Genomic DNA, 115,343 nt, shown 5'->3' on the forward strand with positions numbered 1-115,343 from the left:
CGCTGTTGGCATTGCGTTCCGCGCGCGAATACTGGCTCATGCCGTTCGTCACGACGCGGCCTTCCTCGGACGAGGCGGCCACGACGGTGCCGCCCGGGCACATGCAGAAGCTGTACACGCTGCGCCCGTTGGAAGCGTGGTGCACGATCTTGTAGTCGGCCGCGCCGAGGATCTCGTTGCCGGCGTTCGGACCGAAGCGGCACACGTCGATCAGCGACTGCGGGTGTTCCACGCGGAAGCCGATCGAGAACGGCTTGGCCTCGACGTAGACGCCGCGTTCGTACAGCATCTCGAACGTGTCGCGCGCGCTGTGGCCGACGGCCATCACGAGGTGGCGGGTCGGGATCGTCTCGCCCGTATGCAGCCTGACGCCGACGACCTGGCGGGCATTCCCGTCGCCCTCGATCAGCACGTCTTCCACGCGCGTCTGGAAGCGGATCTCGCCGCCCAGCGCGAGGATCTCCGCGCGCATCTGCTCGACCATCTTGACGAGGCGGAAGGTGCCGATGTGCGGCTTGCTGACGTACAGGATTTCTTCCGGCGCGCCCGACTTCACGAATTCGTTCAGCACCTTGCGGCCGTAGTGCCTGGGGTCCTTGACCTGGCTGTACAGCTTGCCGTCCGAGAACGTGCCCGCGCCGCCTTCGCCGAACTGCACGTTCGATTCCGTGTTCAGCTTGCGCTTGCGCCAGAAGCCGAAGGTGTCGACGGTGCGCTCGCGCACGATCTTGCCGCGCTCCAGCACGAGCGGCTTGAAGCCCATCTGCGCCAGGATCAGCGCCACGAACAGCCCGCACGGCCCCATGCCCACGACGACGGGACGCGGCACGCCCGGGGCCGGCAGCGCCTTCGTCACGAATTTGTAGCTCGTATCGGGTGCCGGAACGACGTGCGGATCGTGTGCCAGCCGGGCCAGCACGGCCGCTTCGTCGCGCACGTCGACGTCGAGCGCGTAGGTCAGGACGATGGCGCTCTTCTTGCGCGCGTCGTAGCTGCGCTTGTAGACCGTGAAATCGATCAGGTCGTCGCCTTCGATGCCAAGCCGGCCGACGATGGCGTCGCGCAGGGCGTGGTCGGGGTGGTTCAGGGGGAGTTTGAGTTCGTTAATTCGCAGCATGATGAGTGGTGGCCGGCGCGCGGCGGCGCCGGACGGGCGCCGTGCCGGCGGCGGCAGATCGGTACAGGCGCCAGTATAAGGCATCGGCCGCGCGGGCCGGCAGGAAAGGCCGGGGCGGCGGTAGTGCACGGACCTGCCGTTTACGTCAATTGTGTTGTAAGCAAGCAACCGACATTGGTTTCCCCCATGCATGGTGACGACCCGGACATCATGGGCCACGTCCATACTTTCATGCGATATGCATACGTCGACGAAAATTCTTGCTGCGGTGCGTCGAACATCGTCCCGGATTGAATCCGCGGAATATTTACAACGGGTCGCTATGATTCACTTCGATGGTGCAATATTTGTTTAAAGAAAAACCCTTTCTGGTGCTGCGTTGCACCAGCGGAAAACATTAATTCTTCCTTTTCGAAAATGTGTTGTTTCTACACATTTCAACAATTGTGTTTTATTGACACTTTCGCTTTTGCTATGGTTTTATCGACACGTCAGTAACGTTTGATATCGATGAAACGTTAATTGAGAGGGTTCGTCCTACAGGGCGAATGATGAAAAAACACAGCAATTCAGTGTGTAAGTGAATGTAGTTCAAACGCACCAGGCCAAAAGCCTTTGCAGGCCACGGGGTGCAAGCGGGGGCGGCGCAGCATGGCCGCCCCCGCGCGCAAGCATCGTGTCTGCATTCGGTGAACGTAAGAAACCACTTTGAGAGATTCGAGAAGGAGAAGTTTTCATGACGTTTAAAATGAAGTCGATGCCATTTGCGATTTCCTGCGCAATTGCCAGCGGTGCCATGCTTGCAGCGCCGGCAATGGCGCAGACGCAGGACGGTGCCGCGCCCCAGCAAGTCCAGCGCGTGGTCGTGACCGGTTCGCTGATCAGCCGTACCGACACCGAAACCCCGGCCCCCGTGCAAGTGCTGACCGCACAGGACATCCAGCGCAGCGGCAAGACCTCGATCGGCGAACTGCTGAACGACCTCGCCGCCAACGGCCAGGGTACCCTCGGTTCCGGCTTCTCGGGCGCATTTGCCAACGGCGCGCAGGGCGTCTCGCTGCGCGGCCTGACCGTCGGCGCGACCCTGGTGCTGGTCGACGGCCACCGCATCGCTCCGTATCCGCTGTCGGACGACTCGCAGCGCTCCTTCGTCGACGTTTCCAACATTCCGTTCGACGCCATCGACAGCATCGAGGTGCTGAAGGCCGGCGCGTCGTCGACCTATGGTTCGGACGCGATCGCGGGCGTGGTCAACATCAAGCTCAAGAAAAACCTGACCGGCACCCGTTTCAGCGCCGAGAGCGGCACCACCCAGCACGGCGGCGGCGACACCCACAAGGCGTCGTTCAGCACCGGCATCGGCGACCTGGACAACGACGGCTACAACGCCTTCATCACGGCCGAATGGCGCCGCCAGGGCGACATCAAGACCTCCGACCGCGACCAGTTCATGTGGGACAACGCGGACTGGCGTTCGCGCGGCGGCAACGACCTGCGCGTCGGCGTGCCGTCCAGCATCAACAGCTTCCTGACCGCGACCTCCAGCCCGTTCCTGTACAACGCGGCCGGCGCCGGCGGCGTCAACAATGCGGCGAACTTCCAGTTCCTGGACCCGACCGCCTGCAACTACACGAAATACATGGCGGGCGGTTGCGCGGTGCGCGACACGACCACCAACATCCAGCCGGCCACCGAGAACATCAACGTGATGGTCGGCCTGACCAAGAAGCTGAACAACGACTGGGAACTGGCCTTCAAGGGCTCGATGTTCCAGCGTAACAGCATCAACAACCGCGGCAGCTCCTACCCGACGACCGGCACGTTCGGCTCGTTCATGCCGAGCTATTCGCCGACCACCGTCCCCGGCTACACCTCGCTGAACAACGGCGTGCTGGTGGCGAACATCGGGCGCGTGCCGAGCACCCTGATCCCGGCCACCGCCTCGTACAACCAGCTCGGCGCCGCGGCCCGCCTGTACGGTTTCATCCCGGGCGTGGATCCGGTCTCGACCATCGACAATACGGCCAAGACGACCCGCTTCGCCCTCGACCTGCACGGCAGCGCCTACGGCTGGGACGTGAATGCGGCCGCCGGCGTCACCGAGACCAAGCTCGACCTCAAATACAGCGGCTACATCGACCGTCTGGCGCTGTACAACGCGATCTTCAACGGTTCCTGGAACCCGGTGGGCGGCAATTCGCCGGCGCTGGTGTCCCAGATCTCGCCGCGATTCTCCAACTCGCTCGATTCGAAGCTGAACTACATCGACCTGGTGGGTTCGCGCGAACTGATGCAATGGGGCGCGGGCCCGGTCGCCCTGGGTGCCGGCGTGCACTGGCACAAGCGCCAGCAGAACGCCCCGGCCGCCAGCCTGACGGCCAACGGTCAGGTCGCCAACACGTCCGCCTTCGTGATCGGCGACGAGACCAACAGCGCGGTCTTCGCCGAACTGCAGGCGACGCCGATCAAGAACCTCGAAGTCGGCGTCTCGAGCCGCTACGACCACTTCGACACCTACGGCAACTCGTTCACGCCAGCGGCCAAGTTCAAGTGGTCGCCGTCGAAGATGTTCGGTGTGCGCGGCACGTTCGCCCGCGGCTTCCGCGCGCCGAACCCGGCCGAGGTGGGCAATGCCGGTTCGTTCTTCACGTTCAACGCGATCAACGACCCGATCCTGTGCAAGGACGGCCACCAGTACACCGCAGGCAACGTGCCTTCGTCCTGCGGCATGAACCCGCCGTACGTCCAGGTCACCAGCAAGGACCTGTCGCCCGAGAAGTCGAAGTCGTACACCCTCGGCATCATCGTCGAACCGCTCAAGGGCCTGAACGCGACGCTCGACTACTACAAGATCGAAGTCCGTAACCAGATCGTGACGGCGGCCGGCAACGACCCGAGCTTCTCGCCCGACTTCGTGCGCGGCCCGGCCACCCCGGTCGACATCGCGACCGGCGTCGGCACCGGCACCACCGTCGGCACCCCGGCGGTCGGCCCGATCATCTACGCGAAGTCGCCGTACATCAACCTGGGCGGCACCAAGACCTCGGGTATCGAAGCGGACGTCGGCTACCGCTGGCGCCTGTCGAACGACATGGGTCTGGTGCACGCCAACCTGAGCGCTTCGCACACCTTCAGCTACATCAGCGAGGCAGCAGGCGGCGTGTCGTACGAACTGGCCGGTACGCAGGGTCCGTCCGTGGTGTCGGGCGCAACCGGTTCGCCGAAGGACCGCGCCCAGTTCACCCTGGGCTGGAACCGCGGCCCGCTGGACGTGACCGCGACGATGAACTACACGAGCTCGTTCTCGACCAAGGATCCGTCGCTGGAAGCCAACGACTGCGCATCGACCGGTCTCGACGTCGGTGGCCGCCGTTATTTCCAGGGCGTGGACCAGCCGGGCGTGTACTGCGAAGTGCGTTCGTTCACGACGACCAACCTGAACGTCGTGTACAAGGTCTCGCAGAACCTGAGCCTGAAGGGCGCGATCCTGAACCTGTTCGACCGCCAGCCGCCGATCGACGTCGCCACCTACGGCAACGCCGGCAACCAGACGGCCTACAACGCCTCGCTGCACCAGGCAGGCGCCGTGGGTCGCTTCTACAGCCTCGGCCTGAACTACGTGTTCTGATCGCCGTGCAGGTGTAGGGTGGGCTCCCCGAGCCCACGCGTAACGTTCGCGTGACGCCGGCGTTTGCGTGGGCACGGTGTGCCCACCCTACTGACTTATCGAAGCATCAGATTCCGCCCCAGCCCGCGGCCAGGATCGCGAGCGCGGCCAGCCCGGCCGTCTCCGTGCGCAGCACCCGCGGCCCCATCGACAATGCGAGCGCGCCCGCGGCCAGCGCCGCGTCTTCTTCCTGCTCCGTGAAGCCGCCTTCCGGGCCGACGAGCAAGGTGACGTCCTGCGCCGGCGCCTGCCTTGTCCACTGCGCGAGCGACGCCTCGGCGCGCGGGGACAGCAGGATGCGCACGCCGCCCGCCGCGCCCTGGCCGAGCCAGCGATGGAAGTCCTGGATGGGCGCGACGTCGGCCAGGCGGTTGCGGCCGCACTGCTCGGACGCGCTGACGACGACGCCTTGCCAGTGCGCCAGGCGCTTGTCGGCGCGCTCGCCGGACAACCTCACGACGGACCGTTGCGCGGCCAGCGGCTGGATCGCCGCCGTCCCCAGTTCGACGGCCTTTTCGACGATCCAGTCCATCTTGCTGCCCTCCGGCAAGCCCTGGGCGAGGGTCACGCGGAACGGCAGTTCCACGTCGACGGCGTCGATCGCGAGGACTTCGGCGGTGGCGCGGCGCTTGCCGATCTCGACGAGCCGCGTGCGCGCCTGGCCGCCCTCGCCATTGAACAGCACGAGCTCGTCGCCGCTCTGCTGGCGCACGACGTGCAGGTGGTGGGCGACCGCTTCCGGCAGGTCGACGAGGCTGCCGGGGACGAGCGGCTGGGGGCAGTAGAAACGTGGCATGGATGGCAATCGGAACCGTTAACGAGCCGGCATTTTAAATCCCGCCGACCGTGCTCTGGTAAAATACGCGGTTAAGGCCAGCTCGTGCCACCGCTTTCCAATCCTCAGACTTCACCACACCCATGAAATCTCTGCAAACCACCACCTTGATGGCCAACGCAATCCGCGCGCTGGCGATGGACGCCGTCCAGAAGGCGAATTCCGGCCACCCCGGCATGCCGATGGGCATGGCCGAGATCGCCGTCGCGCTGTGGGACGGCCACTATCGCCACAATCCGGCCAATCCGGGCTGGATGAACCGCGACCGTTTCCTGCTGTCGAACGGCCACGGCTCGATGCTGCACTACGCGCTGCTGCACCTGTCGGGCTACGACCTGTCGATGGACGATATCCGCAACTTCCGCCAGATGCACAGCAAGACGCCGGGCCACCCGGAAGTCGGCATCACGCCGGGCGTGGAAACGACCACCGGCCCGCTGGGCCAGGGCATCGCCAACGCCGTCGGCATGGCGCTGGCCGAGTGGCTGCTGGCCAAGGAATTCAACCGTCCGGGCTTCGACATCGTCGACCACTACACGTATGCGTTCGTGGGTGACGGCTGCCTGATGGAAGGCATCTCGCACGAAGTGGCGTCGCTGGCCGGCACGCTGCGCCTGAACAAGATGATCTGGCTGTACGACGACAACGGCATCTCCATCGACGGCAAGGTCGAAGGCTGGTTCACGGACGACACGCCGAAGCGCTTCGAAGCCTACGGCTGGAACGTGATCCCGCACGTGGACGGCCACGACGTCGCGGCCGTCGATGCCGCCATCGCGCAGGCCAAGAAGTCGGACCGTCCGACGCTGATCTGCTGCAAGACCATCATCGGCAAGGGTTCGCCGAACCTGCAGGGCGGCGACAAGGTGCACGGCGCCGCGCTGGGCGAGAAGGAAGTCGCCGCGGTGCGCGAGCACCTGATCTGGGACGCGGTCCCGTTCGACATCCCGGCCCCGATCTACGACGCCTGGGACCAGAAGCAGAAGGGCGCCGCCGCCGAGGGCGCATGGAACGAGGTGTTCGCCGGCTACCGCGCGCAGTATCCGGAACTGGCCGCCGAATTCGAGCGCCGCATGAAGGGCGACCTGCCCGGTCATTTCGAACAGACGCTTGCTGACGCCATCGCGTCCACGATCGACAAGAAGGAAACCATCGCCACCCGCAAGGCGAGCCAGAACGCGATCCAGGCGCTGGCGCCGGTGCTGCCGGAATTCCTGGGCGGCTCGGCCGACCTGACCGGCTCGAACCTGACCAACTGGAAGGAATCGATCCCGCTGCGTTCGGGCACGCCGGGCAACCACATCAACTACGGCGTGCGCGAATTCGGCATGTCCGCCATGATGAACGGCATCGCCCTGCACGGCGGCTTCATCCCGTTCGGCGCCACCTTCCTGACGTTCTCGGACTACAGCCGCAACGCGCTGCGCATGGCCGCGCTGATGAAGCTCCGTTCGCTGTTCGTCTTCACCCACGACTCGATCGGCCTGGGCGAAGACGGCCCGACGCACCAGTCGGTCGAACACGTCTCGTCGTTGCGCCTGATCCCGAACCTGGACAACTGGCGTCCGTGCGACACGACCGAATCGACCGTCGCCTGGGGCGAAGCGGTCAAGCGCAAGGACGGCCCGTCGACGCTGATCTTCTCGCGCCAGAACCTGCCGTTCATGGAGCGCGACGCGGCGACCGTCGCCAATATCGCGAAGGGCGGCTATGTGCTGCGCGACGCGCAGAACCCGGCCGCCGTGCTGATCGCGACGGGTTCGGAAGTGGAACTGGTGGTGAAAGCCGCCGAAACCCTGGCTGGCCAGGGTATCCAGGTGCGTGTGGTGTCGATGCCGTCGACCGACGTGTTCGAGCGCCAGGACGCGGCCTACAAGGCTGCCGTGCTGGGCCGCGGCATCCCGCGCGTGGCCGTCGAGGCTGGTGTGACGGACTTCTGGTACAAGTACGTCGGCCTGGAAGGTGCCGTGGTGGGCATCGATACCTTCGGCGAATCGGCCCCGGCCCCGGTGCTGTTCAAGCACTTCGGCTTCACGGTCGAGAACGTGGTCGCCAAGGTCAAGGCCGTTCTCGCGGCCTGATGGATTGCGCCCGCCGCACGGACCGGTGACTGTCCGTACGGCGGGTTTCACGCTATGCTTCGGTGTTAGGATTTTTTTAATCAGGAGTGAATAAATGACGATCAAAGTAGCAATCAACGGTTATGGCCGCATCGGCCGCAACGTGCTGCGCGCTTTCTACGAAGGCGGCAAGAAGCAGGACATCCAGATCGTGGCGCTGAACGACCTCGGCAATGTCGAGCACAACGCCCATCTGACCCGTTACGACACCACGCACGGCAAGTTCCCGGGCACCGTCGAAGTCGACGGCGACTACATGATCGTCAACGGCGACCGCATCCGCGTGTACGCGCAGCGCAACCCGGCCGAACTGCCGTGGGGCGAGCTGGGCGTGGATGTCGTGCTGGAGTGCACCGGCTTCTTCACCACCAAGGAAAAGGCTTCGGCCCACCTGAAGGGCGGCGCCAAGAAAGTCATCATCTCGGCACCGGGCGGCAAGGACGTCGACGCCACCATCGTGTTCGGCGTCAACCAGGACGTGCTGAAGTCGACGGACACCGTGATCTCGAACGCCTCCTGCACCACCAACTGCCTGGCCCCGCTGGTCAAGCCGCTGAACGATGCCATCGGCCTGGAAAACGGCCTGATGACCACCGTGCACGCCTACACCAACGACCAGGTGCTGACCGACGTGATGCACGAAGACCTGCGCCGCGCCCGTTCGGCCACGCAGTCGATGATCCCGACGAAGACCGGCGCCGCCGCCGCCGTCGGCCTCGTGCTGCCGGAACTGAACGGCAAGCTGGACGGCTACGCGATCCGCGTGCCGACCATCAACGTGTCGATCGTCGACCTGTCGTTCATCGCCAAGCGCGACACGACGGTCGAAGAGATCAACAAGCTGATGAAGGACGCATCGGAAGGCGTGCTGAAAGGCATCCTGACGTACAACACCGAGCCGCTCGTGTCGGTCGACTTCAACCACAACCCGGCGTCGTCGAACTTCGACGCGACGCTGACCAAGGTGTCGGGCCGCCTGGTGAAGGTGTCGTCGTGGTACGACAACGAGTGGGGCTTCAGCAACCGCATGCTGGACACCACCGTGGCGCTGATGAACGCCAAGTAATCCGGCGCAGCATCCATGAAAAACGCTCCCTCGGGAGCGTTTTTCATTTGTGCGGATTACGTAGGGTGGGCACCCTTGTGCCCACGCGTAACGCAAGCAGACTGCAAACGTCGCGCGTGGGCTCGGGGAGCCCATCCTACGTCGCGTTTTTTACTTGGTCTTCGGCCACGGCGTCAGGATCTCGAACCCGTTCTTCGTCACCGCGATCATGTGTTCCCACTGCGCGGACAGCGACCGGTCGCGCGTCACGACCGTCCAGCCGTCGTCGAGCTGCTCGACGTCCGAATCGCCCAGGTTGATCATGGGTTCGACGGTGAAGGTCATGCCTTCCTTGATGAGCATGCCCGTGTTCGGGCGGCCGTAGTGCAGCACCTGCGGGTCTTCGTGGTAGACCTTGCCGATGCCGTGGCCGCAGTACTCGCGCACGACCGAATAGCCGGCGGCTTCCGCCAGCTTCTGGATCGCATGGCCGACGTCGCCCAGGCGCGCGCCCGGGCGCACGGCGCGGATGCCGGCCATCATGGCGTCGTAGGTCGTGTCGACGAGCTTCTTTGCTTCCGGGCTGGGCGTGCCGACGAAGTACATGCGGCTCGTGTCGCCGTGCCAGCCGTCCTTGATCACGGTGACGTCGATGTTGACGATGTCCCCGTCCTTGAGGATCTCGGCGGGCGCGGGGATGCCGTGGCAGACGACGCTGTTGACCGACGTGCACAGGGTCTTGGGAAAGCCGTGGTAGCCGACGTTGGCCGGCGTGGCCTTCTGCACCTTGCGGATGTATTCGTTGCAGCGCCGGTCGAGTTCCTCGGTGGAGACGCCGGGGACGACGTATTCGCCGATCATTTCCAGCACCTCGGCCGCCAGCCGGCCGGAGACGCGCATTTTCGCGATGTCTTTGTCTGTCTTGAGTTTGATAGCCATGTTCACTTTCGTTGGGCCGCGCCGCCGCATTGCCGGGCCGGCCGATGGCGCATGATACCGCCAAGACGCCCGCCGCGTAAGCCGGGCGGCAAACGTGGCGCCGCGTCGCCGTGCGCCGAAAAAAAAGCCGCCCGCGCAGGGCGGGCGGCTTGGCGCGTCCGGCACGCGGGCGTGCCGGAGAGGCGGTCGATCAGAGCTTGACGCGGATACCTGCGTACCAGCGGCGGCCGATCGGGTCGTAGGTACCGCCGTCGGTCTCGGTGCCGGTCACGTCGCCCGGCAGGCCGGAGATGATCGGCGGCGCCTTGACGTCGAACGCGTTGTCGAGGCCGAAGTACAGCTCGGTCTTCTTCATCAGCTGGTACGACACCTGCATGTTCGTGTAGGTGCGCGAACCGACTTGCAGCGAGTTCGCCGGCAGGTCGAAGCCCGACAGGAACTGGTCGTCCAGCGACGAACGGCCGATGTAGTCGAACGTGGCGTTGACGTTCAGGTCCTTCCAGCGATAGCCCAGGTTCAGGTTCGCCTTGTTCTTCGGCGCGCCGATTTCACCGGCGAACGGATCGCGGTCCGCGCCCGGCAGCGGCACGTCGTAGCCGGTCTTCACGTAGGTGTACGCGAGGCGGGTCGACAGGGTGCCCGGACCGACGCGGTCGGTCCAGGCCGCGGTCAGGTCGATGCCCGAGGTGGCCTTGCCGCCGCTGTTCGACACGGCGGTGTCGATGTAGCGCAGGGCGCCGGCGCTGCTGGCGCCGTTCGCGGTCGGCCAGCGGGTGATGAACTGGCACATGGCCGGGTTCGTGCCGCTGTAGCAGCCGGTCAGCGCGAACTGGCGCGGGGTCGACACGATCGCGTCGGCGATCTTGATGTTGAAGTAGTCAGCCGTGAAGGTGAAACGCTTCAGCATCGAAATCGAACGCGGGGTCCAGACGACGCCCAGGGTGGTCGAACGGCCTTTTTCCGCGTGCAGGTTCGGGTTGCCGCGGTTGTAGCCGCTGACGCCCTGCTGGTCGGCCAGGGTGTTCGTGAACTGGCCGTTCTTGGCGATGTTCGCGGCCACGCCCGGATCGGCACGGCAGCGTGCATCGTACACGCCTTGCGATGTCGCGGTCACGCCTTCGCACGGGTCGGTCAGGCCGGTCGGGAAGTCCTGGCTCGGAGCCTGGTACAGCTCGTTGATGTCCGGCGCACGGGTCGACAGCGAGCGGGTGCCGCGCAGCTTGACGTCGTCGACGACGGTCCATTCGAAGCCGGCGTTCCAGCTGTTGGTGCTGCCCACCGACGAGTAGTCGCCGTGGCGGAACGCGATCGGCAGGCTCAGTTCCTTGATGAAGGGCAGGTCCTTCAGGATCGGCACGTGGGCCTCGACGAAGGCTTCGCGCACGCTGAATTCGCCCTGGGTCGGCGGGGTCGCGTTGCCGGCGTTCAGGCCGGCCTGGGTCAGCGCGTCAGGCGTCGATTCCGAGTATTCCTTGCGGAACTCGACACCGGCGGCGATGCCCAGCGGGCCGGCCGGCAGGTCGAAGATTTCGCCGTCGATGTGGCCGCCAGCCAGCTTCTGCGTGGTGCGGGTCGTCAGCGAACCCGGCGCGTTCACGTAGGCCAGCGCTTCCTTGCTGATCGAGTTGAAACCGAAGATATTGATCGGCACGCAACCCTGGGTGACCGCGTTGGCGTCCGCGCACACCGGGTTGCCATTCGCATCGGGGATGGCGCTCAGTGCGTTGCGGAAGTTCAGGACGTTGACCTGGCCGCTCGACTGCTGGGCTTCCTTGGTCTGGCCGTACGACACATACGCTTCATAGTTCCAGTCCTTCCACGCGTGGAAGTCGCCTTTGAAACCGGTGGCGAGGCGGAAGGTATCGCGGTCCACGCTGTTGCTGCGGGTGCCGACTTCGGCCATGCGGCGCGTGAACGAGTAGTCGGGAATGCCGTCGCCGTCGGTGTCGCTGATGCGGTCGTACAGGTATTGCGGCACCAGCGGGTTCTTCACCAGCGTGCCGTTGACCATGGTGCCGGCCGGCACCTGGGCGTTGCTGAAGATGTCGGCCGAGCTCAGCGCGAACGGCTCGATCACGCTGCCCGAGCGGGTCGAGACGTAGGTGCCTTCGATGAAGGCGCTGTTGTGCTCGTCGATCTTGCGCTCGCCGTTCAGGGCCAGCACGAAGCGGTCGACCGGCACTGCGATCGAACGATAGAACGAACGGTTGAAGCCGGACACCGAGGAGACGAACGGGATCGGGTTGCCGTTCGCGTCGTAGGTGTAGCTGCCGGTCTTGCCGTTGGCGCCCGTGTAGGTGAAGCGGCCTTGCGGCGCGTAGCTGGAGTAGGTCGGACGGACCGCGACGAAGGCGTCGGCAGGATCCCCGGTGTCGACGACCATCTTCGACGACTGGTCGACCGCCGATGCTTCGCGGTTGCGCGACCACACCTGGCCGTCGCGCGTGAAGCCGATGTGGCCCATCAGGAAGCCGTTGTCGTTGCTGCTGCCGAAGGTGATCGACAGCTTGCGCTTCTCGCTGTCGCCCTTCGAGCTCTCGCCGCCCTGGGCGTCGATCGTGAGGCCGTCGAAATTACGCTTGGTGATGATGTTGACCACACCCGCCACGGCGTCCGAGCCGTAGGCCGCCGAGGCGCCGCCGGTCATCAGTTCGACGCGTTCGACGAAGTCGGTCGGGATCGCGTTCAGGTCGACCGCGGCGCTGCCCGGCACGCCGGACACGAAGCGGCGGCCATTGACCAGCACCAGGGTACGCGAGGTGCCCAGGTTGCGCAGGTCGACGGTGGCAACGCCGGCGCCGGACGTCAGGAATGCCGTGTTGGTACGGCTGTAGGTCGGCGTGCCCAGGGTCGGGTTTTGCAGCAGCAGGTCCTGCAGGTTGTTGGCACCCGAGGCGGCGATGTCCCGTGCGGTCAGCACCTGCAGCGGCGACGGCGACTCCGCGTTCGGCGAGGCAATGCGCGAACCGGTGACCTCGACGCGCTGCATCGGCGCGGGCTGCGTGTCCTGGGCATAAGCACCCTGCACCGCAAGGGCGACGCCGCCAAGGCAGATCATCCGGATTGAACGGGACAAATTCTTCTCTCTCATATTTTTAAAACTCCCAGGGTTTAAAACGGCAGGCCGGATCGCGGCACTGCCGTTGGCGTCGGCTAGCGACGGGTTTGGTCGACGCGGGTTGCACTTGCTTGATGCATACGGTTTTCCAAGATGCCAATAAAATCATTCGGCGTAGCTTGGTGTCAACACGTGTAACGATGTGTTTCCACGCTTGTCACCCCTGCCGATTCTCCTGCGCCGAAACGAAAAGCTGATGATTGACAGTTGTGCTTATCGAAATCGGCGAACTTTATTTGGCTTTTGAAAACAATTTACGTGAAATATGAGAAAAATTTCATGAAAAACGACCGGGATCAACTTGCGCTCAGTTTTTAAGTAATAACAAGAGTGTGTTTGTTTGACATTAAAATGTAAAATAAATGTAACAATTTAGAGGCGGCGATATATTCGCGTGTTGTTGTAAATCCGCAAAAATGGAGCCGGTTTGACGCGGCATCCATGCAACATGCGTGCCGCGACGACCTGCCGCGGGCGACCGTCAGAACGACTGGTTGTAGCGCACGTAGAAGAGCCGGTCGATCGGCAGTTGCGGATCGACGGCCGACGAGGCCGACGTGCCGTTCACGAATGACGTGCTGGCGTCGTAGACGATGCGCGGCTTGCGGTCGAACACGTTGTTGGCGCCGAGCAGCAGCCTGGCTTTCCACGGCAGCGCATAGCCCACCGACAGGTCGCTGTAGACCATGGCGCCCAGCGTCGTATAGCCGGTACCCCAGCTGGCCGGGTCGTTCGGGTTGCTGCACTCTTCGTTGTTGGCCGCGCTCCAGCAATGCACCTTGACGCCGCTGTAGTAGCGCGACGCCAGCGAGGCGCTCCAGTTGCCGAGGGTCCAGTCCAGGGTGAGATTCGATTTCACCCGGTTGTACGTGAATTCGCCGGCGTCGTTTTCCCAGTCCGACGTGGCGGTACTCTTGATGCGGAACGTATCGGTATAAGTCGATTCCGAGCGCACGTTGAGCTGGCCAAACGCCATGCGCGGGAAGCGGTAGGCGAAGTTCAGGTCGACGCCCCTGGTCTGCAGCTCGCCCAGGTTGGCGTTGCCGCGCGACAGGTTCGAGATCATGCCGGTGGCCGGGTCGCGCCCGATCCTGTCGCAGAACGCCTGCACGCCGCTGACGTAGCACTGGTTGATTTCGTAGGTCGCCGTCACGCCGGTGATGCGGTTCTTGACGTGGATGTCGAAATAATCGAGCGCGATCGAGGCGCCGTTCAGCCAGCCCGGGCTGTAGACGAGGCCGAAGGTTTTCGTGGTCGCCGTTTCCGGCTGCACCGCGCCGTTGCCGGCGCCCGCGTTGAACGGCACCGGGGTCTGGGCGCCGCCGGCCGGGACCGGCGAGCCGGCCTGGTTGAGCTGGCGGAAGCCGGCCGGCACGCCGGCGGCCGCGCAGCGGGCCGCCACGGCCGGGTTCCGGGCCGCTTCGCCGTACTTGCTGTCGCAGGCGTCGAGGTAGGAATCGTAGGCCTGCTGGCCGCCGCCGAACGTGTCGCTCAGGGTCGGGGCGCGGAAGCCCTGGGCGTACGTGGCGCGCGCGAGCAGGTCGCGGATCGGCTTCCACATCACGCTGGCCTTGCTGTTGGTCGTGGTGCCGAAGTTGCTGTAGTCGGAGTAGCGCGACGCGATGTCGACGCTCAGCAGTTGTGCGAACGGCTTGTTCTTCAGCAGCGGGACGTTGAATTCCAGGTAGGCTTCGCGCACGGTGTACTTGCCGACGGTGGCATTGCCGGCCAGGTCGGTCGAATAGCCCGACTGCTCGAACTGGCCCGGGCGGTCGTAGCCGCTGACCGAACGGTGCTCGAGTCCGGCCGCCATGCCGACGGCGCCGGCCGGCAGGTCGAACAGGTCGCCGGTGATGTCGGCGGTGGCGCTGTTGACGGTCGAGCCGTACGTGGCCTGGCCGTTGGCCATGACGTAGTTCAGCGCGGCGGCGGTCGAAGCCGACGGGCCGCCCAGGATGTCGAACGGCACGCATTCGGCCAGCGGGATCGGGCTCGCGGCGGTGCCGCACTGCACGGTGCCCGCCGCGTTCATGAACGACGGCCCCAGGGCCTTTTTCAGGTTCAGCAGGTTCAGGTTGCCGGCCGACTGCACCGAACCCGTGATGGCGCTGTGGTTGTAGCCGACGTTCCAGTTCCAGACGTTGCCCAACACGCCGACAGCGCCTTCCAGGCTCGCGTCGATGTGCAGGGTGCGGTTGCCGTTGTCGGTCACGCGCGGCACTTCGATCGTGCGGCGGTAGAAGAACAGGTCGACGCCCTTGCCGGCGCCGGCCGCCTGGTTGCCGTACGGGTTGTAGTAATCGTCCTTGTCGATGTAGACGGGGTACTTCGACTGCGTCATCGAGTTCAGCGGATAGCCGGCGACCTCGCGCGACGATGCGCGGTCCGCGAACATCGCGGTGGCCGTGAACCGCATCTCGTGCGGCAGGGCGATGCTGCCCTTGGTGAAGATGGACGCCAGCCGGGTCGGCGACGTGTACATCATCTGGTTCGACGAATTGAACGTGTCGGCGTCGGCGCCGGCATAGTTGTGATAATTGTCCGGATCGCGCGCATTGGAGCCGGTGCCGTCGCCCAGGTACGAACCGGTGTGGTTCAGGATCTTGTTGAAACCGCCGGCGCCGCCGCTGGCGCTCACCTGGCGGATGCGGCCCCACGGGCTCGCGCCGAAGCCCGCGTTCAGGTGGTTCGGGCCATAGGCGGTGGCGGTGACGTCGCGGTCCTTCGCCCAGACGACGCCGTCCTCGGTGTACGTCAGGCCGAACATCATGTCGGCCTTGTCGTCGCCCGTGCCCCAGGCGAGCGCGTAATCCTTCTTCCTGCCGTCGCCTTTCTCGTTCTGGCCGTCGTACACGCTGGCCAGGCCGCCATGCATGGTCTTCTTGAGGATGACGTTGACGACGCCGGCGATGGCATCGGAACCGTAGATCGACGAGGCGCCGTCCTTGAGGACTTCGATGCGCTCGATCAGCGACGCCGGGATGGTCGACATGTCGGTATAGCCGGCGACGGTCTGGGTCCAGCGCTTGCCGTTCACCAGCACCAGCAGGCGGTTCGCCCCCAGGTTGCGCATATTGATGTACTGGCCGCCCTGTTCGCGGTTCGACGTCAGCGTCGAGCCCTTCGAGAAGGCCGGGGTGCCTGCGGCGGACAGGTTGTTGAGGATGTCGCCGACGGTGACGAGACCCGTTTTCTGGATCTGTTCCTGGGTCATCACCTGGACGGGTTGGGCCGTTTCCAGGTCGACCTGGCGGATACGCGAGCCGGTCACTTCGACGCGCTGCATCGCGTCCGCGGTTTGTGCATGGGCAAGGCCGGCCATCGCATTCAAGGCGACGGCAACGGCCATGGCGATCTTTGTACGGTGTTGCATGGATTCTCCGATGAGGACGCGTTCCTGGTTGCGCGGCTGGGCGTAAATACTTTGCCGCAGATCAAACCATACGCTGGCCTTATCAGAGCATTCGGTATTGACAAATGTCAATATGGAAATTTGTTGTAATGGAAACGTTGATAAAAAACAACATGCCGAAAGGAAAAAGGCGCTTGCGTGCGCCTGTGCGTGCCCCTATACGTGGAAGCAGTCGTGCCACAGCCGCACGACGACGTCCGCATGCTTCGCGACGAGGCTGCGTTCCACGCGGGCGTTTTCCTGGCCTTGCAGGCGCACCTGGTGTTGCAGCTTGCGCATCGCGCGGTAGGCCGCGGCCGCGCCGTCGGCCAGGCCGGCGTCGATGAGGCCGAGCTGGCCGCACAGTTTCAGCAACGCGATGTTGCCGACGTTCGCCGTCAGCCGCGGATACGCGCAGGCATGGCGCAGCACGAGGTACTGGACGATGAATTCGATGTCGATCATGCCGCCCTCGTCGTGCTTGAGGTCGAAACGCTCGTCGCGCGGCGGGTGCGCATCGCGCATGCGCTGGCGCATCTTGACGACCTCGCCGCGCAGCTCGGCCTCGCGGTCCGACCTGTCCTGGCGCAGCACCTGTTCGCGGATCGCCTCGAAGCGCGCGCCGATGGCGGCGTCGCCGGCGCAGAAGCGGGCGCGGGTGAGGGCCTGGTGCTCCCAGATCCATGCCGATGTCTGCTGGTAACGCTCGAACGCGGCCACGGACGACACGAGCATGCCGGACGCGCCGTCCGGCCGCAGCGCCGTGTCGATGTCGAACAGGATGCCGGCCGGCGTGTGCGTCGTCATCCAGGTGATGAAGCGCTGCGCCAGCTTGGCGTAGTTGGACGCGGCCATGTCGTCGTCGTCGTCGAACAGGAAGATCACGTCCAGGTCGGACACATAGCCCAGTTCCTTGCCGCCCAGCTTGCCGTAGGCGGCCACGGCGAACCGCGGGACCTCGCGGTGGCGCGAGGCGATGGTGCGCCAGGCGCGCCGCACGACCTCGCACACGATCAGGTCGGCCAGCGCGGACAGGTGGTCGGCCAGGCGTTCGACCGACAGTTCGCCGGCCAGGTCCAGCGCGAGCAGGCGGAACATCTGGGCGTGGTGGGCTTCGCGCAGGATGTCGAGCTGGCGTTCGGTGTCGCCGGCGGCCGCGTCGAGCTGGGCCGCAAGGCTGGCCGCCAGCGCGGGCAAGTCTTCGGCCGCGTTGCCGCGGTCGTCCAGCAATTCGTCCAGCAGGATCGGATGCTGGGTGAGGAAGGTCGCGGCCCAGCCGGACGCGTTGATCATGCGCAGCACCCGCTCCAGGGTGTGCGGATATTCCGTCAGCAGCGACAGGTAGGCCGAGCGCCGGGCGATGGCTTCGAAGAAATCGAGCAGGCGGCCGAGCAGGGCCGCGTGGCTGCCGAGCCCGGCGTCGGCGACGACGGCCGGAATCTGCGTCAGCGCCGTATTCACGAGGGCGACGAGGCGGTGGCGGCTCGCTTCGGGCAGGGTCTGCAGCCGCGGCGCCTGCCAGGTGGCGACGAGGCGGTTCGCGGCCGCTTGCGGGTCGTCGAAGCCGAGGCTGGCGAGACGGTCGGCGATGGCGTCGCGGTTGTCCGGATCGGTGAGCAGGGCGTCCGGGTCGACGGGCTCGGCGCCGGCCGCCTTGTCGGCGAAGATCGCGTCGAACTGGGCGGCGACGAAGTGGCGCCAGGCGTCCAGCCGGGCCAGCAGTTCGCCTTCGTCCGCCATCCCCATCATGCGCGCGACGGTGTGTTTGTCCTCGGGCGCGACGGGCATGGTGTGCGTCTGCGCGTCTTCCAGGTATTGCAGGCGGTGCTCCAGGTTGCGCAGGAAAGAATACGCCTCAAGCAATTGCTCGACGGTGTCGCCAGCCAGCAGTTCGCGTTCGGCCAGCAGGCGCAGCGTCTTGCGCGTGGAACGCTCGCGCAGCGCGGGGTCGCGGCCGCCGCGGATCAGCTGGAACACCTGGGCCAGGAACTCGATCTCGCGGATGCCGCCGCGGCCCAGCTTGACGTTCTGGTTGCGCTCCGGATGCAGGCGTTCCTGGCGGTTGACCTCGGCGCGGATCTGGGCGTGCATGGTGCGGATCGCATCGATCACGCCGAAATCGAGGTAGCGCCGGAACACGAACGGCCGCACGATGGCGTCGAGGGCCGCGATGTCGGCCGGATCGCCCGTGACCGCGCGCGCCTTGACCCAGGCATAACGTTCCCACTCGCGCCCCTGTACGATCAGGTAGTCCTCGACCATGTTCAGGCTCGCCACGAGCGGGCCCGACTTGCCGTTTGGACGCAATGCCATGTCGACACGGAACGTAAAACCATCCTCGGTGACCTCCGACAGCGCGGCGATCAGCTTGCGGCCCAGGCGCACGAAGAATTCGTGGTTCGACAGCGATTTCCGGCCGGGGCCGGCATTCGTGTCGCCGTCCTCGGGGTAGACGAAGATGAGGTCGATGTCGGACGAGACGTTCAGTTCGCCGCCGCCGTGCTTGCCCATCGCCAGCACCATCATTTGCTGGGGACGGCCGGAATCGGCGCCGATCGGCTCGCCGTGCAGGGCCGTCATTTCGGCCATCAGCTCGGCCAGGTGGGTCTGGACGGCGAAGTCGGCGAAGCGGCTCATCGCCGTGACGACCTCGTCGAGGTCGGCCTGGCCGGCGAGGTCGCGCCGGATGATGGCGCAGATGAGCAGGTTGCGCAGGCGGCGCATTGCCCGTACCGTCGGGAGCACCGAACCGTTTGGACCGAGCGCGGCTTCGGACTTCAGCGCTGCGCCGAAATCGAGAGAGGCCAGCGATAATGCGGCAAGGGTATCGACGCGTCCGGCACGGGCCGGGTCGGCGCCGATCCAGCGTTGGTAAAAGCGCGACATCGGCGCCATCGACTGCGTGGAGGGTTGCGAGGGAGAAACTTGGAGCATCGGGCGAATTCCAGAGGAGTTTGTGCGTTCCGGGACGCTTGCTATGGGGTAAAATTGCCCGCCATGCTGCCCTGGGTCAGCATGATGGTAAGGTAGACGCCGCGAATGTTGCAAGCGCTCTCTTATTTACAGATAAACAATAGTTGGCGAGCCTTTGAGCGTTTTGATGCACAACCCGGAACCGCAGGCGCAGCGCGAGCACGACGCGCACGAGCAGGCGCACCCGCAGGGAGGCGCGCCTGAGCACGCGCACGAGCATGTGCCGCTGGCGGAGCGCTGGGCGCGCGCGCGTACGTGCTACCGCTATGCCAACCTGGCGTCGCATCACGTGCTCGGCTTTACGATCAAGGCAGTCCTGCTCGTCTACTTCGCGTTCATGGCGCTGTTCCTCGTACTGCGCTACGCGGTGCTGCCGAACATCGACCTCTACAAGCCGGACATCGAACGGGCCGCCAGCCGCGCGCTCGGCAACCAGGTGACCATCGCCCGCGTCTACGCGTCGTGGCGCGGCCTGCATCCGAACCTGTACCTCGGCGACCTGCGTGTGCGCGACCGCGCCGGGCGCCAGCTGCTGGCGCTGCCGTCGGTGTCGGCCACCTTGTCGTGGTGGTCGGTGGTGGCGGCCGAACCCCGTTTCGACGCGCTGGAAATCAACCGGCCCGAGCTGGACGTGCGCCGCGGCCGCGATGGCGTCATCGCCGTGGCCGGGGTGCGCATCGATCCGAACCGGAAGGAAGAGGGCGGCGGCGCCGACTGGCTGCTGCGCCAGCACGAAATCGTGATCCGCGAAGGCCGGCTGTCCTGGACCGACGAGCTGCGCGGCGCGCCGACGCTGGCATTGTCGGACGTGACCCTCGTGCTGCAGAACCGCTGGACGACGCACCGCTTCGCCCTGAAAGCCGCGCCGCCGTCGGGCGCCGGCGACCCGCTCGACCTGCGCGCGCGCTTTTCCCACCCGGCGTTCGGCGCCAGGCCGTCCGACGCGCGGCGCTGGAAAGGCCAGGTGTATGCCGACCTGCGCAACACCGATCTCGCCGCCTGGAAGCAGTACGTCGATTACCCGTTCGCCCTGCAGCAGGGCCGCGGCTCCGTGCGCGCCTGGCTCGACTTCGATCACGCGCGCCTGGCCGGTTTTACCGCCGACCTCGCGCTGGCCGGCGTCAGCGCGCGCCTCGGGCCGGACACGCCGCCGCTGGCGCTGGCGCGCGTGTCGGGCCGGCTGTCGGCCAGCGAAACCATCGCGCCGAACGTGGACGACGGCAAGCCGACCTTCGGCGCGCTCGGCCATGCCATCGGCCTGGAAAACTTTGCCGTCGTCACGGAAGACGGCGTCGTGCTGCCGCCGGCCACGTTGACCGAATCCTGGCACCCGGCCACGCGCACCCGGCCCGAACGCTTCGAGGTGCGCGCCGCACAGCTGGACGTGGGCGCACTGGCCGCGCTCGCCGTGCAACTCCCCATCGCACCGGCCCAGCGCCAGCTGCTGACGGAACTGGCGCCGCACGGCCGCATCAATGACGCCGACGTCGAATGGCAGGGCCGCTTTCCGCACGTCACGGGCTACCGCGTGCGCGGCGAGGTCGAGAACCTGGGCATGAATCCGCTGGCGGCGCGCGCCGAACTGGCCGCGACCGACGGCCAGCCGGCCCAGGCGGCACGGCCGGCGCTGCCCGGCTTCAGGAACCTGTCCGGCCGCGTCGACGCGAGCGACCATGGCGGCAGCGTCGACGTCGATTCCGACAAGCTCGTGCTGGCGCTGCCGGCCTGGTTCGCCGAACCCGAGATGCCGTTCGACCAGCTCGCGCTGCACGCGCGCTGGAGCTTCCCGCAGGACGACCGCCTGCTCGTCGAAGTCGACAGCATGAACCTGTCGCAGGGCGCGCTGAAGGCGAGCCTGTCCGGCCGCCACCTGCTGCCGTTGACGCCCGGGCAGGGGCCGGGCGACGCCGACTTCACGGGCACGGTCGACAATTTCGACATCGCGAGCATTGGCCACTGGCTGCCGCTCGCGACTCCCGAGGGCCTGCGCGAGTGGCTGACCGGCGCGCTCCAGGGCGGCACCCTGCACGACGCGCGCCTGCGCCTGCGCGGCGACCTGGCCCACTTCCCGTTCCACGCCGACAACGCGGCCCTGCGCGCCAAGGGCGAGTTCCGCGTCAGCGGCCGCATCGAGGACGGCAAGCTCGAGTACGCACCGGGCCACAAGGCGGCCGACGGCAAGGCACCGCTGTGGCCGCTGCTGGAAAACATCGAGGGGTCGATCGTGTTCGACCGCGCGCGCATGGACATCCACGCCGACACGGCGCGCACGCAGGGCATCGCGCTGTCGAACGTGCGCGCCGTGATCCCCGAGCTGGGCGTGCACGAGATGATGCTCGACATCGACGGCGCGGCCGCCGGCCCGCTGCCGGACTTCCTGCGCTACGTGGCGGCCAGCCCCGTGCTCGAATGGATCGGCAACTTCACCGAGGACACGCGCGCGACCGGCGCCGCCAGGCTGGGCCTGAAGCTGCACCTGCCGCTCGCCAGCCTGCACGACGCGAAGGTCCAGGGCGCGCTGCAGTTGCAGAACAACGACGTCGTGCTGTTCCCCGAACTGCCGCCCATCGAAGCCGCGCTGGGCCGCATCGAATTCTCCGAGCGCGGCGTCAACCTGAACGGCGTGGGCGCCAGCTTCCTCGGCGGGCCGCTGCAACTGTCCGGCGGCACCCAGCGCGACGGCACCATCCAGATCCGCATGGCCGGCAGCGTCACCGCCGACGGCATGCGCCGCACGGGCTCGCTGCCGGCGCTGCAGCGCCTGGGTACCAAGCTGAGCGGCGGGGCGCGCTTCGGCGGCACCGTCACCGTGAAGGACCGCCAGTCGCAGATCGTCATCGACTCCAACCTGGCCGGTCTCGGCGTCGAACTGCCGGCGCCGCTGAACAAGCCCGCCGCGGAAGCGCTGCCGCTGCACTTCGTGCTCGCCGGCCAGCCGACGGGGCTTGACGGCGTCGGCCACGACGAGGTCCGCGTCGCGCTCGGCAACATCGCCGCCGCAAAATACGTGCGCGAACGCCAGCCGCACGGCACGTGGATCGTCAAGCGCGGCGGCATCGGCGTCAACGTGCCGGCGCCGGAGCCCGACGGCGGCATGATGATCAACGTGAACATGAAGGCGCTGAACGTCGACCGCTGGCTCGCGGCGGCCGCCGAGATCGCCGGGCCGGGCGAGGCCGCGCCGACGGGCAACGCGACCGTCGACAACGCCACCGGCGCGGGCATGGCCCAGTACGTGCTGCCGGACACGATCGCCGCGCGCGCCAGCGAACTTACCATCGGCGAACGGTCGCTGCGCGACGTCGTCGTCGGCGCCACGCACCAGAACAATACGTGGCAGGCCAGCATCGATTCGCGCCAGGTGGTCGGCTACGTGACGTGGAACGAGTCGCCCACGGGCCAGGGCCTGGGCAAGGTGACGGCCCGTCTCGCGTCGCTCGTGATCCCGGAATCGTCCGCGAACGAAGTCAAGGACCTGCTCGAATCGAGCAAGGGCGCCACCGCCAGCATTCCCGGCCTCGATATCGTGGCCGAGCGCTTCGAGCTGTCGGGCAAGCAGTTCGGACGGCTGGAACTGGCGGCCAGCAATGCGCAGGCGCTGGCCGGACGCGAATGGCGCATCGAGCGGCTGGCGCTGACGAATCCGGACGGCCAGCTGAAGGCGAACGGCCGCTGGCTCACGCGCGACGGCAAGAGCAATACGGCATTGAATTTCACGCTCGACATCAGCGACGCCGGCCGCCTGCTCGACCGCCTCGGTTTCCCGGAGACGCTGCGCCACGGCAAGGGCTCGCTGTCCGGCGACATTTCGTGGGCCGGCTTGCCATACTCGCTCGACATTCCGAGCCTGTCGGGCCAGATCCAGATGAACGTCGAGGATGGCCAGTTCCTCAAGCAGGACCCGGGCGCCGCGAAACTGCTGGGCGTGCTGAGCCTGCAGATGCTGCCGCGCATGCTGAAACTCGACTTCCACGACGTCTTCTCGGAAGGCCTCGCCTTCGACGGCATCACGGCGAATGCGATGATCACGCGCGGCGTCGTGCGCACCGACAACCTCAAGATGCACGGCGTCGCGGCGACGGTGCTGATGGACGGCACGGCCGACATCGCGCACGAATCGACGAACCTGCACGTCGTCGTGATCCCGGAATTCAACCTCGGCACCAGCTCGCTCGTGTACGGCCTGGCCGTGAACCCCGTGATCGGCCTGGGCAGTTTCCTGGCCCAACTGTTCCTGCGCGCACCCGTGATGAAGGCGCTCACTTACCACATGCAGGTCACGGGGCCGTGGAAGTCGCCGCACATCGTCAAGCTGGACAATTCGCCCGCCGTTGCGGCCGCCGCCGAGGCGGCGGCCCAGCAGGATCGCAGCAAGCAAAAGAAGGGAGCCCAATGAAATCCGACGCGAAGTCGACCGTCGCAGCAGTACAGATGGTGTCCACGCCCGACGTGGACGAGAACATCGCCACCGCGCGCCGCCTGATCGCGGCTGCCGCGGCGCGTGGCGCGCAGCTGGTCACGTTGCCGGAATACTGGCCCATCATGGGCATGACGGACACGGACAAGGTCGCCCACGCGGAACAGCCGGGCCACGGCCCCATCCAGGATTTCCTGGCCGCGCAGGCGCGCGAGCACGGCATCTGGCTGATCGGCGGCACCTTGCCCCTCGTGTCGGGCATTGCTGCCCGCGTGCTGAACACGACGCTCGTCTACGACCCGGCAGGGCACCACGTCGGCCGCTACGACAAGATCCATTTATTCGGATTCAACAAGGGCAGCGAATCGTACGACGAGGCGCGCACGATCGTGCCGGGCGCGACGGTCGGCAGCTTCGAGGCGCCGTTCGGCCGCGTGGGCATGTCGATCTGCTACGACCTGCGCTTCCCGGAACTGTTCCGCGCGATGGGCGAGTGCGCGCTGATCGTCGTGCCGGCCGCGTTCACGCACACGACGGGCCTCGCGCACTGGGAAGTGCTGCTGCGCGCCCGCGCCATCGAGAACCAGTGCTACGTGCTGGCCGCGGCCCAGGGCGGCACGCACCGGAACGGCCGCCGCACGTTCGGCCACAGCATGCTCATCGATCCGTGGGGCGACGTGAAGGACATCTTGCCGGAAGGCGAGGGCATCGTCAGCGGCGAGATCGATCCCGAGTACATCGCCAAGGTGCGCGAGAGTTTGCCGGCGCTGAAACACCGCAAACTCTGACGTATGGCACAATGCCCTATCCTTATCAGAAAGACCCGACGCAATGACTCCATTCGAACCGAATCTCTCCTCCCTCGCCGTCGCGCGCGACATACTGTTGACGCCATTCGGGCTCGACGAAGGCAAGCTGATCACGACGCTGGGGACCATGTTCACGCACAAGGTCGACTATGCCGACCTGTATTTCCAGTTCACCAAGAGCGAAGGCTGGAGCCTGGAAGAGGGCATCGTCAAGAGCGGCAGTTTTTCGATCGACCAGGGCGTCGGCGTGCGCGCCGTGTCGGGCGACAAGACCGCCTTCGCGTACTCCGATGACATCTCGCAGGCAGCCCTGCTGGACGCCGCCGCCGCCACGCGCACGATCGCGCGCGCGGGCGCCGGGCGCGTGAAGGTCGCGGCCGGCGTCCAGCCGACCGGCGGCCGTGCGCTGTACCTGCCGAACGATCCGCTGGCCTCGCTCGACGCCACGGCGAAAGTCGCCCTGCTGGAGCGCGTCGAAAAGATCGCGCGCGCCAAGGACCCGCGCATCGTGCAGGTGATGGCCGGCCTGGCGGGCGAGTACGACGTCGTGCTCGTCGTGCGCAGCGACGGCGTGCTGGCGGCCGACATCCGTCCGCTCGTGCGCGTGTCCGTCACCGTCATCGCCGAGCAGAACGGCCGGCGCGAGATGGGCTCGTCCGGCGGCGGCGGCCGTTACGACTACGGTTATTTCAGCGACGAACTGCTGGAAAAATATGCTAGCGAAGCCGTGCAGGCGGCCCTCGTGAACCTGGAAGCGCGTCCGGCCCCGGCCGGCCCGATGACCATCGTGCTCGGCCCGGGCTGGCCCGGCGTGCTGCTGCACGAAGCCGTCGGCCACGGCCTCGAAGGCGACTTCAACCGCAAGGGCTCGTCCGCGTACGCCGGCATGATCGGCCAGCGCGTCGCGGCCAAGGGCGTGACGGTCGTCGACGACGGCACGCTGAAGGACCTCCGCGGCTCCCTCAACATGGATGACGAGGGCAATCCGAGCCAGTGCACGACCCTGATCGAAGACGGCATCCTCAAAGGCTATATCCAGGACACGATGAACGCGCGCCTGATGAAGATGCCGGTGACGGGCAACGCGCGCCGCGAGTCGTTCGCCCACCTGCCGATGCCGCGCATGACGAACACCTACATGCTGGCCGGCGACAAGGACCCGGCCGAGATCCTGGCCTCGGTCAAGAACGGCTTGTATGCGGTGAACTTCGGTGGCGGCCAGGTCGACATCACCAACGGCAAATTCGTGTTCTCGGCCAGCGAGGCCTACATGATCGAGGACGGTAAGGTCACGTACCCGGTGAAGGGCGCGACCCTGATCGGCAACGGTCCGGACACGATGAACCGCATCTCCATGATCGGCAACGACATGCGCCTGGACTCGGGCGTGGGCGTGTGCGGCAAGGAGGGCCAGAGCGTGCCGGTGGGCGTCGGCCAGCCGACCTTGCGCATCGACGGCGTGACCGTCGGCGGCACGGCCTGACGCCAGCCGCGGCGATGGCGTCCGCCCTCGCAAGCTCGACGCCCGCCTTGCGCGGGCGTTTGTTCTTCGGCGCCGCCGTCGCCGCGCTCGTCGTATCGATGCAGCCGCAGTGCGCCCGGGCCGACGAACACACGAATGTCGCCACGCGCTTCGGCCCGGTCGAGACGCAGGCCGTTCCCGCCGCCGGCGCCGCCCTTGAGCGTTCCGACATCCGCTTGCGCGGCGCGTCGCTCGGGCAGGTCGACGGCAACGCCGGCCTCGTCAAGCTGTCCGTGCAGGACGCCGCCGATTACGTGCTCGTCGACGCCCAGCTGCCGGACCCGCAATGCCGGCACCGCTTCACCTTGCTGCGGATCGGGCCCGGCGATGCGGCGGCGATGTCGCAACCGTTCGGCGATTGCCTGACGGGCTTCGGCGCGCGCCGTGCGGGCGACAAGGTGGTCGTCCAGCTGGCCCGGAAGGGCGCGGCGCAGGTGCACGAGTTCGTGTGGATGCAGGACCGCATGAAGGAACTCTCCAACGTGCTCACCCGCTGCGAAGCGGCCCAATTGACGGCCGCGTCGCGCTGGATACCGGTCGAGTCCGCGCAAGCGGGACGCGTCGTCACCGGCACCGGCCGCGCCTGGTTTCATACGGCGCCGCTGGACGAATGCCGCCTCCCGCAACTGTTCGTCATCCCCGGCGACGTGCTGACCGTCCTCCATACGTATGGCGATTACGCGGACGTCGCGTACCGCAATCCGCGCACGGGGCGCGCGGCCGGCGGCTGGCTCAAGCTCGACCGTCTGGCGGACAGTGCGCCCAAGCCCTGAACCCTGTGCCACACTTGCCCTGACTGGATCATCCATCGCAAGGAGCAGGACATGGCGAACGATCAAACCCGACAGCCCGGCGCACAGCAAGCGAACCCGACGCCGCCCCCGCCACCCGACAACGCGCAGGCGCAACCGGGCGCAAAGCCGCCGGACGACTTCGACGGGCTCGAAGGCAAGAAGCCCGACGAGTTGACACCGGAAGAACTGCGCCTCATGGCCGACACGATGCCGGGAGAGGGCCCCGGCGACTAGATGTCGCAGGGGCGGCGACCAAAATTGGTCGGGTGGGCACCCTGTGCCCAAGCGAAACGCCAACACACCGCATACGTCACGCGTGGGCACGGCGTGCCCACCCTACCGCTCAAAACGAACTCAATGTCGCCGGGCGCCGACCAGGATCGTAGGGTGGGCACCCTGTGCCCACGCGAAACGCCAACACACCGCATACGTCACGCGTGGGCGCGGCGTGCCCACCCGACCGCTCAAAACGAATAGCGCGCCCCCAACGTGTAGTAGCGTCCGCGCGCCCCCTCGTAATCGAGCGGGTTGTACGCCTGCGCGCCGTAGGTCAGCGGATCGAGCGGCGCGATCTTGTCGAACAGGTTCTGGATCGAGCCGAACAGTTCCCAGCGCTGCCGCGGCTTCCAGCGCACGACCAGGTCGACCGTCGTGAACGACGCCAGTTCGCAACCGTTCGGGGCGTCGGCCCCGTTGGCGAAGGTCACGGCGCAGCCGCTCGGGTCGCCCCGGAAGAAGCGGTTCTCGAGTACGCCGCGGTAGTTCACGTTGGCCGACACGCGCAGGTTTTCGCGGTCCCAGCCGAAGCGCATATTGACCCGGTCGGCCGGCGTGCCCGCGCAGTTGGTGACGTCGCAGTTGCCGTGCGTGCCCGCGAATTCGCGCGACGTGCCGTCCTGCTCGGTGCGCAGCCATTCGAAGATGTGCGTGTACTTGACGTCGAAGGTGGCATTGCCCCAGGCGTCCGGCAGGTGGTGGTTGTAGCGTGCGTCCACGTCGAGCCCGCGCACCTTGCTCTGGGCCGAGTTGACGTAGCGCGTCAGCACGGCCGTGATGGCGCCCGGATCGCCGGGAATGGCGCTCACGCTGGTGGGGTCGCGCACGACGTGGCCGGCGGCGATGGCGGCATCGACCTGTTCCTGGTTGATCTCGTTCTTGCGCTTGATCTTCCAGTAGTCGACCGAGATGCTCGTGCGCGGCAGCGGGTCCCAGATGACGCCCAGCGTGTAGCTCTTCGAGCGTTCCGGCGACAGGTTGGGGTTGGGCGACGTGATCAGCGCGATCGATGCCGGATTGCAGCTGCTCGTCACGCCCAGCGCACAGCGCACGGGGTCGGCGGCGGTCGAGAAGGCGGCCAGGCCGCCGACGCCGTTTTCGGCCGGGCTCGGCGCACGGAAGCCGCGCGCGAACGTGCCGCGCAGGGCGAATGCGCGCACCGGCGTCCACTTGAGCCCGAATTTCGGCGTCCAGGAACTGCCGACGTCGGTGAAGTGGTCGTAGCGCAGGGCCGCCGAGGCTTCGACGTTGAACGGCAGCGGCGCCAGTCCTTCGCCGTACAGGGCGAACACGTTGCGGGCCCCGGAGTAGGCGGAATAGCCGAGGCCGATGATGTTGCCGCGTTCGGTGCCCGAGGTGGGCATCAGCTCCGTCATCTCGTGGCGGAACTCGGTGCCGGCCGCCAGCCCCAGATTGCCGGCCAGGTAAGGAATGCCGCTGAACTCGCGCGTGGCCTTGAAGTCGACCTGGCCGACCTTGGTGTTCGCCGCGTTGGCGATGGTCGGCGACAGGGCGGCGTACAGCGCGGGCGAATTCAGGTTCGCGTTTTCGCCGATGCGCCACACGGTGCCCGGCGACAGCGCCGCATAGGCCGGGTTGCGCAGCGCCGCGGCCACGTTGGCGGCGGACGGGTCCAGCAGGGCAAAAGCGACGTCGCGCTGCAGGTAGCCGTTCTGCGTGTTGTTGACGTGGTTGTGCGAGAACAGCAGGGACGAGTCCCAGTCCCAGCCGAAATTCGAGCCCTTGGCGCCGCCGAGCCAGCGGAGGAAGTTGGAGCCGATGTTCGAGACGCGCGGCCCGACGTCGGCCGCCAGGTAGCGCAAGCGCGCGGCCGTGCCGAAATACGGGTTGTCGGGGTGGGCGGCGCCCAGCTGGGCGATGGCATTGTTGACGGGGCCGCCCGGGAAGCCGACGGAGGCGCTGACCGTGGACGGCGTCGTCGACGAATCCGTCTGGCTCGTGTACCAGTTGAACTCGCTGTACAGCAGGACGGCCGGGTCGAGCTGGTAGGAGCCGCGCAGGAAGAAACTGAGGTTTTCCTGCTTGGGCTCGATCTGGTTGTAGACCTGGGACGCGTCGATCAGGCAGCCGCCGCCGGGATCGCCCTGCGGGTGGCTGGTGAAGTTGGAACAGGCCGCGCCGGGGAACGTGCGCGTGAAGCCGGGCCCGGCCAGGTTGCCCCGGTTGTAGTAGTTGGTGGGGTCGGCCGGATTGCGCACGTTGCCGTTGATGGCGCTGCCGGCCGTGCCGGTGCCGGGCAGGATGGCGCCGGTGCCGCCGAGCGCCTGGTCGGCCGAATAACCCCATGGCCGCAGGTCGTTGCGGCCGATCCAGTCGCGGTCCGAGCGGTCGCGGTACCAGATCTCGTCGAACTTCTTGTACTCGAGGCTGAACAGGACGTTGTAGCGGTCGGCGTCGAGGCTGCCGACGCCCTTGGTGAAGGCGACGTTCGTGCGCTTGCCGTCCCAGTCGTTGCTGGCGCCGCGCGAGAACCGCACCGTGTTGCCCTGGAAGTCGCGGCGCAGGATGATGTTGACGACGCCGGCGATGGCGTCGGAACCGTAGATGGCCGACGCGCCGTCCTTCAGCACCTCGACGCGCTCGACGGCGTCGGTCGGGATCACGTTCAGGTCCGCGAACTGTTTCTGGCCGTCGTCCGCGAGGCCGTACGGGGCCATGCGGCGCCCGTTCAACAGCACGAGCGTGGACGCGGCGCCGAGGCCGCGCAGCGAGATGCCGGAAGCGCCGGCCGCGAAGCCGTTGCCGAACGTGGTCGGCACGGAACCCTGGTTGTCGACGGCCAGGGTCTGCAGCAGTTCGGCCACGGTGGCCTTGCCGGAACGCTCGATGTCGGCGCGGTTGACGGTGATGACGGAGGAAGCCGTCTCGGCCTCGGAGCGGCGGATGTTCGAGCCGGTGATCTCGACGCGCGGGACGGGTTTGGGCGCGGCTTCCTGGGCCGGCGCCGGCAGTGCCAGGATTGCCAGGCCGATGGCGCCCCCGCCCGCGAACAGGCGCCGGATCGTTCGGGATATCGGTGTTTCAGTCATGTCCAGACTCCATGTACGATGAGGGATGGTCGACCCGGTGTGCATGCGGCCGGGGCTCGTTGCGACTTTTGCATCTCGCACGGAGAGGCAACTGACATCTCTCAAGCGTGTCCGGCACAGGGGAAAAGGGTGTCTGGTTGGCGCAACCGATCGCCTGTATAGGCAACCGTAACCGACAGATCACGGCACAAATAAAGTCTTGCCAACGTCGATGCAATGTTGTTATAGTCAATCGACCATTCAGGAACCCACATGCGCCACGCCGTTTTCTTTACCTTTTATTTTTGGTTTAGCCATTCCAGCCCAACGGCGGTGGAGTAGCGGCAGGTTCACGCAGTAACAGAACAGCGTCCGACACAAAAATCCAAAAGACCGCCGAGCTGGCGGTCTTTTTTTTTTACGGCCCCGAATTTTTAATCATCAGATCAGAACGGAGAACAGCAATGCCCCGCACCGACGACCTACGCATCCGCGAAATGAAGGAATTGACGCCGCCCTCGCACCTGATCCGCGAATTCCCGGTGACGCCGGAGGCCGAGCAGACCGCGTCGCAGGCGCGCCTGGCGCTGCATCGCATCCTGCATGGCCAGGACGATCGCGTGATGGTCGTGATCGGCCCGTGCTCGATCCACGATCCGAACGCCGCCATGGAATATGCCCGCCGCCTCGTCGAGCAGCGCCACCGCTTCGCCGGCGAGCTGGAAATCGTCATGCGCGTCTACTTCGAGAAGCCGCGTACGACGGTCGGCTGGAAAGGCATGATCAACGACCCGTACATGGACAACAGCTTCCGCATCAACGACGGCCTGCGCATGGCGCGCGAGCTGCTGCGCGACATCAATGAGCTGGGCCTGCCGGCCGGCACCGAATTCCTCGACGTGATCAGCCCGCAATACATCGCCGACCTGATCAGCTGGGGCGCGATCGGGGCCCGCACGACCGAGTCGCAGGTGCACCGCGAACTGGCGTCGGGCCTGTCGTGCCCGGTCGGCTTCAAGAACGGCACGGACGGCAACATCAAGATCGCGGCCGATGCGATCAAGGCGGCGTCGCAGCCGCACCACTTCCTGTCCGTGACGAAGGGAGGCCACTCGGCGATCGTGTCGACCGCAGGCAACGAGGATTGCCACATCATCCTGCGCGGCGGCAAGGCGCCGAACTATGACGCTGCCAGCGTCGAGGACGCCTGCAAGCAGCTCGCCGCCAACGGTCTCGCGAGCCGCCTGATGATCGACGCCTCGCACGCCAACAGCAGCAAGAACCCGCAGAACCAGGTGCCCGTGTGCGCCGACATCAGCGCCCAGATCGCGGCGGGCGATACGCGCATCGTCGGCGTGATGGTCGAGTCGCACCTCGTCGGCGGCCGCCAGGACCTCGTGCAGGGCAAGGAACTGACGTACGGCCAGTCCGTCACGGACGGCTGCATCGACTGGGACACGAGCATCGCCGTGCTGGAAAACCTGGCCGCCGGCGTGCGCGCACGCCGCCTGCGCGACGACGCCTGAGTCCGTTCGTGGTGCGTTTGCGTCACGCGTGGGCACCACGTGCCCACGCGTGACGTTCGCAACGTGTTGGCGTTACGTAAAAAAACCGCCGCAGCCCGGTAGGGTGGGCGGCCTCCGCCCACGCGTGACGTTCGCAATGTGTTGGCGCTACGTAAAAAAACCGCCGCCGGCCTCGCAGCCTGCGGCGGTTTTTTCATTGCTTGCGTTCAGCCGATCAGAACTGGTAACGCACGCCAGCCTTGAAGAACCGGCCGATGGCGCCGCTGGCGTCCATCGGGTTGTAGCTCATGCCGCCGTAGGTCAGCGGGTCCAGCGGTGCGACCTTGTCGAACAGGTTCGAGATCGAGCCGTAGACCTGCAGCTGCGGCGTCACCTGGTAGCGGGCCGACAGGTCGAGCGTCGTGAACGAGGCCAGGCGGCAGTCGCCCGGCGCCGGCGAACCGTTCGCGAACTGCGAGGCGCACTTGTCGCCGGCGAAGTACACGTTCTGCATGTCGGCGCGGTAGTTGGCCGTCGCGGTCACGTTCAGGTTCTGGCGGTCCCAGGACAGGCTCGTGCTGATCTTGTCCTTCGGCGTGCCGGCGCAATCCGACGTATCGCAGTTGCCGTGCGTGCCGGCGTACTGGTAGCGCGTGCCGTTCTTCTCGGCGCGCACCCACGACGCGACGTGGGTCCAGGTCAGGCCCAGCGTGGCGCGGCCGTAGTCGCCCAGGCGGAAGCGCTGCTTGACGTCCAGGTCGACGCCCTTGACCTCGGTGAAGCTCGAGTTCTGGTACGGCGCCTTCGACAGCAGCAGCGTGCCCGAGTTCGGGACGACGACGCCGTTCACGACGAGGTTGTTGTCGTTGCGGATCGCGGTCGGCAGGGCGGCCGCTTCGACGTACGACAGCGGGTTGATCTCGTTGCTGCGCTTGATCTTGAAGGCGTCCAGCGACAGCGCGGTGCCGTCCAGCGGGTCCCACACCATGCCCAGCGTGTAGCCCTTCGATTTTTCCGGCTGCAGGTTCGGGTTGCCGACCTTGACCGCGCCGATCGAGATCGCGCAGTCGGCCTGGGTGGCGCCGCCGGCGGCCGGGGTGCCGTTCGGGCAGCGGATCGGATCGCGCACGGACGAGCTGCCGGTGCTCTGGCTGGCCGCGCTGAATTCGGCCGGACCCGGGGCGCGGAAGCCTTCCGTGTAGGTGCTGCGCAGCGCGAAGGTCTTCAGCGGCGTCCACTTGATGCCGAATTTCGGCGTGGTCGACGAGAAGTCCTTGTACTTGTCGTAGCGCACCGCAGCGTTCAGTTCGACCGTCTTGACGATCGGCGCGGCCACTTCGAAGAACACGGCCGAGACGTTCTGGTCGCCGTTGGCGGCGACGTACGACGCGTTGATCGAACCGTCCTGCGTGCCCGACAGCGACGGGTTGTCCAGCGACTGGTGGCGGTATTCCGCGCCGACCGCCAGGCCCAGCGCGCCGCCCGGCAGTTGCATCAGTTCGCGCGAGGCCTTGAAGTCGACGACGTCGAGTTCGGTGGTCGAGTGCGACGTGGCGTTCGTCACCATGGCCGCGTACAGCGAGGACGGATTCTTGCCGGCCTGCGTGCCGATGTAGTACGGGAAGTAGGCGCTCTTCGGATCGCCCAGCGCGGCCTGCAGCACCTTCATGTTGATCATGTTGCTGTAGTTCAGGTCCAGCGTCGATGCCGAGTGCGTGAGGCCGGTATCGAAGTCCCAGCCGGCGACCGTGCCTTTCAGGCCGAACACGAAGCGCGAGAATTCGTTGTCGGCCGAACGGGTGCTGGGGCCGACGTCGAACATCGAGTAGCGCAGGCGCGCGGCGGCGCCGTACGGGTTCTGCGGGTGCTGGGCCGACACCAGGATCGCGTTGCCGTAGTTGATGACGCCGGTCGGGCTGGCGGCGTTCGGCGGGAAGGCGACGGTGGAGCTCGTCGCAGGCGGGGTCAGCGTGAATTCGGTGTCGCGCTTCGAGTAGCCGGCTTCGGCGTAGAACTGCAGGCCGCCGTCGAGGTTCTTGGTGAAACGGGTGTAGAAGTTCATGCCGCCGATCTTCGGCTGCATCGAACGGAACTGGTCCTGGTACCACAGGCAGCCGCCGGCCGGGTCTTGCGCGGCGGTGACCGAGAACTGCGCGCAGCCCGGCAGCGAGACGTAGTTGCCCGTCTTCGGATCGCGCAGCGCGCCGGTCGGCGTCGGGCTCGACGCGCCCGGCGTGATGTAGCCGCCCGCGAACTGGGTGTTGGCGGCATAGCCCCACGGACGGATGTCGCCGTGGCCGATCCAGGCGCGGCTCGCGCGGTCCTTGTTCAGCAGCGACGAGTTGCCGTAGAACTCGGCGTTGACCATGACGTTGTAGCCGTCTTCGTCGAGGTGGCCGCGGCCCCAGGTGAGGGCGGCCTTGCCGGTGCCGGCGTCGTGGTAGCGCGATTCGCCCGCCTCGGCCTTGAAGACCGTGCCGACGAAGTCCTTGCGCAGGATGATGTTGACCACGCCGGCGATCGCGTCGGCGCCATAGGTCGACGAGGCGCCGTCCTTCAGGATCTCGATGCGCTCGACGGCTTCCATCGGCACGGTCGACAGGTCGGTGAAGCTCTTCTGGCCGTCGTCGGCGCGCGCGAACGGCGCCATGCGGCGGCCGTTCAGCAGCACCAGCGTGGACGTGGCGCCCAGGCCGCGCAGCGAGATGGCGGTGGAGCCGGCGGCAAAGCCGTTGCCGAAACCGGTCGGCAGCGAACCGGCGCCGTCCGACGTCAGGGTCTGCAGGTATTCCGCGACGGTGCCCTTGCCGGACTTGGCGAGGTCTTCACGGCTGACCACCTGCACGGGCGACGCCGTTTCGGCGGTCGCGCGCTTGATGCTGGAACCGGTGATTTCGACACGCTGGATCGGCCCCTGGGCGTCTTGCGCCACGGCCGGTGCAACACCCAGCGCCGCGTAGGCGAGGGCGAGCGTCACTGCTTGTGCGATAGCTTTCTTTTGATGCATTACAACTCCAAATTGTGCTTCGATGGCAAAGGCTAAACATCGGCGCATTCCCGATTCCGTGCAATTTTGGTATGTGTATGCCGGACCGGGTTGTCTCATGATGTAGTCTCTCTCTGGGTGGCCAAAAAACTACTGTTTTATTTTGGCAACGCATCAGAACACCAGTGCGTACAATGTGTCAATACGATGACAATGCGTATTGCGTAAATACCACATTCGCTCATCCGTCAACTCATCTATTTGGTTATGGCCCCATGACATCTTTTCCCGGCCGGGGCGGCGCAATCTGGTCTATAGTTCCGAACGCGTTCGATGAATCACCCGGGAATCCCGATGTTTGCTTATATCCTGCGGCGCCTGTGGCAGATGCTGCCGACGATGGCCGGCGTCGTCGTGCTGGTGTTCGTGCTGTTCAACTGGGTCGGCGGCGACCCGTCGTACCTGTTGGCGGGCAAGATGGCCGACGCCCACGCCATCGCGAATATCCGTGCCCAGCTGGGGCTGGACGCGCCGTGGTACGTCCAGCTCGGCATCTTCGTGAAGCAGATCCTGACGTTCGACTTCGGCAACGCCTGGGCGACGGGCGAGCCCGTGTCGCACATCATCGCCACCCGCCTCGGGCCGTCGCTGACGGTGCTCGTGCCGCTGACGGTGCTGGAGACGTCGATCGGCATCGCGCTGGCGCTTGCGATCGCGTTCGTGCGCGGTTCGCTGACGGACCGGCTCGTGATGGTCGCGTGCACGGTCGGCATGTCGATCTCGATCCTCGTCTACATCATCGTGTTCCAGTACGGCCTCGCCTATAAACTGGGGCTGTTCCCCGTGCAGGGCTGGGGCGAGCACTTCACGGAAAACCTGCTGCGCTACGCCACGCTGCCGATCCTGATCGGCCTCGCCGTGTCGGTGGCGCCGACCCTGCGCCTGTTCCGCAGCTTCGTGCTGGACGAGGTGGGGCAGGACTATGTGCGGACCGCGCGCGCGAAAGGCCTGCCGGAGCGCCGCATCGTGTGGGTGCACGTGCTGCGCAATGCCGCTATTCCCATCATCACCTACGTCATGGCCAACCTGCCGGCGCTGCTGATCGGCGCCTTTTTGCTCGAGCGCTTCTTCGGCATCCCCGGCATCGGGCGCGAAGTGATCCTCGCCGTCGAGCGCAGCGACTTCCCCGTCATCAAGGCGGTCACGGTCTACGTCGCCGCCGCCACGATGGTGTTCAACCTGCTGGCCGACCTGATGTACCAGGCCGTCGATCCGCGCGTGCAGCTCAAATGAATCATCCGGTCACCTCTCCCGGCCTGTGGACGCTGGCCTGGCGCCGCCTGCGCGCCGACCGCGTCGCGATGGCGGCGCTGGCCGTCGTGTGCCTGTACCTGGCGTCCGTCGTGCTGGCGGCGACGGGGCTCGTGGCCGCCGACTGGGAAGACGAAGTCGCCGTCAACTACGCGCCGCCCACGTTCATCGGTCCCGATCCGGCGCTGGCGGCGCTGGCGCAGCCGCAGCGCCCGGTGCCGCCCAACGCGTTCGATCCGCTCGCGGCCGACATCGCCGACCTGCAGGCGCAGCTGGCGCACCGCGGCCATGCCGCGCATGCCGCCAAGCGGACCACGTTGCCGTTCGGCGCCGACAAATGGGGCCACGACATCGTCAAGAAGACGATCAAGGGCGGGCAGACGTCGATCGTCGTCGGCCTCGTCGCCGCGTTCGTCGCCGTGCTGCTCGGCACTCTGTTCGGCGCCTTGTCCGGCTTCTACGGCGGGGTGGTCGACGACCTGTTCAACTGGTTCTACAGCGTGTTCACGTCGATTCCCTCGATCCTCATGATCCTCACCGTGGCCGCCGTGCTGCAGACGAGGGGCGTGCTGACGATCGTGCTGATCCTCGGGCTCACCGGCTGGACCGGGCCGTACCGCCTGATCCGCGCCGAGTACATCAAGCACAAGGCGAGGGAATATGTGATGGCGGCCGATGCGATCGGCGCGTCCGGCTGGCGCAAGATGTTCGTCCACATCTTCCCGAACGTGTCGCACGTGGCGCTCGTGCAGATGTCGATCCTCGTCGTCGGCTTCATCAAGGCCGAAGTGATCCTGTCGTTCCTCGGCTTCGGCGTGCCGGTGGGCGTCGTCTCGTGGGGCAGCATGCTGAACGAGGCGCAGAATGAACTCATCCTCGGCAAATGGTGGCAGCTGGCGGCGGCCGCGAGCGCCATGGCCATCCTGGTGACGGCGTTCTCGCTGTTCGCCGACGCGCTGCGCGATGCGCTGGATCCGAAACTGAAGTGAGATGATGAGCGACACGAACCTCCTCGAAGTCCGCGACCTGCGCGTGTCCTTCAAGACCGACAAGAAGAACACGTTCGAGGCCGTGAAGGGCATCTCGTTCAGCCTGCCGCTCGACGCCACCGTCGCCCTCGTCGGCGAATCGGGCAGCGGCAAGTCGGTCAGCTCGCTCGCCGTGATGGGCCTGCTGCCGGCGGATACCACGATCATCCACCCCGGTTCCTCGGTCCGCTTCGAAGGCCGCGAGCTGCTCGACCTCTCCGTCGGGGAGCGGCGGCGCCTGTGCGGCAAGGACATCGCGATGATCTTCCAGGAACCGATGTCGTCGCTGAACCCCGTGTTCACGGTCGGCTTCCAGATCGGCGAGGTGCTGCGCCTGCACCTCGGCATGGACAAGCGCCAGGCGCGCGCGCGCACGCTCGAACTGCTGGACGAAGTGGGCATTCCCGATCCGGCGCACAAGATCGACGCCTACCCGAGCCAGATGTCGGGCGGCCAGCAGCAGCGCGTGATGATCGCGATGGCCATCGCCTGCGAGCCCAGGCTGCTGATCGCGGACGAGCCGACGACGGCGCTCGACGTGACGATCCAGAAGCAGATCATGGACCTGATCGCGACCCTGCAGAAGCGGCGCCGCATGGCCGTGCTGTTCATCACGCACGACCTGGGCTTAGTGGGTGAGATCGCCGACCGCGTGATCGTCATGCGCCACGGCGAGGTGCGCGAAGAGGGCGACGCCGCGCAGGTGCTGGGCGACCCGCGCGACGCCTACACGCGGGCGCTGCTGCACTGCCGGCCGCCGCTGGATGCGCGGCCCGTGCGGCTGCCCGTCATCGACGACTACATGAGCGGACGCGCGCAGCCGGGCGCCGCGCTGCCGCAGCGCACGCGCGGCTATGCGGCGGACGACGAGAACATCCTCGTGGTGAACGGGCTCGCCAAGAGCTTTTATCTGCGCGAGGGGCTGTTCGGGAAACGCGAATTCAAGGCCGTGAAGGATGTCTCGTTCACGCTCCCGCGCGGCAAGACGCTGGGCGTCGTCGGCGAATCGGGATCGGGCAAGACGACGGTCGGCCTCACGCTGCTGCGCCTGCACCGCGCCACCGGCGGCAGCGCCATGTTCGACGGCCGCGACCTCGTGGCGATGAGCGACGCCGAGTTCCAGGCGTACAAACGGCGCATCCAGATCGTGTTCCAGAATCCGTACGCGTCGCTGAATCCGCGCTTCACCGTCGGCCAGATCCTGCTCGAGCCGATGCGCATCCACCGCATCGGCAGGAACGATGCGGAGCGCACGGCCCACGCGCGCCAGCTGCTCGAGCGCGTCGGGCTCCCGGCGCATGCGTTCGAGCGCTACCCGCACGAATTCTCCGGCGGCCAGCGCCAGCGCATCGCCATCGCGCGCTGCCTGACGATGAAGCCGGAGATCCTCGTGTGCGACGAATCGGTGTCGGCGCTCGACGTGTCGGTGCAGGCCCAGGTCCTGAACCTGCTGCAGGACCTGCAGGACGAGTACAGGATGAGCTACATCTTCATCTCGCACGATCTGTCGGTGGTGAAATACATCTCGGACCGTGTGATGGTGATGCACCACGGCAGCGTGGTCGAAATGGCCGACGCGGACGAGCTCTATCGCAATCCGCAGCATCCCTACACGCAACAACTGCTGGCCGCCATACCGGGGTCAGAGCCCGGATGTTGGAAATTGCCCAAAACCGGGCTCTGACCCCGGCGTTTTCCGCTACCATACGGGGATGACCCAGCTTTCGCACCTGATACACGTCTACGGCGTCCTGATCGTGTTCGGCACCGTCCTGCTCGAACAGATCGGACTGCCGATTCCCGCGTTTCCGGTGCTGATCATCGCCGGCGCGCTGGCCGTCGACGGCAAGGCGAACTGGCCGTTGTATCTGGCGGTGTCGGTGCTGGCCTGCCTGATCAGCGATTACTTCTGGTTCCGCGCCGGACGCCATTACGGCAAGCGCATCCTGCGCCTGCTGTGCAAGATTTCGCTGTCGCCCGACTCCTGCGTCAGCCAGACCGAGGACAATTTCAGCCGCTGGGGCGCGAAATCCCTCGTCGTGGCCAAGTTCGTTCCCGGCTTTAACACGATCGCGCCGCCGCTGGCCGGCGCCATGGGCACGACGACGAACCGCTTCATCTGGCTGTCCATCGCCGGCGGCCTGCTGTGGAGCGGCGTGGGCATGGGCCTCGGCGCCTGGTTCCATGGCAGCGTGGACGACGTCATCGCCTGGTTCGAGACCATGGGCAGCACGGCGTTGATGGTCATCGGCATCCTGCTCGCGCTGTTCGTGTTGTTCAAGTACATCGAGCGCAAGCGCAACCTCGGCGCGGCCGACCTGCCGCGCATCACGATGGACGAACTCAAGGACCTGCTCGAAGCCGGCCACGACCCGCTGATCGTCGATGCGCGCGGCGTCACCGCGCGCCAGCTGGAAGAGGGCATTCCGGGCGCGCTGGTCTATGGCGACGCCGTGCCGGCACGCCTGATGGCGTCGCTCGACAAGGAGCGCCACATCGTCATTTATTGCTCCTGCCCGAACGACGTCACCTCGGCCCAGGTCGCCAAGGAATTCATCAGGAACGGCTTCCACCGTGCGCGCCCCCTGCGCGGCGGCCTGGACGCCTGGAACGATCACTGCGCCGCCGGCCAGGCCGACGCCGAACTCAAGCCCAAGGCCGGCTGAGCGGCCCCGTCCACCGTTCCGCACATTTCGCAAACTTCCACGTTGGTAGCTCGACTACTCGGCAGCCGTGGGGAGTTTTACGCAGATTCCCCCGGATTTGCTGTTCTGTGTACCTAAACTACAATAAAAGCTTGCGCTGCAGCCAAGAAATCCTTAAGCTTGAGGAATCTGTTTCTTAGGCCTGCCATGATCGTTTCGCCCGTTGCCATCGTCGATCCGTCCACCGAACCGCGCCTGGACAGCGCGCGCCACGCGAGCCCGCGCCTGTTGGCCGATATCGGCGGCACCAATGCGCGTTTTGCGCTGGAAACCGGGCCCGGCACGATCGAGTCGATCGAAGTCCTGCCCTGCGCCGCCTACGCGACGCTCGCCGACGCGCTGCGCGCCTACCTGGCATTGCCGGCCGTGGCCGCCGCCAGTGCCGTGCGCCATGCCGCGATCGCCATCGCGAATCCCATCGTCGGCGATGTCGTGCGCATGACCAATCACCACTGGGCGTTTTCGATCGAGGCGCTGCGCCTGGAATGCGGCTTCGCCGAGCTCGCCGTCGTCAACGATTTCTACGCGCTGGCGATGGCGCTGCCGCACCTGGCGAACGCCGAAAAACGGCAAGTGGGCGGCGGCGCGCCGGTGGCCGGCACGCCGATCGGCCTGCTCGGCGCTGGCACGGGCCTGGGTGTGTCCGGCCTCGTTCCCGCGGAGAACCTGCCGGCCGGCGCAAAGCCGAGCTGGACCGCGCTGCGCAGCGAAGGCGGCCATGTGACGTTTGCGCCCGCCAACGAGACCGAAGTCGCGATCCTGCAATTTGCCTGGCGCGAATTCGGGCACGTGTCGGCCGAGCGTTTCCTGTCCGGTGCCGGCCTGGAACTCATTTACCGCGCGCTGGCCCACCACCGGGGCGTCGCGGCCGAGGCGCTGGATGCGCCCGAGATCACGCGCCGCGGCCTGGCCGGCGCATGCGCGCTGTGCGACGAGGTCATCGAGGTCTTCTGCGGCATGCTGGGCACCATCGCGGGGAACCTGGCCGTCACGCTGGGCGCCCAGGGCGGCGTCTACATCGGCGGCGGGATCGTGCCGCGTCTCGGCGAGCGCTTCGCGGCCTCGTGCTTCCGCGCCCGGTTCGAACAGAAAGGCCGCTTCGTCGGCTACCTGGCGCAGGTGCCGACCTATGTGATCACGGCCGAATATCCCGCTTTCGTCGGTGTTTCGGCCATCCTGGCGGACCGGCCCGGCGTGTAATTCCGGCCGCCGCGGCCGCGTTGCGCAGTGCGGGATGCCTTTTCCCGCTTTTATCGGGTACAATGAACGGCAGTTGGAAGAAACGATGTCGTTCGCTTAGCCCAGCGCGCCAGGAGCCTCGCCTCCAGAGCCCAGTCTCCCGATGGTGCCGGCAGCCCCGTTTCTCTTGAAATCAACCGTTTGCGGACCACTTACCGGTGGGCCGCCCCGTGGCAGGGCGCAACCCCCACGGTATCCCGCCCGGTATTCCAAGCCGGGCGATGGAACCCCGTTTCAAAGCGTGAAGTCTCAGCCTGGCGGCCGCGCGGCTGGCAATGTTGGCCGGCGCTCCTGGCCGGCCGCGTTGAACGGGTTATGTTTGATGGTTCTGGCATCCAGAGTTGCACACTCCGCTGACGACATCGTTATGAACACTGATGAGGCCAAGAAGGTCCTCGAGACCGCCTTGCTGTGCGCGCGCGAGCCGATGACGATCCACGCCATGAAGAAACTGTTCGTCGACGCGGACAGCGCCGGCCGCCCCATCGGCGCCGGCGTCGGGTCGGATACGATCAAGATCCTGCTCGAGGAATTGCGCCAGGATTGGCAGGATCGCGGGATCGAGATCGTGAGCCTGGCGTCGGGCTGGCGCTTTCAGAGCCGCCCGGAAATGAAGCCTTACCTGGACCGGATCGCGCCGGAAAAACCGCCGAAATATTCGCGCGCGACGCTGGAAACCCTGGCCATCATCGCCTACCGGCAGCCGGTGACGCGCGGCGACATCGAGGAAATCCGCGGCGTGGCGGTGAATTCGCAGACGATCAAGATGCTGGAAGACCGCGGCTGGATCGATGTGGTGGGCCACCGCGAAGTGCCCGGGCGTCCGGCGCTGCTGGGAACGACGAAGCAGTTCCTCGACGACCTGGGGCTCGCCGCGCTGTCCCAGCTGCCGCCGCTGCAGCAGGTGGCCGATATCGGCGCCGGGCGCAGCCTGGAGGCGCTGGAAGCGGCCCTGCAACAATTTGACGACACTTCACCCGTTGAAGTCCCGATACACGACCAAGCGCTCGCGTCCAACGACTGATCGTCGCGCCAGGTCAGCAAAACCAAGAAACGAATGATGAATCCAACTGACATGAACGAGACGACCCCTGCCGAGGCAGGACTGGAGACGGCCGCGAAGCCGAAGCGTCGCACCGCCAAGCCGAAGGCGGAGGCCGTGGCGCCCGACGCCGTGCAGCCCGAGGCCGAGGCCAAACCGAAGCGCACGCGCAAGACCGCGGCCCAGAAGGCGGCCGAAGCCGCTTCCGCCGCCGACAGCCCGGCCGCCGCCGCGCCTGCAGCCGCCGCGCCTTCCCCCGAACCTGCAGCCGCACCGGTGACGCGCAAGCCGCGCGCCCGCAAGGTCGCTGTCGCCGATGTGGCCCCGGCAGCCGTCGAGCCTGCATCGGCACCCGTCGCCGCCGCACCGGCGCCGATCGCCGCCGCGCCTGCGCCCGCCGAACCCGCGCCCGCCCAGGCAGGCGACGGTGCCGGCAACCAGCGCAAGCCGCGCGGTCCGCGCCAGATGCGCGAGCAGCGCCAGCAGCGCGATGCGCGCCAGCCGGCACGCGCCGAGGAGCAAACCGCCGCCCCGGCCGCCGGCGCGGCCCCCGCCGGCGTCGATGGCGTCCCGGCGGAAACCGGCCGCAACGAGCAGCGCCGCGACCAGCGCGGCGGCAAGCAGCAGAAGAAAGGCCAGCAGGGCCAGCCGCGCGGCCAGCAGGCGCAGGGCCAGAACGGCCCGCAGCAGGCCGGCCAGAACCCGGGCCAGAACCCGGGCCAGAAGCCGCAGCAGGGCAAGAACAAGAACGCCAGGAACAACGCCTCGCCGGGCAAGGGTGGCAAGGGTGGCAAGGGCAATGACGCGGATGCCGTGTTCTCGTTCGTCACGTCGGACGCGTTCGACGCCAACGACGGCGGCCGTGGCCAGCACCAGCCGACCAAGGCCCGCCGCGACCTGACCGCCGAGGACGACGCCCCCAAATTGCACAAGGTGCTGGCCGAAGCCGGCCTGGGTTCGCGCCGCGACATGGAAGAACTGATCATCGCCGGCCGTGTGTCGGTGAACGGCGAGCCGGCCCACATCGGCCAGCGCATCCTGCCGACGGACGCCGTGCGCATCAACGGCAAATTGCTGCAGCGCCGCGTGAACAACAACAAGCCGCCGCGCGTGCTCGTGTATCACAAGCCGGCCGGCGAAATCGTCAGCGCGGACGATCCGGAAGGCCGTCCGTCCGTCTTCGACCGCCTGCCGACCATGAAGACCGGTAAATGGCTGGCCGTGGGCCGCCTCGACTTCAACACCGAGGGCCTGCTGCTGTTCACGAATTCCGGCGACCTGGCGAACCGCCTGATGCACCCGCGTTACAACATCGACCGCGAATACGCCGTGCGCACGCTGGGCGAGCTGGAAGAAGGCATGCGCCAGAAGCTGCTGGCCGGCGTCGAGCTGGACGACGGCACGGCGTCGTTCACCAAGATCGTCGACGGCGGCGGCGAAGGCGTCAATCGCTGGTACCGCGTGGTGATCGGCGAAGGCCGCAACCGCGAGGTGCGCCGCATGTTCGAGGCGGTCGGCCTGACCGTGTCGCGCCTGATCCGTACCCGCTACGGCGCCATGACCCTGCCGTCGGGCCTCAAGCGCGGCCGCTGGGAAGAACTGGAAGAAAACGACGTGCGCCACTTCCTCGACGCCTTCGGCATCGAGAAGAAGGGCAGCAACGGCGCCGGCGCCGGCACCGGTAAAGGCCCCGTCAAGGGCCAGGCCAGGGGTCAGGGGCCGGTCGGCAAGGCGCGCGGCGCCGACGACGCCGACGATCACCGTTCGAACGGCAACCGCATCGATCGCGCCGACGCCAATCGCAACGTCGATCCGTTCGGTCCGCCCGTGGTGCGCGTCGGCACCGGCCGCGAAACCGGCATCCTCGGGAACGGCCGCGCGCCGCAGGGCGGCGGCAATCGAGGCGGCCAGGGCGGCGGCCAGGGCGGCAAGCGTGGCGGCCAGGGCGGCCGCGGCAGCGCCGCCGGTGGACAAGGCGGGCAGGGCGGACAAGGCCGCGCCAGCGCCAAGGGCGCGCGCCTGCGGGACCCGCTGCTGACCTCGTTCGGCTTCCCCGGCAACGGCCTGGCCCGCCGCGGCCAGGGCCCGCGGGTGAGCGACCACGGCATGCCGCGACGCGGCCGCCGCGGTTGATCGGTCGCCCCGGGACGGCGCGCCAAGCCCGTCCCGGCAAGGTCATGCCGCGCGAAAATGGAGCGTCCGCAGCGCTGCCCGGATCAAAAGAGTAGACTGTTGCATAGCTGTTCATTTTGCAGTGCGGCGATTGCGGCCAAACCTGTATCGGGTTATAATTCGCAGCCTAACCCGAGTGCTTCCCAATATTGTTTTGGCGAACAAGCTCCAGTTGGGAATACAAAAGATGGGCAGTTGCCCATTTTTTTTTTGTTGAAACGTTTTAAGGGTCCGGCACCGGACCGTGGAGAAACTTGTGCAGTTGTTTGATTTGATCGCCACGACAGTCAGCGGACTGGGCTACGAACTCGTCGATATCGAACGGGCGGAGCGAGGCATCCTGCGCGTGTTTATCGACTTCCCGGCGGCAGTGGCGGACGAAAAGGGACCGATCTCGGTCGAGGATTGCGCCACGGTGAGCCACCAGTTGTCGCACGTGTTGACGGTCGAAAACGTCGACTACGAGCGCCTGGAAGTGTCGTCGCCCGGACTGGATCGTCCGGTGCGCACCCTGGCCGACTTCGAACGCTTTGCCGGCAGCGAATGCACGGTCAAGCTGCGCGTCGCGATGCCGGGCAGCGCGAACCGCAAGACCTACACGGGCATCCTGCATGCCCCGCAAGGCGAGACGATCGGGTTGGAATTTGAAAGCAAGGACGGTCCGGCGATGCTGGAATTTACGCTGGCCGAACTGGACAAGGCACGCCTTGTGCCAAAGGTGGATTTTAGGAGTCGCAAAGCATGAGTCGCGAAATTTTGTTACTGGTTGATGCGCTCGCGCGCGAAAAGAACGTCGATAAGGAAGTGGTCTTCGGGGCGCTTGAGTTCGCCCTGGCGCAAGCTACGAAAAAGCGCTACGAAGGCGAGGTCGACATTCGCGTGTCCATCGACCGTGACACTGGCGAATTCGAAACCTTCCGCCGCTGGCACGTCGTGCCCGACGAAGCGGGCCTGCAACTGCCCGACCAGGAAATCCTGCACTTCGAAGCGAAGGAGCAGATTCCGGACATCGAGGTCGACGAATACATCGAAGAGCCGATCGAGTCGGTCGAGTTCGGCCGCCGCTTCGCCCAGGATACCAAGCAGGTCGTGCTGCAGCGCGTCCGCGACGCCGAGCGCGAGCAGATCCTGCAAGACTTCCTGGAACGCGGCGACGCGCTCGTCACCGGCACCATCAAGCGCATGGAGCGCGGCGATGCGATCGTCGAGTCGGGCAAGATCGAAGCACGCCTGCCGCGCGACCAGATGATCCCGAAGGAAAACCTGCGCATCGGCGACCGCGTCCGTGCCTACATCCTGCGCGTGGACCGCAATATGCGCGGGCCGCAGGTGATCCTGTCGCGCACGGCACCGGAATTCATCATGAAGCTGTTCGAGCTCGAAGTGCCCGAGATCGAGCAGGGTCTCCTGCAGATCAAGTCGGCCGCCCGCGATCCGGGCGTGCGCGCGAAGATCGCTGTCTTTACGACGGACAAGCGCATCGATCCGATCGGCACCTGCGTCGGCATGCGCGGTTCGCGCGTGCAGGCCGTGACCGGCGAGCTGGGCGGCGAGCGCGTGGACATCGTGCTGTGGTCGGAAGATCCGGCCCAGTTCGTGATCGGCGCGCTGGCTCCGGCCAACGTGTCGTCGATCATGGTGGATGAAGAGAAGCACGCGATGGACGTCGTCGTCGACGAGGAAAACCTGGCGATCGCGATCGGCCGTTCGGGCCAGAACGTACGCCTGGCGTCCGAGCTGACCGGCTGGAAGATCAACATCATGACGGCCGAGGAATCGGCCAACAAGGCTGCCCAGGAAACCGCTGCCGTGCGCACGCTGTTCATGGAAAAGCTGGATGTGGACGAAGAAGTGGCGGGCATCCTGGTCGAAGAAGGTTTTTCGAGCCTTGAAGAAGTCGCATACGTGCCCATCTCCGAAATGCTGGAGATCGAATCGTTCGACGAAGACACCGTCAACGAACTGCGTACCCGTGCACGCGACGCGCTGGTCACCGAGGCGATCGCTTCCGAAGAAGGTCTCGAGGGTATGGACGAGGCGCTGGTCAACCTGGAAGGGATGGACCGCACCACCGCCGGCAAGCTGGGTCTGGCCGGCATCAAGACCCTGGAGCAATTCGCGGGACTGGCTTACGACGAGTTCAGCGCCATCCTGGCGCTGCCGACCGAGCGTGCCCGTGAACTGATCAAGAATGAATTTAATGATGTGACCGACGATGAGATGAAACTGGTCGACGCCAAGTACGACGACCGGGCCAAGGCCCTGCAGGCGAAAGCCTGGAGCCAGGTTGAAACGGCCAAGGCATAAATGAAGTGCACAGACCGGAGCGCATGCGCCGGTCTTCGTGCTTTATTAAGCAAGAAAATTTCTTTATCATCTCGCGACACATAGAAAAGAGGACTGAATGGCGAGTAACAACGTAGCCCAATTTGCCACCGAACTGAAGATGCCTGCAGATTTGCTGCTGACGCAGCTGCGTTCTGCCGGCGTCGATAAAAGTTCGACGTCAGATCCCTTGTCCAAGGATGATAAGGATAAGCTGCTGAACCATCTGCGCCGTACCCACGGTGCCGCCGAATCGGGCGAAAAGAAGAAGATCACGGTGACCCGCAAGGAAACCTCCGAGATCAAGCAGGCTGACGCGAGTGGTAAATCGCGCACGATCCAGGTCGAAGTGCGTAAGAAGCGCACCTTCGTGCAGCGTGACGACCTCGTCACGCCGAAAGCGGCCGCCCAGGAGGCACCGGTCGTCGACGCCGCCGAGCAGGCACGTCGCGAAGAGGACGCGCGCCGCCAGGCCGAACTGATCGCGCGCCAGGAAGCGGAACTGCGCGAGAAGCAGGACCGCCTGGCCAAGCTCGAATCCGAGAAGGCCGCGCAGGCCAAGGCGGCCGAGGAACAGGCCAAGCGCGATGCCGAAGAGCGCGCCAAGCGTGAAGCGGCCGAAGCCGCCGAAGCGGCAGCCGACAAGGCGGCTGCGGCCGCCCAGGCATCGGCCGGCGCCGCCGGCGCCGCCGAGGACGCAAAGCGTGCCGCGGCCGACGAAGCCAAGAAGGCAGCTGCCGAGGAATCCAAGCGCAAGGCCGAAGAGGCCGCCAAGGAAGCCGCCGAACGCGCCGCCGCCACCGCGCGGGCGCGCAAGGCGGTCGCCGACGAAGTGGCGCAGATCAAGGCCATGATGGCCCAGCCGCGCCGCGTGATCAAGGCGCCGGAACCGGCACCGGCCAAGCCGAAGGCGGCCGAGCCGAGCACCCTGCACAAGCCGGCGACGACGGCGAAACCTGCCGACGCCAAGCCGGCCGACGCCGGTGCACGCGCCAAGCCGGGCGACAAGAAATCGATCAAGTCGGCCAATGTGGCCTCGACCTGGTCGGACGACAAGAAGCGCGGCGGTCCGAGCAGCGGCACGAAGGGTCGCGGCAACGCGGCGCCGACCGGCCGTGACGGCTGGCGTGCGGGCGGCGGCCGTGGCGGCCGTCGTGGCGGTCACGACGATCGCGAATCGAACTTCCAGGCGCCGACCGAAGCCATCGTGCGCGACGTGCACGTGCCGGAAACCATCACCGTGGCCGAACTGGCGCACAAGATGGCCGTCAAGGCATCGGAAGTCATCAAGCAGCTGATGAAGCTGGGCCAGATGTGCACCATCAACCAGGTGCTGGACCAGGAAACCGCGATGATCGTGGTGGAAGAAATGGGCCACAAGGCCTTTGCCGCCGCCGAGGACGATCCGGAAGCGCTGCTGGCCGACCACGGCGAGCACCACGAGTTCGAGGCCAAGCCGCGTGCACCGGTCGTGACTGTCATGGGCCACGTCGACCACGGTAAAACGTCGCTGCTGGACTACATCCGCCGCGCCAAGGTTGCTGCGGGCGAAGCCGGCGGCATTACGCAGCACATCGGTGCTTACCACGTGGACACCCCGCGCGGCATGGTCACCTTCCTGGATACCCCGGGCCACGAGGCGTTCACCGCCATGCGTGCCCGCGGTGCCAAGGCGACCGACATCGTCATCCTCGTGGTGGCGGCCGACGACGGCGTGATGCCGCAGACCAAGGAAGCAATCGCTCACGCGAAAGCGGCCGGCGTTCCCCTGGTCGTGGCGATCAACAAGATCGACAAGCAGGGCGCGAATGCAGACCGTGTGACCCAGGAACTGGTGGCTGAAGGCGTCGTGCCGGAAGAATACGGTGGCGAGTCGCCGTTCGTCCAGGTGTCGGCGAAAACCGGCCAGGGCATCGACGACCTGCTGGAAAACGTGCTGCTGCAGGCCGAAGTGCTGGAACTGAAGGCGCCGGTGGAATCGCTGGCCCGTGGCCTGGTGGTCGAAGCCCGCCTGGACAAGGGCCGCGGCCCGGTCGCCACTATCCTGGTGCAGTCGGGTACGCTGAAGCGCGGCGACGTCGTGCTGGCGGGATCGTCCTTCGGCCGCGTCCGTGCGATGCTGGACGAGAACGGCAAGTCGGTGACCGAAGCCGGTCCGTCCTTCCCGGTCGAGATCCAGGGCCTGACGGAAGTGCCGAGCGCCGGCGAAGAAGTCATGGTCATGGCCGATGAGCGCAAGGCGCGCGAAATCGCCCTGTTCCGTCAAGGTAAATTCCGCGACGTGAAACTGGCCAAGCAGCAGGCAGCGAAGCTGGAAAACATTCTCGACCAGATGGGCGAAGGCGAAGTCAAGAACCTGCCGCTCATCGTCAAGACGGACGTGCAGGGTTCGCAGGAAGCGCTGGTCGGTTCGCTGCAGAAGCTGTCGACGTCGGAAGTGCGTGTGCAGATCGTGCACGCGGCCGTCGGCGGCATCACCGAGTCGGACGTCAATCTGGCGACCGCGTCCAAGGCAGTCATCATCGGCTTCAACGCCCGTGCCGACGCCCAGGCGCGCAAGCTGGCCGAGACCAACGGCGTCGACATCCGTTACTACAGCATCATTTACGATGCGATCGACGAGATCAAGACGGCACTGTCGGGCATGCTGGCACCGGAAAAGCGCGAGCACGTCACCGGCCAGGTGGAAATCCGCCAGGTCATCCTCGTGTCGAAAGTCGGCGCGATCGCGGGCTGCCTCGTCACGGACGGCGTCGTCAAGCGTACCTCGTCGGTCCGCCTGCTGCGCAACAACATCGTCGTGTGGACGGGCGAGATCGACTCGCTCAAGCGCTTCAAGGACGACGTCAAGGAAGTGCGTGCCGGTCTCGAGTGCGGTCTGTCGCTGAAGAACTACAACGACATCCAGGTCGGCGACGTCCTGGAAGTGTTCGAAGTTCAGGAAGTGGCGCGTACGCTGTAATCACGGCCGATCGAACGATTGGAGTACCATTTGGGGCCAGGAGCTCGCGCCTTGCGGCGCGGGGCGACTGGCCCCAAGTTTTTTGGCGAACTTTCGACGAACAACTGAAACGTCGTCCCCGCGAAGGCGGGGACCCAAGTTTGCGTGCATGTCGGCAGGTTTTAAGCCGGTGGCGGCGCGAACAAATTAGGTTCCCGCCTGCGCGGGAACGACGATGCAAGTTGTGCCGTATCGTGCAAGTAGCGCCGCATCGTGCAAATAGCGTCGGTGTTGTAGGTAGCGCCGCATCCTGTACGTCGCGCCGCATCGCATCAGAACGAAAACACACAGCAGTAAAAGAACATGGCAAAACACAGCAAAAGCATTCCCCAGCGCGGCTTGCGCGTTGCCGACCAGATCCAGAAAGACCTGTCGGAACTGATCGCCTTCGAACTCAAGGACCCGCGCGTCGGCATGGTCACCATCAGCGAAGTCAAGCTGACCCCGGACTACGCGCACGCGAAGGTGTATTTCACGCTGCTCAAGGACAGTCCGGAAGAGATCAAGCAGACGCTGGAAGGGCTGACGAAGGCGTCCGGCTACCTGCGCAACCTGCTCGGCAAGCGCCTGCACATCCACACGCTGCCGCAGCTGCATTTCCTGCACGACATCTCGACCAGCCGCGGCCTCGCGATGTCGGCCCTGATCGACCAGGCCAATGCCACGCGCGCCAAGGACGATGATGTGGGCGACGCCGGCCACACCGAAACCGGTCGTGAGGTCGAAGGCACGCACACTGAAGAAGATTCGGATTCCGAGTGAACGCACGGCCCCCGAAAAAGCCCCGCGATCTCGTCGACGGGGTGCTGCTCATCGACAAGCCCGTCGGCCTGTCGTCGAACGATGCGCTGATCAAGGCCAAGCGCGTCGTCAATGCGAAGAAGGCTGGCCACACCGGCACGCTGGACCCGTTCGCCACCGGCCTGCTGCCGCTGTGCTTCGGCGAGGCGACCAAGTTTTCGCAAGACCTGCTGGAAGCCGACAAGACGTATGAGGCCGTCGTCCACCTGGGCATCACGACGACGACCGGCGATACCGAAGGCGACGTCGTCGAGACGCGCCCCGTCGACGTGACGGTCGAACAGATCGAAGCGGCGCTGGCGCGCTTCCGCGGCCCGATCATGCAGGTGCCGCCCATGTATTCGGCGCTCAAGCGCGACGGCAAGGCGTTGTACGAGTACGCGCGCGAAGGCATCGTGCTGGAGCGCGACGCCCGTCCCGTGACGATCCACGAGCTCGCGATGCTGGCGTACGACGCGCCGATGCTGACCATCCGCGTCACCTGCAGCAAGGGCACGTACGTGCGCGTGCTGGGCGAGGACATCGGCGCCGCGCTCGGCTGCGGCGCGCACCTGAACGCGCTGCGCCGCATCCAGGTAGGCGCGCTGACCGTCGCCGGCATGGTGACCCTGGAACAGTTGCAGGCGCACGACAATCCGCTGTCGCTGCTGGCCCCGGTCGATGCGCTGCTGTCGAGCTTCCCGCCCGTCGAGCTGACGCCCGAGCTGGCCGCGCGCTTCCTCAACGGCCAGCGACTGGCGCTGAACCGCGAGCCGGTCGCGTTACCGGAGACGCAGGGCAGGGTGCGCGTGTATCACGACGGCAAGCTGCTGGGCACGGCCATCCTGCAGGAGTATGGCGTGCTGGCGCCGGAACGGCTGATCGCGCGGCCGCAGGCTTGAAAACGGCGGCACCGCGCGCACATGGGGCCCGTCCCCACGTCATCGCCATTCAATATTTCGCCGGTATGCTCGGCTTTCTCCCCCGCTGCGACGCGGCAGGGGCCGCAAGCATGCTATACTAGTGGGTTCTCGGAATCGAAAGCTTCGTGCTCATCCGTCCATCACGCAACAATTACTGTTGAAAAACGCATATGTCTAACACCAAACGCGCGATTCGTAATATCGCAATCATCGCCCACGTTGACCACGGCAAGACCACTCTCGTGGACCAGCTGCTGCGTCAATCGGGCACTTTCCGCGAAAACCAGCAGGTGGACACCCGCGTGATGGACTCGAACGATCTCGAGAAGGAACGCGGCATTACCATTCTGTCGAAGAACTGCGCCGTCGAGTACGAAGGCACGCACATCAACATCGTCGACACCCCGGGCCACGCCGACTTCGGCGGTGAGGTCGAGCGCGTGCTGTCGATGGTCGATTCCGTGCTGCTGCTGATCGACGCCCAGGAAGGTCCGATGCCGCAGACCCGCTTCGTGACCCGCAAGGCGCTCGCGCTGGGCCTGAAGCCGATCGTCGTCGTCAACAAGATCGACCGTCCGGGCGCACGCGCCGACTGGGCGATCAACCAGACGTTCGAACTGTTCGACAAACTGGGCGCGACCGACGAGCAGCTGGACTTCCCGATCGTCTACGCGTCGGGCCTGAACGGCTACGCCGGCCTGGACGAAAGCGTGCGCGACGGCGACATGAAGCCGCTGTTCGACGCCATCCTGAAATACGTGCCGGTGCGCGACGACAATCCGGACGGCCCGCTGCAGATGCAGGTCACGTCGCTCGATTACTCGTCGTACGTGGGCAAGATCGGCATCGGCCGCATCAGCCGCGGCCGCATCAAGGCCGGCCAGGACGTCGTCGTGATGAACGGCCCGGACTCGACCCCGATCAAGGGCCGCATCAACCAGGTGCTGAATTTCAAGGGCCTGGAGCGCGTGCTGGTCGATGAGGCGGTTGCCGGCGACATCGTGCTGATCAACGGTATCGAAGACATCGGCATCGGCTCGACCGTCTGCGCCGTGGACACCCCGGAAGCGCTGCCGATGCTGACCGTCGACGAGCCGACCCTGACGATGAACTTCATGGTCAACAATTCGCCGCTGGCCGGCCGCGAAGGCAAGTTCGTCACCAGCCGCCAGCTGCGCGAACGTCTCGAGCGCGAACTGAAGGCAAACGTCGCCCTGCGCGTGCTGCCGACGCCGGACGACACCGTGTTCGAAGTGTCGGGCCGCGGCGAGCTGCACCTGACCATCCTGCTGGAAAACATGCGCCGCGAAGGTTTCGAGCTGGCCGTGTCGCGTCCGCGCGTCGTGTACAAGGAAATCGACGGCGTCAAGTGCGAGCCGTACGAGAACCTGACCGTCGACGTGGAAGAAGTCAACCAGGGCGGCGTGATGGAAGAGCTGGGCCGCCGCCGTGGCGACCTGCAGAACATGGAATCGGACGGCAAAGGCCGCGTGCGCCTCGAATACCGCATCCCGGCCCGTGGCCTGATCGGTTTCCAGGGCGACTTCATGACGCTGACCCGCGGCACCGGCCTGATGAGCCACGTGTTCGACGCCTATGCGCCGGTGGACAACACCAAGGGCGAACTGGCCGGCCGTCGCAACGGCGTGCTGATCTCGCAGGATGACGGCGCCGCCGTCGCCTACGCGATCTGGAAGCTGCAGGACCGCGGCCGCATGTTCGTCGAGCACAACACGCCGGTGTACGAAGGCATGATCATCGGCATCCACTCGCGCGACAACGACCTCGTCGTCAACCCGATCAAGGGCAAGCAGCTGACCAACGTGCGCTCGTCGGGTACCGACGAAGCCGTGCGCCTGGTGCCGCCGATCCAGATGTCGCTGGAATACGCCGTCGAGTTCATCGAGGACGACGAACTGGTCGAGATCACGCCGAAGAGCATCCGCCTGCGCAAGCGCTTCCTCAAGGAACACGAGCGCAAGAAGGCCAGCCGCGAAGCCGCGTAATCGAGCTTTGCGCCGCACCACAAAGACCCGCTGCTTGCAGCGGGTTTTTTTATGCCCATGCGCAGGATCGCGTCAAAGGCTGGCTCGTCAAGCCATCGATTTGGCTCCGTGGACATGGCCGCCGGACTGCTTTTAGCAAACGGAAAGTATTAGCATTGTTTCCACTTAATTGATACCCGATTAAGTTCGCGTTCCGCCACTCAAACAATACTGGAGACTCCATGAAACTGCTGAAACAACTGGCCGTCGTTGCCGCCCTGTCCTCGATCGCTTCGTACGCATCGGCCCTGACCCCGATCGCCGATGCCGATCTGTCCAAGGTGTCCGGCCGTGACGGTGTGTCGATCGCCGCCGACCTGCATGTGAACATCGGCTCCTTCGTCTACACGGACACCGACACGACCGGCGGCTCGGTGAGCTTCAACAACATCAAGATCAGCGGTGCGATCGCCGCCACGATCGACATCGTCAACAACGCCACGTTCCAGGGCGAAGTCAGCGCCTACAACGCCGACGGCAGCGTCAATGCCAACACGACCCTGGGCGTGATCTCGCCGCTGGCCGTACCCGGCGCCAGCGCAGGCCTGGCCGCCTTCCAGCCGACCGGCGACGTCGTCAAGATCGCCATCCCGCAAGTCGACACCGTGAAGAACCTGAGCATGTCGGTCGACTCGATCAAGATGGGCAACTCGACCGCTTCCTACGGTTCGTTCGCCGTCAACGACATCAAGCTGCAAGGCACCACCGTCTACATCTGGGCACACTGATCGCGTTCGGGCGCGCTCCAGAACGCACGCCCGGATGTGTCAAACGACTGGCTCAGGAATCCATCGATTTGGCTTCCTGAGCAAGGACAAAAGGATGTGGTTATTGAATCGGAAGTAATAACATTGTTTCCACTTAATTGACTTCCAATAAAGAGATTTCAGTTAAGCCAAGCAGTCCGACGCTGCCGTCCCGATTGGCCACAAGCCGCAGAGGAACCGAAGCGGACGCGCGGGCAAGCCCGAAAAGATTCTCGTCGATCACAATAACACTGGAGATACCATGAAACTGCTGAAACAACTGACCGTCGTCGCTGCCCTGTCCTCGATCGCTTCGTACGCATCGGCCCTGACCCCGATCGCCGATGCCGACCTGTCCAAGGTCTCGGGCCGTGACGGTGTGTCGATCGCCGCTGACCTGCATGTGAACATCGGTTCCTTCGTCTACACGGATACCGATACCGCAGGTGGTTCGGTGAGCTTCAACAACATCAAGATCACCGGTGCAATCGCCGCCACCATCGACATCATCAACAACGCCACGTTCCAGACCGAAGCCAGCGCGGCATCGGGCGCATCGAGCGTGCTGGGCGTGAGCGGCGGCGCAGGCCTGGCGGCCTTCATGCCGGCTGGCGACGTCGTCAAGATCGCCATCCCGCAAGTCGATACCGTCAAGAACCTGAGCATGTCGGTCGACTCGATCAAGATGGGCAACTCGACCGCTTCGTACGGTTCGTTCGCCGCCAACGACATCAAGCTGCAAGGCACCACCGTCTACATCTGGGCGCACTAAGCATCACGGGTTGGGTGATGGACGGCCCGCGGGCTTGCCCCGGGCCGTTTTTTTGACCTCGCGTCGTTGCTCTTCGTTTTTCGGGTTCAAACATGCGCATGTTGCTCGCCGCGTCCCTCCTCGCGCTCTCGCTGTTGCCCTGCGCGGCATCGGCCCAGATGCGTCCGATGTCCGACAACGAACTGTCCCGGGTCAGTGGCCAGGGCCTGTTCACGGTCAGCAATTCCAGCTACAACGGTTTCGATTTCACCCGCATCGCCCTCGATGCCGACGTCACCCTGAACGCCAACCTGGCCAATATGCGCCTGGGCGAATACACCTACGCGCCGCGCAACGGCACCGGCGCCGACCTCGACATCAGCGCACTGCAATTCGGCCGCACCGACGCCAGCGCCGCCCAGCGCCTCGTGCAGATCACCAATCCCTATTTCGAATTCGTCTACAAGAACACCGGCGTCGACAGCCAGCGCGAGATCGTCGGCATGCGCCTCGGCTTCGACGGCATTGCCGGCGACATCGGCACGAAGATCGCCACGCTGTCCGGCTCGATGCGCATCGACGCGGGCGCGGCCGGCATCGTCGACAGCATGAACGACGCCGGCGGCGGCAAGCGCTGGGACGGCACGTGCACCGGCTGCACGCCGCTGTCCAGCGTGGGCGGCGTCACGGCCGGCGACGCCAACGGCCCGAGCCGCGATTTCTGGATCTCGATCCTCAAGACGCCCGTGCAATTCCAGGCCGCGTCCGGCATGCCCGCGCTGACGGAAGCACAGGCCGGCATCTGGCTGAACTGGCGCGACAAGCTGACCGCGCTGAACCTCACCGGCACCGTGCCGGTCAATAACGCGGCGGGGCATTGATGCTGACGCGCGCCGCGGCCACCGTCCTGTTCTGCGCGCCGGCAATCGCTTTCGCACTCGAGCCGCTGCCGGACAGCGCGCTCGCCAGGGTCGCGGGGCGCGACGGCATGAGTTTCAACCTGTCGAATTTCGCCATGGCGGGCAACGCCGAGCTGCGCTACACCACGCCCGGCGGCGACAGCCTCGGCATCGGCAACCTGGCCGCGTCGCGCTCCGACAACACCGACGCGCCGTTCGCCGACCCGTACCGCCTCGACGTGGTCCCGGGCGGTCCTGGCCGCGCCGACATGATCAACATCGCCTTCCCGCAAAACACGGCCGGCCGCGAAGTCTGGCAGATCGCCTACGACTTCGGCGTCAACGCCGGCGGCTTCGACGTCAAGAACGGCAGCGTGATCCTGAAGGACCTCGTGTACTACGGCGGCGGCCTGCAGTGGACGACCCCGGTCGCCGGCGACGGCCTCGCGTTCGGTCTCTCCACGCGCCTCGAACTGGGCAGCCTGACCCTGGCACCGAACGGGCGCGACGCCACCAGCGAAGCGATGGTGCTGTCCAACGTGAAGATCGGCGCGGCCACGGCGGACGGTTCCGCGCCGACGGCGCCGTGGCAGATCGCGGATGCGACGAACCAGGCCGGCATCTTCAACGCACGCACGGATGCGGCGGGCAATGCGAGCCTGCACATCGGCATCGGCTGGCCCGACGCCGGCCAGGCGGCGCCCAGCGGCACGCTGCAGATCGGGAACATCAGCTTCCGCAGCGACGCGGGCGCGAGCATGGACCTGGGCAGTTCGCGCATCGGGTCCATCCAGTTGCAGTACCTCGACGTCAAGTTCCGCCAGTGAGTACGCGCCTGCGCCTCCTCGCCATCCTGGCGCCCGCCTTGTTGTGCCGGGCGGCGTGGGCGGGGCCGCAGCCGCTCGCCGACGACGAACTGGCCCAGGTGCGCGGCGCCGACGGCATCAGCTTCGCCGTGCGCCTGCAATTGAACCGGCCCGGCGACGGCACCACGAGCGACAGCCGCCTGACCATCGGCCAGGTGGTCGACGGACGGACGACGTACACGGTGCTGAAGAATGTCGGCGGCGTGATCCAGATGGTGGGCCTGAACATCAGCCCGCAGACGGCCGCCGACGGCACGAACTACCTGGCGCTGACCCTGCCGGCGTACACGCGCTTCACGGATACCGGCTTCGAATCGCTCAGCGTGCAGGCCGATCCGCGCGCGCCCGTGACGCAGAGCCTGGGGCAGGTCACCCTGAACGGCGAACTGCAGATGCAGGGCCAGCTGCGCCTGTGGTCCCATTGACGGCGGCCTGGCCATGGGCGTTGATGCGGTCCTGCTGGAACTCGCCGGGCGCCTTGCCGAACCAGCGCAGGCAGGCGCGGTGGAAGGCGCTGGGATCGGCGAAACCCAGCTTGTAGCTGAGGTTCTTGACGCTGATGCGGTCGCTACCCAGGTATTGCTGGGCGATCGTGCGCCGCACTTCGTCGACGAGGGTCGAGAAATCGGTGCCTTCGTCGGCCAGGCGGCGTTGCAGGGTGCGCTCGCTGATCGCGAGGCGCCGTGCGACGGCATCGCGCAGCGCGCCGCCCTGGTCGATCATCGCGGGCAGCAGCTCGCGCACGCGCGCGGCCACGCTCGTGCGTTCGGCCTGCGCGAGGCGTTCGTCGAGCAGGCGGAACAGGCCTTCGGCCGCGAGCGGGTTCGCGGTGGGAATCGGCGCCGTGATGTCCGCGCCCCCGAATTCGAGCGCGTTGGCGGGCGCGCCGAAGCGCACCGGACAGCCGAACCAGCGCGCGTAGGGCGTCGTGTCGACGGGGGCCGGATAGGCGTATTCGACGAGGGCCGGCCTGAGGTCGGGCCGGCTGCCGACGAAGCGCATCGTCGCCAGCAGCAGGTTCCAGGTGAAGTCGTAGCGCGCCTGCGGCACCTGGCGCGCGCCGCCGACGAGGTTCAGGCCCACGCGCACCCGGTCCGCCTTCGGCTCGATGGTGGCGCGCACGACGGGCGACACGAGCGGCATGTAGCGCGTCAGGCTGTCCGCGGCCTGGCGCAGCGTGGGGGACGCGAGCATCAGGTGGCCCAGCACGCCGAGCCAGCTGAGCGGGTCGGGGGCGAACACGCGAAAGCCGATCAGCGCATCGCCGCTGGCGGCCGCGAGGCCTTCCCAGAGCGTGCTGAACTGGTCGGACAACGCGAGCAGATCGGCCGCCCGCTCGCCTTGCGCGCCGTGCTCGAACCATTCGAGGCCGGCCTTGGCGAACAGGGCTTCGACGTCCATGCCCTCGGCGCCGAGGCAGGCCTTGATGCGTTGCACCACGTCCGTGGCGGACAGGTACTTCACGCTGGCGACCGCGTACGTGCGGACGCGTCCTGCGCTGGTCTCATGCTTGGTCTCCTTACTCATTGAGTGGCCGCGGGTTCTTTTGTGTCTTTTGGTTCTTTTGCCCGGGTGCCGTTTTTTATTATGTGTGCATGCGAAAACTCAATGCTTCGGAAAATGATCCCATCTTTATCAAAAATTGCTCATTTTCGATAGGCAAGTTTTTTTATTTGATGCAACGCAAACCGGCGCGTTTTCCGCCGGCGGCGCAAGCGTTCAGGCACGCGCCTGCTGGCGCGCACGAGCGGGCGTGATGCCGTACGCGGCCGCGAAACAGGCCGTCATATGGCTCTGGCTGTTGAAGCCGCATTGCGCCGCAACACGGGCGATGGAGAAGCTGGTGCGGGTCAGTAATTCATGCACCCGTTCGAGGCGTAAACGCAACACATAGCGGTGCGGGGTCATGCCCATCGCTTCCTGGAAGATGCGGCGGAAGTGCGATTCCGACACGCCGGCGCGCTCGGCCAGTTCGGCGTTCGACAGTTCGCTCGACAGATTCTGGCCGATCCATTCCAGCACGCCCTGCAGGCGGCCGAGCTGGAGGGCGTCCGGCGGCAGGTGCCGGCCCGTCTTGCCTTCCAGTACGCGGCAGGCCTGCTCGACCATCAGCGCCGAGGCGCGCTCGACGAAACCCGCGTTCGGCGTGCTGCTGCGGGCGATTTCCGCCAGCACCTGCTGGGCGGACGCGTGCACGAGCGGGTCGGAAAAGGTGGGCGACTTGGCGCGCGCGGCCAGCAGGCGCTGCAACTGGCGCACCATGTCGTGGTTCGGATCGAGAAAGTGGAACATGGCCATGTCGATGGCGCCGAAGAACGTCCAGCGGCTGGCGAAGCCGGGCTGGAACACGGTCGCGGCGCCGGCCAGGAAGTCGAACGAACGGCCCGGGTTGCGCCCGGCTGTTGCGCGCGCGCCACCCATGTGGCAGGCCAGCACCATCGAATCGAGCGGCGGGACCTCGCACCCGCCCAGCTGGAAGATGTAGCGTTCGGCCCGCATCGGCACGCCGCCGATCTCGACGCTGATCACCGGCTCCCCCAATGCATTGCTGATCCTGTCCCAAGTATGCACGGTGCCCCAATCTGAATGAGCGGTTTTTTATAAAAACGATAGCGTTTTATAACATCGGCAAGCCTTGCCTGCATCCAAAATATAGAAAAACTGCAATAAACGTGGCCAAAACGCCACGTCGACATTGCATGAAATCCAGGCATCCGCACGCCACGCATGCGCACGGAGCAGGGCCACAAGGGGCTGCATGAAGCGCCCCAGGGAGACACCATGTTCACATTCCTGCTGGGGATCCTCGCGGTCCTCGTGGGCGGGGCCGGCGTGCTTGCCAAGCACGAGGCGCAGGACCGTCCGCTCGACCGTTTCGACCTGCCGACGACCATGTCCGTGGCCGCCGCCGGCGTGCCGAACGTGGCGATCGAGCCGTTCTCCGAACTCAAGTTCAAGAACATCGTCCACCAGGCCTACGACTACAGCTGCGGCTCGGCGGCACTCGTCACCATCCTCAAGTACCACCTGGGTCTCGACGTCACCGAGCAGCAGTCGATGGAAGGCATGATGGCCTTCGGCGAGAAGGACAAGATCATCGAGCGGCGCGGCTTTTCGCTGCTCGACATGAAGCGCTACCTCGCCTCGATCCACGTCCAGAGCGCGGGCTTCCACGCCGAGATGTCGGACCTGCTCACCCTCGATTCGCCCGGCATCGTGCCGATCGACTACGCCGGCTTCAAGCACTTCGTCGTGCTGCGCGGCGTGCGCGGCGGTCTCGTGTTCCTGGCCGATCCATCGGCCGGCAACATCACGTTCTCGGTCGAGGAATTCGCCACCCTGTGGGACCGCAACACGCTGTTCATCGCCTATCCGCCGAAGGGTCATCCGGCCGTCGCCAAGCTGGCACTGGCCGACAACGAACTGGGCGTGGTCGACATGGACCGCATCCGCGACCGCGGCCTGCAGCGACCCATCGACACGCAGTTGGCGAACGAGCGCCTGCTGAACGGTTTCGGCGGGATCTCGATCCGCAAACAATAGACCCACCACGAAGGACCACCATGAAGATTTCCACGATGCTCGTGCCGGCGCTGGCTTGCGCCGGCCTGTGCGCCCAGTTGCCTGCACTGGCGCAGGATACGGCGAGCGCCTCCACGCTGAATGCCGCCACGGCCGGCACGCCGCCCGCCGACGCGCAGCCCGCCTCCGCCGACGCGGTGCGGAATGCGCTGGCGAAGAAGGAGGGCGATGCCGACAACGCGACGCTGCTGAAGGAAACGCTGACCGCCGTCGACAAGCAGTACTCGCTGATCCGCAAGGGCAAGGTGCAGCTGAACTATGAGCTGGGCTACACCTACATCGGCCAGGAAAAGATCAACACCGACCTGTCGTCCGGCACCGCCACGCTGTTCTCGATCGAGAACACGAACTCGCACACGATCACCAACACGATCATGGCGGACTACGGCGTGCGCAACAACCTGACGGCGAACGTCACCGTGCCCATGATCAGCCGCTACTCCGATTCCGCCGGCTTCTCGGGTGTCTCGCACACGATCGGCGACCTGGGCCTGGGCGTGCGCTGGCAGCCGCAGGAAGTCAAGCGCGACGAGGTCGCGTACACGATCACGGCCGGCGCGCGCCTGGCGACGGGCACGAGTCCGTACAAGGTCGACGTGAACAAGGGCGTGGCCACCGGCTCCGGCGTCAACAGCTTCAACCTCGGCGCCAACATGACGCGCATCGTCGACCCGGTCGCGCTGTTCGGCTCCTTCAACGTCGGCTACAGCCTGACGGCCAAGCACCTGAGCCAGCAGCTGTACGGCGCCACGCTGCGCCAGGTGAAGCCCGGCGCCAGCTTCGGCTTCGGCCTCGGCTTCGCCTACGCGCTGTCGTACAAGATCACGACGTCGTTCTCGTTCCAGGAATCGATCCAGTCCCGTTCCACGCTCACGTTCGACAACGGCGCCAAGGCGCAGACGCAGACCCAGAGCGCCGGCATCCTGTCGATCGGCGCGGGCTACCGCATGTCGCCCAAGACCACCGTCAACGTGACGGTCGGCGCCGGCCTCACCGCGGCCGCGCCGAACCTGTCGCTGACCATGAGCCTGCCGTTGTCGCTGTGAGGCCGACCCCATGACCGCCGTGCCGTCATCGACCGCTGCGCGCGCGCTGGCCCTCGCCGGGCTGGCCGCCGCGCTCGCGTCGGGCGCGCATGCCGGCGTCACCGACAACCTCGTCACCAGTCCCACCGCGATGGCGATGGGGAATGCGGTGACGGCCGATCCGCCCGGGATCGAATCGATCCACTTCAACCCGGCCGGCCTCGCGCGCCTGACGGGCACGCAGAAGATCGATTCCGTGTTCATGGCGGCGATCCGCAACCCGAACCATTTCGTCTCGGCGCCCGACATCGACATCGGCGGCTTCAAGGACGACCCGATCAACGGCAAATCGAGCGGGCCGGTGCGCCAGGCGATGGAGATTCCGTTCTACGGCATCCCCAAGGCGCGCCTGCCGGCCGTGCTGGTGCCGGGCCTCGGCATGTCGTACAACGCGCCCGGGTCGCGCTGGACCTTCGGCACGATGGTCTACCTGTCCGCGGCGATGAGTATCGACCGCACCAAGGACCCGGATGATCCGGCCCGCTTCGACGGCCGCCTGGTCCAGCTGCAGCGGCTCGTGTACCTGTCGCCGGCGGCCGCGTACAAGGTGTCGGACACGCTCAAGATCGGCATCTCCGTGCCGATCGCGTATTCCGCCTTCGCCATCAACACGGACTTCCGCGCGCCCAACAAGCTGCTGGGCACCGTCGGCGAGCTGCAGAAGGCCGTCTGCCCGAACGGCAACGGCACCGTGATCGACACGCTGACCTTCGGCCTGTGCGGCGGCGGTCCGGAAGGCATGGTCAATCCGTTCAAGCGCGCCGCCAACATCGACTTCGACCTGCGCGCGTCGTTCGACCCCACGGTCAACGTGGGTGTGCTGTGGGAGCCGAAGAAGTGGTTCGCGCTTGGCCTCGTGTACCAGGGCGGCGCGCGCACGACCTATACCGGGTCGTACATGTTCCACAGCGACCCGATGCTGCGCAGCTTCGTGCGCGGCCTGAATTCCAGCCTGCTCGGGCCGATCGTCGGCGCCGTCACCGGCATGCCGCAGGAGATCCCGGAATACCAGTCCGGGAACATGACGGCCAGGATCCCGTTCCCGTGGCGCGTGCAGGCCGGCATGAAGCTGATGCTGAGCGATTACGTCCAGCTGAACGCGGACGTCAGCTATGCCGACTGGGCCCAGTGGAACCAGCTGACGTTCGAATTCGACCGCAGCATCAAGCTGCTCGAGATGGCGCGCCTGTTCGGCTATGCGAATTCGAGCCAGGCCACGTTCAAGATGGGGTTCCGCAGCGTCGTCAACTACAGCTTCGGCACCCAGATCAACCTGACGAAGAAGCTCGCGCTGCGCCTGGGCTACGAGCCGCGCAAGAGCTCCATCCCGGGCGACAAGATGAGCCTCCTGGCGCCGCTGCCCGACACGAAACTCAGGAGCGTGGGCCTGCGCTACCGCTTCGACGACGGCGGGGAAGTCAACCTGACGGGCAGCTACATGAAGGGCTCGTACAACATCCCGGCGCGCAGCGACTGCAATCTCAACTGCGACAATTTCTTCAACCTGATTTACAACCCTTATGCGGCCACCACCGTGTCCGGCAGCCTGATCGTGAAGTACGCGGGCGCGTCGTACACGCGGCCGTTTTGAATTCGCTTTGACTTTTCCTGTGGAGACGACGATGTTTCGAAAGATGTGTGTGACGATGGCCTGCGTCGGCATCGGCCTTGCGGGCGGCGCGAACGCGGAGGGCATGAACGGCGTGCCGGCGTCCAAGCAGGCGCTCGTGCAGCGCGTGCTGGACAAGATGGCGCTGGACGCGGTCGGCCTGCAGATGCTGCAGACGCCCGTGGCCGACATGCTGCGCCAGTCGCGCGTGGTGGTGCAGAGCCGCGTGCCGGCCGAGAAACAGGATGCGACGATGAAGGACATCACCGCGGAAGCGGCGAAGTTCATCGAGCAGGAAGGGCCGGCCCTGCGCACGAGCACGCACGCGATCGTGCAGTCCAGCGTGGCGCCGCTGCTGGCGCAGAAGTTCAGCGAGGACGAGTTGAAGCAGCTGGCGGGCATCCTCGAATCGCCCGTGCTGGCCAAGTTCGAGGGCGTCGTGCCGGAGCTGAAGAAAGCGGTCGGCGAAAACGTCGCCAAGGCGAATGCGGCGCAGATCCAGCCCAAGATGACGGCACTGCAGAACCGCGTCGGCCTCAAGCTGCGCGCGGCCGTCGGGCAGTAATGACCACTACCTGAGGAGGCGGGGATGAGCGACTGGACGACACGCAGTACCAACAGGTCCCGGCTGGGCCAGATCCTGATCGAGAAGAAGCTGATCTCGCAGGAACAGCTGGACGCGGCAATCCGCGCGCAGGCGCAGAGCGGGCGCCGGCTGGGCGAGATCCTGGCCGACATGAAGCTGATCACGCAGGCGCAGGTGCGCGGCGCCGTGCGGCGCCAGCGCAGCCTGCGCATGGCGGCGGCACTGGCGACGGCATTGCTCGGGCCCCTGCACGCCTACGCGGCCGTGGCGGCGGCACCGGCGGCGGGCGTCTCGACGCGCATCGGCGGGGAGCGCGAGGGCGAACGTGAATTCGGGCGCGGCCTGCGTGCGCTGTCCGACGCGGAGCTGGGCGAGGTGACGGCGCAAGGCCGCGACGACGACGCGCTGCGCGACCAGGCGCGCCAGGCCGAACTGCGCCTGATCGCGCTGGGCGCGCAAGGCGGCCAGCAGGGCCTGCAGGCCGCCGCGCAGCACGCGCTGCCGAACGACGGCGTGCGCGTGCTGGGCGAACTGGCGACGTTGTTCAATCCGCTCGCGCTGATGCTGTCGGCCGACACGACGGTGCGCGACGTCAACTACGATCCGGACAACTCGCACGCAACCCTGAACAAGGACGGCTCGGTCACGCTGCGCCTGCCGAGCACGATCGGCGAGATCAGCTTCCGCAACATCCGCGTGGGCAGCCATCCGGGGCCGACGTTCGGCAGCATCGAGATCCACGATATCGATTTGCGCGGGACGACGATCAGCGTCAAGCCGATCACGCGCTGAAAGCGTCGTTCCCGGCACTGCCGGAAACGACTCCCCGCGGGGCCGGGGACGACGGTAGCGCTAAATTTAACGCAGGCCGAGCAGCGCCAGCACGCGATCGCGGCTGACGCCGACGAGCGCCGACGTCAGCGCCAGCAGCGACTCGTAGTCCGTGCTGGCGGCGGCTTTGCCGAAGTCGTCGGCCGCGAGCGTCACGTCCGGCGGCGGCGTTTCGGCCGCCGCTACCTGGGAGCTGGCGGCCTGCACGGCGCTGCTGGCCGCGGCCTGCGAACGGTGCACGCGTTCCAGGGCCTGCACCACTTCGCGCAGGCTCTGGCGCAGCGCGTCGGCATTGCCGGTGTCCGCGCTCACGTTCCACTGCTGGGGTGCCAGGTTGGCCGGCATTTCGTCGGTCGTCACGCGGCCGCGGCCGCTCACGGCGATGCTGTCCTTGACGGACGACCAGTTCGATTCCGGCGTCGTGAACACGAGTTCGCCGTTCTCGTCCAGGGTCGCGTGCACGCCCATCGGGGCGAGGGCACGGTCGAGGGCGCGGGCGACCTGCGCGCTCGACTGGTCCGGCTCGATGTTGACGGACATCTGCGGCCCGCCGGCGCCGCCGACCGAGAACGAAATGGTCTGCGGCGCGCTTTTCTTGATGCTGGCGATGTCGAGGCCGCGGATGCGGAAGCGCTGCACGGCCGGCTTCGTCGAGTAATTCAGGTTGCTGTCGATGCCGCCGCCGCCATCCTTCTTGCGCGCGGCCAGCGTCTGGGTCAGCTGCCGGGCGTGCACCTCGAGCTGCAGGCGCGAACCGGCGCGGGTGCCGGCCAGCTTGGCGGTCAGTTCACCCTTCAGCGTTTCGAGCTGGGTGGCCACGCGGTCGAGGTAGTCGAGCGCCTGCTGGGCGCGCGCCACCTGGTCCTGCAGGCCGCCGGCGATTTTCGCCGCGCCGCCGGTGCTGCGCAGGGGCGCCGCGGCCGCCGGGGCGGTCGCGGCGCTGGCCGCCGTCGCGTCGGCGGCGAGGTCGGTCGCGCGGGCCGGCAGGAGCGGAGACGATGCGGTCGTCCGGGTGCCGAGGGTGCCGGTTCCGCCGGCGGACGTGGGTCGAAGTGTGGTATCCATGGCCGTCAGAGCGCCGAGAACAGGGACAGGTTGCCGATCTTGCTGTAGGCCTTGTAGCTGGCCTGGAGGGCCGTCTGGTAGCCGTTCAACTCGATCGCGGCGGAGCCGACGTCGAGCTGGCCGATGTCGAGGATCGCCGTCTGGTTCGCCAGGCTGACGTTCTCGTGGTTGGCGTCGATCGTCTTGAGGATGTTCTGCTGGCCGCCGATCACGGCGACCTTGCCGCCGATCAGGCCCATCGCCGTATCGAAGCCGTCGAGGTTGTCCTTCAGCGTGCTGCGCACGGCCGGGTCGTTGGCGTCGACGTTGCTGGCCGACAGCGTGGTGATCGTCTGGTCGAGCTGGTTCAGCAGTGTTTCCAGGCCGCTGACGTTCTGGTTGCCCACCTGGGTGATGCCGTTGCCCACGACGACCATCTGGTCGTTCGTGTTGCCGGAATAGGTGTAGCGCGAGCCGGGCGCGGCGCTGGCATCGTAGGCGATGGCCGGGGTATCCGTCACGGTGCCGGAAAAGATGTAGCGGCCTTCCTGGTCCTTCGAGTTCGCGTTGTACATCAGGCTGTCGCGCAGCGAGGTCAGCGAGGTCACCATGGCGTTCAGGTCCTGCGACGTGTTGGAACCGTTCGACGCCCACACGAGCAGGTCGCGGCCCGAATTCATGTCGTTGACCATGTTTTGCAGCGAACCTTCGTTCTTCGCCATGCGTTCCTGCACCGCGGCGATGTTGCTGCGGTATTGCGCGATCGTGGATTCTTCGCGTTTCAGGCGCGACAGGCGCACGCTGTCGACGGGATCGTCCGACGGCAACTGGATGCGGTTGCCGTTGGCCATCTGCTGTGTCACATAGGTGATGCGCTCCTGGTTGATCTGGAGCGATTGAGTCATCATCGCCTGGTATTGACTGGTGGCGATACGCATGCTTCTCTCCCTTAACCCATCATCTGCAAGGTGGCGTCGAACAGCGCGTTCGCGACGGACATCACCTTCATGTTGGCCTGGTACATGTTCTGGTATTCGACGAGGTGCACGGCTTCCTCGTCCTGGTTGACGCCGCTCGTCGACTGCCAGTCCGCCTCGGACTGGTCGCGCATCGTCTGCGCGGTGGCGAGGGCGCTCTTGTTCTGCTGGCTGTCCACGGCGAGGCGGCCGACGAGCTGGGTGTCGGCGTCGCCGATCATCACGGTGCCGATCTTGGTCAGCGTGATCGTCTGGCTCTTGATGTCGACCAGTTGTTGCAGGTTGCCGGTGTCGCCCGGCGTGCCGTCGCCCGAAAACGCGAGGTCCGACGTCTGGAAACCATCCGCCACCTTCAGCATGTTCGAGGTGTTGCCCGGGGTGTAGACGAACAGCGGCTTGCCCGGGGTGCCGTCCATCGCAAAACCGGCGCCGAGCTGGGTGTTGACCTTGTCGGCGATCTGCTGGGCCATGTCGGCCACGCCCTGCTGCAGCGGCAGCAGCGTGTCCTGTTCATAGGCCGACAGCCCGCCCAGCTGGCCGCCGGCCCGGGTCGTGTCGAGGTCGAACGAGCTGCCGGCGAACGTCAGGCTGAACGTCTGCGCGGCGCCGCCGCTGACGGACAGCTTGCCGGCCACGCCGCCCAGCACGAGCGACTGGCCCGACTTGAGCGAGACGTTGCGGGTGCCGTCCGGCTGGTCGCTGACTTCCAGGCCCATCTGGCTTGCCAGGCCGTCGATGGCCAGGTCGCGCGCGTCCACCAGGGCCGAGGCGTTGCTGCCGGTGGCGTTGGCGTTGGCGATCTGGGCGTTCAGCGACGCGATCGATGCGATCGTGCTGTTGGCCGAATCGACCAGCGCGCTGCGCTGCTGGCGCACGGATTGCAACTGGGCGTTGTAGACGTTGTTCAGGCTGTTGAAGCGTTGGGACAGCAGGCCGGCCGCCGTCACCACCTGCTGGCGCAGCGGGGTCGACGTCGGATCGACGCCGGCCACCGAGTTCAGCGCCGCGAAGAAGGCGTCGACGCCGCTCGACAGGCTGGCGGTGTCGTCGCCCATCACCTGTTCCAGCTGGGTCAGATACGGCTGGGTCTGCGAGTGCGCGCCCAGGTCGGACGCGCTGCGCCACATCTGCTGGGTCTTGTAGCTGTCGGAGAACCGCATCAGTTCGGTCACGCGCACGCCGTTGCCGGCCTGGGCCGAACCGGCCGCGGGCGCGACGGCGGTCAGCAGCGCCGATTGGCGGGTGTAGCCCTTGGTCTGCAGGTTGGCGATGTTCTGGCTGCTGGCCGACAGGGCCAGTTGCGAAGCGACCGCTCCGGACAGGGCGTTGTTCAGGATGCTCATCGTGCGAGTCTCTCGTGTGCGTGATCAGTATTAACAGGCGACCATTCAAGACGATTTATTAAGCGGTGCCGGCAATATCTGCCGCAAAATCGCGTCGGCGACGCCGAAAGCCCGCTGGTGCGCCATATTTCCCGCCAACATGTTGTCCACCATGTCCGTCATGTCCTGGTTGACCTTGTCCTTGGTCGGGCTGTCGTCCGGCGCGATGGCGCGCGTGCTTTCGCGCATCTGGTGCAGCATGTGCGAGATAAAAAAGCTTTCGAATTCGACGGCGGCCTTGGTGGCCTTGGCAATATAGGCCTTATCTGCGGCGGGAGCGACCTTGTCCTGGTCCGCGGCCTGGTCCGGTTTGCCCGGCTCGATGGCATTGACGTTGTTCAGCATCAGATCACCACCAGTTCGCCTTCGATTGCGCCGGCCTGGTCGAGCGCCTGCAGGATGGCCATGATGTCGTCCGGCGAGGCGCCGAGGCTGTTGACCGTGTCGATGATCGTCTGCAGGCGGGCGCCGGCGGGCCAGTGGAACATCTGGCCCGAGCCCTGGTCGACGGAGACCTTCGATTGCGGCGTCACCTGCGTCTGGCCCTTCGAGAACGGTCCGGGCTGGCTGACGGCCGAGCTTTCCGAGATCACGACCTTGAGCGAGCCGTGGGTGATGGCGGCCGATTTCACGCGCAGGCCGTCGGAAATCACGACGGTGCCGGTGCGCGAATTGAACACGACGCGGGGCACTTCCTCGCCCGCTTCGACCGCCATGTTCTCCAGCTTGGCGACGAAGGCGACGCGCTCGGTGGGATTCGTGGGCGCCACGACCTCGACGCTGGTGCCGTCGGCCGTGGTGGCGACCTGGCCGAAGCGGCGGTTGATCGCATTCACCACGTTGGTCGCGGTGTCGAAATTCGGATGGCGCAGGCGCAGCAGCACGGCCGGGCGCGTGGCGAAGTCGGTCGGAATCTCGCGCTCGATCTGGGCGCCGTTCGGGATGCGGCCGCCGGTCGGCGTGTTCACCGTCACCGACGAGCCGCTCTTGCCGGACGCGTTCAGGCCGCCGACGACGAGGTTGCCCTGGGCCAGCGCATAGACTTCGTTGTCGGCCGCGCGCAACTGGGTCAGCAGCAGCGTACCGCCGCGCAGGCTTTTCGCATCGCCCAGCGACGAGACGGTCACGTCGATCTGCTGGCCGCGGCGGTAGCCGGGCGGGAACACGGCCGACACCATGACGGCGGCCACGTTCTTGTTCTTCGCTTCCTCGCCGTCCGGCAGCTTGACGCCGAACTGCTTGAGCATATTGACGACAGACTGGCTCGAGTACTTCACCTGCGTCGAGTCGCCGCTGCCGTTCAGGCCGACGACGAGGCCGTAGCCGACCAGCGGGTTCTCGCGCACGCCTTCGACGCTGACGAGGTTGCGCAGCGGCTGGGTGCGGGCGAGGATGGCCGCGTCGGGGCCGGCGGGGGCCACGCTCGCGGACTTCGGCACGGCGGCCGCGGCCTGGGCCAGCACGGGCAGCGCCAGCAGCGCGGCCAGGGAAACGGAACGGAAGAGTCGGATCATTGCGTCCTCAGAACGGCATGAAGGGACCGGTGAAGAACCGGGTCAGCCAGCCGGGAGTGTTGGCGTCGGCCAGCGAACCCTGGCCGGAATAGGCGATGCGGGCATTGGCCACGCGCAGCGACGACACCTGGTTCTCGTTGTCGATGTCGGCGGCGCGCAGATAGCCCTTGATGCGCAGGTATTCCTCGCCCTGGTTCAACTGCAGGCGTTTTTCACCGGCCACGCGCAGCAGGCCGTTCGGCAGCACTTCCTGCACGAGCACGGTGATCGCGCCGGACAATGCGTTCTGCTGGGTGCTGGTGGCGTCGCCCGTGAAGCTGCGGTCGCCTGCGATGTTGATGCCGGTGCGGCCGAAGGTCTTGCCGAGGGCGCCGATCGGGGTGACGGACGCGGACGAGCCCTTGCTGAAGCTGGTCCCGGCCTTCTTGCTGGCCTGGGTCGTTTCCTGCAGCAGGATGGTGACGACGTCGCCCACGCGGAACGCGCGCGCGTCCGAGGTCAGCGAGACGGTGTCGGCGGTGAACACGCCACCCGCGACGCCGCCGTGCGCCGGCTGCGTTTTCGGCAGGGCGAGGGTGTCGTCCGCGGGGGCGGGGGTGTTCAGGGGCACGTGCGAGGCGCACCCGGTCAGCACGAGGCTGGCCGCCATCCCGGCGGCGAGGGCGAAGCGTTTCATGGTCAGCGGGAAGCCTGGGACAGGTATTGCAGCATGTTGTCGGCAGCCGACAACACCTTGGTGTTCATTTCATAAGTGCGCTGGGCGGCGATCATGTCGACCATCTCTTCGACGACCTGCACGTTCGAGCCTTCGAGCGCACCCTGCTTGATCTTGCCGAAGGCACCGTCGCCGGCCTTGCCTTCGTTCGGGGTGCCGCTGGCGGCCGTTTCCTGGAACAGGTTCTCGCCCATGGCCTGCAGGCCGGCCGGGTTGACGAAGGTCGTCAAGGTCAGCTGGCCCAGTTCCGTCGGGGTGATGGTGCCCGGGACGGTCGCGCTGACCATGCCGTTCTCGCCGATGGTGATCCCGGTCGCGTTGTTCGGGATGGTGATCTGCGGCACCAGGGGCAGGCCCTGGGCATTGACCAGCACGCCGTTCGAATCGACCTGCAGCTGGCCGGCGCGGGTGTAGGCCGGCTGGCCGTCCGGACGGCGCACCTGCAGGAAGCCGTTGCCCGTGATCGCGACGTCGAGGGACTGGCCGGTGGTCTGGATGCTGCCGTTGGTGAATACCTTCTGCGTGCCGACGATGTTCACGCCATTGCCCAGCTGGACGCCGTTGCTGACGGTGTTGTCGGCCGTCTGGGCGCCCGGCTGCTTGTCGACCTGGTAGAACAGGTCTTCGAACACGACGCGGTCGCGCTTGAAGCCGACCGTGTTCACGTTGGCCAGGTTGTTGGCGATGGCCTGCAGTTTTGCATCCTGGGCCTGCACACCGGTCTTGCTGATCCACATTGCTGGATTCATGGTTTCTCTCTCCTGATTCGGTTAGGGACGTGGGTCAGCCGGCGATCAGCTTGTTGCCCGTTTCGTTCATGCTGTCGCTGGCCTTGAACAGGCGCATCTGCACCTCGAAGCTGCGGTTCAGGCTCATGGTGGCGACCATTTCCTCGACGGCCGAGACATTGCTGCCTTCGAGCGCGCGCGGGCGGACTTTCACGTCCGGATCCGTCGGCAGGTTGCCGCCGTCGCGCGAGACGATGAGGCCGGCCTCGTTCTTCGTCAGTTCGGCGCCCGTGGCGTTCACGAGCTTCAGCTTGTCGACGACCTGCATCTGCGTGGCGCCTTCCGTCAGCACGGAAATCGTGCCGTCCGTGCCGATCTCGACCGCGGTGTGCTGCGGCAGGACGATCGGGCCGCCTTCGCCCAGCAGCGGATGGCCGTGCACCGACAGCGCGCCATCGGAACCGATTTCGATTTCGCCGGAACGGGTATAGGCTTCGCTGTCGCCGTACTGCACGGCGAGGTAGCCCTGGCCGCCGATCGCGACGTCGAGCGGGCGGCCCGTCTCGTGGACGGCGCCGGCACGGGTCGAGATCATGTCGGCCTGCATCGACGACATGTGGCGGTCGTCGTAGCCGAACCCGCCCAGCTGCTGCTGGGTCGCCACTTCCATACTGGAGCGAAAACCCGTGGTGTCGAGGTTGGCCAGGTTGTTGGCGTGGATCTGCTGCGAGCGCATCAGGCGCTCGGCGCCGGAGACGGCGGTGAAGATGAGTTTATCCATGGGGCGTCAAGCTTACAGGGCTTGCATCAGGGCCTGCATCATCTGGCTTTCGGTGGTCAGCACCTTCGAGTTCGCCTGGTAATTGCGCTGCGACGTCATCAGGCCGACCAGTTCCGACGTGATGTCGACGTTCGAGCCTTCCAGCGCGCCGGTCGACAGTTTGCCGGCCAGGCCCACGCCCGGCGCATCGGTCAGGGCGGCGCCGGAATCGGCGTTGGCGACCCAGCTGGTCTCGCTGATCGGCGACAGCGCGCCTTCGTTGGCGAAGGTGGCGAGGGCGATGGTGCCGACGACCTGCGACTGGTCGTTGCTGTACTTGGCCACGAGCGAGCCGTCGGGCGACATCGTCAGGCCCACGAACGCGCCCGACGCATAGCCGTCGCTGCGGTTGGTGGTGGTGGTGGCTTCGCCGGCGAACGAGGTCGTGCCGGTGTAGTCGATCTTGACGCTGGAGGCTGCGGCGCCGGTGCCGGTGAACTTTACCAGTCCCGACGTGGTGCCGGTCAGCTGGCCGTCGGCGCCGAACGACAGGCTCGCTACGGGATTGGCCGCCGTGTCCGGCGCCGCGCCATCGACGCCATAATAAACGTCGACCGTGCCGGTGCCGGTCTTGACGAAGTATTGCGACACCGTGTGCTGCGTGCCCAGCGAGTCGTACGCGAGCGACTGCTTGACCATGTTGTAGCTGGACGAATCGGTGGCGTCGAAGGTGGCCGTCGTCGGCACGGTCCAGTCGGCCGACAGGTTGCCGACGTAGGAAACGCCGGTCGTCGCGACGGCCGGGATCTGGCCGGTCGGCACCTGTACGTCGCCCATCGCGCCCAGCGCGCCGTTCTTGGACGGGCCGTAGCCCTGCACCTTGTTGCCGTTGCTGTCGATCAGGACGCCCTTGGCGTCGGTCGAGAAGATGCCGACGCGCGAATACTGCGAGGTGCCCTGGTTGTTGACGCTGACGAAGAAGCCGCGGCCGTCGATGGCGGCATCGAGGGCGCGGCCGGTCGTCTGGGTGCTGCCGTTCTGGCTGATGTTCTGCGTGACCGAACCGATTTCCACGCCGTTGGGCTGGGTGCCCGCCATGACGGACGCAAAGTTGGCGCGCCCGGCCTTGAAGCCGTAGGTGGCCGCGTTGGCGATGTTGTTCGAGACGGTGTTCAGTTGTTCGTTGATGGCCTGGATGCCGGACAGTGCGATGTCGAAGCTCATGTCGATTCCTTAAATGCGTTGCGGTAGAGTGTGGGCGGCGTTCAGGAGCCCGTCTTGCCGTTGAAACCCGTGACGGACGAGGGATCGACCTCGCCGATGTTCGCCACCTGGAGCACGACGTGGGTGCCGTTGACGCGCACGCTGTTCAGGCGCGCCGCCACTTCGACCGTGGGCGAGCTGCCGTCCGATGGCTTGGCCTGGATCGTGTATGAACCGGGCGCCAGGCCAAGGGCGTCCGGATCGATGGAAAACGACTGGGCGCCCGAACCGGCGCCCAGGTTGATCGTGTGCTGCTGGCCGTCGGTGCCGGTCAGGATCAGGCTGGTGCCCGCGCTCAGGCCGTTCAGCTGCACGGTGCCGTTCACCTTGTTGCCGTCGACCTTGATGGTGCTCGTCGCCACCGTCACGTCGGAACCGACCTGGCCGCCCATCGCAAGCGTTTGCAGGCTTTGCAGGACGGTTGCGCTGGCGGTCGTCGTCGACGACAGGTTCTGCAGCGCCTCGGTCTGCGACAGCTGCGACAGCTGGTTGACGTACTGGGTCGGATCCTGCGGCGACAGCGGGTCCTGGTTCTGGATCTGCGCCACCAGCAGCTTGGTGAACATGTCCTTGTTGGCGTCGGTGGGCGCCTGGGTCGACACCTTGTCGGCCGCCGTGTTCGCCGTTGTGCCGAACTGGCTGTTGGTGGTGGAGGTGGTGGTCACCATGATCAGGAATCTCCCAGCTTGAGCAGCGACTGCTGCATGGATTTGATACGTCCCAGGACTTCGACGTTGGTTTCGAAGGCGCGGCTGGCGGACATCATGTCGGCCATCTCGGACACTTCGTTGACGTTCGTGTAATAGACCATGCCGTCGGCGTCGGCCTTCGGATTGTCCGGCTCGTGCACGCGGCGCAGCGGCTCGGCGCTCTCGACCACGTCGAGCACCTGCACGCCCGCGCTGCCTTCGTTGCCCATGACGGACGCGAAGACCGGCTTGCGGGCGCGGTACGCTTCCGCTTCGGAACCGGCCGCGACGTCGGCGTTGGCCAGGTTGCTGGCGATCGTGTTCAGGCGCACCGACTGCGCCGACATCGCCGAACCGGCGATCTGGGAAATGTCCTTGAAGCCCATTGTTGACCTGTTATTGACCGTTGATGGCTTTCGCCAGACCACGCAACTGCATGTTGATGAAGGTGAGGCTGGTATTGAAATCGGATGAGTTCTGGCCGAAGGCGGCTTGCTCGACGCCGATCTCGACGGTGTTGCCGTCGGCGCTCGGGTGGAACGGCACGCGGTACAGCGGCTGGTCGTCGCTCAGGCTGAGATCGCCGTTCTCGGTGTCGATGCGATCCTGCATCATGGCGCCAAAATCGATGTCGCGTGCGGTGTAGCCGGGCGTGCTTTCATTCGCAATGTTCGCCGCCAACACCTTGGTGCGCTCGGCGCGCAGTTCCAGCGCGTCGGCATGCACACCCAGTGCGTCTTTGAAATTAATCGTCATGTCAGGAACTCCTGTCGGTTGAACTTCTGTGTGATTGGTAGAATCAGGTTTTTCCGCTGCCGCTATTCTCTAATGATTGCTTTCTGTAAGGCAACCCTTGCCGCTTCGTCACTGATGCTGTTTTCTGCGTTCGCGCAAGCAGCAGCGCCGTCGATTCCGATGCAAATTGAACAAGCCGCCCGTGCCGAACTCGAAAGACAGATGGCGGCGTCCGGCTTGACCGAACCACAATTCGACATTGCCGTCGTGGCCGCGCGTGCGGCGCCGCCGTGCAGCCAGCAGGTGGCCATCGAACCGCTCGATACCCGTTCTCCCCAGAGGATGCGCTTCGTGGCGCGCTGTCCGGACACGCCCGGATGGCGGTACGAATACGTCGTCCGCGCGCGCGTGTCGGCCATGGTCGCGATCGCGGCGGCGCCGGTCGCGGCCAACGAGGCGTTGACGGATGCACAAGTCACGATCGAGCGCCGTGATATTTCGAACATTGCCGATCCGGTCAGTAATCCGGCCGACGCGGTCGGACAAATGTCTCGCCGTATGTTGCGTCCAGGAGACATTCTGCGCAGCGGACAGCTCAGCACACCGATTCTGGTGAAGCGCGGCGATGCCGTGACGATGGTCGCGCGGCGCGAAGGCATCGAGGTCAGCATGGCCGGAGAAGCATTGGATGCCGGCGGAAAGGGGGCTGTCGTGCGGGTTCGCAACGCCGGCAGCGGGCAGGTCGTCCGCATGCGTGTCGCCGGACCCGGCACGGTTGAGCCAATCGACATGGAGATCAGCCGCTGACGTTTTGCAATTTGCCGGCCAGGCGGGCGAGCTTGGCCGCATAGGCCGGGTCGGTGGCATAGCCGCCCTTCGCGAGGCCGGCGGCGAACGCATGGGCATTGTTCCCGGCGCCGAGCGCGCCGTGGAAGCGCGGATTGTCGATCAGCATTTGTGCATAGTCGCGGAAGGCGCTGGCCTGGTCCGGATAGGCGCGGAAGCGCGCGCTCGTCTTGAGCGCGGCGCCGCCCACGTATTCCGTCGTGGCCGATTCGGCCACGTTGCCGCGCCAGCCGGCGTTGGCCTTGATGCCGAACAGGTTATAGGTCGAGCTGCCGTCCGCGTTGCGCAGCGGACGCTGGCCCCAGCCGGATTCCAGCGCGGCGTGCGCGGACACGAGTTCCGGCGCGACGCCCAGCTTGTCGGCCGCTTCCTTGGCCCACGGGGCGATGCTTGCCAGGAAAGCCTGCTGGTCGGGTGACGTGTCGGCGCCGTCGCCCATGACGGCGGCCGTCGCCCCCTGGCTGCGTGCGGCCCACATGCGGCCCTCGGCGTTGAGCGTCGCGCTCGTCGCGAAATCGCCGCCGCCGTTCTGGATGAAATCGGACGCCTCGCCCTGGACCTCGTTGAAGATGCCGCCGAACTTCCCGCCGCCGTTGCTTAAAGGCGCGGTCGGCGCGGTGGCCGAAGTCGGGGTGAGGGCGGGGATAGCCGTCGTGAATTCAGCGTGGCGCATAGGTATCGTCTTCGCCGTGCAGCAGGCGTTGCATGATCGTAAATTGTTCGGCCATCAGATTGCCGTTGCGCGTCGTCGCCTGCTTGCAGTCGCGTACGAGCGTCTCGAGCGTGTCCCAGTCGTTCCGGCCGCGCGTGCGCAGCGAAGCCGGCAGGCTGCCGAACAGGTCGTCCATCGTCGCTTGCGGGCCCAGCAGGGCGCGCACGAGCTGCACGCGCTGCTGGCGGCGCTGTTCCATCGCGTCCAGCTCAGGCGCGAGTTGTCCGGCAAGCGTGGCGAGCTCCGCACCGCGGTGGCGCAGGGCGGCCTGGAACTGGCGTTCCAGCAGGTCGCGGATCGTGCCGCAGGCGCCAAGGTCGGCCTGGACGCCGTCCAGCAGGCGCGCGACGGCCTGGTCGCGGGTCAGGCGGCTCATGGTGTCAAGCCTTGTTGCCGCTGCCGTGGAAGCGCTGGATCAGGCCGGCCAGGCGCCCCGCATCGAACGGCAATTCGCCTTTGGCCAGCGCGTCGCGCAGCTCGGCCACGCGGGCGGCATCGAAGTCGGGCAGGGATTTGATCGCTTTCTGCGCCGGCTGCAGCACGGCGGATTCGAGGGCATCGGTGCCCGCGGGCGCGGCTGCCGGGGCCGCGGCCGGCGCGGCGGCACCGCCTGCCTGCGGAGCGATCGAGACGGAAGGCGTGGAGGCGCTGGAGATCTTCATGCGTGGTCCTCGGGTTTTCGATTGAATCGTCATGGTTTCTTTACCATCTGGCTGCGCAGTTCCTTGAGCTCTGCATCGTCCGTCCGGGCCGTGGACGCGTTTTCTGTCAGGGATTCGGTGGCCGGCGGCGCGCCGAACATGGTCTTGACGGCAGCAGCCTGCTTGCTGGTCAGGATCAAGAGTTCGATACGGCGGTTGGCCGAAGCATCCGGATGGGCCGCATCGATCGGGGCCCGATCGGCCATGCCGACCAGTTGCAGGATGCTTTCGCTCCGCATGCCGCCGATGAGCAGCTCGGACCGCGCAGCCAGAGCGCGGTTGACCGACAGGCTCCAGTTGGAATAGCTCGCCGGTCCCGCATTAGTGTACTGCAAGGAATCCGTGTGGCCTACGATCAACATCTGATTTTCCATCTTTTCGAACAGCGGTGCCATCGCGCGCAACAGTTTTGCGAAGCGGGCGGTCGGCAGCGGGCTGCCGCGCACGAACATGCCCTGGCGGTCGGTGTCGTGCAGCATCACGCGCAAACCGTCCGGCGTGATCACCGTGGCAAGGTTCGACGCGAGACCGGCGTCGACGCTCATCTGTTCCAGTTGGTGCGCCAGCGCCGCCAGTTCGGACGGCGATTCGTACTTCGTGCGCATGGCCGGGGTGTTCGATTTGTTACCGGTGCTCGGGCCCTGGCTGCCGCCGTTACTCCTGGGGAGCTGGAAGCGCTCGATCAGGCTGCCGGCCGGGCTCGATTTGACTTCGGGCTTGCCGCCGGTGCCGTCGATCAGGCCGCTGGCCGTGTTGTCGCGCACGATGGCCTTGGCCTGCTGGGCGTCGCGGGCGGCGATCAGCCACAGTACGAGGAACAGCGCCATCAGCGCCATGCAGAAGTCGGCGAACGCCACCTTCCACGCGCCGCCGTGTTCGTCCTCCTGATGCTTGCCGCCACCACGTTTGACGATGGTGGCTTCGTGGTGCTTCTCGGGGCCTTTTTTGGTTGCTTGCACTTATTGCTCCAGGTCCGGTCAAGCCTTGCGTTTGGCGCCGGCATCGTCGCCGTCGGCCATCGCGTTGATCCAGGCTTCGAGCTGTGCGAAGCTGGGCTTGGTATTCAGCTGGATCAGGCGGCGGCCCGCGTCGATCGCCAGCAGGGGCGGTTTGCCGGCCACGTGAGTGCACAGCACGACCTTCACGGTTTCCATCGTCGATGCTTCGGAATTGACCAGCTGCTTCATCATGCCGGAGATCGGATCGAGCACGCCGTAGCACATGAAGATACCGATGAACGTACCGACCATGGCGGCGCCGACGCGTTCCGCGATCTCGGCGGTGTCGGCGCCTTCGCCGACGGAGTTCATCGTCATCACGATGCCCAGCACGGCGGCCAGGATGCCGAAGCCCGGCATCGCCTCGGCGATCTTGTGCAGCGATTTGGACGGCTGGGTCAGCTCTTCGTGGATGGCGTCGAGCTCCTGCTCGAGCACGCCTTCCAGCTCGTGGGCGTTGATCTTGCCCATGGCCATCAGGCGGAAGTTGTCGACGATGAAAGCCAGCAGCTTGGGCTCTTCCAGGATCAGCGGATAGCGCTGGAACATCGGGCTGTCCTTGGGCGCTTCGACGTGGGCGTCGAGCGCCTTGAGGCCGCCGGCGGCCGTCTGCAGCAGTTCGTACATCAGGAGGAGCAGCTGGCGCTGGAACTCGGAGTCGTGCCTGTGTTTGCGCGTGATCCTTTTCGTCTGGGAAAACAGTTCGGCCAGCACGTGCTTGGGATTGCCCAGCACGAGGGCGCCGATGGCGGCGCCGCAGATGACGATCAGCTCGGTGGGCTGCCAGATGGCGTTCACTGTGCCGCCCATCATCGTAAAACCGCCGAACACGGCGCCGAGCACGATGAGAATGCCGAGGATTTGCATGATTATTATTACCTTTCTTGTGGTCGTTCAGGCCTGGGCCAGCGCCGCTTTCATTTTGGCCAGCGCACTTTTGTTCAGCTGGCAGACGCGGGCGTCGGACAGGTCGAGCACGGCCGCGATTTCCTTGTAGCTGAGCTCGAATTCGTAAATCATCTGGACGACGCGCTGCTCGCGTTCGTTCAGCGCGCCCAGCGCCTGCTCGAGGCTGCGGCGCACCATGAATTGCTCTTCCGGACCCGGGGCACTGTGGGCACGCTCGGTCGCTTCCTGCAGCATGTCGTCGAAGCTGAGCAGTTCCTCCGCGCAGTCGTCCAGCAGGAACTGGCGCCACTCTTCCTGGCCGATGCCGAGCGCGTCCGCCGCTTCCTTGTCGTTCGGTTCGCGGCCGAGCTTGCGGGTGAGGGCGCGCACGGCGTCGCGCATCTTGTGGCTGTCCTGGCGCACGGCGCGCGGACGCCAGTCCTGGCGGCGCAGTTCGTCGAGGATCGCGCCGCGCACGCGCAGCGAGGCATAGCTGGAAAAGCCGGTATCCGGCGTGCCGTAGCGGCGCAGCGCTTCGAGCAGGCCCATCAGTCCGATCTGCTCCATGTCCTCGCGGCCCATCGCGCCCGACACCTGCGACGTGAGCTGGCGCGCGATGCGCTTGACGAGCGGCGCGTAGGCGACGAGGTGCTTCTGCTCTTCGGCCGCGCTCATGGCCGCGTGAATGGCGGCGTCGGCATATTCGCTGCTGGCGTAGCTGTCGGCGTAGTCGGTCATGTAACCCACGTTGTCCCCGATGGTTATTCGATGATCAGCTTGCCGATCATGACTTGCACGAACGGTTTTTCCGTGTGCTCGTGCTCATAATTGGCGTCGAAGGATTTGTTCAACTGGTCGGCGTACTGCTCGACCGTCATGTTGGCCGCTTCCTTCATCGTGTAGGCCGACAAGGTGCGGACCGCCAGGCTGCGCAGCAGCGGCAGGTTTTCCTTCGTTTCCTTTTCCTTCGACACTTCCGTCGACAGCACGAGGTCCGTCGACAGGTAGTGCGTGTCGGTGTCTTCAGGGCCGCGGCGCAGCATCACGATGACCTTGTCCAGGGTCACGTACTTGACCGGCTTGCCGTCCCTGGGCTTGTCCGATTCTGCCTTCTTCGCCGCGCCGGCGGCCGCCGCGGGTTTGGGCATGAACCACCACACCGCGCCACCTGCGCCGGCCGCACTGACGATCACGGCGCCGGCGATGGCGATAATCATTTTCATTTTGCTCATGTTGGTACTCACGCCACAGGGCGCTGTGGATGCGTCGTTTGCTTACGAGTCGCGGCCGAGATTGAACACGGACGCGGGGTTGCCGGCCTCGGCCAGACCGCGGCCGGGCTCGTTGTCCTGGTCGCGGCCCTGCTGGCGGCCGCGGCCCTGCTGTTGCGGGTCGCCGAACGGCGCCGCATTGTTCTTGGGGGCCGGGGTCACCGTCACGGCGACCTCCGTGTACTGGCGCTGCGACAAGTCGTTGCGCAGGTTGTCGCTGACGGTCTGCAGTTGGCGCAGCACGTCGCCGTTGGTGGCCGAGATGTTCACTTCCAGCGTGCCGGCGCTGTGGCGGATCGCGATGTCGATGCGTCCCAGCTGGGGCGGCTCGATGCTGATCGTTGCCTGCTGCACGTTGTTGCCGACGTGGACGTTCAGGCGGTCGCCCAGCGTTTCCTGCAGGGTCTGGCGCCATGCGGTCGGCGGGCCGGCGAGCTTGACGGTGTCGGCGGCCGGCTGGGCCGACGGCAGCGTCACGGCGCCCGGCACGGCCGCGGCTGCGGCGGTATTCGTGCCTGCTTGCGCGTTCGCGGTGGACGAGCCGTCCGTGCCGGCGTCCTGGCCGCCGGTGCCGGCGTTGCCGTTGGCGGCATTGCCCTGGACGGCCAGGTGCACGTTCGCGGCCGTCGCATCCGGCTGGGCCGCCTGCGTGGCCTGCATTGCCTGCACGAGCGCGGCCTGGGGCAGGGCGATTGCCGCGCGGCGGCCGTCCTGGCCGGCGACCGCCGGCGGCTGGGCCGGGGTGTCGGCCTTGCCGGCGTCGTCGGCGCTGGCATGCGCGCCGCCCTGGGCGGCTTGCACGGCCTGGGTGACCTGTTGCGGCGACAGCGGCATCAGCGGCATCGCCATCGCGGCCAGCAGGCTGCCCTCCGGCGTGGCGGCGGTCTTGGCGTCGTCCGTGGACTTGCCGCCGGCCGCGGCCGGCGTGCCGGCCGTTGCCGGTGCCGGTGCCGTGCCGTCGTCCGTGCCCGGCGTGGCCGGCTGGGCTGCCGCCAGCGCCTGGGCGGCGGCGCCGCTGTCCTGCAGGCCGAGCCAGCGCGCGAACGGCTGGGCCGGTGCCGGGGCGGCGTCGGCAGTTGCGGGCTTTGCGGGCGCCGCGGATTTGGCGGGAGCCGCCGCGGCCTGCGCGTCCTGGGCGGGTGCCGGCGCGCTGGCTTGCTTGGCCGGCTGGGCCGATGCGGACGGGGTTACGGAGTTGAGCATCATCATCATTCTTGGCTTACGCCTGGTTCGGTTTCGCTGTACATCGCGTAGGCGATCCAGCCGTCTTTGTTGGCACGCATCTCTTCCAGGCGCGATTCGAGCACGCGCGCGGCGTGGGCAACGCCCTGGGCGGCCGCGTCGTGCAGGGCGACCACGCGTTCCAGCGCGGCGCGTTCGGCGGCCGTCCACGGACCGAGCACGGCGAGCTTGCGCAGCGCCGGGAGCAGGGCACGGGCCTGTTCGCCCAGCCTGTCCCAGTCCTCACGCGCCGCTGCGGCCTGCAGGGCGTCACCCAGCTGAGCCAACCGGGCCGACCGCGCCTGCCGCTCGTTCGCGTCAGCCATTGCGTGCCTGTACGCCGGCCCAGCCCTGGCGGATCGTGGTCATGATCCTCACGACCTCGTCGACCATCGCCGGGTCCTGCTTGACGCCGGCGCCGTGCAGGTGCGTGACGCAGAAGTCATACAGGTTGGCGAGGTTGGCCACGACCTGGCCGCCGCCCTCGAAATCGAGGGAGCTGGACAGGCCGTTGATGATATCGACGCATTTGTTGATGCTGCCTGCGCGCTGCTCGTAGCGCTTGGCCACGATGTGGGCACGGGCGCGCGCCAGTTCGTCGAGCAAGCCGTCGGTGAGCACCAGCACGAGCTCGATGGGCGAGGCGCGCGAAGTCTGCGCGTCCAGGCTGGTAGCGTGATAGCTGCTGTAGGCTTCGTTATAAGACATCTCGAATCTCTCAGTTGGAAGAGCTGCTGAACAGGGAACTGAACAGCGAAGAATTGTTCTGCATCGTTGCCTGCAAGGTCTGCAGGGCGGTGTATTGCTTCAGGTAGCGCTGGTAGGCGGCGTCGTACTTGGAATCGAGGTCCGTCTGGCGCTGGGTCAGGTCCGACTGCAGCTTGCTGTTGGCGTCGGTACGCTGCTGGATCTGGCCGCTGGTCGTGTTGCTCCACTGGTTCAGGTAGGTGGTCAGGGCGCCCGCGATGCCGGTCGGCGCCGACGTGCTGGCGGTGCCCATCAGCGTGTCCAGGCCGGTCGGATTGACGGCCAGCTGACTTTGCAGGCGCGCCGAATCCAGGCCGATGGTGCCGTCGCGGTTGGCGGTGATGCCGTAGCTGGCCAGCGACAGGACGCCGGTCGGCCGCAGCAGGTCGACGAGGCGGGTACGCAGGGCCATCACGCCCGAGTCGTGCGCAAAGGCGCCGGCGGCGACGTTGTTCTTCGGGTCGCCCGAGTTGACGAGACCGTCGATCGCGCTCTTGAGCTTGTTGTAGGCGTCGACGAAGGCCTGCACGTTCGACGTGGTGCCGCTGGCGTTGCCGCCGACCGTCAGCGTGATCGGCGCGGCGCCGGCCGCCTGGGCATGGGTCGCGGTGAACGACACGCCGTCGATGTTGGTGAAGACGTTCGAAGCCTGCTGGATCTTCGCGGTCGCCGGATTGGTCGGGTCGCCGAGATAGACGATGGCGTCCTGGGCGGCCGTCATGACGGTGCGCGTCGTGAAGCCGGTCTGCAGCCCGGCGTCGGTGGCCTGGGTCGCGTCGACCGAGACGGTGTTGGCCACGCCCGTGCTCTTCGACGTCAGCACGAGGCGCGGCGCGCCGCTGACCGTGATGACGCCGGCCGAGACCTTGCCCGCGTTGCCGCTGGCGCTGTTGATGGCGGCCGCGAGCTCGCGCACGCTCAGCGCGCCGTCGCCGTCCGTGTCGGCGGTGTTGTCCAGCTGGACGGTGAAGTTGGCCGTATTCGTGCCCGCGCCTTCGTCGGCGAGGTTGATGGTCAGCTGGCCGCCGAGCTGGGAACCGTCCGCCAGCGTGTCGTACGAGACCTGGCTGCTGGTCGCCACCTGCTGCACGAACAGGCTGTAGGCGCCGGCGGCGGCGGTCGCGCTGGCGGTGGCGGTGCCGACCGTGGTGTCGGACAGGGTCGCGCTCTGGGCGAGCATCGTGTGGCCCACGCCCGCCAGGCCGGCGAGCGAGGTCTGGAAGGCCGAGATCGCGGAGCTGAGCGTGGTGAGGGCCTTGGCGGTGTTGGTCGCCGTCGTGGTCTGGTTGGTCAGCTGGGTCTGCGCACCTTCGATGTATTTGTCGGCCAGCGCCTTGGCGGTGCTGGTCGGGTCATAGGTGGGTGCGGTGATAGCGCTCGTTGCCATATCGGTTCTCCTGCTTATGCGTTCTTTGCCAGCCACGACTGCGTGGCGATCTCATCCTCGCGCTTGCGCTGCGTGCGTTCCTGCGCGCGCGCGTACGCGACCTCATGCTGCTCCAGCACTTTGCCCAGCAGTTCACGCCGCGTCCAGGCGTGGGCCAGGTTCTGCTGCGCGACGGCCATGTCGGCCTCGTGCAGCTGCAGGTCGGTGCGATGGGTGTCCGCGAGGGCGAACACGGCCTGCTTGTAATTCCCGCAATTCATGGCCAGCGCCGGCGACAGCGGCCGCGCGCCGGCCGGCTGGCCCGACGGGCCGCTGCCTTCGGCGAGGGCCGTCAGGCGGTCCACGCTGGTCTGGTAGCGCGCACGCGTCGCTTCTTTCTTGGCCAGCGCCGTCTGCAGGCGCTCGACCTCGGTGCTGCGCACGCGTACGAGGGTGTCCAGGCTGGTGATCGTTTCGCGCTTGCTCATGCCATCATCGCTTTCAACTGGTCGACGCAGGCCGCGAACGGCGCGTCTTCGCGCGTGCCCTGGCACAGGAACGCTTCGATATGCGGGTGCAGCTTGACGGCGCGGTCGGTTTCCGCATCGGCGCCAGGCTGATAGGCGCCGAGCGGGATCAGGTCGCGCACGCGGGCATGCTTGGCCAATGCGGCCTTGAGCTTGCGCGCGGCCAGCGTGTGTTCCGGCGTGACCACCTGCGCCATGCAGCGGCTGATGGATTGCGCCACGTCGATCGCCGGGTAGTGCCCGCGTTCGGCCAGTTCGCGCGTCAGCACGATGTGGCCGTCGAGGATCGCGCGGGCACTGTCGACGACCGGGTCCTGCTGGTCGTCGCCTTCCGCCAGCACCGTGTAGATGGCGCTCATGCTGCCGTTCTCGTTTTCGCCGTTGCCGGCCGATTCGACCAGCTGCGGCATGTTCGAGAACACCGACGGCGGATAACCGCGCGTGGCCGGCGGCTCGCCCAGCGACAGCGCGACTTCGCGCAGCGCCATCGCGTAGCGGGTCAGCGAATCGCACAGCAGCAGCACGTTCTGGCCGCGGTCGCGGAAATGCGCCGCGATCGAGTGGCACAGTTCCGTCGCCATCACGCGCATCAGCGGCGACTCGTCGGCCGGCGCCACCACCACGACGGCGCGTTTCAAACCCTCGGGGCCCAGCGACTTCTCGATGAACTCGCGGACTTCGCGGTTACGTTCGCCGATCAGGCCCACGACGATCACGTCGGCCACGGTCTGGCGCGTGATCAGGCCGAGCAGCACGGACTTGCCGACGCCGGAACCGGCCATCAGGCCGACGCGCTGGCCCTTGCCGATCGTGAGCATCGAATTGATCGCGCGTACGCCCACGTCCAGCGGCTCTTCCACCGGCGCCTTGCGCAACGGGTTGACCTTGGGCGGCGTCGTTGACAGGGTCTCTTCGCCACCCAGCTTGCCGCGGCCGTCGATCGGCTCGCCGAGGCCGTTCACCATGCGGCCCATCCACGACGGGCCGATCTGGATGCTGGACGGGCCGGTGGCCGGCAGCACGCGGGCGCCGGTCACGAGGCCGTCGGCCTGCTTGAACGGCATCAGGTACGTCACCTTGTCGCGAAAGCCCACGACCTGCGCGTCGAGCCAGGTGCCGTCGACGGTCTCGACGCGGCAGCGCTGGCCCGTGTGCAGGCGGCAGCCCACGCTTTCGAGCAGCAGGCCCTGCACGGCGACGAGACGTCCGGTGGGCGTCGCGACCGGCGGGGCCTTGATCTCCAGCGCGCGCAGGGTTTCGGCCAGGGCGCTCATTCGGCGTCCTCCTTGGCGGCGCTGTCCAGGCTTTCGCGTACCTGCGTCATGCAGGCGGCCAGGCGGTTCTGGCAGCCGGCGTCCACTTCATGGTCGCCCGCGCGCACGCGGCATTCGCCCAGGTCCAGGCCCGGATCGGCCATCAGGTTCCATTTCTTGGCGCGTTTCGGATCCAGCTCCTGGATGCGCTTGAGTTCTTCCGGATTCATGAAGACTTCCACGTCGTCGCGCGTCGGCGGCATCGCGGCCAGCGCCTCGTCGACGAGGTTCAGCATCTGCACCGGCTGCAGCGCCAGCTCGGCGCGAATCACCTGGCGGGCGATCTTGCCGACCAGGTCCACCACTTCCTTGCGCTGCGCGTTGCGGAATTCGGTCTTCATCTTCCTCAGGCTGCGCAGCATCGCGTCGACCGGCTTGGCCATCTTTTCCAGCTCGGTCAGCGCCTGCTGGCGGCCCTCGTCGACGCCGCGCTCGACGCCTTCCGCATGGCCGGCGTCGTAGCCGTCGGCGCGGCCTTCGTCCAGGCCGACTTCATAGCCTTCGCGCTGGCCCTGGCGATAGCCGTCGGCCACGGCGCTCTGCCAGTCTTCGGTCGGCGTGGCCGAGGACGACGATTGCGCGCCCTTGGCCGCGCCGGCGGCGATGAACTGCGCCAGCGGCGGGAAGTGGTAGGGCCGGAACTGCTTCATTCGGCGGTCGCCTCGGCAAACAGCTGGACTTCGATCTCACCGTTGTCGGCGAGCTCCTTGACCTGCGCCATGATCTCCTGGCGCGTTTGCACGATGCGCGACATCGGCACGGGGCCGGAGCGCTTCATGAGGTCCTCGAAGCTTTGCGCCTGGCGCTTCGGCATGGCGCCGAGCAGGGCATCGCGCAGGGCCGGCTCCGCACCCTTGAGGGCGATCGCCCACTGCTCCAGCGGGATCTCGTCGAGCAGGCGCGTGATGGTCTGTTCGGTCTGTTTCGACAGGATGAAGAAGTCGTACATCGACATCTCGATCCTGGACACGACGTCCGGATCGTGCGCGCGCAGCAGCTCGACCATCGTGGCGCGGTTGTTCGGCAGGCGGTTGAGGATGTCGGCCGCCTGGCGCACGCCTTCCACGGTGGCGCTCTGGGTGTCGAGCGCGGACAGGCAGCGCTGCACCAGCTCTTCCAGCTCGGACAGCAGGTCGCGGTCGATCTCTTCCAGGCGCGCCAGGTTCAGCAGCACCAGTTCGCGGCCGTCTTCCGGCAGCGCGTCGATGATCTGGCCGGCCAGCGCGGGCGGCAGGAACGCGAGGAACACGGCCTGCATCTGCACGTGCTCGGCGGCGATGTAGTCCGCGAGCCACTTCGGCGACGCGTACTGCAGGCGCGCCATCATCGGGCGGATCGCGTCGCCGTAGATCGTGTTGAGCACGGAATTCGCGATTTCGCTGCCCAGCGCCAGGTCGAGCGAGCGCTTGAGGTAGCTGCGCGACGCGCCGTGCAGGCCGCTTTGCTGGCGGTAGTCGTCGAAGAACTTCTGGATCGAGTTCTTCACGGCGTCGACCTTGATGCCGCTCATCCGGCTCATCACCTGGGTCAGCTCGATCAATTCCTCGCGTTCGAGGCAGCGCAGAACGGCCGCAGCCGGTTCCTCGCCGATGGACAGCAGCACGATCGCGGCCTGTTCGACCGGGCTCAGCACTGCTTCCTGCACGTCGTTATTGTTCAGATCCGCCATTTTTCTTTTGCACCCATTGTTTGACCACTTCCGCCACCCGCTCCGGCTCTTTACCCGCCAGGACCTTCAGGTGGTCGACCATCACATCCACGGCCGAACCGGCCGGGGGCAAATCGTATTCCTCGAGCAGCGCCTGGACCGGCAGCGTGCCGCCCGTCGAGGCCGTCTCTGGCGCGGCCAGTGCGCCCGCCGGGGCATGCGCCGCGGCGCTGGCGCACAGCGCCGGCAATGCGCCGGCGCTGTGCGCGCCCGGCAGGGCATTGCCTGCGCCGGCCTGGACGGTCGCCAGGTTCGGCGCCGATGCCGCCTGCGGCGCGACGCGCTTGTTCAGCATGCGCATCAGCGGACGCAGGACCAGGAGCCAGCCGAGCAGGGCGCCGATCGCGTACATCGCGTAGCCGGCCATGTCGACGATGTTGTCGCGCTCCTGGTACCACGGCTCGACCGGGATCGGGGCGGGGAAGTTCAGCGAGGACACCGTCAGCACGTCGCCGCGGGTGGCGTCGATGCCCAGGCCGCCGCGCAGGATCTTGTCGATGTTGGCGATCTCGGCCGGGCTCCAGCCCGTCTTCGGCGTCGCCGACTTGGCGTTGTTCAGCACCACCGCCACCGACAGCTTCTTGAGGCGGCCGCGCGAGCGCTTGATCTGCGTGATCGCACGGTCGTAGGCGTACTGGCGCGTCGTCGCGTTCTTGCGCGCGCTGCCGTCGTCCGGCTGGGCGTTCGGCGCGGCGGCACCGTTCGCGGCGGCGGCGGCGTTCGGATCGGCCGGCGGATTGCTCGCGACCGGCGGACGGTTCGACAGCGTGCCCGGCACGCCCAGCGCCATGCGGCTCTTTTCCATTTCCTCGCGCATCGCTTCGCTGGTGACCTTCGGGTCCGCGCCGTACTTCTCCTGCGTTTCCTCGATCTTGTCGTTGTCGACGTCGGCCGTCACGCTGACCTTGAAGTTGTCGGTGCCGAGCACGGGACCGAGCAGGCCGGCCACGTTGGCGCGCACGTCGTCCTGGTAGCGCTTGGCGGCGGCATCGCCCTGGGCGGCGCCGTCGAAGCCTTCGGTCAGGTCCACGCGCGACGACAGGTAGTTGCCGCTCTGGTCGACGAGCGACACGCGGCTCGGGGCCAGGCCCGAGACGCTGCCCGCGACGAGGTTCACGATCGCGGCGATCTGTTCGTTCGACAGGTTGTGGCCCGGCTTTACCGCTATCACAACGGATGCCGACGATTTATCGCCGTCGCTCGCGACGAACGACGACGACTTGGCGATGGCCAGGTGCACCCGCGCCGAGGCGATGGCGTCCAGCGTCAGGATCGACTGTGCCAGCTCGCCTTCCAGGCCGCGGCGGAAGCGCACGTCCTGCACGAACTGCGACACGCCCAGCGGGTCGTTCTTGTCCATCAGCTCCAGGCCGGCCGGCAGCTGCGCGGTCACGCCCTTGGCGGCCAGCAGCATGCGCACCTTGCCCAACTGGCCGGTCGGGACCATCACCTGGCCGGAATCCGGATGGATGCGATAAGGGACGTGCTCGGCATCGAGCACGCCCATCATGTCGCTGGCGGCGACTTTCTCGTGGGCGCCGAACACCGGCTTGTAGCCGGCCTGGTCGTTCCACATGTACAGCATGACCGCCGCGGTAATGCCGATGGCCAGCACCAGCATCGGGGTCAGGTTCTTGGACAGCGCGGGCGGCAAGGCCAGGCGCTTGCCGCCGAAGGCGGACTTGAGGGTGGCAATCACGATCGGTGTTTTTCCTGTCAGACCGGCAGCTTGAGCAACTCGTCGACGGCGCCCATGACTTTGTTACGAACCTGCATCAGCATCGAAAAGGACAGGTTGGCCTGCTGCGACGACAGCATGGCGCCGACCAGGTCGTCGCTCTTGCCGCTGTCCACGGCTTCCATCTTCTGGTTGGCCACCTGTTGGTCCTGGTCCACGCTGACCAGGGCATTCTTCATGCTCTGCGCGAAGGAGAAGTTGCCGCTGCCATCCGCCAGGGCGGGGTGGCCGGCATCCACCGACGGCGCCACGACGGCAAGGCGGCTGGCGTCGTTGGTGAGGGCTGCCAGGTCGGCCCGGATTTGGCCGGCAAGTTCAGTTCCCATCGTGTTCATCGCTCCCATGCTGTAAGTTTGCGGGTTGTGACTTTTAGTAAATGTTGCTATCGACGACTAGAGTTACATTTGTTGCAACAACCGTTGACATTTAGAAAATTGTTAAATTTTCAGTGTCATACTGTGGCTTGGTTTCTCTCGCGGAACCGAGGAGAATAGCAGCGGTTCCGTCAGATACCCAGAGTGAGTTTTTGTTTTCCCCAGCGCAGTAACCGCATCTTACCGTAGGGCAATGGCGAATTCAAAGGGGAAAATCAAATGGCGTGACACAATTTCCCGGTTATAATAGTTGCCCAGAGGAATGAAAAGAAAGCATCTCTGCTTATCATTTTTTTAACTTGACCATGCCGATTGCAAACACCGAAACCACCCTGCAGCACCAAGTGCTCGACCCCTGCCTCCTAGGGCGTCCGGTACATATGCTGCCCCAGTTTGCGGCGCGTCTTCAGGAGGACCTGGACACCGCGATGCAGGGTAGCGCCCGTCGTTACTGGGCCGGATGGCGTCTCGAACAGATTGAATTCGGCCGCGTGCCGCAGGAACACAACCTGCGCTGGATGGCCGTTCTGGGTGCGTTGGGCACCGTCGCGGTGACGTTCGAGCGTGGTTTATTACTGACACTGTTGGAACGGCGCTACGGCGGACGTAGCGCAGGCGCAACGCAACGGGACCCGCAAACGGAACGCGTGACGGCCACCGAGGAAAGATTGGGCGTCGTCTTGACGCAACAAATGGTGGATTTGTTGTATGCACGCGTCGCTGCCAATGTGGCAATGGACGTCGCGCCGCGACCCGTCCACGCCAATGCCGTGGTCGCTTCGACAATGCCCGGCGAGAGCAATTGGGCCGTGTGCGTGCGGGTACGTGATAACAACGACAACACCGGCCAGTTCTGGATCGCGCCCGACCAGCAACTGATGGCCACCATCCTGGGCACGCTGCGCCCGGAAACCGGCCGCCCGACCGCCGCGCGCGGTCCGGCCGAGCCGCTTGCGACCAAGCTCCAGGTCAAACTGGATGGCCGCCTGGTCAGCAAGGAAATCACCCTGGGCGCACTGTTCGACCTGAAGGTGGGCGACGTGATTCCGGTGAACGTGGGCCGGGCCGACGTCCTGCTCGACGAGGCGCGGTTGTTCACCGCCGCCGTCGCCGAGCACAAGGGCAAGCTGTGTTTAACCTCTTTTGAAGACGCCGAGTAATCATCATGAACCTGAACGATCAATTCGCTGAAGACGACATCCTCATCGACGACACGCCGATGGCCGACGAATCCGCAGCCGAAGGCAAGCCCGCGGCCGCGCCGAAAGCGTCGGCGCGCCTGCCGCAGATGATGCGCCGCATCCCCGTGACGCTGACGCTGGAAGTGGGCTCGGCCCGCGTGTCGCTGCAGGAACTGATGGCGATCGGCCCGGACAGCGTGCTGCCGCTCGACGCCATGGCGGGCGAGCCGCTCGTCATCAAGGTCAACGGCGCCGCGATCGGGCGCGCCGAAGTGGTCGTCGCGGGCGAGCAGTACGGCCTCAAGGTGATCGATCTGGACGGCCTCAACCTGGATCTGATCACGTCATGACGTTGCAGGTTCGCGGCGCCGCGGTTTTGTCTCCCCTGCGCCGCCACGCGCCGGCACTATTGACCGGCGCCGTTCTTTTGCTGGTCGGCGCGAGCGCCTGGGCCGCCCCGGCGGGACAGGACGTCCTCCCCGGCATCATCCCCGGCTCGACCAGCGGCCTGACGGTGAAGTCGCAGATCCTGGTGCTGATGACCATCCTGGGGCTGCTGCCCGTGATGGTCATGATGATGACCAGCTTCACCCGCTTCGTGATCGTGCTGTCGCTGCTGCGCCAGGCCCTGGGCCTGCAACAGGGCCTGCCCAACCGGATCATCACGGGCGTCGCGCTGATCCTCACGCTGCTCGTCATGCGCCCGGTCGGCATGCAGGTCTGGAACGACGCGTTCGTCCCTTACGACAAGGACAAGATCTCGCTGGAGCAGGCGCTCAAGATCGCCGAGGTGCCGCTGTCGCGCTTCATGCTCGCGCAGACGAGCAAGACGGCGCTGGCCCAGATCGCGCACCTGTCCGGCGAGCCGGCCGAGATGAAGCCGATGGACCGCGGCTTCACCGTGAAGCTGGCGGCCTTCGTGCTGTCCGAGCTCAAGAGCGCGTTCCAGATCGGCTGCATGCTGTTCATTCCGTTCCTGATCATCGACCTGGTGGTGTCGTCGGTGCTGATGGCCATGGGCATGATGATGCTCTCGCCCCTCGTCATCTCGCTGCCGTTCAAGCTGCTGCTGTTCGTGCTGGTCGATGGCTGGACCCTGACCGTGAATACCCTCGTCGGCAGCATCCACGGCGTCTAGCCGGCTGCAACCTAATCGTATGACTCCTGATATCGCCGTCGACTTCATCGTCGAAGCCCTGCAGCTGGTGATGCTGCTCGTGATGGTGCTGGTGGTGCCGGGCCTCGTGGCCGGCGTCATCGTCGCCCTCGTGCAGGCCGCCACCCAGATCAACGAGCAGACGCTGAGCTTCCTGCCGCGCCTGCTGGTGACGCTGGTCGCCCTGATCCTCGCCGGCCACTGGATGACCGGGAAACTGATGGACTATTGCGTGAGCGTGTTCCAGCGCGCCGCGACCCTGGTCGGCTGATGCTGGAAGTCTCCCACCTGCTGCTGCCGTTCATCAGCGCGCTGTGGTGGCCGTTCTGCCGCGTCATGGCGCTGCTGTCGACGGCGCCCGTCATCGGCGACGCGCTGGTGCCGGTGCCGGTGCGCGCACTGCTGTCCGTGGTGCTCGCCTTCCTGATGCTGCCGCTGACGAAAGGCGCCGTCATGCCCGACCCGTTCTCGCTGGCCGGCGTCGTCGTGATGGTCGAGCAGGCCGTGATCGGCGGCGTGATCGGCTTCGCGCTGCAGCTGACGATGGCGGTCGTGAACATGCTCGGCTTCCTCGTCTCGAGCCAGGTGGGCTTTTCGATGGCGCAGATGAACGATCCGATCAACGGCCAGCAGTCGGACGTGATCTCGACGCTGCTGGGCCTCGTCGCGATCCTCGTGTTCTTCGCCGTCGACGGCCACCTCGTGCTGGCCGGCGTGCTGGGCCAGAGTTTCAAGGCCTGGCCGGTCGGCACCGGCTACGGCAATCTGCTGCTGCAGACGGTGGCGCTGAACGTGGGCTGGGTGTTCTCGGCCGCGATCCTGCTGGCGCTGCCCATCGTGTTTTCGACGATGGTGGTGCAGATCGGCTTCGGCTTCCTGAACCGCGTGGCGCCGTCGCTGAACCTGTTCTCGCTGGGCTTTTCGCTGGTGACGCTGTTCGGCCTGATGATGCTCGTGCAGGTCGTGCGCTTCATCCCGGAACACTACGTGCAGATGACTAACCAGGTGCTGGAGATGCTCCAGCAGCAGATGGGGGCGGCGCATGGCTGACGGCACGGGCGGCGACAAGACCGAAAAGGCGTCAGCCCAGAAACTGAAGAAGGCGCGCGAGCAGGGCCAGGTCGTCCGCTCGAAGGACCTGGCGACCGCGGTCGGTATCCTGGTCAGCCTCAAGCTGTTCGTGTTCCTGCTGCCGGACTACCTGGAGTCGTTCCGTTCCCTGTTCCGGCTCGTGTACGCGCCGCTGGGCGCGGCCGGCGCGGTCGAGAACGCGATGTCCGTGGTGTGGAGCGGCGCCGCCGTGCTGCTCGTGAAGATGGTGCTGCCCCTGCTGGGCGTGCCGCTCGCGATCGTGGTGGCGAGCATCGTGCCGGGCGGCCTGGTGTTCTCGACGAATAATCTGATGCCCAAGTTCGACCGGTTCTCGCCCGTGAAGAACCTGGGCCAGCTGGCGTCAGGCAAGCACTGGACGACGTTCGCGACGTCGCTGGCCAAGGCGGCGGTGCTGGCGATGGTGCTCGTGCACGTGGTGCGCTCGGCGGTGGCGGCCTGGGTCGACCTGCAGCGCATGCCACTCAACGACGCGCTGCTGCACGGCGGCGGCATGATGTTCGACGGCCTGATGGCGCTCGTCGCCGTGTTCGTGCTGTTCGCGCTGATCGACGTGCCGCTGCAGGCATTCCTGTTCGCCCGCGGCCAGCGCATGAGCAAGCAGGAAGTGAAGGAAGAATACAAGAGCACCGAGGGCAAGCCCGAGATCCGTGCGCGCATCCGCCAGCTGCAGCAGCAGATGGCGCGCCGCAACGTGAACAAGACGGTGCCGACCGCCGACGTGGTGATCGTGAATCCCGAGCACTACGCGGTCGCGCTGAAGTACGACATCAAGCGTGCGGAAGCGCCTTTCGTGGTGGCCAAGGGCATCGACGAGATGGCCCTGTACATCCGCCAGGTCGCGGCCAAGCACGACATCGAAACGATCGCGCTGCCGCCGCTGGCGCGTGCCATCTACAACACCAGCCAGGTGCAGCAGCAGATTCCCGCCGCGCTGTACCAGGCGGTGTCGCAGGTGCTGAACTACGTGCTGCAGTTGAATGCTTTCCGTGCGGGCCGGCGCCAGGCCGCCCCCCGGTTCCCGAATGACGTGGCCGTGCCGGCCGCTTTGAGTGAGGTATCCCCGACATGAATTTCCTGAACAGCTTGATGCTCGAGGTGCGCCGCCAGAAGATCGCCACGCCGGCGTTCCTGCTGACGCTCCTGGCGATGATCATGCTGCCGCTGGCGCCCGTGGTGCTGGACGTGCTGTTCACGTTCAACATCGTGCTGGCGCTGATCGTGATCCTGACGTCCGTCTCGGCCAGGCGGCCGCTGGACTTCTCGGTCTTCCCGACCGTCATCCTCGGCACCACGCTGCTGCGCCTCGCGCTGAACGTGGCGTCCACGCGCGTCGTGCTGCTGCACGGCCACGAGGGCACCGCCGCCGCCGGCCACGTGATCGAGGCGTTCGGCAACGTCGTCATCGGCGGTAACTTCGTCGTCGGTATCGTCGTCTTCGTGATCCTCATGATCATCAACTTCGTCGTCGTGACGAAGGGTTCCGAACGTATCTCCGAAGTGTCCGCGCGCTTCACGCTGGACGCGCTGCCCGGCAAGCAGATGGCGATCGACGCCGACCTGAACGCGGGCCTGATCAACCAGGAAAAGGCGCAGCTGCGGCGCAAGGAAGTGGCGTCCGAAGCGGACTTCTACGGCGCGATGGACGGCGCCTCCAAGTTCGTGCGCGGCGATGCGATCGCGTCGATCCTCATCCTGCTCATCAACATGATCGGCGGCGTCGCGATCGGCGCGGTGATGCACGACCTGTCGTTCGGCGACGCCTTCCGCCAGTATGCGCTGCTGACCATCGGCGACGGCCTCGTGGCCCAGGTGCCGGCGCTGCTGCTGTCGGCCGCGGCGGCGATCCTCGTCACCCGCATCAGCGACTCGGGCGACTTCGAGCAGCAGGTCGGCGGCCAGCTGCTGGCCAACCCCTCGGTCCTGTACTCGGCCGCCGGCGTGATGCTGATCCTGGCGATGGTGCCGGGCATGCCGTCGCTGTTCTTCATGGCGTTCGCCGCGGCCATCGGCTACGTCGCCTGGAAGCTGGCGCGCGAAGAAGTGAAGGCGCCGGACGACTCCAACGTGGCCGCCATCGAAGCCGCGCTGCGGGACGACCGCGCGCCGGAACTCGACTGGCAGCAGTTGCCGGTCGTGCAGCCGATCTCGATCACCGTCGGCTACAAGCTCGTGCACCTGCTCGACAAGGCACAGGGCGAAGTGCTGCCGAAACGGATCAAGGGCGTGCGCCAGAGCCTCTCGGAGCAAATGGGCCTGCTGCTGCCGCCAATCGGCGTGCGCGACGACCTGACCCTGCGTCCCAACCAGTACGCGATCGCGATCAACGGCACCGTCGTGGCCGAGGGCGAGGTCGTGGCGGAATGCCTGATGGCGATCCCGTCGCCGAACGTGTACGGCGAGATCGACGGCATCCCGGGCATCGAGCCCGCGTTCGGCATGGCCGTCACCTGGATCGAACCGGATCAGAAAGCGCACGCGCTGGGGCAGGGCTACCAGGTCGTCGAGGTGCCGAGCGCGATCGCCACGCACACGTCCAAGGTCGCGCGCGACTACATGGCGGAACTGTTCCGCCACGAAGACGTGCCGGCGATGATGGAACGCCTGACGGCGCTGTCGCCCAAGCTGGCCGGCGCGCTGGACAAGGCGCTCACGCACACCCAGCTGCTGCGCGTGTTCCGCGTGCTGCTGGCCGAACACGTGTCGCTCAAGGACATCGTCGTGATCGCGACGACCCTGCTGGACAGCTCGGAAACGACGAAGGATCCGATCCTGCTGGCGGCCGAGGTGCGGTGTGCGCTGCGCCGCCAGATCGTATCCGGCCTGTACGGCAAGAAGAAGGACATGCCGGCCTTTAACCTGTCCGGGGAGCTGGAAAACATGCTGCTCGGTTCCCTGAACCAGGCGCGCCAGAACAATGGCGGCAAGGTCGTGCTGGACAACTACCCGATCGATCCGCAGTTGCTGTCGCAACTGCAGCTGAACATGCCGGTGGCGCGCGAGCAGATGAAGCAGCAGCACACACCGCCGCTGTTGCTGGTCCTGCCGCAGATCCGTCCGCTGCTGGCCCGTTACGCGCGCCTGTTCGCGCCCGGCCTGCACGTGCTGTCGTATAACGAGATCCCGGAAAACCGCGAAGTCTCGATCATCGGCACCGTGGGCTGATCACGCCCCTCGTAGGGCGGGCTCCCCGAGCCCGCGCGGACGCACGTGCCACGCAAACGCCGCGCGTGGGCACGGTGTGCCCACCCTACGCCTGAACCGCGCCGGTGCGGTAACAAAGAATGCCGTCCGGTGCGCCGGACGGTTTTTTTTATGCTTACGGTCCGTCCGCGTGGCGGTTTTCGGCCGGCAGCAGCAGCGCCAGTTCGGCCATCGCGCGGAACACGGGCAGGCTGAGCGCGGCGGCGGCCTCGGTCGACGGCAGGCGCGCGTGCACCCGGCCTTCCGGCAGGTTGTCGCGCCAGGTCCAGCCGAGCACGCGCAGGCCGGAACGGCGCACGGCGTCTTCCAGTTGCGGCTGCAGGGCGCGCAGGTGGAGGAGGGTGTCAGCGTTGGGTGTGCACAGTTCCAGCATGACGCCGTCGGCCAGCGGCTCCGCCTGTACTGTGACGACCGAGCCGTCGGCCAGCACCAGTTCCAGGCGCAGGGCCGTGCGGCGGCGCCGGCGCTGCGATTTCTGCTGCTGTTCCTCTTCCCCGATCACGCGCAGGTGCTGGGCCTGCGGACCGCCCGGGTGCACGGTGAAGCGCCAGGCGTCGGGCGGCAGGGTGGCCAAGTCGGCCTGGCGCAGTACGCGTCCATCCAGCCCGCTCTGCAGCAGGGCGCCGGGCAGCGACTGCCCGCGCTGTTGCTGCGACGCCTGGATCGCGCGCGTGACCAGTTGGCTACCGTAGCTGCGCACCATGCCGCGCCAGGAGGTCGCGAGTGCGCCGCCGTCCGGACTCGGCCACGTGAGCTGGCGTGCCATCACCACCTGGTCGGGGCGCATGGCAGCGGCGTCGGGCAAAGCGTCGCCTGCGGACAGGACGGGCGCCGGCTGCGCGGCAGGCAGGGGCAGGGGGATCGCCTCGAGCTCGGCCTGCAACAGGGCGACCGGGACGGCGGCCGCGACCGCGCCGACCGGCGTTGCCGGCAGCGGACCGGCGGCGCTCGCCGGTATGACGGGCGGCGGAAGGGCGGGAAAGGAAATGCTGGCCATGATCTCGGCAGTGTAAAGTGAAAAGGCCAGCTTGTGGCTGGCCTTTCATGCATGCCCGGCTGTACCAGCCCGGGCGGTGGCCTATCCTGGCCCTGCGATTACTGCAGCAGGGACATGACCATCGACGACATGCTGTTGGTCTGCTTCAGCATGGCGGTACCCGCTTGCATCAGCATCTGGTTCGAGGTCATGCTCGACGATTCGGTCGCGAAGTCGACGTCCATGATGCGGCCGGTCGCAGCCTGCGTGTTGCTCGAGATGTTCGACAGGTTGTTGTAGACGTGGTCGAGGCGGTTCGACACGGCGCCCAGCTTCGAACGCAGGGCCGAGACGGCGTCGATCGCATCGCTCAGGTCGCCGATCGCGGTGTTGGCACCGGCGGTCGTGGTCAGGTTGGTGCCGGCGGACGGGGTGGCCGCCAGGGTGCCGTCACCTGCGTAGGTGGCGCCGGTGGCGGTGGAGATTGCGGTGTTCACGGTACCCAGCTCGGTGCTGAAGTTCGCGGTCATGGTCTCCGAGCTGTCGGCGCCGATCTGGAACGTGACGCCGGCGGTGGCGCTCAGCTTGCTGGTGTCGGCAGCCGTGCTCAGCAGCTTGGTGCCGCCGAACTTGGTGTTCGAGAAGATGTTCGACAGTTCGTCGGTCAGCGAGTTGTACTCGGCCTGCATCGCGGTCTGGTCATCGGCGGACGACGAACCGTCGGCGGACTGGGTGGCCAGGTCCTTCATGCGGGTCAGGATGTTGTTGACTTCGTCCAGCGCGCCGTCGGCGGTCTGCAGCATGGAGATCGAGTTCTGGGTGTTGCGCATGGCGACCGACATGCCGCTGCTCTGGGCTTTCAGGCGGGTGGCGATCTGCAGGCCGGCAGCGTCGTCCATTGCCGAATTGATACGGTAACCGGTCGACAGGCGGGTCATCGACGTCGACAGGCTCGACTGGGTGCGGCTCAGGGAATTTTGTGCGGAAAGCGATGCGACGTTGGTGTGAAGGCTCAGCATGATATGGCTCCTAGTGGCTTGGATACTGTTTGGAGGTTGCGCATCTCGCGCTCTCACAAGTACAAGACGACCGTTCAGCCGAACTCATTAAATGCCGAGTGGAAATTTTTTGAAAAAAATTTTTAGGGGTCTCGGACGGGGCCGATATGAAGAAAGCGGATAAGCAAAATTGAAACGATTCGTTCGCGGTTCGAGGCGTGCTCTTTACTCTATGGCTTCCCGAACCCTGAACGAGAGAACACATGCTGTCGAAAACACTGACCCAGGCCCTGCTGGCCATCGCGCTCGCCGCCCCGGCCGCGCACGCCGCCGACGTCACGCTCCTGAACGTGTCGTACGACCCGACGCGCGAGCTGTACCAGGATGTGGCCAAGGCGTTCGCCGCCAGATGGAAGGCGCAGACGGGCGACAACGTCACGTTCAAGGCGTCCCACGGCGGTTCGGGCAAGCAGGCCCGCGCCGTGATCGACGGCCTGGACGCGGACGTCGTCACGCTGGCCCTCGCCTGGGACATCGACGCGATCGCCGCGCGGGGCCTGATCGCCAGGGATTGGCAGAAACGCCTGCAGCACAACAGCTCGCCCTACAACTCGACCATCGTGTTCCTGGTGCGCAAGGGCAATCCGAAAGGCATCCACGACTGGAACGACCTGATCAAGCCGGGCGTGCAGGTCATCACCCCGAACCCAAAGACGTCGGGCGGCGCGCGCTGGAATTACCTGGCGGCCTGGGGCAATGCCCTGAAACAGCCGGGCGGCAGCGAAGCGAAGGCGCGCGACTACGTGGCGAAGCTGTTCAGGAACGTACCCGTCCTCGACTCCGGCGCCCGCGGCGCGACGACGACCTTCGTCGAGCGCGGCATCGGCGACGTGCTGATCGCCTGGGAAAACGAAGCGATCCTGGCCATCAAGGAGCTGGGGCCGGACAAGTTCGACATCGTGGCGCCGCAACAGAGCATCCTGGCCGAGCCGCCCGTTTCCGTCGTCGACAAGGTGGTCGACCGGCGCGGCACGCGCAAGGTGGCGGAGGCCTACCTGCGGTTCTTGTATACGGACGAGGGCCAGGAAATCATCGCGAAGCATTTCTACCGTCCGATCGATGCGAGGATCGGCCGTAAATACGCCGCGCAGTTCCCGAACGTGAAGCTGTTTACCATCGACGACGTGTTCGGCGGCTGGACCAGGGCGCAGAAGATCCACTTCGCGGACGGCGGGACGTTCGACCAGCTGTACCGGCCGGGCGCGAAATAAGCGGACGCCCGCCGGCTTCACGCGCCGCGCCGCGTCCAGGTCGAGCCGCGCTGCCGCACAAGATCTGCTCGGTCGTGTTCGAGGAAATGATATAAACCCGGATATCGACCGATCAGGAGACCCGTATGCAGGACCACCACGCCCTCAAGAAGGGCATCGCCGCCGTCGCGCTGGCGCTGTCCGCTCTCGCCGCCGCGCCGGCCCAGGCGCAGCCGGCGTCCATCGCCGCCCAGGCCGACGGCATGGATGTCCGCCAGGGCAGCCTGCGCATCCGCGTGCTCGCGCTCACCGACGACATCCTGCGTGTGACGATGGGCGCGGCGGGGACGCTGCCGGAAGACGCCAGCTGGGCCGTGCCGGCCGACGTGCGCGCGCACCGCGTACACGTGCAGGCCAGCCCGACGGGATTCGCCACGCGCACGCTGCGCGTCGACGTGCGCGACGGCCGCCTCGTGGTGAGCGACCTGGTGGGCAAGGTCATCTCGGCCGACGCCATCGATCCCGTCAAGGTCGACGGCCACGCGTTCACGCTGCGCAAGCAGATGCCGCAGGCCGAGCATTACTTTGGCCTCGGCGACAAGACCGGTGGCCTGGACCGGCGCGGCAAGAGCTTCGTCGACTGGAACACGGACGCCTTCGGCTTCGGCTCGGCCGACGACCCGATCTATAAATCGATCCCGTTCTTCATCGGCGTCGGCGGCGCGGGCGGCAGCTACGGCGTCTTCCTCGACAACACGTACCGCAGCTGGTTCGACTTCGGCCACCGCGAGGACGGCGTGCTGGCGTTCGGCGCGCCGGACGGCCCGATCGACTACTACCTGATCCACGGCCCGTCGACGGCCGAGGTGGTGCGCCGCTACACCGACCTGACGGGCAAGGCGCCGCTGGCGCCGCGCTGGGCCCTGGGCTACCAGCAGTCGCGCTACAGCTACATGTCGGCCGACGAGCTGCGCGGCGTCGTCGCGCGGCTGCGCGCCGAACGCGTGCCGACCGACGTCGTCTGGCTCGACATCGACTGGCAGGACCGCAACCGGCCGTTCACCGTCGATAAAAAAGCGTTCCCCGACATGCCGGGCCTGATCCGCGACCTGGGCCGCCAGGGCATCAAGGTGATCACCATCACCGACCTGCACGTGGCCAGGGTGGAGCAGGGCTATGCGCCGTACGCCAGCGGCGCGAAGGGCGACCATTTCGTGAAGAACGCCGACGGCACGACCTATGTCGCACCGGTGTGGCCCGGCCCGTCCGTGTTCCCCGACTTCACGCAGGCCGCCACGCGCGACTGGTGGGGCGGCCTGTTCAAGGAGCAGGTGCAGTGGGGCGTGGCCGGTTCGTGGAACGACATGAACGAGCCGGCGATCTTCAATACGCCGACCAAGACGATGCCGGACGAGACGCGCCACCGCATCGCGTCCGACGATTTCGCGCCGCGCACCGCCGACCACCGCGAGATCCACAACGTGTACGGCATGCAGAACACGCGCGCCACCTACGACGGGCTGCGCAAGCTGGCGCCGGGCGAGCGCGCCGTCGTGATGACGCGCGCCAGCTATGCCGGCGGCCAGCGCTATGCCGTCACCTGGACCGGCGACAACAGCGCCACCTGGGACCACCTGAAGCTGTCGGTCCAGCAGATCATCAACCTGGGCCTGTCCGGCTTTTCGTACGGCGCGGCCGACGTCAGCGGCTTCACCGGCGGACCGGGCCCCGACCTGCTCACGCGCTGGTTCGAGATCGGCGCGTTCTACCCGCTGTTCCGCGACCACTCGGCCAAGGGCACGCCGCGCGTGGAACCGTGGGTCGACGGTCCGGAACACCTGGCGATCCGGCGCAAATTCGTCGAGGAGCGCTACAAGCTGATGCCGTACCTGTACGCGCTGGCCGAGCAGAACGCGCGCACGGGCGACCCGATCCTGCGTCCCGTGTTCTACGACTACCCGTCGGCGTTGAACCTGCCGTGCGAGCAGTCGTGGACCTTCACGCTGGGCCGCGCGCTGCTCGTGTCGCCGCCGCCGAATCCCGAATCGCCCCAGCCCTACCGCACCTGCCTGCCGGAAGGCGGCTGGTTCGATTACTGGACGGGACTGCCCGTCGGCCAGCCGGCGCCGGCCGCGCACGACCAGGTGATCCAGTCCGCCACGCAGGCCACCGGCGAGGCGCACGGCGGCGGTTCGTTCGTGACCGAGACCGTGCGCCTCGCGCACCTGCCCGTGTACGTGCGCGCGGGGACGATCCTGCCGCGCCAGAACGTCGTGCAGTCCACGGCCGACACGCCGCGCGGCCCGCTGATGCTGGACGTGTATCCGGGCCCCGACTGCACGGGCGAGCTGTATCTCGACGACGGCCATTCGATGGACTTCGAGAAGGGCGGCTATCTGCGCCAGGCCGTGCGCTGCACGGTGAAGCCGGACGGCGTCGCCATCGAATTCGGTCCACGCGAAGGCCGTTTCGCGCCATGGTGGCGCCAGGTGGCCGTCACCGTGCACGGCTGGCAGGGCAAGGCCGACGTGCGCGCCGGCGGGCATGCGCTGGCGGGCCGGGTCGATGCGGCCACGCGCACCGTGAGCTTTACGCTGGACGACGCGGCGCAACCTGCGACGGTGGTGGTGCGCAAGCAGTAAGCTCAGGCCGCGTGATGGCGTGCGGTCTCTGCGCGCCTGTTGCGCTGACCCGGTGCGGATCGGCGATACCACGCCGATCGCATCGAAGTACCAGTCGATGCGCTCTTTTAGGGTAATATACGCTGGCCCGCGATGTCGTTGAAGCGCCGGGCATCCATCTCAGCCTCGACCTTCCGCGCTCACGCGACGGCCTGCGCCTTCGTCGGAAATTTTCCGCAATGGACTTGTGACCCTTGTGGCGGGCCCGTGCCCGCCAGGCGTCCCCGACCTCAAGTATCGAAGCCATCTGCAGCAACAAGCCGCAGCGGGGGGAACAGGGCATTCTGCGGAACGTTCCGGGAAGTCGTATTGCTCCCTCACTGAGGGAAAAACAGGATTTTGATGAAAGACAGCAAGAGAAAACTGAGCGTAGCCCCCATGATGGACTGGACTGAGTGAAACGTCGCTAGCCCCGAGATCTACCCAAAAACCTCAGTTTGTGGCACTGATTTGTGGCACTGAGCTCAACTACTATCGATGCAAAGCCATGCCATCTACAACGACATGGCCGTATACCCGTAGTGAGCTTTAGGTGCCTGTGCTGCAGTTCTTGCGCTAACGCAAATAAAAAGGGGCACCAAAAGCTGGCGCCCCAAAGCCTTACCATTCTTCAATTAAGCGGTTTCCGGCACGTCATCCGGTTGGAAATACGCTTTTGCGGCTTTAGCCGCGCTTGCGAAGTCGAATTCACGATTCGCCAACATATCGACAGTCATCATCGCCGTCTGCGCCATCTTGTTCGCATCGTCGTAGTTGCAGCCAAGCTTACGTTTGAAGCGACTCGTGAAGAGGTCTTCACGTAAGTTGGGATCGATACTGTTCAAATCTTTCATGCCATCGTACTCCTTCAGCACGTTGCCCTTTTGTTGCTCGTGAGTAAGCTCTTTAGCCATGTGTAGTTCTCCAATCAGAGGTTCAACACCGAAGGGTGCTGTCGTAATAGAACTGTAACGTTGCCGACATAGTGCTCGCAAGCGGGTAAAATGCGCAATGTAGCTATTTATAACGTTACATCTTTCGAAAATGAGCACTCCTATACGTTCTGCCCTTCACGCAGCCGGCTACAAGAGCATTCGTCAGTTGGCGCTCAAACTGCACAAGACTTATCCGGCTGTGTTCACACGACCTGCTGCGGACGATCGGCCTCCCTCTAAGACCCCAAGTAGCGCGCTGCAGATCCTTCTAGGAAGGCTGGATAAGGGCGAGGACTTGGTTTGGTGGAGGAAGCGGCCTGACGCGGCAGCGCTCGTGGCGAAGGAGCTGGGCATCGAAATCGAGGCATTTAAACTAGATCAGCCACCCAGTACAACCCTGTTCGCGTTCGAAAGTTTCCCTACGTTGCCCGCGCTAGACCTTACTGTTGAGGAACGGTACAACATCGCCATGCCGGTACGCGTGGCGAATAAAAAGGAAAGTACGAAGCCTTGGGACAACTTGCAAGACTGGTTGTCCGGTGGAGCGATAAGCCCCGATCGAAAACAACTCGAATGGTTGGAGGTGCCAGACGAGGCCGAGTTTGAGCTCATCAAAGCAGACTTGTTGACAGCGAACCGTCACAGGACAATACCGGTGAGCATCCCCGCCCAAGCTGGCGGCAATGATATTGAAGCGCTCAGGCATCACTTACCCTTGATCTTAGCGGTTCAAGAAAAAGTCGGCCCGTCTACGTTGGCCTTGCTTAGGGAGCGAGCGCAGAACGCACCTTTACTAGTCATTTCTCTGCATCCTTTCCCTGACATTAAGGAAAGCGACGACACGAACGATCCCGCTATGCAGAGCGTTCTTCCTCGACCTATCGCATGGCGTTGGACCTTCCATAGAGACTGGCGCCAAATGATGCTGCGCTGGGTCGACAAGCGCCTCACTGACTACAGAATCCCTTCGGATTTCGACCCAGTTTACCTCGGAAAGTGGCTGCATGACGTCGATCCAGGAGAAGCCTGGTTCTGCAGCCCTACCGACGTCCTTGGACTCTGCCGGATCGCATATGAAGAGTCCGTGGAAGCCTTGCAAAACATAAAAAACCACCAGACTGGGCATGACTTGTTGGGGCGTGTATTTGGCTTAAAACCTGCACAGCTCAATCGGCTTGAAAAGGCGGTAAGGTTACGTTGGTGCGACTGGCAGCGCGCCTGGGATAGCGATGTAGAGCGCTCCGGTTGGCTAGCGGCGGGACTTTCTGGAAGTCAATTCGACGATCTATTGCAAGCTGGTCTGCTTGAGGGAGCATTGGAGTACCGCTTTGCCAACCGAATCCTCGTTCGCCTGTTGTTGCGCAGAGTACTCGACCAGTATGTGCGAACCGTGCGTCCGAGGCAGTGGTGGCCCGCGTGCTTTGACGGTGCAAGGCGAGCGCTGTTAGATGCAACGCTCGCATCCATGCCCATGCGCAACCTCGCCACCGCAGCTGAGATGCAAAAAAAGTTGGGGGTAGATAACCAATATCTTGCTGGACCAGCCGAAGCACTTTTTGTCGCCATTGGTAAGCAACTAGCCCGCGGAGAGGCCTTATCGGATGCGATGCACATGGTCGGGCAAATAATTTTCGAACGGTTCCGACCGAACGGTGACGCAACGCTGCCGTGGTCCAGGCCGTGTAATACATGGGAAACTGAGATCGAATGGATCAGTTCATTGTGGGCTTGGAGTCTCGCGACACCACCGCTGAACGGGGTAGCGCCTAGCTGGCTAATGCCAGGCTGGAGCCATAGCCTACCGGACGACTATCCTGCTTGGCTCAATCCACGCCTCAATCCTTACCAGGAGTGGATGCCGGATCGGGCGGCATTAGCCTATTTCTTGGCCGTTTCACATCGCTACGTGAAGCAAACTGGCCTGACGCTCGCCGGTTCGGTGCCGCTGTTGTTGAAGCCTGCAGTGTTGTGCGAGGCTGCTGAGGGTAGCAGGATAGTCGATCCGTCTTGGTGGGCCGGGATCATCGGGCAGAACTGGGCTGAGTCAGCGCTACTCGACATGCTAACGAAGATGGCTACTGAACAATGGACGGAAGCGGCCAGTAGGTTGTGGCCCTCTTTGGTGCAATGGCAGCGGCTTGCGCTCCTAGGCCGTGGTGCAATCTTCACACCTAAGCACGACTTGCTGTTGCCGAGTTGCCGAGAAGGGTCACAGGGTTTTTCGCCCGTGCTGGAATGGGTAGCTAGAAATCTCCACGGTGCTGACGTACTACGTCTGCTTGGTGAAGATGACAAGCTCTTTATCGAGGAGCATCCACAATGGCTCTTAACTGAGCATAAATTATTAGTGCTACGCTCTCTGGCTGCACGCTTACCACTGCCTCTGGCGCCGTTCGGATCGTATAACTATTTCTCCGCCTTCTTGCCTGATGCCGCAACAGGCTTGTGTTGGTTCCTGCACGATGAGGCTCTAGGCGCTGAAGCGTCCGCCGGTCTCTGGAACTGGGCACCGAAACAGGCGCTCGCATTGTTATCAAGCGAAAGCAATCATGAACTAAAGGCCTGTCGCCAGTTATTTTTAGATTGCCCTAGCGCTCATCTGGGTGCGGCGCTAGCCGCCTTGCGGCACACGCCATCGCTGTTGCCCGACGAGCAACGCAAAGCATGGATACAGCGTCATTTGCCTAGCTCCGGTCAACATGCCAAAGAGTTATTCGCGCTTTTCAATTCCTAGAAGCCGATCAACGTGAGCTTGGATGCAGTAGGTCCTCGATACGGCAGTGTGCAAGTAAGTGCTTCCCCATCCGCGCTAGGACGGCACCGACACGTTCGCTGGCCGCCTGCACGGCGCAAGCCAGGGATACGCGCGCCTGCGACGTACTGATGTCGAACGCCTGGCACCGTAGCATGCACTCTGCCGTGTTGAAGTCGATGCGCTCTTCGGACGGACGCGAGTCGATCGGCAAGGCCGTATGCATCAGTATCGCGCTGTCGTTAGCAACCTGATTGGGCCCATATTGCCGTATGAAGGTCTGGTACCACCCACTCTTCGGGTGGATGTGTGCGCCCACGCGATGGTGCAGCGCTTGTCGTGCCAGCGTTGGCTTCGTTGCACGGTACATTTGCCACAGCTTTCGTACGATCGCTTTCTGTCGCTGGCTGATCTCCTTAAGCATGCCGTGGACGTCTTCTGTAACGTTCTCGAGCGGCGGATCGTCGGGGCCCGCGATCGGCAAGGCCAGCACGGAATGCAACCGCGTGAGCAGCATCGACAGGCGGTCGACGTCGACATACAGCAGGTAGAACGATGGCCAGTGCCATCCGGGTTTCTGGGGGCAGTCGAGCAAGTCAGCGATAAAACCATTGATGTCGCCAAGCTCGTGCAAGAATTCACTTGATGCTGTCATCGTGGTCACTTATGGCCTCCTGCAACGATCGGATCATTGTTCAGGTCCCATGCAGGGGCAAACGCAACCCCTTTCCATGTCGGGTGATTCAAGTCGAAGGGGTTGGCGGAGTCCCGACGTGGCCGCTTGAGGCCGTATACCAGCGCTGGGATTTGCGCTGCGCGGAGCCGAGCGAGCTCTTCCAAATATTGCGCGGTGCATAAGCGCGGTGCGCGGCGCAAGAACACGTGCCCTTCATAGCGTGACTCGAGTGTGAGGATTCGCCAATAAAATTTGTAGTGTCTCGGATTGAACCATGGGCTGGCGGGGCCGAGCTCGCAGCTGATGAGTGGCGCTTCGCCGAGCAGCTAAGGGTTGATGGCTTCGTACTTAGGTATCATCATGACGAACAAGGATTGCATTGGTAAAAGGCCCACCCTGAGCGAGACGTCGTATCAGCATCGGCCTATCTATAGCGTCGAAGGATGCAGTAATGCGGTCACCGAAGGACAGTGGGCAACGAAGAACTTGCCTAAGGCGGCATACACCTGGTTTAAACGCCTCTGCACCTGCCGCGCCGTTCGGGCCAGCAGGATCCGTGACTGCTGCGACTCCAACTGAAATGATTGCTGGTACACCAGGTCCTTTGGTTGCGTCGCCATCGCGGCGGCATCCGGTAGCGGATCAAGTGGCACGCACGCACGTCGTAAGAGTTGGCCATCCTCGGAGACGCGGCCTGAGCAGTAATGCTGCTGGCTAGCTAGGTACCAGGAGCTCGTAGGCGAGAAATGGTGGGAGACAATCCGCTTCAGTTCAGGCGCGCCATAGTCGACCTGTGCACGGCATTCCACGCGCACCAGCAGATCGACCAAGACGTGAAACTGCATATCGAGTCGCATCAAGCATGCGTTGATGCCTTCGATCGCGAGACCGTCGATTGCCCCCGTTGGTCCGATAAAACCGCGCGCCAAGTAGCCGGTGGCTTGGCTGAGCTCGTGGCAGAGCCGATCAACGTGCGCGTATGCCAAGTAGTAAGCGGGCCAGCGTTTCACCGTCACTGCCGGTCCTGTCAGCATGCAGAACACCAGGTTGCCCAGCTCCGGCAGCTCTCGAAACAGGTCCTGCGGAGGTGTGATCGTCTGCGCACCACGCATGTCAAGCTTGCCGCGACAAGGTTTGCGAGGTCTCATGCCGACTGGCTGTCTGCGGGGTTGGCAGACTCGCGGCCAATCTATCCCACAGGCGGGTATCCAGCCGACGCATATCCGCGGTCTTGCGGCGCTGCTGCCCAGCCATGAACAAGGCCATCTCCAGCAGAGCCGGTGTCCAGCGTGCTCCAACGACCTGTTGCAGGGCCGGCTCTGTGATCCCACCACGCTCATTGAGCTTTTGCGCAACGCGCTGCAGTAGGCAGAGAAAGGCGATGTAGACTGCGGTGATCTGCCGCGGTTTGCTTGCGATGATATCGGCCAGGACGTACTGGGCATTCTTGACTGGCCGTCCGCCCACGAACGGAAACACGCGTTGAGTCCCATCCAGCGTCAAGTCCTTCAGTGCATAGGACACCCGGGAATCGTAGATCGCATAGCGATCCTGGTCGAGAAAGCAGACGAACTTCGACACGCGGGCAATGCCGAGATATTTGATGTCCAACAGCGCGATCAAACTTTCAATGGCCGCCGGGCAGCGCAAGGGATGCTGCTCTTCCGACCAAGTCTGGCACAGCGTTCGCATCGAAGGTGAATACGCGTCATGCTGGCGCACGCTTGCGCGCACGGAGGTACCGAACCCCCACTTGTGTACGCGCTCGGCGTACTGCTCGACTGTGTCACGAAAGCCTGCATTGGCTAGGGCTTGGCGACTGGCCCAAGCCGGCGTTAGGACTTGACGGTCCCACTCGAACATAGTGAGGGATGCCGGAAGATCGATCTGAGAAATCAGGTCATCGGCCAGTTTGTCAATTTGCGTGTTGTTTAGCATTTGTTCTCCTTTAGTCTTAAAACCCGCGGTGGACCTCAGCAGGCTTGCAATCCGACAATTAACAACGCTATATTGCACTCAATTAGCGACAATATAAGACGGTAATTTCGATGCCCAAAAATTCTACTCAGCCCCAGCTGGCGCGTCGACTGGCAATCATCAATTTGCTGCCGCGCCTCAAGGACAGAGGCGTTGGACAGGGTATGACCGTCGCGCAGGTCGCGGCGCGACTCGGCCCCGAGTACCAGGTCGACCGCCGTACGTTCGAGCGTGACCTAAAGGAATTGGGGGATGAGCACGGCGAGTGGCGTCGGCTCGGATTGGAGGTGATCGGTCGCCCGAGCGAAAAGGATGGCCGGATTAATGAATGGTTTACGACGGCAAGCAGCAAAATATTGCTCTTCAAATCGTTGACGCCGACGGACGCACTGGTCGCAAGTTTCGCCCGCCAAGAGCTGGGGCAATTCTTGCCGTATGAGGCGCGCCAGTCTCTGGATGAGCAGCTTGCAATGATCGAGCAGAAGGTGAAGCACTTGCATCTGACGAAGGAACATCGGCAGGGCGTCGCTTACAGAGACAAAATACGCCGGGTGCCCGACAGCACCCCGCTGACACCAAGCACGGTGGACCCGAGGCACCTACAAACCGTCAACGATGCATTGATGCAAAACTCCATGCTGCGGCTGGGGTACCGCGCGGCGCGGGATAACGAGCTCAAGGAGCATGTGGTGTACCCGGTCGGTCTCGTCATTCATGACCGTTCGCTGCGCTTGTTGGCGGTTGAAAACAAGCATCTGAGCTTGGGACCCTCCGCTATGGTCGTCAAAAATTTCCTTCTCCACCGGATGAGAGAGGTCACGAACGCAGGCCCAGCTGCCAGCAATGTGCGGGTGCCGACGTTGGACGAGGCAATCGCCAATGGAGCGCTGGCCATGTGGTCTCAAGGGCTGATTGCGCTACGCTTGCGGTTCGCCGACAGTGAGGACGCCTCTGTGTTCGCGCGGACATTGGAAGAGATGCCATTGGCCGACGATCAGAAACTCTGTGAGGACAGCCACGGAAGGCTGGAGCTCAGCGCTACCGTGGCCAATACCTCAGCCTTGCGTCGCTTGCTACAAAGCATGGCACGTGAGGTCAAGGTCCTGGCACCCGATAGTTTGCGAGATGATATACGAAAATTCCTGCACGAAAGCCTGCAATTCCAACAGGGAGATTAAAAGCGCCAACAAGACCCGGGCCAGGGTATCGTCGAAGGTACCAACGCCTGACTGAACGCCAGCGCCGTACGGTGGTGTAGCACGACCGAATAAGGGGCTGTCAGAAATCCCGTGTTCAGACGAGAATTCTGACAGGTTGTGTCGCAAGAAATAACAACTAGGCGTTAAAGGCCAGTTTGCTCTGCTCTCGCTGCTTATCAAAATATTCGGCGAGGTCTCGCAAATCGGCTACACGATTTTTTCCTTCCTTTCTGGTCGGTATAGGGAACGTGCCAGCGCCAACTTGGTTATGGGCGGTCCCAACCTCCATGCCGAGCTCAGTCGCAACTTCAGCTAGCGTCAAGATGAGCTTTCCGTACTTTAAACCTAAAAAGATTTGAGAATTCATTTTGGACTCTCAACGTTCGTTGACAAAATTTTTCTTGATTTAAAATCACAGTAAATGCGTGATGGATGACAGAAAAATGCATAGTAAATTTTAACAATCATTATCTTTTCCTTTATATGTGCCTCTGTGCTATCGAAGAGCCAGGATATCTCTGAGGTTTTCGACGGCGATTCGAAATTCATCGTTGACTGATTCGAAATGATAAGGGTCGAATTCCAGCAGTCTAGCTTTCGTTGGGGACCTGAGTGCTGCTATGTTTCTGTCAAGATCGGCCGTAAGATAAGCTTCTATGGTCAAGCAATTACTTCGCTCAGATCGCATTACGCGGATTGATGCAGAAAACAAATCTGCCATTGCGCACGGTAGCGATTCGAATAGAGAAAAATAACCGCGACCACTGGCCTCGTCCCAATCAAAGATCTGCTCTACGGCCTTGTCGAAGGACGTGGTTCGAGTCATCGAGATTAATTGCTCGAATCCCGCGAGGCCCTTTACGAGCTGAGTCGAACAATCAAAATGTCGTATGAGACTATGAATATCCAGAGTTATCGTCGCGTTCCAGCGATTAGTACGCAGCTTGCTAAAAGTGTAACTATTGTAGAGATCATATCCAACCACGGTCTTGTTATGAAGACAGGCAACAATAAGGGATTCGGCAGCATCATCGCTGAGCGTGTTGATGTCGAATGCCAATCTAGAACGATTCTGCAAGACTACTTGAAGAATTCCAGATGGCCCAAGGTCGTACTGAATATAATGATCAGCCTTAATTTGTTGTAAATGTGCATCAGCGAGATCAACCAATCGATTGCTATCTGCAAAGAGCTGAGGTACTATCGGCGCTGTTGAAACATAATAAGTTCTGTTTTTTGTTCCCGTCATTGCTTTTTTCACGTAAGTTTCGTACACATTGATAAATTGGGATTGCAGTCCCGGTTTGTCGGAATGACAGAGAACATTTTATCTTTGATACATAGATGCGCAGCGGCAGGCGACTGTCTTTGCGCATTTTTTTATTTTTTTCGCATTTTTCCAACACTTGTTTTCTTCCTTTGAAAAGTTGCTAATCATGCAATCGAAAATCGAAAGGTAGTGAAAGAGGTCTCAAGGTTTTCCCGCCGATATGGGTGGCGGCGTGCCTTTTCGGAGAAGCACCGGGTACACGTTTGAGTGCAGTTGCAAAATCGATTTCCTCCCACTTCGTCCCTTTGAACAGGCGTCTGAATTCGGTTGCTCTTTCATCTATTAAAAGGCGAAAAGCTCCATTGTGATGGATGATGCGCAGCCCGTAAGCCTGCACTGAGCGTTCTGCGTCCTTGTCCTTTTTGGCTGCTGCGGCAAGGGACATACGTAGGGTGATCCTTTCGGTCCGGCCGTCAACTGTAATGTTTACGAGAGTATCGAGAGCGTGATCGAGTACGGCTACGTCACTTACCAACTCCGGCTCGTTGTCGCGCTCGCCACAGAAATTTATCTTTGCAATCAACTCGCGTGCTCCAACCTCATCAATGACACCGTCATGTAGTGCCGTCCATGCCGCAGCGAGAACGGTAGAAAGGGAGTCGGCATATCTGATCGTTAAGCCATCTTCACTGATAAGCAGCGATTTAATGATCGCATCCGTCGCCCTATATTGCGGCCACGAGTGGATCATCCTCGACCGCAGCCTCATGCCAAGTGGCTCGACAACTCGGTTGTCATTGCGGGCGATCTCGGGCAAGCAGGTTTTATTTTTGGGCTGATCAACCAGCGTGAGAGCAAGATAGCGTCCTTCATCGGCTGGCTCCATTGTCGGCAGATTAACGGCGGAAATGAGTCCAGCACAGCGTACCGTGTATGTCTCCACGCCGCTCTGGCCCTGCTTAGCTTTAATATCCTTGTCACCACCGCTACTGGCGCGAAGGTAAACCATCAACGTCTTCACATTTGAGGCACCTTCGGCTTCATCAACAAGAACTGCCAAGGAGTCGTTTTGAATAGTACGGCGAACTGCTGGTTCAGAGGTGGTTCCGGTGAAAGCCAGCATAAAATCGCCCAAGAGACGTCGAATCATCTGGATCAGCTTTGATTTTCCGCATCCGGGCTTCGAAGTAATGGCTGCATGAACACGCCAGTCGAGCGCTCCCACCATAGAAGCGGCCGCAATCCACCCGAGCATCAAGTATGAGTCGCAGTCCCTTCTCCAACTCCAAGTATTCAAGGCGTCGAGGATAACCTGCGCATCTTCTGGTTTTGCTTTTTCCTGATTCCGTCTTAGGCCAAGAGTTGTATGGGAAACGAAGACGCGGCGATCATTGACACGGGGCTGTGGACGACCGTCCGTACGCCAAATATCGTTCCCATCATTCACGATGAGGCAGTCAGGATCGTGAACGTCTCTCCAGACTCCAGTACCATAGACCTCGGCTACGTTGAACGAACCCTTTCGATTGCACTCATCAACTATCGCTGCACCTGCCTCCCTATAATTAATTTTTTTGGTTCCGTTCTGAGTTGTCGAATAGCCAAACTCTTGTTTCAACCATTGATTGCCGCAGACTATCGTTAGCGCGCCAGGAGAAATGATATCGGTAGGTGAGAGGCTGATGATGCAGTTACGGGTGGATGACCATACGTGACAAGTCAAGCCCGTGTAGCCAAGAGGGATATAGCTGGCAGCTAGAGAAATTGCCTCGGGTGTTGATGAATGGGAAACAGCTGGAGCGGCTACTGTACTATATGACATTATTCTTCATCTCAGTTCATTAGGGTGGTTGCTGCTAGGCGGTGATAAATATATCGTGCTGTTTCGCCCAAAATTCAGGATTTGGCGTCGTTCGACGAAATATCTGATTTTTTCTGCTCAAACTGAAAATTTTTCTGGAGACGCGCGAGAACGTAAAGCGCGGGCCACTCCGAAGTATGTAGCTGGCTTTACGATCACCGCTTGAGAAGTGACGAGCCGGCTGGCAAGACGAACGGCAGGCAGCAAGCATCTGCTGCGTCACCGAGACATCTTCCTCAGAAAAGATGTGGGACAGCGATCAACGTTCAATGCGAGCACGGGAAGCCGGCTTGATGGTGCGTAGCGACTAGATTGCTGAGTTCATTTCAACATTTGGTGTCGAGCCAAAAGGTGCAACGATGACGCGCCCTCGTGACTAGAAGTAAAGTGATGACGCGACACTCTGGGAAAACCGGTGGGGATAGATCATACCTTTCCTCGTACGTTCGGCTAACGCGTCTGGAAACACTGTATGAAATTGATTTTCGAGGAAGATTTAGAAAATCTTACGTTCTAACGGTTTATTAAATATTGATAGCTGCATCTTAAATTTGCTGAGAAAAATTCTCATCAATATCAATTCTATTTAAAGCGTTATATTGTTAGAAAACAGATTGAGATCAAATGGACACAATGCATGCCTTGACAAAAAATCTAACAACGTGTATTACATTGTCAAAATTTTTGCTCGGCGTAGTGGTGGAAGGCACTGCGTCCGGCCCTGGCAAAGCCCGACGCATTTGGGGCGTCCAGCAGCATCGGTGTGCATGAACTTGTGGAAGTAAAGCTCATCGCGCTTGATAACACTAGGCCGCTGAAGTCCGATAAGGGCGACTGGGAGCTGTGCATGTTATCGTCGGTAATGGCGCGCAACATCCACGGGGATCTGAATTTCTCCTTCGTCTACAGCTCGCTTGGCATTCCGCAGGCGGCAGACCGGCGGTGTATCTGCAGCAACCTGCATTAAAAGCGGGTCGACCAGCATTCCTGTTGATTTCCGTCTAGGAATGACTGCAACTTATACTCCTAACAAATCAGCATTCGCTGAAATGCATGTATTGATCCGGGCAGACTTGCATTTCATCTCCGTGAACCAGAATTATTTGAACTTGACCGCGCCAGCAAAAATGCCGCTCAACAAATCGTCCCGTATGTGCTCTTACCTGTCGGAACGTCAAGGCCGAAGTAGCAGGAATACCCGTCGCCCTTTTGCCAGACGCACATGAGGTGCCCTCGGAGCCGCGTTCGATGATCTGGGCCTTCTCCGCAGGCGTCCTTCCTGTCTGGTCCGATCTGGTCGAACAAGTCCTTCGCAAGAGGCCCGGTGAACATCAGCGACACTTTTCGGTCCTTCGCGGTCGGCGGCACTGTATCACCCAGCTCCCCGCCGTATACGTAGTAATCGCCCTTGAGGGGCTTTGCCTGGTATCGGCCGCCCGCTTCCTTTTGGTCGGCAGCGTGGGCAAGAGAAGCCAGCGCGAAGGCGCAGGCGAGGCATACGAGTCGTGTTTTCATGAGCGCTCCCACAGACCAACGTGAAGGTGATCGTCGTGCTTTGGCCATGCCGTCATACGCGGATCGCCAACGATCGCGCGTAGCTCCTTGTCGTTGAAGTAGATGACCCTAACCAGCGGATGCCGCAAAAACAAGTGGACCAGCTTGATCGTAGCCGCCTGGTCATAGACCGACTTATCCCTGTAAGAGCAGCGTGCCGCCTGGCCGGTCATGTGGTCCTTGCGCACCGGCCGGATATCCATCTCGATGCCTTTCTGATGGGTGGCGTGCTCGTACTTGACTCCGCCAGCGAGGCTGATGTTCCCGATGCCGAATTTCCGGTCGTCCATGGCCGCCCACTCTCGCTCAACCGAGAAAATCACGGACAGCATGTTGGGATGGGCGTACTGCGCCAGGTGGCCGGTGCCCGGCATGTTGTTGACATTACCGTACACGTAGTAGCCAGCTTCCTCGGGCGCCTGAGGCAGCATGTACCAACCTTGCTGATCCCTCGGTTGAATCGGGATAGGCATGGCCAGCTCCTCACGCGCATGACTTCCGGCTGGCGAGGTCCCAGCCTCCCGCCGTGCTGCCGGCGCTGCCGCCGCTGATGCCTTGCTTCGTGTACGACCACTTCACCTTGGAAAAGCACAGGCCGATCTCATCCTGGACGACACCGCCTCCATCACGCATCACTTGGTCCATGTGGGACAGCATCACGTTCTCCAGCTCGACCTGGTAGTACTTGATCCGCTTTCCGTCGCCGTCGGCCCGCATGAATTCGATCTTGGCCTTGGGGATTGTCTTGCCTGTCGAGCAGTGCTGCATCAAGACCGGCGAGGCGAGATCCACGAGCTTGGTGAAGCTCATGGTGCGGTGCTCGGAGTGGCCCACGGTGTGGCCGCCGGCCGTGGATACGGTAGCGCTCCTGGGCTGCGTCACGCCCCAGTGAGCCGAAGTGATCTCGATCCAGCCTTGGTGGCCGGCGTCGCTCGATTCGCCCTTGATGCCATCGATTTGTAGGTATGCGTCAGTTGCCATGTTTCCTCCAAAATTAGTTAGTGAATTCGAGGACATTGTTGTCTGATATTCACAACATCGAATGAGGAAGCGTCAAGCGTGGTGCAGAAAACGAAGGTTTATTGGATTCCCGTGCGAACCTAGCTTCCCGTGCGAACCTAGCGTGCGGAAATAACCGTTAAACGGGCCCTTGAGGTTACCGATGATCGCGGCGCTGGCAATGAGCCGAGTTCGGTTTTCGCCATTGCTCATGCGCTGCGACTGCGAAACGCCGCGGGGGTAAGCTGGTCGGCGCGTTCGGAAAACCGCATTCGCCGCCGGAGCGTCGTGCGCAGGCAGTGGTGCTGCACTGATCGATCTAGGACGGAAGCGAAACGGGCATCGTTAATCGTGCAGTCATGCATAACAACCGCGAGGCGAACTTCTTTACGGGTTGGGTGCGTTTGTTCGAGATACCTGTCCGCTGAAGGATTTGAGCGCCAGGTGGGCATTGATGAAGCGTTTCTTGAGTTGCCTTACGCGCTCATCTTTTGCTGGTGAGGAGAGCGGTTTGTTGAAGGCTCTAGAGTTGAGGACTGGACTGGAACACCTCGTTAAGCTCTTTAAGAATTTGCGCCAACAAGCTTTCGGAAGCCGGCATGTCCCATTGCCCAAGATATGCCAGTGCGACGAGGGTAAGTGGATGAACTCCCAGTGGGACGACAAGATCATCAATTTTCTGCAAAGTCGGCTGTTTGATACCTCGTTCTAGCTCACTTATGTAAGTACGGCCGGAGTAAAGTGCAAAGTCCTCCTGCGTAAGCCCCCGGGCAAGTCTTACCGCTTTAAACGCGGCACCAAACTGATTTAGATGCTTCATGTCGCTCCAATATTTGGAGGGCCATGAGACTACATTGCATGCTATAGTGCTACACGCTATAGCGTGCGAAAGAGATGCCTCTGTGCAAGTTTCAAGAGGTCCAAATTTGAAGGTTTCTACAGCACGGTGATCCGCCTGTTTCTTGGTTAATCAAACTGGGCAAGATCAAGCAAACAAATGCTGGAAGGCGCCTGGCTTGAGTTGGTTTCTTGCACAGAAAAACTCCGCGGAAGTGAATGCTCGACGCGTCAAATGAGAGGTGATCGGAGTTGTCTTCGCCAAAACCCAAACCCTAAATTCTAACTAGATCAATGGATAAAAAATCTAAGCAACATTACGACCTAAAGCTCTTGGTTTCAGGCGTAGTTATAGCTGCTCTTGCTGGTTGCGGTGGTGGCGGTGGCAGCTCGGCCCCGGCCACGAGCACCCCGGTCGCAACCACTCCGAACACATCGACCCCGGCAACCCCATCGACCCCG

The 115,343-nt window shown here is 64.8% G+C and carries 95 protein-coding genes and 1 pseudogene (1 of these 96 cut by a window edge); 44 read left to right on the plus strand and 52 right to left on the minus strand.

The annotated features are described in order from the left end of the window. A protein-coding gene (locus tag ACEN9Q_RS02590; RefSeq protein ID WP_056438973.1) for an NAD(P)/FAD-dependent oxidoreductase crosses the window boundary here: on the minus strand, positions 1-1,117 show its 5' portion. The gene continues 500 nt to the left of window position 1, outside the view; 1,117 of the gene's 1,617 nt are visible here — the first part of the coding sequence; the start codon lies at positions 1,115-1,117; the stop codon falls past the left edge of the window. Between the two features lie 736 nt (positions 1,118-1,853). On the opposite strand from ACEN9Q_RS02590, the gene ACEN9Q_RS02595 reads away from it, so the two are divergent. After that, a complete protein-coding gene (locus ACEN9Q_RS02595) occupies positions 1,854-4,745 on the plus strand; it encodes a TonB-dependent receptor domain-containing protein (protein WP_495627262.1) in 2,892 nt (963 codons plus the stop codon). A 106-nt stretch (positions 4,746-4,851) separates the two neighbouring features. On the opposite strand, the gene ACEN9Q_RS02600 is transcribed toward ACEN9Q_RS02595, so the two are convergent. Next, entirely contained in the window at positions 4,852-5,580 is a 729-nt protein-coding gene (locus ACEN9Q_RS02600; protein ID WP_495627263.1) for a 16S rRNA (uracil(1498)-N(3))-methyltransferase, read from the minus strand. 122 nt (positions 5,581-5,702) lie between these two features. On the opposite strand from ACEN9Q_RS02600, the gene tkt reads away from it, so the two are divergent. Further along, entirely contained in the window at positions 5,703-7,700 is a 1,998-nt protein-coding gene (gene tkt / locus ACEN9Q_RS02605) for a transketolase (protein ID WP_056438982.1), read from the plus strand. Between the two features lie 94 nt (positions 7,701-7,794). Then, positions 7,795-8,805, plus strand: coding sequence for a type I glyceraldehyde-3-phosphate dehydrogenase (gene gap, locus ACEN9Q_RS02610; protein ID WP_056438985.1), 1,011 nt, complete (start codon positions 7,795-7,797; stop codon positions 8,803-8,805). Positions 8,806-8,955: 150 nt separating this feature from the next. Here gap and map read toward each other — a convergent pair whose 3' ends face one another. From map to glnE, 4 genes are all read right to left on the minus strand, one after another. Continuing rightward, positions 8,956-9,723 carry a type I methionyl aminopeptidase gene (map, locus tag ACEN9Q_RS02615; RefSeq protein ID WP_056438988.1) on the minus strand — a complete coding sequence of 256 codons (768 nt, stop codon included), beginning with the start codon at positions 9,721-9,723 and terminating at the stop codon, positions 8,956-8,958. 190 nt (positions 9,724-9,913) lie between these two features. Next, positions 9,914-12,799, minus strand: a complete 2,886-nt coding sequence (locus ACEN9Q_RS02620; protein ID WP_495627264.1) for a TonB-dependent receptor plug domain-containing protein — start codon at positions 12,797-12,799, stop codon at positions 9,914-9,916. A gap of 523 nt (positions 12,800-13,322) precedes the next feature. Next, positions 13,323-16,214, minus strand: a complete 2,892-nt coding sequence (locus ACEN9Q_RS02625) for a TonB-dependent receptor plug domain-containing protein (protein WP_495627265.1) — start codon at positions 16,212-16,214, stop codon at positions 13,323-13,325. Positions 16,215-16,409: 195 nt separating this feature from the next. After that, positions 16,410-19,166, minus strand: coding sequence for a bifunctional [glutamate--ammonia ligase]-adenylyl-L-tyrosine phosphorylase/[glutamate--ammonia-ligase] adenylyltransferase (gene glnE, locus ACEN9Q_RS02630; protein WP_056438997.1), 2,757 nt, complete (start codon positions 19,164-19,166; stop codon positions 16,410-16,412). A 166-nt stretch (positions 19,167-19,332) separates the two neighbouring features. Here glnE and ACEN9Q_RS02635 point away from each other — a divergent pair, with 166 nt between their 5' ends. From ACEN9Q_RS02635 to ACEN9Q_RS02655, 5 genes are read left to right on the plus strand one after another with little or no spacing between them, the layout of a single operon-like run. After that, positions 19,333-23,601, plus strand: coding sequence for a YhdP family protein (locus ACEN9Q_RS02635; protein WP_495627266.1), 4,269 nt, complete (start codon positions 19,333-19,335; stop codon positions 23,599-23,601). Further along, positions 23,598-24,410: a carbon-nitrogen hydrolase family protein gene (locus ACEN9Q_RS02640; protein ID WP_495627267.1), complete on the plus strand. Its 813-nt coding sequence runs from the start codon at positions 23,598-23,600 to the stop codon at positions 24,408-24,410. The genes ACEN9Q_RS02635 and ACEN9Q_RS02640 overlap by 4 nt, the downstream gene beginning before the upstream one ends. A gap of 43 nt (positions 24,411-24,453) precedes the next feature. After that, positions 24,454-25,914 carry a metalloprotease TldD gene (gene tldD, locus ACEN9Q_RS02645; RefSeq protein ID WP_495627268.1) on the plus strand — a complete coding sequence of 487 codons (1,461 nt, stop codon included), beginning with the start codon at positions 24,454-24,456 and terminating at the stop codon, positions 25,912-25,914. Between the two features lie 14 nt (positions 25,915-25,928). Then, positions 25,929-26,726 (plus strand): hypothetical protein, encoded by a 798-nt coding sequence (locus tag ACEN9Q_RS02650; protein ID WP_495627269.1) that lies wholly within the window; start codon positions 25,929-25,931, stop codon positions 26,724-26,726. Between the two features lie 51 nt (positions 26,727-26,777). Then, positions 26,778-26,981, plus strand: coding sequence for a hypothetical protein (locus ACEN9Q_RS02655; protein WP_056439009.1), 204 nt, complete (start codon positions 26,778-26,780; stop codon positions 26,979-26,981). 230 nt (positions 26,982-27,211) lie between these two features. Here ACEN9Q_RS02655 and ACEN9Q_RS02660 read toward each other — a convergent pair whose 3' ends face one another. Continuing rightward, the gene (locus ACEN9Q_RS02660) at positions 27,212-30,073 is read right to left on the minus strand and encodes a TonB-dependent receptor (protein WP_495627270.1); all 2,862 of its coding nucleotides are present in this window, start codon (positions 30,071-30,073) and stop codon (positions 27,212-27,214) included. A gap of 443 nt (positions 30,074-30,516) precedes the next feature. Between ACEN9Q_RS02660 and aroG the strand changes: the two genes are divergently transcribed. Continuing rightward, the gene (aroG, locus tag ACEN9Q_RS02665; protein ID WP_056439015.1) at positions 30,517-31,578 is read left to right on the plus strand and encodes a 3-deoxy-7-phosphoheptulonate synthase AroG; all 1,062 of its coding nucleotides are present in this window, start codon (positions 30,517-30,519) and stop codon (positions 31,576-31,578) included. Positions 31,579-31,792: 214 nt separating this feature from the next. On the opposite strand, the gene ACEN9Q_RS02670 is transcribed toward aroG, so the two are convergent. Beyond that, positions 31,793-34,564 carry a TonB-dependent receptor gene (locus ACEN9Q_RS02670; RefSeq protein WP_495627271.1) on the minus strand — a complete coding sequence of 924 codons (2,772 nt, stop codon included), beginning with the start codon at positions 34,562-34,564 and terminating at the stop codon, positions 31,793-31,795. 333 nt (positions 34,565-34,897) lie between these two features. On the opposite strand from ACEN9Q_RS02670, the gene ACEN9Q_RS02675 reads away from it, so the two are divergent. The 18 genes and pseudogenes from ACEN9Q_RS02675 (at position 34,898) to ACEN9Q_RS02760 (ending at position 56,801) form a co-directional block, all read left to right on the plus strand. Further along, entirely contained in the window at positions 34,898-35,836 is a 939-nt protein-coding gene (locus ACEN9Q_RS02675) for an ABC transporter permease (protein ID WP_056439020.1), read from the plus strand. Continuing rightward, a complete protein-coding gene (locus ACEN9Q_RS02680; RefSeq protein WP_495627272.1) occupies positions 35,833-36,843 on the plus strand; it encodes an ABC transporter permease in 1,011 nt (336 codons plus the stop codon). The genes ACEN9Q_RS02675 and ACEN9Q_RS02680 overlap by 4 nt, the downstream gene beginning before the upstream one ends. Positions 36,844-36,847: 4 nt before the next feature. Further along, entirely contained in the window at positions 36,848-38,566 is a 1,719-nt protein-coding gene (locus tag ACEN9Q_RS02685; protein WP_082547839.1) for an ABC transporter ATP-binding protein, read from the plus strand. Positions 38,567-38,594: 28 nt separating this feature from the next. Next, positions 38,595-39,548: a DedA family protein/thiosulfate sulfurtransferase GlpE gene (locus ACEN9Q_RS02690; RefSeq protein WP_495627273.1), complete on the plus strand. Its 954-nt coding sequence runs from the start codon at positions 38,595-38,597 to the stop codon at positions 39,546-39,548. A 186-nt stretch (positions 39,549-39,734) separates the two neighbouring features. Further along, on the plus strand, positions 39,735-40,787 hold the full coding sequence (locus tag ACEN9Q_RS02695; RefSeq protein ID WP_495627274.1) for a glucokinase: 1,053 nt from the start codon (positions 39,735-39,737) through the stop codon (positions 40,785-40,787). A 406-nt stretch (positions 40,788-41,193) separates the two neighbouring features. Next, a pseudogene (scpB, locus tag ACEN9Q_RS02700) lies at positions 41,194-41,787 on the plus strand (SMC-Scp complex subunit ScpB); the annotation flags it as partial. A gap of 99 nt (positions 41,788-41,886) precedes the next feature. Further along, a complete protein-coding gene (rluB, locus tag ACEN9Q_RS02705; RefSeq protein WP_495628910.1) occupies positions 41,887-44,001 on the plus strand; it encodes a 23S rRNA pseudouridine(2605) synthase RluB in 2,115 nt (704 codons plus the stop codon). A 295-nt stretch (positions 44,002-44,296) separates the two neighbouring features. Beyond that, positions 44,297-44,785 carry a ribosome maturation factor RimP gene (gene rimP, locus ACEN9Q_RS02710; protein WP_056439034.1) on the plus strand — a complete coding sequence of 163 codons (489 nt, stop codon included), beginning with the start codon at positions 44,297-44,299 and terminating at the stop codon, positions 44,783-44,785. Further along, complete coding sequence (gene nusA, locus ACEN9Q_RS02715) at positions 44,782-46,347, plus strand: transcription termination factor NusA (protein ID WP_495627275.1); 1,566 nt, start codon at positions 44,782-44,784, stop codon at positions 46,345-46,347. The genes rimP and nusA overlap by 4 nt, the downstream gene beginning before the upstream one ends. A gap of 97 nt (positions 46,348-46,444) precedes the next feature. Continuing rightward, the gene (infB, locus tag ACEN9Q_RS02720) at positions 46,445-49,327 is read left to right on the plus strand and encodes a translation initiation factor IF-2 (protein ID WP_495627276.1); all 2,883 of its coding nucleotides are present in this window, start codon (positions 46,445-46,447) and stop codon (positions 49,325-49,327) included. Between the two features lie 342 nt (positions 49,328-49,669). Beyond that, a complete protein-coding gene (gene rbfA, locus ACEN9Q_RS02725; RefSeq protein ID WP_056439042.1) occupies positions 49,670-50,128 on the plus strand; it encodes a 30S ribosome-binding factor RbfA in 459 nt (152 codons plus the stop codon). Then, on the plus strand, positions 50,125-51,048 hold the full coding sequence (gene truB / locus ACEN9Q_RS02730; RefSeq protein WP_495627277.1) for a tRNA pseudouridine(55) synthase TruB: 924 nt from the start codon (positions 50,125-50,127) through the stop codon (positions 51,046-51,048). The genes rbfA and truB overlap by 4 nt, the downstream gene beginning before the upstream one ends. A 191-nt stretch (positions 51,049-51,239) precedes the next feature. Next, positions 51,240-53,075 carry a translational GTPase TypA gene (typA, locus tag ACEN9Q_RS02735; RefSeq protein WP_056439047.1) on the plus strand — a complete coding sequence of 612 codons (1,836 nt, stop codon included), beginning with the start codon at positions 51,240-51,242 and terminating at the stop codon, positions 53,073-53,075. Positions 53,076-53,296: 221 nt separating this feature from the next. Next, the gene (locus ACEN9Q_RS02740) at positions 53,297-53,842 is read left to right on the plus strand and encodes a DUF6160 family protein (RefSeq protein ID WP_056439050.1); all 546 of its coding nucleotides are present in this window, start codon (positions 53,297-53,299) and stop codon (positions 53,840-53,842) included. A 280-nt stretch (positions 53,843-54,122) separates the two neighbouring features. Then, on the plus strand, positions 54,123-54,632 hold the full coding sequence (locus ACEN9Q_RS02745) for a DUF6160 family protein (RefSeq protein WP_056439053.1): 510 nt from the start codon (positions 54,123-54,125) through the stop codon (positions 54,630-54,632). A 92-nt stretch (positions 54,633-54,724) separates the two neighbouring features. Beyond that, complete coding sequence (locus ACEN9Q_RS02750) at positions 54,725-55,492, plus strand: hypothetical protein (RefSeq protein WP_495627278.1); 768 nt, start codon at positions 54,725-54,727, stop codon at positions 55,490-55,492. Next, a complete protein-coding gene (locus tag ACEN9Q_RS02755; RefSeq protein ID WP_495627279.1) occupies positions 55,492-56,337 on the plus strand; it encodes a hypothetical protein in 846 nt (281 codons plus the stop codon). Before ACEN9Q_RS02750 ends, ACEN9Q_RS02755 begins: the two co-directional genes overlap by 1 nt. Then, on the plus strand, positions 56,334-56,801 hold the full coding sequence (locus ACEN9Q_RS02760) for a hypothetical protein (protein WP_056439059.1): 468 nt from the start codon (positions 56,334-56,336) through the stop codon (positions 56,799-56,801). The genes ACEN9Q_RS02755 and ACEN9Q_RS02760 overlap by 4 nt, the downstream gene beginning before the upstream one ends. On the opposite strand, the gene ACEN9Q_RS02765 is transcribed toward ACEN9Q_RS02760, so the two are convergent. Continuing rightward, a complete protein-coding gene (locus ACEN9Q_RS02765; protein ID WP_495627280.1) occupies positions 56,746-57,903 on the minus strand; it encodes an AraC family transcriptional regulator in 1,158 nt (385 codons plus the stop codon). The two genes, ACEN9Q_RS02760 and ACEN9Q_RS02765, sit on opposite strands and share 56 nt — an antisense overlap. A 192-nt stretch (positions 57,904-58,095) precedes the next feature. Continuing rightward, a complete protein-coding gene (locus ACEN9Q_RS02770; protein ID WP_495627281.1) occupies positions 58,096-58,947 on the minus strand; it encodes a helix-turn-helix domain-containing protein in 852 nt (283 codons plus the stop codon). Between the two features lie 210 nt (positions 58,948-59,157). Here ACEN9Q_RS02770 and ACEN9Q_RS02775 point away from each other — a divergent pair, with 210 nt between their 5' ends. From ACEN9Q_RS02775 to ACEN9Q_RS02795, 5 genes are read left to right on the plus strand one after another with little or no spacing between them, the layout of a single operon-like run. Further along, entirely contained in the window at positions 59,158-59,919 is a 762-nt protein-coding gene (locus ACEN9Q_RS02775) for a C39 family peptidase (protein WP_056439687.1), read from the plus strand. Between the two features lie 20 nt (positions 59,920-59,939). Continuing rightward, the gene (locus ACEN9Q_RS02780) at positions 59,940-61,004 is read left to right on the plus strand and encodes a transporter (protein WP_056439074.1); all 1,065 of its coding nucleotides are present in this window, start codon (positions 59,940-59,942) and stop codon (positions 61,002-61,004) included. Between the two features lie 10 nt (positions 61,005-61,014). Next, the gene (locus ACEN9Q_RS02785; protein ID WP_495627282.1) at positions 61,015-62,634 is read left to right on the plus strand and encodes an OmpP1/FadL family transporter; all 1,620 of its coding nucleotides are present in this window, start codon (positions 61,015-61,017) and stop codon (positions 62,632-62,634) included. Positions 62,635-62,665: 31 nt separating this feature from the next. Continuing rightward, positions 62,666-63,217, plus strand: a complete 552-nt coding sequence (locus ACEN9Q_RS02790; RefSeq protein WP_495627283.1) for a DUF2059 domain-containing protein — start codon at positions 62,666-62,668, stop codon at positions 63,215-63,217. A 24-nt stretch (positions 63,218-63,241) separates the two neighbouring features. Beyond that, on the plus strand, positions 63,242-64,030 hold the full coding sequence (locus ACEN9Q_RS02795; RefSeq protein ID WP_157201771.1) for a cyclic di-GMP-binding domain-containing protein, MshE-related: 789 nt from the start codon (positions 63,242-63,244) through the stop codon (positions 64,028-64,030). Between the two features lie 66 nt (positions 64,031-64,096). Here ACEN9Q_RS02795 and ACEN9Q_RS02800 read toward each other — a convergent pair whose 3' ends face one another. From ACEN9Q_RS02800 to flgB, 12 genes are read right to left on the minus strand one after another with little or no spacing between them, the layout of a single operon-like run. Then, positions 64,097-65,134, minus strand: a complete 1,038-nt coding sequence (locus tag ACEN9Q_RS02800; protein ID WP_495627284.1) for a hypothetical protein — start codon at positions 65,132-65,134, stop codon at positions 64,097-64,099. Between the two features lie 5 nt (positions 65,135-65,139). Then, the gene (flgL, locus tag ACEN9Q_RS02805) at positions 65,140-66,051 is read right to left on the minus strand and encodes a flagellar hook-associated protein FlgL (RefSeq protein ID WP_056439090.1); all 912 of its coding nucleotides are present in this window, start codon (positions 66,049-66,051) and stop codon (positions 65,140-65,142) included. 11 nt (positions 66,052-66,062) lie between these two features. Next, positions 66,063-67,433: a flagellar hook-associated protein FlgK gene (flgK, locus tag ACEN9Q_RS02810; RefSeq protein WP_056439093.1), complete on the minus strand. Its 1,371-nt coding sequence runs from the start codon at positions 67,431-67,433 to the stop codon at positions 66,063-66,065. Positions 67,434-67,478: 45 nt separating this feature from the next. Further along, the gene (locus ACEN9Q_RS02815; RefSeq protein ID WP_495627285.1) at positions 67,479-67,817 is read right to left on the minus strand and encodes a rod-binding protein; all 339 of its coding nucleotides are present in this window, start codon (positions 67,815-67,817) and stop codon (positions 67,479-67,481) included. Next, positions 67,817-68,986, minus strand: coding sequence for a flagellar basal body P-ring protein FlgI (locus ACEN9Q_RS02820; RefSeq protein ID WP_495627286.1), 1,170 nt, complete (start codon positions 68,984-68,986; stop codon positions 67,817-67,819). The genes ACEN9Q_RS02815 and ACEN9Q_RS02820 overlap by 1 nt, the downstream gene beginning before the upstream one ends. 7 nt (positions 68,987-68,993) lie before the next feature. Beyond that, positions 68,994-69,662 (minus strand): flagellar basal body L-ring protein FlgH, encoded by a 669-nt coding sequence (flgH, locus tag ACEN9Q_RS02825; protein ID WP_056439102.1) that lies wholly within the window; start codon positions 69,660-69,662, stop codon positions 68,994-68,996. Between the two features lie 2 nt (positions 69,663-69,664). After that, positions 69,665-70,450, minus strand: a complete 786-nt coding sequence (flgG, locus tag ACEN9Q_RS02830; RefSeq protein WP_200958278.1) for a flagellar basal-body rod protein FlgG — start codon at positions 70,448-70,450, stop codon at positions 69,665-69,667. A 34-nt stretch (positions 70,451-70,484) separates the two neighbouring features. Beyond that, positions 70,485-71,210, minus strand: a complete 726-nt coding sequence (locus ACEN9Q_RS02835) for a flagellar basal body rod protein FlgF (protein WP_056439106.1) — start codon at positions 71,208-71,210, stop codon at positions 70,485-70,487. A gap of 12 nt (positions 71,211-71,222) precedes the next feature. Next, positions 71,223-72,413, minus strand: a complete 1,191-nt coding sequence (locus ACEN9Q_RS02840) for a flagellar hook protein FlgE (protein WP_495627287.1) — start codon at positions 72,411-72,413, stop codon at positions 71,223-71,225. A gap of 41 nt (positions 72,414-72,454) precedes the next feature. After that, positions 72,455-73,120 carry a flagellar hook capping FlgD N-terminal domain-containing protein gene (locus ACEN9Q_RS02845; protein WP_495627288.1) on the minus strand — a complete coding sequence of 222 codons (666 nt, stop codon included), beginning with the start codon at positions 73,118-73,120 and terminating at the stop codon, positions 72,455-72,457. A 2-nt stretch (positions 73,121-73,122) separates the two neighbouring features. Then, complete coding sequence (flgC, locus tag ACEN9Q_RS02850; protein ID WP_056439116.1) at positions 73,123-73,527, minus strand: flagellar basal body rod protein FlgC; 405 nt, start codon at positions 73,525-73,527, stop codon at positions 73,123-73,125. 10 nt (positions 73,528-73,537) lie between these two features. Continuing rightward, entirely contained in the window at positions 73,538-73,897 is a 360-nt protein-coding gene (gene flgB / locus ACEN9Q_RS02855; RefSeq protein ID WP_056439118.1) for a flagellar basal body rod protein FlgB, read from the minus strand. Positions 73,898-74,011: 114 nt separating this feature from the next. On the opposite strand from flgB, the gene flgA reads away from it, so the two are divergent. Next, positions 74,012-74,683 carry a flagellar basal body P-ring formation chaperone FlgA gene (gene flgA, locus ACEN9Q_RS02860; RefSeq protein WP_495627289.1) on the plus strand — a complete coding sequence of 224 codons (672 nt, stop codon included), beginning with the start codon at positions 74,012-74,014 and terminating at the stop codon, positions 74,681-74,683. On the opposite strand, the gene ACEN9Q_RS02865 is transcribed toward flgA, so the two are convergent. From ACEN9Q_RS02865 to fliE, 17 genes are read right to left on the minus strand one after another with little or no spacing between them, the layout of a single operon-like run. Further along, positions 74,673-75,395, minus strand: a complete 723-nt coding sequence (locus ACEN9Q_RS02865) for a glycoside hydrolase family 73 protein (protein ID WP_495627290.1) — start codon at positions 75,393-75,395, stop codon at positions 74,673-74,675. The genes flgA and ACEN9Q_RS02865 overlap by 11 nt on opposite strands. Further along, on the minus strand, positions 75,382-75,810 hold the full coding sequence (gene flgN, locus ACEN9Q_RS02870; protein ID WP_056439123.1) for a flagellar export chaperone FlgN: 429 nt from the start codon (positions 75,808-75,810) through the stop codon (positions 75,382-75,384). Before flgN ends, ACEN9Q_RS02865 begins: the two co-directional genes overlap by 14 nt. 4 nt (positions 75,811-75,814) lie before the next feature. Then, positions 75,815-76,096, minus strand: coding sequence for a flagellar biosynthesis anti-sigma factor FlgM (gene flgM / locus ACEN9Q_RS02875; protein WP_056439126.1), 282 nt, complete (start codon positions 76,094-76,096; stop codon positions 75,815-75,817). Between the two features lie 29 nt (positions 76,097-76,125). Beyond that, positions 76,126-77,094, minus strand: coding sequence for a flagellar motor protein MotB (locus tag ACEN9Q_RS02880; RefSeq protein ID WP_495627291.1), 969 nt, complete (start codon positions 77,092-77,094; stop codon positions 76,126-76,128). Positions 77,095-77,112: 18 nt separating this feature from the next. Next, the gene (motA, locus tag ACEN9Q_RS02885; protein ID WP_056439133.1) at positions 77,113-78,003 is read right to left on the minus strand and encodes a flagellar motor stator protein MotA; all 891 of its coding nucleotides are present in this window, start codon (positions 78,001-78,003) and stop codon (positions 77,113-77,115) included. A 24-nt stretch (positions 78,004-78,027) separates the two neighbouring features. Further along, on the minus strand, positions 78,028-78,759 hold the full coding sequence (locus tag ACEN9Q_RS02890) for a FliA/WhiG family RNA polymerase sigma factor (RefSeq protein WP_056439136.1): 732 nt from the start codon (positions 78,757-78,759) through the stop codon (positions 78,028-78,030). Between the two features lie 23 nt (positions 78,760-78,782). Further along, complete coding sequence (locus tag ACEN9Q_RS02895; RefSeq protein WP_307188978.1) at positions 78,783-79,244, minus strand: flagellar basal body-associated FliL family protein; 462 nt, start codon at positions 79,242-79,244, stop codon at positions 78,783-78,785. 51 nt (positions 79,245-79,295) lie between these two features. Next, positions 79,296-80,495: a flagellar hook-length control protein FliK gene (locus ACEN9Q_RS02900; protein ID WP_495627292.1), complete on the minus strand. Its 1,200-nt coding sequence runs from the start codon at positions 80,493-80,495 to the stop codon at positions 79,296-79,298. Positions 80,496-80,500: 5 nt separating this feature from the next. Continuing rightward, positions 80,501-80,839 carry a hypothetical protein gene (locus ACEN9Q_RS02905; protein WP_495627293.1) on the minus strand — a complete coding sequence of 113 codons (339 nt, stop codon included), beginning with the start codon at positions 80,837-80,839 and terminating at the stop codon, positions 80,501-80,503. Next, on the minus strand, positions 80,832-81,221 hold the full coding sequence (gene fliS, locus ACEN9Q_RS02910; protein ID WP_056439148.1) for a flagellar export chaperone FliS: 390 nt from the start codon (positions 81,219-81,221) through the stop codon (positions 80,832-80,834). The genes ACEN9Q_RS02905 and fliS overlap by 8 nt, the downstream gene beginning before the upstream one ends. A 10-nt stretch (positions 81,222-81,231) precedes the next feature. Continuing rightward, positions 81,232-82,647: a flagellar filament capping protein FliD gene (fliD, locus tag ACEN9Q_RS02915; protein WP_056439151.1), complete on the minus strand. Its 1,416-nt coding sequence runs from the start codon at positions 82,645-82,647 to the stop codon at positions 81,232-81,234. A gap of 14 nt (positions 82,648-82,661) precedes the next feature. Then, the gene (fliJ, locus tag ACEN9Q_RS02920) at positions 82,662-83,114 is read right to left on the minus strand and encodes a flagellar export protein FliJ (RefSeq protein WP_056439154.1); all 453 of its coding nucleotides are present in this window, start codon (positions 83,112-83,114) and stop codon (positions 82,662-82,664) included. Then, positions 83,111-84,427, minus strand: a complete 1,317-nt coding sequence (gene fliI / locus ACEN9Q_RS02925) for a flagellar protein export ATPase FliI (RefSeq protein ID WP_495627294.1) — start codon at positions 84,425-84,427, stop codon at positions 83,111-83,113. The genes fliJ and fliI overlap by 4 nt, the downstream gene beginning before the upstream one ends. Further along, complete coding sequence (gene fliH, locus ACEN9Q_RS02930) at positions 84,424-85,116, minus strand: flagellar assembly protein FliH (protein ID WP_056439158.1); 693 nt, start codon at positions 85,114-85,116, stop codon at positions 84,424-84,426. The genes fliI and fliH overlap by 4 nt, the downstream gene beginning before the upstream one ends. Next, complete coding sequence (locus ACEN9Q_RS02935; protein WP_056439161.1) at positions 85,113-86,135, minus strand: flagellar motor switch protein FliG; 1,023 nt, start codon at positions 86,133-86,135, stop codon at positions 85,113-85,115. The genes fliH and ACEN9Q_RS02935 overlap by 4 nt, the downstream gene beginning before the upstream one ends. After that, a complete protein-coding gene (fliF, locus tag ACEN9Q_RS02940; RefSeq protein WP_495627295.1) occupies positions 86,116-87,873 on the minus strand; it encodes a flagellar basal-body MS-ring/collar protein FliF in 1,758 nt (585 codons plus the stop codon). The genes ACEN9Q_RS02935 and fliF overlap by 20 nt, the downstream gene beginning before the upstream one ends. A 17-nt stretch (positions 87,874-87,890) precedes the next feature. After that, complete coding sequence (gene fliE, locus ACEN9Q_RS02945) at positions 87,891-88,238, minus strand: flagellar hook-basal body complex protein FliE (RefSeq protein WP_322403857.1); 348 nt, start codon at positions 88,236-88,238, stop codon at positions 87,891-87,893. A gap of 353 nt (positions 88,239-88,591) precedes the next feature. Between fliE and ACEN9Q_RS02950 the strand changes: the two genes are divergently transcribed. From ACEN9Q_RS02950 to ACEN9Q_RS02980, 7 genes are read left to right on the plus strand one after another with little or no spacing between them, the layout of a single operon-like run. Continuing rightward, complete coding sequence (locus ACEN9Q_RS02950) at positions 88,592-89,446, plus strand: FliM/FliN family flagellar motor switch protein (protein WP_495627296.1); 855 nt, start codon at positions 88,592-88,594, stop codon at positions 89,444-89,446. A 59-nt stretch (positions 89,447-89,505) separates the two neighbouring features. After that, a complete protein-coding gene (locus tag ACEN9Q_RS02955; protein WP_229412634.1) occupies positions 89,506-89,817 on the plus strand; it encodes a FliM/FliN family flagellar motor switch protein in 312 nt (103 codons plus the stop codon). Next, the gene (gene fliP / locus ACEN9Q_RS02960; RefSeq protein WP_495627297.1) at positions 89,814-90,605 is read left to right on the plus strand and encodes a flagellar type III secretion system pore protein FliP; all 792 of its coding nucleotides are present in this window, start codon (positions 89,814-89,816) and stop codon (positions 90,603-90,605) included. Before ACEN9Q_RS02955 ends, fliP begins: the two co-directional genes overlap by 4 nt. A 19-nt stretch (positions 90,606-90,624) precedes the next feature. Further along, positions 90,625-90,894 carry a flagellar biosynthesis protein FliQ gene (gene fliQ / locus ACEN9Q_RS02965; RefSeq protein ID WP_056439176.1) on the plus strand — a complete coding sequence of 90 codons (270 nt, stop codon included), beginning with the start codon at positions 90,625-90,627 and terminating at the stop codon, positions 90,892-90,894. Then, positions 90,894-91,673 (plus strand): flagellar biosynthetic protein FliR, encoded by a 780-nt coding sequence (fliR, locus tag ACEN9Q_RS02970; RefSeq protein WP_056439179.1) that lies wholly within the window; start codon positions 90,894-90,896, stop codon positions 91,671-91,673. The genes fliQ and fliR overlap by 1 nt, the downstream gene beginning before the upstream one ends. Beyond that, positions 91,666-92,805 (plus strand): EscU/YscU/HrcU family type III secretion system export apparatus switch protein, encoded by a 1,140-nt coding sequence (locus ACEN9Q_RS02975; protein ID WP_495627298.1) that lies wholly within the window; start codon positions 91,666-91,668, stop codon positions 92,803-92,805. Before fliR ends, ACEN9Q_RS02975 begins: the two co-directional genes overlap by 8 nt. Beyond that, a complete protein-coding gene (locus ACEN9Q_RS02980; protein WP_495627299.1) occupies positions 92,802-94,898 on the plus strand; it encodes a flagellar biosynthesis protein FlhA in 2,097 nt (698 codons plus the stop codon). The genes ACEN9Q_RS02975 and ACEN9Q_RS02980 overlap by 4 nt, the downstream gene beginning before the upstream one ends. A 154-nt stretch (positions 94,899-95,052) precedes the next feature. On the opposite strand, the gene ACEN9Q_RS02985 is transcribed toward ACEN9Q_RS02980, so the two are convergent. Together ACEN9Q_RS02985 and ACEN9Q_RS02990 are read right to left on the minus strand one after the other, a co-directional pair. Further along, a complete protein-coding gene (locus ACEN9Q_RS02985) occupies positions 95,053-95,934 on the minus strand; it encodes a hypothetical protein (RefSeq protein WP_495627300.1) in 882 nt (293 codons plus the stop codon). Positions 95,935-96,032: 98 nt separating this feature from the next. Then, entirely contained in the window at positions 96,033-96,932 is a 900-nt protein-coding gene (locus tag ACEN9Q_RS02990) for a flagellin N-terminal helical domain-containing protein (protein ID WP_495627301.1), read from the minus strand. Positions 96,933-97,174: 242 nt separating this feature from the next. On the opposite strand from ACEN9Q_RS02990, the gene ACEN9Q_RS02995 reads away from it, so the two are divergent. Next, entirely contained in the window at positions 97,175-98,182 is a 1,008-nt protein-coding gene (locus ACEN9Q_RS02995; RefSeq protein WP_495627302.1) for a sulfate ABC transporter substrate-binding protein, read from the plus strand. 125 nt (positions 98,183-98,307) lie between these two features. Next, positions 98,308-100,803 (plus strand): glycoside hydrolase family 31 protein, encoded by a 2,496-nt coding sequence (locus ACEN9Q_RS03000; protein WP_495627303.1) that lies wholly within the window; start codon positions 98,308-98,310, stop codon positions 100,801-100,803. Positions 100,804-101,456: 653 nt separating this feature from the next. On the opposite strand, the gene ACEN9Q_RS03005 is transcribed toward ACEN9Q_RS03000, so the two are convergent. After that, positions 101,457-101,735 carry a hypothetical protein gene (locus tag ACEN9Q_RS03005; RefSeq protein ID WP_495627304.1) on the minus strand — a complete coding sequence of 93 codons (279 nt, stop codon included), beginning with the start codon at positions 101,733-101,735 and terminating at the stop codon, positions 101,457-101,459. 355 nt (positions 101,736-102,090) lie between these two features. Between ACEN9Q_RS03005 and ACEN9Q_RS03010 the strand changes: the two genes are divergently transcribed. Next, complete coding sequence (locus ACEN9Q_RS03010; protein WP_495627305.1) at positions 102,091-104,490, plus strand: hypothetical protein; 2,400 nt, start codon at positions 102,091-102,093, stop codon at positions 104,488-104,490. 7 nt (positions 104,491-104,497) lie between these two features. Here ACEN9Q_RS03010 and ACEN9Q_RS03015 read toward each other — a convergent pair whose 3' ends face one another. The 3 genes from ACEN9Q_RS03015 to ACEN9Q_RS03025 form a co-directional block, all read right to left on the minus strand. After that, positions 104,498-105,172 (minus strand): hypothetical protein, encoded by a 675-nt coding sequence (locus tag ACEN9Q_RS03015; protein WP_495627306.1) that lies wholly within the window; start codon positions 105,170-105,172, stop codon positions 104,498-104,500. A 440-nt stretch (positions 105,173-105,612) separates the two neighbouring features. After that, entirely contained in the window at positions 105,613-106,296 is a 684-nt protein-coding gene (locus ACEN9Q_RS03020; protein ID WP_495627307.1) for a hypothetical protein, read from the minus strand. 1 nt (position 106,297) lies between these two features. Further along, a complete protein-coding gene (locus ACEN9Q_RS03025; RefSeq protein WP_495627308.1) occupies positions 106,298-107,122 on the minus strand; it encodes a hypothetical protein in 825 nt (274 codons plus the stop codon). A gap of 203 nt (positions 107,123-107,325) precedes the next feature. Between ACEN9Q_RS03025 and ACEN9Q_RS03030 the strand changes: the two genes are divergently transcribed. Further along, a complete protein-coding gene (locus tag ACEN9Q_RS03030; protein ID WP_495627309.1) occupies positions 107,326-108,339 on the plus strand; it encodes a helix-turn-helix transcriptional regulator in 1,014 nt (337 codons plus the stop codon). A gap of 157 nt (positions 108,340-108,496) precedes the next feature. Here ACEN9Q_RS03030 and ACEN9Q_RS03035 read toward each other — a convergent pair whose 3' ends face one another. The 7 genes from ACEN9Q_RS03035 to ACEN9Q_RS03065 all read right to left on the minus strand — a co-directional run bounded on the left by ACEN9Q_RS03035 (position 108,497) and on the right by ACEN9Q_RS03065 (position 114,864). Then, positions 108,497-108,727: a helix-turn-helix transcriptional regulator gene (locus ACEN9Q_RS03035; protein WP_495627310.1), complete on the minus strand. Its 231-nt coding sequence runs from the start codon at positions 108,725-108,727 to the stop codon at positions 108,497-108,499. 129 nt (positions 108,728-108,856) lie between these two features. Further along, a complete protein-coding gene (locus ACEN9Q_RS03040; protein WP_495627311.1) occupies positions 108,857-109,621 on the minus strand; it encodes a hypothetical protein in 765 nt (254 codons plus the stop codon). A gap of 169 nt (positions 109,622-109,790) precedes the next feature. Continuing rightward, positions 109,791-111,452 (minus strand): hypothetical protein, encoded by a 1,662-nt coding sequence (locus tag ACEN9Q_RS03045; protein ID WP_495627312.1) that lies wholly within the window; start codon positions 111,450-111,452, stop codon positions 109,791-109,793. Positions 111,453-112,625: 1,173 nt separating this feature from the next. Then, positions 112,626-113,006 (minus strand): hypothetical protein, encoded by a 381-nt coding sequence (locus ACEN9Q_RS03050; protein WP_495627313.1) that lies wholly within the window; start codon positions 113,004-113,006, stop codon positions 112,626-112,628. Further along, positions 113,003-113,518, minus strand: a complete 516-nt coding sequence (locus ACEN9Q_RS03055) for a hypothetical protein (RefSeq protein ID WP_495627314.1) — start codon at positions 113,516-113,518, stop codon at positions 113,003-113,005. Before ACEN9Q_RS03055 ends, ACEN9Q_RS03050 begins: the two co-directional genes overlap by 4 nt. Positions 113,519-113,528: 10 nt before the next feature. Next, positions 113,529-114,026, minus strand: a complete 498-nt coding sequence (locus ACEN9Q_RS03060) for an Hcp family type VI secretion system effector (protein ID WP_495627315.1) — start codon at positions 114,024-114,026, stop codon at positions 113,529-113,531. A gap of 541 nt (positions 114,027-114,567) precedes the next feature. After that, positions 114,568-114,864, minus strand: coding sequence for a helix-turn-helix domain-containing protein (locus tag ACEN9Q_RS03065; protein ID WP_495627316.1), 297 nt, complete (start codon positions 114,862-114,864; stop codon positions 114,568-114,570). Positions 114,865-115,343: the final 479 nt, after the last annotated feature.

The organism is Massilia sp. Masssp93, assembly GCF_059491295.1.

Coding starts and splice junctions, on each gene's coding strand:
- ACEN9Q_RS02595 (WP_495627262.1), top strand. CDS start 1,854: ATGACGTTTAAAATGAAGTCGATGCCATTTGCGATTTCCTGCGCAATT.
- ACEN9Q_RS02600 (WP_495627263.1), bottom strand. CDS start 5,580: ATGCCACGTTTCTACTGCCCCCAGCCGCTCGTCCCCGGCAGCCTCGTC.
- tkt (WP_056438982.1), top strand. CDS start 5,703: ATGAAATCTCTGCAAACCACCACCTTGATGGCCAACGCAATCCGCGCG.
- gap (WP_056438985.1), top strand. CDS start 7,795: ATGACGATCAAAGTAGCAATCAACGGTTATGGCCGCATCGGCCGCAAC.
- map (WP_056438988.1), bottom strand. CDS start 9,723: ATGGCTATCAAACTCAAGACAGACAAAGACATCGCGAAAATGCGCGTC.
- ACEN9Q_RS02625 (WP_495627265.1), bottom strand. CDS start 16,214: ATGCAACACCGTACAAAGATCGCCATGGCCGTTGCCGTCGCCTTGAAT.
- glnE (WP_056438997.1), bottom strand. CDS start 19,166: ATGCTCCAAGTTTCTCCCTCGCAACCCTCCACGCAGTCGATGGCGCCG.
- ACEN9Q_RS02635 (WP_495627266.1), top strand. CDS start 19,333: ATGCACAACCCGGAACCGCAGGCGCAGCGCGAGCACGACGCGCACGAG.
- ACEN9Q_RS02640 (WP_495627267.1), top strand. CDS start 23,598: ATGAAATCCGACGCGAAGTCGACCGTCGCAGCAGTACAGATGGTGTCC.
- tldD (WP_495627268.1), top strand. CDS start 24,454: ATGACTCCATTCGAACCGAATCTCTCCTCCCTCGCCGTCGCGCGCGAC.
- ACEN9Q_RS02650 (WP_495627269.1), top strand. CDS start 25,929: ATGGCGTCCGCCCTCGCAAGCTCGACGCCCGCCTTGCGCGGGCGTTTG.
- ACEN9Q_RS02655 (WP_056439009.1), top strand. CDS start 26,778: ATGGCGAACGATCAAACCCGACAGCCCGGCGCACAGCAAGCGAACCCG.
- ACEN9Q_RS02660 (WP_495627270.1), bottom strand. CDS start 30,073: ATGACTGAAACACCGATATCCCGAACGATCCGGCGCCTGTTCGCGGGC.
- aroG (WP_056439015.1), top strand. CDS start 30,517: ATGCCCCGCACCGACGACCTACGCATCCGCGAAATGAAGGAATTGACG.
- ACEN9Q_RS02670 (WP_495627271.1), bottom strand. CDS start 34,564: ATGCATCAAAAGAAAGCTATCGCACAAGCAGTGACGCTCGCCCTCGCC.
- ACEN9Q_RS02675 (WP_056439020.1), top strand. CDS start 34,898: ATGTTTGCTTATATCCTGCGGCGCCTGTGGCAGATGCTGCCGACGATG.
- ACEN9Q_RS02680 (WP_495627272.1), top strand. CDS start 35,833: ATGAATCATCCGGTCACCTCTCCCGGCCTGTGGACGCTGGCCTGGCGC.
- ACEN9Q_RS02685 (WP_082547839.1), top strand. CDS start 36,848: ATGAGCGACACGAACCTCCTCGAAGTCCGCGACCTGCGCGTGTCCTTC.
- ACEN9Q_RS02690 (WP_495627273.1), top strand. CDS start 38,595: ATGACCCAGCTTTCGCACCTGATACACGTCTACGGCGTCCTGATCGTG.
- ACEN9Q_RS02695 (WP_495627274.1), top strand. CDS start 39,735: ATGATCGTTTCGCCCGTTGCCATCGTCGATCCGTCCACCGAACCGCGC.
- rluB (WP_495628910.1), top strand. CDS start 41,887: ATGAATCCAACTGACATGAACGAGACGACCCCTGCCGAGGCAGGACTG.
- nusA (WP_495627275.1), top strand. CDS start 44,782: ATGAGTCGCGAAATTTTGTTACTGGTTGATGCGCTCGCGCGCGAAAAG.
- infB (WP_495627276.1), top strand. CDS start 46,445: ATGGCGAGTAACAACGTAGCCCAATTTGCCACCGAACTGAAGATGCCT.
- rbfA (WP_056439042.1), top strand. CDS start 49,670: ATGGCAAAACACAGCAAAAGCATTCCCCAGCGCGGCTTGCGCGTTGCC.
- typA (WP_056439047.1), top strand. CDS start 51,240: ATGTCTAACACCAAACGCGCGATTCGTAATATCGCAATCATCGCCCAC.
- ACEN9Q_RS02740 (WP_056439050.1), top strand. CDS start 53,297: ATGAAACTGCTGAAACAACTGGCCGTCGTTGCCGCCCTGTCCTCGATC.
- ACEN9Q_RS02745 (WP_056439053.1), top strand. CDS start 54,123: ATGAAACTGCTGAAACAACTGACCGTCGTCGCTGCCCTGTCCTCGATC.
- ACEN9Q_RS02750 (WP_495627278.1), top strand. CDS start 54,725: ATGCGCATGTTGCTCGCCGCGTCCCTCCTCGCGCTCTCGCTGTTGCCC.
- ACEN9Q_RS02755 (WP_495627279.1), top strand. CDS start 55,492: ATGCTGACGCGCGCCGCGGCCACCGTCCTGTTCTGCGCGCCGGCAATC.
- ACEN9Q_RS02765 (WP_495627280.1), bottom strand. CDS start 57,903: ATGAGTAAGGAGACCAAGCATGAGACCAGCGCAGGACGCGTCCGCACG.
- ACEN9Q_RS02775 (WP_056439687.1), top strand. CDS start 59,158: ATGTTCACATTCCTGCTGGGGATCCTCGCGGTCCTCGTGGGCGGGGCC.
- ACEN9Q_RS02780 (WP_056439074.1), top strand. CDS start 59,940: ATGAAGATTTCCACGATGCTCGTGCCGGCGCTGGCTTGCGCCGGCCTG.
- ACEN9Q_RS02785 (WP_495627282.1), top strand. CDS start 61,015: ATGACCGCCGTGCCGTCATCGACCGCTGCGCGCGCGCTGGCCCTCGCC.
- ACEN9Q_RS02790 (WP_495627283.1), top strand. CDS start 62,666: ATGTTTCGAAAGATGTGTGTGACGATGGCCTGCGTCGGCATCGGCCTT.
- ACEN9Q_RS02795 (WP_157201771.1), top strand. CDS start 63,242: ATGAGCGACTGGACGACACGCAGTACCAACAGGTCCCGGCTGGGCCAG.
- ACEN9Q_RS02800 (WP_495627284.1), bottom strand. CDS start 65,134: ATGGATACCACACTTCGACCCACGTCCGCCGGCGGAACCGGCACCCTC.
- flgL (WP_056439090.1), bottom strand. CDS start 66,051: ATGCGTATCGCCACCAGTCAATACCAGGCGATGATGACTCAATCGCTC.
- flgK (WP_056439093.1), bottom strand. CDS start 67,433: ATGAGCATCCTGAACAACGCCCTGTCCGGAGCGGTCGCTTCGCAACTG.
- ACEN9Q_RS02815 (WP_495627285.1), bottom strand. CDS start 67,817: ATGCTGAACAACGTCAATGCCATCGAGCCGGGCAAACCGGACCAGGCC.
- ACEN9Q_RS02820 (WP_495627286.1), bottom strand. CDS start 68,986: ATGATCCGACTCTTCCGTTCCGTTTCCCTGGCCGCGCTGCTGGCGCTG.
- flgH (WP_056439102.1), bottom strand. CDS start 69,662: ATGAAACGCTTCGCCCTCGCCGCCGGGATGGCGGCCAGCCTCGTGCTG.
- flgG (WP_200958278.1), bottom strand. CDS start 70,450: ATGAATCCAGCAATGTGGATCAGCAAGACCGGTGTGCAGGCCCAGGAT.
- ACEN9Q_RS02835 (WP_056439106.1), bottom strand. CDS start 71,210: ATGGATAAACTCATCTTCACCGCCGTCTCCGGCGCCGAGCGCCTGATG.
- ACEN9Q_RS02840 (WP_495627287.1), bottom strand. CDS start 72,413: ATGAGCTTCGACATCGCACTGTCCGGCATCCAGGCCATCAACGAACAA.
- ACEN9Q_RS02845 (WP_495627288.1), bottom strand. CDS start 73,120: ATGGTGACCACCACCTCCACCACCAACAGCCAGTTCGGCACAACGGCG.
- flgC (WP_056439116.1), bottom strand. CDS start 73,527: ATGGGCTTCAAGGACATTTCCCAGATCGCCGGTTCGGCGATGTCGGCG.
- flgB (WP_056439118.1), bottom strand. CDS start 73,897: ATGACGATTAATTTCAAAGACGCACTGGGTGTGCATGCCGACGCGCTG.
- flgA (WP_495627289.1), top strand. CDS start 74,012: ATGCTGTTTTCTGCGTTCGCGCAAGCAGCAGCGCCGTCGATTCCGATG.
- ACEN9Q_RS02865 (WP_495627290.1), bottom strand. CDS start 75,395: ATGCGCCACGCTGAATTCACGACGGCTATCCCCGCCCTCACCCCGACT.
- flgN (WP_056439123.1), bottom strand. CDS start 75,810: ATGAGCCGCCTGACCCGCGACCAGGCCGTCGCGCGCCTGCTGGACGGC.
- flgM (WP_056439126.1), bottom strand. CDS start 76,096: ATGAAGATCTCCAGCGCCTCCACGCCTTCCGTCTCGATCGCTCCGCAG.
- ACEN9Q_RS02890 (WP_056439136.1), bottom strand. CDS start 78,759: ATGACCGACTACGCCGACAGCTACGCCAGCAGCGAATATGCCGACGCC.
- ACEN9Q_RS02895 (WP_307188978.1), bottom strand. CDS start 79,244: ATGAAAATGATTATCGCCATCGCCGGCGCCGTGATCGTCAGTGCGGCC.
- ACEN9Q_RS02900 (WP_495627292.1), bottom strand. CDS start 80,495: ATGCTCAACTCCGTAACCCCGTCCGCATCGGCCCAGCCGGCCAAGCAA.
- ACEN9Q_RS02905 (WP_495627293.1), bottom strand. CDS start 80,839: ATGGCTGACGCGAACGAGCGGCAGGCGCGGTCGGCCCGGTTGGCTCAG.
- fliS (WP_056439148.1), bottom strand. CDS start 81,221: ATGTCTTATAACGAAGCCTACAGCAGCTATCACGCTACCAGCCTGGAC.
- fliD (WP_056439151.1), bottom strand. CDS start 82,647: ATGGCAACGAGCGCTATCACCGCACCCACCTATGACCCGACCAGCACC.
- fliJ (WP_056439154.1), bottom strand. CDS start 83,114: ATGAGCAAGCGCGAAACGATCACCAGCCTGGACACCCTCGTACGCGTG.
- fliI (WP_495627294.1), bottom strand. CDS start 84,427: ATGAGCGCCCTGGCCGAAACCCTGCGCGCGCTGGAGATCAAGGCCCCG.
- fliH (WP_056439158.1), bottom strand. CDS start 85,116: ATGAAGCAGTTCCGGCCCTACCACTTCCCGCCGCTGGCGCAGTTCATC.
- ACEN9Q_RS02935 (WP_056439161.1), bottom strand. CDS start 86,135: ATGGCGGATCTGAACAATAACGACGTGCAGGAAGCAGTGCTGAGCCCG.
- fliE (WP_322403857.1), bottom strand. CDS start 88,238: ATGGGAACTGAACTTGCCGGCCAAATCCGGGCCGACCTGGCAGCCCTC.
- ACEN9Q_RS02950 (WP_495627296.1), top strand. CDS start 88,592: ATGCCGATTGCAAACACCGAAACCACCCTGCAGCACCAAGTGCTCGAC.
- ACEN9Q_RS02955 (WP_229412634.1), top strand. CDS start 89,506: ATGGCCGACGAATCCGCAGCCGAAGGCAAGCCCGCGGCCGCGCCGAAA.
- fliP (WP_495627297.1), top strand. CDS start 89,814: ATGACGTTGCAGGTTCGCGGCGCCGCGGTTTTGTCTCCCCTGCGCCGC.
- fliQ (WP_056439176.1), top strand. CDS start 90,625: ATGACTCCTGATATCGCCGTCGACTTCATCGTCGAAGCCCTGCAGCTG.
- fliR (WP_056439179.1), top strand. CDS start 90,894: ATGCTGGAAGTCTCCCACCTGCTGCTGCCGTTCATCAGCGCGCTGTGG.
- ACEN9Q_RS02975 (WP_495627298.1), top strand. CDS start 91,666: ATGGCTGACGGCACGGGCGGCGACAAGACCGAAAAGGCGTCAGCCCAG.
- ACEN9Q_RS02980 (WP_495627299.1), top strand. CDS start 92,802: ATGAATTTCCTGAACAGCTTGATGCTCGAGGTGCGCCGCCAGAAGATC.
- ACEN9Q_RS02985 (WP_495627300.1), bottom strand. CDS start 95,934: ATGGCCAGCATTTCCTTTCCCGCCCTTCCGCCGCCCGTCATACCGGCG.
- ACEN9Q_RS02990 (WP_495627301.1), bottom strand. CDS start 96,932: ATGCTGAGCCTTCACACCAACGTCGCATCGCTTTCCGCACAAAATTCC.
- ACEN9Q_RS02995 (WP_495627302.1), top strand. CDS start 97,175: ATGCTGTCGAAAACACTGACCCAGGCCCTGCTGGCCATCGCGCTCGCC.
- ACEN9Q_RS03000 (WP_495627303.1), top strand. CDS start 98,308: ATGCAGGACCACCACGCCCTCAAGAAGGGCATCGCCGCCGTCGCGCTG.
- ACEN9Q_RS03005 (WP_495627304.1), bottom strand. CDS start 101,735: ATGGCTAAAGAGCTTACTCACGAGCAACAAAAGGGCAACGTGCTGAAG.
- ACEN9Q_RS03020 (WP_495627307.1), bottom strand. CDS start 106,296: ATGCGTGGTGCGCAGACGATCACACCTCCGCAGGACCTGTTTCGAGAG.
- ACEN9Q_RS03025 (WP_495627308.1), bottom strand. CDS start 107,122: ATGCTAAACAACACGCAAATTGACAAACTGGCCGATGACCTGATTTCT.
- ACEN9Q_RS03030 (WP_495627309.1), top strand. CDS start 107,326: ATGACCGTCGCGCAGGTCGCGGCGCGACTCGGCCCCGAGTACCAGGTC.
- ACEN9Q_RS03035 (WP_495627310.1), bottom strand. CDS start 108,727: ATGAATTCTCAAATCTTTTTAGGTTTAAAGTACGGAAAGCTCATCTTG.
- ACEN9Q_RS03045 (WP_495627312.1), bottom strand. CDS start 111,452: ATGTCATATAGTACAGTAGCCGCTCCAGCTGTTTCCCATTCATCAACA.
- ACEN9Q_RS03050 (WP_495627313.1), bottom strand. CDS start 113,006: ATGAAAACACGACTCGTATGCCTCGCCTGCGCCTTCGCGCTGGCTTCT.
- ACEN9Q_RS03055 (WP_495627314.1), bottom strand. CDS start 113,518: ATGCCTATCCCGATTCAACCGAGGGATCAGCAAGGTTGGTACATGCTG.
- ACEN9Q_RS03060 (WP_495627315.1), bottom strand. CDS start 114,026: ATGGCAACTGACGCATACCTACAAATCGATGGCATCAAGGGCGAATCG.
- ACEN9Q_RS03065 (WP_495627316.1), bottom strand. CDS start 114,864: ATGAAGCATCTAAATCAGTTTGGTGCCGCGTTTAAAGCGGTAAGACTT.